This is a genomic window from Roseateles noduli (assembly GCF_050626985.1).
GTDB lineage: Bacteria > Pseudomonadota > Gammaproteobacteria > Burkholderiales > Burkholderiaceae_C > Roseateles > Roseateles noduli_A.
This window is the reverse complement of sequence record NZ_CP192463.1, coordinates 1,236,094-1,351,203: the sequence shown is the minus strand read 5'-3', so window position 1 is coordinate 1,351,203 and position 115,110 is coordinate 1,236,094. Positions and strand designations below refer to the sequence as shown.

Sequence of the window (115,110 nt, the reverse complement as noted above, 5' to 3'; positions counted from 1 at the left end):
GACGGCTTCATCGAGGCCTTCGCGCCGGCGCTGGTCGCCCGCGCGGCGGAAGAAGCGCCGCGCGTGTGCCTGCGCTTCGCCCCCAAGCCCGACAAGGACGTGCGCCCGCTGCGCGAGGGACTGATCGATCTCGACATCGGCGTGCTCGGCGAATCCGGCCCCGAGGTGCGCATCCAGGCGCTCTATCGCGACCATTTCGTCGCCGCGGTGCGCGAGGGTCACGTGTTGCTGGAGGCGCGTGAACTCGACGCCGCGAGTTATGCGGCCTGCGCCCACGTGGTCACCTCACGGCGGGGCCGTCGCGCGGGCCCGGTGGACGAGGCGCTGGCCGCGCGCGGACTGGCGCGCCGCGTCGCCGTCGTCGTGCCGAGCTTCCGCGCGGCGCTGTCGATCGCGGCCGCGACGGACCTGGTGGCCCTGGTGCCGTCGACCTTCTTCCGGCCGGACTTCGTCCAGGGCGCACTCCGCGCCCTGCCCTTGCCGGTGCCGACCGAGCCGATCACCGTCTCCCAGATGTGGCACCCGCGGCTCGAGAAGGATCCAGGACACCAATGGCTGCGCGGCCTGGTGTTCGAGCTCTGCAGGTCGGCGGTGCCCCCTCGAACACCTTGATCGCCTCGATCCTGGCGAGCACGGCGAGCACGGCGAGCACGGCGAGCACGGCGAGCACGGCGAGCACGGCGAGCACGGCGAGCACGGCGAGCACGGCGAGGGTCGCGCCGGTCACTCCGCGCGCTACCGACGTCGAGGTAATTCATGCAACCGCCGGTGTCCGAACCGGGGAAGCCCTCGCAGCGTCGTCCCCACATCGCCGTACATTTCGCACCTCAAGACGGCGCTTCGCTCCGACGGTCGCCCGCGTGCACCGACGTGGCGTGCCGACGACGCTCGCGTCCGCCACGCGCCCGATCATGGCGCCCCAACTTCTTGCCAGGAATGCATGTGAGAAATCTCTGTGGGCTGATGCTCTCCCTCCTGTTCGCGACGACCTGCCACGCCGATGTGCTCATCGGCCAGACCTCCGGGTTCACCGGACCGGTCGCGGCCAGCGTCAAGGAAACGACCGACGGCGCCAAGCTCTACCTCGACGCCGTGAACAAGGCCGGCGGCGTCAACGGCGAGCGGATCAAGCTGATCTCGCTGGACGACAAGTTCGACCCGAAGCTGGCCGCGGAGAACGCCCGCACGCTGATCGTCGACAACAACGTACTGACGCTGTTCCTCACACGCGGCACGCCGCACAACCAGGCCATCATGCCGCTGCTCACCGAGCACCGCGTGCCCCTGATCGCCCCGTCCACCGGCGCCATGGCGCTGCACAAGCCCGTCCATCCGTGGCTCTTCAACGTCCGCGCCACCTACCAGCGCGAAGCGGAACGCGCGGTGCGCCATCTGAGCCTGATCGGCATCGACAAGATCGGCGTGGTCCAGGTCGACGACTCGTTCGGCGCGGACGCGGTGGTCGGCGTGATGACGGGCTTCGCCGCCGTCGGCAAGTCGGCCGCCTTCGTCGAGAAGTTCGACCGCGCCCACCCCGACTTCAAGGCGACCGTCGCCAAGACGCAGTCGACCTCGGCGCAAGCCGTCATCTTCCTGGGCTCGGGACAGGCCGTGGTCGACGGCGTGGCCGCGATCCGCGACAGCGGCTCGCGCGTCCAGATCGTGACCCTGTCCAACAACGCGTCGTCGGGCTTCGTCGCCTCGCTCGGCAAGAATGCGCGCGGCATCATCGTCGGGCAGGTCTTCCCGTATGAGCGCTCCCGCGCCGCCGCCATCGTGACCGAGGCGCAGGGGCTCGCCACCGCCCAGGGCCACGGCGACATCACGCCGGCCATGATCGAGGGCTTCGCCGGCGCCAAGGTGCTGGTGGAGGCCCTGCGCCGCGCCGGCCCGCACCCGACGCGCCAGAAGCTCCGCGACACGCTGGAAGGCCTGCAGAAGGTCAACATCGGCGGCCTGGAGATCAGCTACAGCCCGAGCGATCACTCGGGCCTGGACTTCGCGGATCTGTCCATCGTCGGCGAAGGCAACCGCTTCGTCCGCTGAGCCCGGAGGGTCGATGCGCCGGGCCCCACATAGGGCCTGCACGAGGCCCGGCACGGGGGGCCGCACGGGGCCCGGTGCGGTCACAGGTACTTGACCCAGGCCCGATGCGTGCGGCGCTTGTAGGCCGCGAACGCCTTCACCGGCGGATAGAGCAGCGGCACCAGGCCCAGCCAGATGAGCCAGATCAGCGGGAACTGTCCGGCATCGACGCCAAACCGCGTGCCCTGGTTGGGGCCGAAGACCGCGAGCAGCACGCGATAGCCGATCAGCAGCACGTAGAGGTGCAGCAGGTAATAGAACATCGGCGCGCCGCCGAAGACCGCGCATACGCGGATGAAGGCATGGCGCCCGTGCTCGAACGCGGCCAGCAGGCCCCCTCCGATCCCCAGCGTCAACAGCAGGAAGTCCAGCGACGGCGGGTACTTCGTGAAGTTCAGGAAGGACATCACCGTGTCCAGCGCCGTGGCGCCGGTGACCCAGGGCGCGTTCTCGCCGTAGAGATTGAAACCTCGCAGGACCGCGAGCGCGAACAGGCAGGCCGCCGCGAGGCCGCACAGCACGCGCCGCCGCTGCCGCACCGGCGTGGCGCGCGAGAACAGCGGCCCCATCGCGAAGCCCAGCAGGATCACCCCGACCCACGGCAGCGCCGGATAACTCACGCGCACCCTCACGAGCCCTTCCGGGATGAGCCAGTCGCGATGCAGCATCAGCGTCCACAACGCCCGCCAGGCCCCATCGGGCGGCACCGACAGGCCGGTCAGCGCGTTGTGTCCCCCGACGATCACGAGCCCGATGCCCACGAGCGCCCAGCGCGGCAGCCCCGACAGCAGCGCGAGCGCCAGCATGCTGAAGCCGATCGCCCAGATCACCTGGAGGTAGATCACGCCGAAGCTCGCGCTCCACGCGAAGTTCACCAGCGTCAGCTCCAGCCCGATCAGCAGCAGGCCGCGCTTGAGCAGGAAGCCGCGGACGTCGCGCGGCGGCGCGCCCTCGGGGTGGGCGTGGAGCCAGGCCGAGAGCCCGGTCAGGAACACGAACACCGGCGCGCAGAGATGCGCCGCGAGCCGTGAGAAGAAGAGCTCCGGCGGCGTGCCGGGCACCGTCATCGGATCCGTGACCTGCAGGTGCAGGTAGAAGGTCTCGCGGACGTGATCGAGCAGCATCACGATCATCACGAATCCGCGCAGCGCGTCGATCGACGCGATGCGGGAGGACGGCGGACGGGACAAGGCAGCGGCAGTCACGGGCACTCGCGGGTTCAGAAGACGTGGCGCGCGGACAGGACGAGCTTGCGCCCCGCGCCCGGCGCGACCCAGACCTGGCTGTAGGCGCTGGCGTAGTAGACGCGGTCGAGCAGGTTGTCGACATCGAGCGAGAACGTCCAGTGCCTGTCGGGCCGGTAGCTGGCGAGCAGCTTGAGCGTGCCGTAACCGGGCAGCTTGAAGTCGTCGGCGGCGGTGAGCGGCGCGACGGCGCCTTCACGCGCGGCGACGAGGTTCACGCCGAAGCCCGCCGTCGCCCGCCCGGCGCCGAGCGCAAACCCCTGGACCAGCAGCAGCGTCGCGCTGTGCCGGGGCACGTTGGCGAGTGGCCGTCCGACGAGAAACGCGTTGTTGTCGCGGGTCACCTGCGCATGCGTGAACGCATAGGCGAAGGACAGGCGCAGGTCCCGGGCCATTTCGCCGCCGACGTCGAGTTCCACGCCCTCGCTGCGCACCTCGCCGGCAGCGACGGAGAAGTTGTTGGGATCGGTCGGGTCCGGCGTCAGGACGTTGTTCTTCGCGATGCGGTAGACGGCCAGCGTGGCGGACAGCCGGCCGTCGGCGGCGTCGTACTTGGCGCCGGTCTCGACGGAACGGCCCTGCTCCGCCGGGAACGACGTGTAGGCGCGGCTCACGCCGCTGTTGGGCCGGAAGCTGCGCGAGGCCGTCGCGTACAGCGCGAGCGTGCCGCTCGGCTGATAGACCAGGCCCGCGCGCGGCGACGTCGCGCCGAGCGACTGGTCCGTCGTGACGCCGTTGCGGCGATTGAGCAGCGACTGGTCGTAGCGGTCGTGGCGCAGACCGACCAGCAGCTTCCAGCGTTCGCCGAGGTCCATCTGGTCCTGCGCATAGACGGAGCGGGACTTCTGCGTCTCGCGGGTCCAGGTGTTGAGCGCCATCGCGGGCGGCGCCGCGCCGTAGACCGGCTCGAACAGGTCGATCGGGGTCGAGGTGGCGACGCGGTACTGCTCCCGGCGGTCGACGAAGCGGTAGGCGTCGACGCCGAACAGCAGGTGGTGCGCGAGGCCGCCCGCGCGCACGGTGCCGAGCAGCTCGAAGCGGCCCGACAGGTCGGTGCCGTCGAACGCCCGCGTGCGACGCTGGCGGACCAGCGTGCGCTTGTCCGCCTGCACGAAGCGCGCCTCGGTGGCCGTGCCCGCCAGCGCGCTGTCGCGGTAGCTCAGGCCGGTCTGCAGCGACCAGTCGTCATTCAGCTGATGCTGGACGAAGAGCTGATGGCCGACGCTGCGCGTGGCCGTCGGGCCGTCGCCGGGCTCGCCGTAGAACGCGTGGCGCGGCACGCGCCCGAGCTGGCCGTCGATGGCGACGACGCCGCGGTCGAAGGTGGCCTTCTGCTTCGAGAACTCGAGCTCGTAGGAGACGGTCGTGTCGGCGTCCGGCATCCAGAGGAAGGACGGCGAGACCATCGCGCGGCGTGACTCGACGTGATCGCGATCGCTGCCGACGCGCTCCTGCGCGGCAGTCAGGCGGTACGCGAGCCGCTCGCCCAGCGGGCCCGTCGATTCAGCGGTCGCTCGATGGCTGCCGTGGCTGCCGACGGAGAAGCCGAGCGCGTGTTCCGGCACGAACAGCGGCTTCCGGGTCGTGATGTTGACCGTGCCGCCGGGCTCGCCGCGACCGTAGAGCGCGGAGGCCGGGCCTTTCAGGACCTCGACCGAGGCGGCGTTCGCCGTGTCGCGCACGCCGTTGTAGCCGCGGCTCGAACTGAAGCCGTTGACCAGGTAGTCGGAGCCGAAGTTCGGATCGCCGGTGAAGCCGCGCATCGCATAGCTGTCCCACAGCCCGCCGAGGTTGCTCTGCCGGGAGATGCCGCTCGCGAGGTCGAGCGCCTGGTCCAGCCGCGTGACGCCGGCATCGGCCAGCAGGGTCTCGGACAGCACGCGCACGCTCTGCGCGAGGTCGCGCACGGGGGTGTCGGTCTTCATCGCGCCGGTGACGACCAGGGTTCGATAGGGTTGACGGGTGCCGTTCACGGCAACGGCATCGAGGGTGGCGTCGGCGCCGCCCTCCGATGCTGCTGCGCAGAGCGAAGGAACGACGAGGCATGCGACGAACGAGCGTGCGACACCGGCACGCGAAACGGAGAGGATGGACATGACAGGCAAGGAGTGACCCCGGGGAGCGCGCGACGACGTGTCGACGGCTCCCCGGCGAAGTGAACCGGAGGGGTGACTGCGCGCCAGGCGCAGGGGCGGTTCAGGCGGACGGCGGTCCGCGAGGCTTCGCGACGGTCCAGTCGAGCGCGGGCAGCGGCCCGCGCGGCAGCGCCACGGGGGGCGCGCTGGCTTCGGCGTGGGTCAGCAGCGCATCCGGCGCCCGGCCGGGCGCCGCGGCTTGCGCGTGGAACAGGCACCAGGCGCAGGCGTCGGACTTCAGGCCGCCATCGTCGTCCACGTTGTCGATGTCGATGTCGTCGACGTCGTCCTGCAGGTCGCCTTGCCCCTGCGAGGCACCGATCGCGACGACGTCGGCATCGGCATCGACGTCGGCATCGACGTCGGCCACAACGGCGGCCACGAGGGCCGCCCCCCGCTCGGACTCGCCGAACGGATGCGCGATGTGCCACGCGTCATGCATCGGACGGCCCAGCAGACTGCACACCAGCACGAGCAGGAGCAGCCAGGGGGAACCGAATCGGCGGGACGACGGCATCGGGAGGGAGACGGCGCGGAAGATGAGCGGTGGAGCGGACGCGGCATTCTGCCGCAAGCCTCGCCCGTCATCCGCCCGTCATCGGCCAATCCTCTGTCGATCTTCTGCGGATCAACCGCCGATCACCGACCACCGATCACCGGCACGGCACGGCACGGCACGGCACGGCACGGCACGGCACGGCACGGCACCGCTCCGCTCCGCACTGGACAACGGTCAACGTTCAACGTTCAACATTCAATGGTTATCGGGGTTCATCGGCTGCAACTCGAGGCTCGTGATCAGACAGCAGCTCTCGCCCAGGTGCTCGATGGGTTCGGCGCAAAGGATGACCGGGGTCACTTCGCCGTTCGCGCCCTGCAATCGCAGCCGCAGGTCGCGGACCCGCCCGTTCGTCGCCAGGACGCGGTAGAACAGATCCCTGTCCTCCGGCAGGACGCCATAGGCGTGTGACGCCGTCGAGGTCCCGAGGATCTCCGCCTCGGACTTCCCATACCGCTGGCACAGCGCCTGGTTGGCCTCGACGATGCGCCGGTCCTTCAACGCCACGATGGCCATCGGGATCGGGGCGGCCTGGAACAGGCGCCGGAACCGTTCCCGGCCGGCCTCGATTTCGCGGAAGTTCAGTTCCCGGGCGCGTCGAGCGTCGACGATGTCCATCGCGAAGGAAAGATCCGCGCCCAGCTCCTCCAGCATGGTCATCAGTTCGGCGTCGAAGAAGTCCGCCTCCCGGGCGCACAGCATCAGGACGCACTCGACCTCCCCCGCGCGACGCACGGGGATCCACGCGATGGCCCGGATGCCCTGGGCGACCGCCTCCGCCCGCCATCGCCCCGCCTGCGCATCGAGGACGTAGTTGTTGCTGACGGCACTCACGCCGTCACGGAGCACCCGGGCGGTGTAGCTGCGCTGGATCTCCGCGTCCCGCAGGTCCAGCGGGTCCGGCACGTTCGCCAGCACCTGCGCCGCCGGCCCGGCAGACGCGGCCCGGCGGGCCAGGTCGCCGTCCCTCTGATAGACAGCGGCCAGGATGGCGTAGCCCGCGTCGACGCAGATCTGGCAGGCCTCCCGCAGGAGCTCGCGCTCGTCGTCGATGCGCTGCACCATGCGGTTGGCGCGCAGGACGCTGGTGAGCACGCGCACCACGCGCTCGTCACGGGTGCGGGCGCGGGCGTGCACCGAGCGCTCATGATGCAGCCGCCACACCAAGGCGGCGACACACACGGTCAACAGCAGGATGAGCAGGATCGAGCCGTTCATTCGACGGGTCCGTCAAGGGCACGCCGCCATTGTCGTCGGCGACGGCGCGCCTCCCCCGGAACCCGTGGAGCTGAAAGACTGGACGCTCAGCGCTCAGCGCTCGCGTTCCTTCTCCTTCTCGATCTCGCGCTGCTTCTCGATCTCCCGCTGCTTGTCCTTCTCCTTGTCCTTCGCGCGCGCCCGGTCGTGATCGCGCGCCCGGGCGTCCTCACGACGATCATCGGCATGCGGGGCCTGGCGTGGGGGTGGCGTGCTCGCCGCGGGACGCGCGGCCTCAGCCCCCGGTGCGCGCTGTCGCGCGGCCTCCGTCTCCAATGCGCGCTGCCGCGCGGCTTCGCGTTCGCGCGCTGCGTCATGGGCACGAGCGTCTTCGCGCTCGCGCTGGACCTCCTGCTCCCGCACGCCGTCGCGCGGACGCGCCTGCTCAAGCGCCCGGTCACGCTCAGGGGGCGCATTGACCGGCTCCGGCATCGCGCGCGACGGCTGCGGCGATGGAGGAGGATTGTTGAATGACGGCGTCGGCGCCGCATGGTTCACCGGCTGCTGCTGCTGATTCAGTTGCTGCTGATGCAACTGCTGTTGCTGCTGCGCTTGCGCTCCCGGTTGCGCTCCCGGTTGCGGCTGCGGCTGCGGCTGCGGTTGTTGATGCTGCGCTTGCTGAGGCTGCTGCTGCGGCACCGGCGCCGGCGCGTGCACGACCGCCGGCAGTGCCGCCGCCAGATGCGCGGCGGCGGGCACCTCGCCCTGGAAGGGCTTGCCGCTCGCCGTCGAGCTGGCCGGCGCCACGATGGTCACGTTGGTGATGTTCGTCTCGTTGCGAACGTTGTTCACATTCGTCGTGTTGTTGACCACCGTGTTGTTGATGACCGTGTGGTTGATCTGCGTGTTGTGCTGGATGCGCATGCCGACGTTGGTGATCGGCGGCGCGCTGACCACGACCGCGGGCGGCGTGCCGAGCGGCGCCGGAACGATCAGGCCCGGACGCGATCCCGGCGGCGGCGGCACGAAGACGCCCATCGGCCCCATCGGCCGGGCACCCCCGCCGATCGCGATCTGGACCGAGAGGTGCAGTCCCGGCGGCGGCGGGACGAAGCCCACGCCATGCGCCGCCCAGTAGCCGGAGACGAACACGACCGCGCCGTCGCGATGCTCGTAATAGGGATGCACCCAGACATAGTCCGGCCGCGGCGGCGAAGACCACCGCCCCGTGCACCAGACCCAGCGGCCTTGCCAGCCCCAGTAGCCGCCGGTCCACACGGCGCCCGGATAGGGCTGCGGCGGCGGGACCTCGACCAGCATCGGTGGCGGCGCGACGTCGACGAAGACGGGCTCGGGCTGCACCAGCGGAGGCTCCACATAGACGCTCACGACCGGTGCGGGCGGCGGCGGTGGCGGCAGGGGCGCCCAGGTGGACGGCGCGCGGTAGGACGCATCGGCATGGACGGTCGTGTGCGTGGGCGCGACGCAACCGGCGAGGAGCACCGCGAGGACAGCCGCGGCAGGCGTGGCAAGACGGAACGAGTGGTGCATGGGCATGAAGGCGGTTGACTGCGATGCCCTTGCCAACGGGGCCCCGAGGCCCGTCGTTGACATGTTTTCCGCCTCATCGGTATCCGCTTGTCAGGCACTTCAAGCTGGCGTCAAGGCCGCTTCAACAGGCCATCACGGCGGCCTCCGCGTCGTCTCAGGATCGCGCCAAGACCGCATCAATCCCCCATCGATCGCGCGTCTGCGATCCCGACGCGGACCTCGCCGCGTCTCACCCTATGATGGCGCGCATGAGACTTTCGAATCGTGTCGGGAACATCGACCCGTTCTATGTCATGGAGTGCGCCAAGCGGGCCGACGAGATCGCCCGCTCGGCGATCTGCGATCCGGCCCGGGGCGGCCGGCGCATGATCTACCTGAACATCGGCGAGCCTGACTTCGGCGCCAGCCCCGGCGTCCGCGAGGCCGCCGCGCGCTTCACCGCCGAGGGCCGCATCCCCTACACGCAGGCCAACGGCCTGCGCGCGCTGCGTCAGCGCATCGCCGACTGGTACGGCCAGACGCAACAGCTGACCCTCGACCCCGATCGCATCGTCATCACCGCGGGCGCGTCCGCCGCGTTGCAGCTCGCCTGCCTCGCGCTGTTCCAGGCTGGCGACGAGGTCCTGATGCCGGACCCCAGCTATCCATGCAACCGGCACTTCGTCGCCGCCGTCGACGCGACGCCGGTGCTGATCCCGTCGACCGCCGGGGAACGCTTCCAGCTCAGCCTCGAGCGGCTGCGCGCGCACTGGAACGACCGCAGCCGCGGCGTGCTGCTCGCCTCGCCGAGCAACCCGACGGGCACCTCGATCGCGCCGGACGAGCTCGCCCGCATCCACGCCTTCGTGCGCGAGCGCGGCGGCGTCACCATCGTCGACGAGATCTACCAGCCGCTCGGCTACGACGACCGTTATGCGCGCAGCGCGCTGACGCTCGGCGACGACGTGGTGTCGATCAACAGCTTCTCCAAGTACTTCGGCATGACCGGCTGGCGGCTCGGCTGGCTGGTGCTGCCGACGGCGATGGTCGGCGCGGTCGAGAAGCTCGCGCAGAACCTCTACATCTGTCCGTCGACGATCGCCCAGCACGCCGCGCTGGCCTGCTTCGAACCCGACTCGATCACCGAGTACGAACGCCGCCGCGAAGAACTGCGCCGCCGTCGCGACGTCGTCGTGCCCGCGCTCGAGGCGATGGGCCTGCCCGTGCCGGTCGTGCCCGACGGCGCGTTCTACGCCTGGGCCGATGCCTCGGGCACCGGCCTCGGCAGCTGGGACCTGTGCATGGACCTGATGGAACACGCCCAGGTCGCGCTGACGCCCGGCCGCGACTTCGGACCGGCCTTCGGCGAACGCTTCCTGCGCCTGTCCTTCGCCAGCAGCATGGACGACCTCCGCGAGGCGCTCGACCGCGTCCGCGCCCGCCTCGACCAACTGAAAGCCCGCGCCGCATGACCGCGCCCGACCCTTCCTCCGACTTCTCCTCCGACGGCCAATCCGGCGCCGGCGCCGACCCGGGCGCCGCCACCGTCCCGGCGCTGCTCGGCGGTCCGCTGACCGTCGCCGGCCCGTCGCCCGCCCTGCCCGTCCACCAGCACGAACTGCGCGTCTACTGGGAAGACACGGACGCCGGCGGCGTCGTCTTCTACGCCAACTACCTGAAGTTCATGGAACGCGCCCGCACCGAATGGCTGCGCGGCCTGGGCTTCGAGCAGGAGACGATGCGCCACGACGAGGGCCTGATGTTCGTCGTCAGCGACACCGCGCTGCGCTACCTCGCGCCGGCGCGGCTGGACGACTGGCTGCGCGTCAGCGTCGTGCCGGCCGAGGTCGGCCGCGCCAGCCTGGTCATCGACCAGCAGGTCTGGCGCGGCGAGCAGCTGCTGACGCAGGGGCGCATCCGCATCGGTTGCGTCGATGCGATCAGCCTGAAACCGGCGCGCATCCCGGCACGCATCCTGCAAGCGCTGCAGCCGACGCCGGGCGCCGCGGGGTCGGTCTCGCCCGCCCATCGCTGACGCCGCTCACGCCGCTGACACGCTTCTTTGCATGTGGCTGGTCCGCCGTTTGCCGAGGACCCCGCCAGTCTTGTCACAATTCGTCCTCGATCCCGTCCTCGATCCGCCGCCGATCCGTCCCTGATCCCCGACCACCGCCCGTCGACCTCATGAACCAAGACCTCTCCATCGTTTCCCTGATCGCCCATGCCAGCCTCACGGTGCAGCTGGTGATCGCCGCGCTGCTGCTGGTCTCGCTGGCCAGCTGGAGCGTGATCTTCAGCAAGCTCATCTCGCTGGGCCGCATCCGCTCGCGCAACGAAGGCTTCGAGCAGGAGTTCTGGTCGGGCAAGAACCTCAACGACCTCTACAACAACGTCTCCAACCGCCAGGACGGCGCACCGCTGGAACGCATCTTCGCCTCCGGCATGCGCGAGTTCCTGAAGCTGCGCGAGAAACGCGTGGTCGACTCCGGCCAGCTGCTGGACGGCGCCCGCCGCGCGATGCGCGCCAGCTTCCAGCGCGAACTCGACGCGATGGAATCGCACCTGTCCTTCCTGGCCTCGGTGGGCTCGGTGTCGCCGTACGTGGGCCTGTTCGGGACCATCTGGGGGATCATGCACGCCTTCGTCGGCCTGTCCAACCTGACGCAGGTGACGCTGGCCACCGTCGCGCCCGGCATCGCCGAGGCCCTGGTGGCGACGGCGATCGGCCTGTTCGCCGCGATCCCGGCGGTGCTGGCCTACAACCGCTTCGCGCGCCAGATCGACCGCAACGCGATCACGCTGGAGACCTTCATCGAGGAGTTCTCCAACATCCTGCAACGCAACGCCGGCCAGCCCGCGCCGGCCGCGCAGCGCTGATCCGGAGACCCGGCCCATGCCCGCGATGTCCTCCCGCGGCGGTTCGCGCCGCCGCACGATGAACGAGATCAACATGGTCCCGTTCATCGACGTCATGCTGGTGCTGCTGATCATCTTCATGGTCAGCGCGCCCCTCATCACCACCGGCGTCGTCGACCTGCCCAGCGTCGGCTCCAGCCGCACGCAGCCGCAGCACGTGATCCAGGTGATCGTCGGTACCGACGAGCAGCTCAAGATCAAGCTCGACGGCGACCAGGATCCGTCGCCGGTGCCGCTCAAGGCGCTGGCCGCGCGCGTCAAGGACGCGCAGAAGGGCGACGCGGCCACGCCGGTCGTGATCTCCGCCGACCGCAACGTCAAGTACGAGGCCGTCGTCAAGACCATGGACGTGCTGCAGCGCGCGGGCATCCAGCGCGTGGGTCTGTCCGTGAAGAACGGCGCCGCGGCCGACCGCTGAGACCGGGAAACGATCGCACGCGATGAGCACCCTGGTCTCCCGATTCCACCCGGACCGCGATCCCCTGCGTCCGCCGCCCGCGCCCGGACTGGGCCGCGGCTTCAGCTTCGCGATCGTCGCGCACATCCTGCTGGTGGCGGCCCTGAGCTTCGGCGTGAGCTGGCGTTCGGCGCCGGTGCCGGCGATGGACGCGGAGCTGTGGTCCGCCGTCCCGCAGGCCGCCGCGCCCAAGGAGCAGCTGCCGACCGAGCAGCAGCCCGAACCGCCGAAACCCCAGCCCGAGCCTCCGAAACCGCAACAACCGACCCCGCAGGAGGTCCAGGCCCAGCGCGACGCGGACATCGCGATCGCCAAGGCCAAGGAACGCAAGCTCAAGGAAGAGCAGGAGCAGCGCGAGGCCGAGGACAAGCGCAAGCAGGAACAGCGCAAGAAGGACGAAGCGGACCAGAAGGAACGCGACCGCAAGGCCAAGGAAGAACAGGCGAAGAAGGACGAGGCCAAGAAGGACGAGACCAAGGCCGCCGACAAGGCCAAGGCCGAGAAGGCCCGCAAGGACGCCGAGGCGAAGGCCGAGGCGCAGCGCCAGGAGAACCTGCGCCGCATCCAGGGCATGGCCGGCGGGACGGGGGCACCGACCTCGACCGGCACGGCGGCGAGAAGTTCGGGCCCGTCGGCGAACTACGCGGGCCGCATCAAGGCCCGCGTGCGTCCGAACATCATCTACAACGATCCGGGCGGCGCTTCCAACCCCGAGGCGGAGGTCGAAGTGCGTGCCGGTCCGGACGGCACGATCGTCGCGCGCAAGATCGTCCAGTCGAGCGGGCTGCCGGACTTCGACAGCGCCGTGCTGCGCGCGCTCGACAAGACGGAGAAGCTGCCCACCGACACCGACGGCACCGTGCCGCGGGTGATGATCATCACCTTCCGCCCCAGGGAGTGACGGCCATCTCGACGGTCTCGACGCGGGCCAGCCAGCCGCGCGTGACCGCCGTCGAGAGCCAGGCGCTGAAGTCGAAGGCCGCGCCCACCTCGTGCAGGGCGCGCTCCAGATCCAGACCGGCACGCAGCGATTCGAACCAGCGCGTGGTCACGCCGTCCAGCGCGATCGACTGAGCGCCCCAGCCGTCCCGCCACACCATCAGCGCGTGGCGCGGTCCGCTGCCGAAGGACTCGCTGGCGAGCTCGAGCAGGGCCCGCGGGCCGGGCGCGTCGCAGCCATGCAGCGCGACATGGTCCGCGAGCACCAGCCGCACCGCGCCGGCCGGCAGGCGTCCCAGCAGCGCGAGCGAGTCCAGGTCCGCCTGCGGATCCGCGATGCGCGCCACGCGGTGCAGCTCCCATTCGATCCGGGCCTGCGCCGTCCACAGCGGCGGCAGGCCTTCGGCCTCGGCACCGGCCAGCAGGCCGACGAGCACCTCGCCCCACTCGCCCAGATCGCCGTCGGCGGGCGGGTGACGGCGCCAGCAGGCCCAGGCCAGCGAGGCGAAGCTCCCGGGCTCATCGGCCTCCACGCGCTCGCGCAGGCGCGGATAGACCGCCGCCAGCGCGCGCTCCGCCTGGGCGCTGAGATGCGCCTGGTACGCCCGCAGCGCCCTGGGCAACCCGCCGGTGATGCCCGCCAGGGCACGCAGCCCGGCAGGCGCCAGATCGGCGATGTCGGTGCCCGGCCCGGCCAGAAGCGCGGTCACCAGGCCGGCCTGCTGGTCCGCGAGGTCCGGCAGGTGCGGCTGGTTCGACACGTCCGGCAAGTTCGGCAACTCCGCATCCGGCAGGCACCGTCGGTCCCGAGCGGGCGGCTGGGACACCGCCGTCGATGGCATCGGCGCCGTGTCACGCTCCGCAGCAATGCGCGACGTCGGCCGCGACGTCGGCGGCGACGTCGGCCGTACGCGCTCGTGACGCGAGGACGGCCGCGGCGGCGGCGGCGCGATCAGTTCCCGGTCCAGCGCGGCCTGCTCCCGGCGGGCCCGGGCCACTTCCCCGCACAGGGCCGTGAGCGGCGGCAGCGCGTTGTCCCATTCGATCAGGGTCGGCCGGGCGCCGATGTGCGTCAGCGCATGGCTGTACAGCGACCACACCGCCTCCCCGACCGCGCTGCCGTGGTCGGCGAAGACCAGGCCGTCCACCCGCGAATGGCCCGAGACGTGGTACTGGCCGACGGCGGCCGGCTCCACGCCGTCGAGCCAGCCCAGGCCCGCCCGCAGCGCGGCCTCGTCGTCCAGGCCGCGATTGAGCGCATGGACGAACACGCTGTTCAGGTCGAGCAGCAGCCCGCATCCGGTGCGCTCGGCCAGCGCGTTGAGGAAGTCGGGTTCGCTGATCACGTCCTCGTCCCAGCCCACATGGGCGCCGAGGTTCTCGATCAGGATCTGGCGACCCAGCCCCTGCTGCACCGCGTCCACCTGCGACACCAGCCGCGCCAGGCCGCGCGGGCTGAGGGGCACCGGCAGCGGCTGGTGCGCATGCACGATCCCGTGGCGATGCCGCACGCGGGTGAAGCCGGCGTGTTCCGACACCACCGCGGGCTTGACCGCCTCGATCAGCGCGCGCACGCGTTGGAGGTGCCGGTAGTCGACGCCGACCGCCGAACCCAGGCCCAGTCCCACCCCATGCAGGCTGACCGGGCACCGGCGCGCGGCGTCCAGCAGGAGCTGACGTCCGGCACCGCCGGGCGCGAGGAAGTTCTCGGTGTGCACCTCCAGGAAATCGAGATCGAGCGCGCTGTGCGCCATCACCTCCCGGTAATGGGGCTGGCGCCAGCCGATGCCGACCGCGACCGGCCACAGGGTGGAGCCGCGCTTCACCGGGCGCCCTTGGCGACGTACGCCCACTCGCCGGGCGTGTGCTCGTCGGCCGAGGGGCCCGCGCACACGTGCTGGCCCGCCTGGGCCAGATCCAGGCACTGGTCCCTGGCCCGGCCGTCGGCGGCGCGGGCGCCCCCCGGAGGACCCGCGGACAGCGCGGCCGTCAGCGCAGCGAGGACGATCTGGCGAATGGACATGGAGGACTCCGATGAGCGGGTCGGTGCCCGCGAAGGTGACAGACGACTGGCGCGGCCCTCGACCGGATCAACCGGATCGACCGGATCGACCGCCCCGCCCCGCCTGCCCCCTCAGTTGGGCCATCGTGTCCCCTCGCTCTGCGCCTGGAGGGCGTTCATTGACATCGGTCAAGCGCGTGAACGCCGCACCGAGAACCCCCAGCCGATCGCTGCGCCGCGCCCTGGCGCTCAGTCGAGCTGCCCGCCCCCGGCCCGGATCTCCTCGGCGGTGACGGCCAGTTCCATCGCCAGCCGGGTCGCCGCGACCAGCGTCGGCAACGGCAGGCTGGGCGCGCCGGGATGACGCGCGGCCTGCTCCGGCAGGTAGGGGATGTGCATGAACCCGCTGCGCACGCCCTGCCCGTCCAGCCGGTGCTGCAGACCGTAGAACAGGTGATTGCAGACGAAGGTGCCCGCCGTCTGCGACACGGACGCCGGGAACCCCGCCGCCCGCAGTCCGGCGACGATCGCCTTGATCGGCAGCGTCGAGAAATACGCCGCCGGGCCGTCGGCCACGACGAGTTCGTCGACCGGTTGCGCGCCGGCGTTGTCCGGGATCCGCGCGTCGTCCACGTTGATCGCGACCCGCTCCAGCGACAGGTCGCAGCGCCCGCCCGCCTGGCCGATCGCCAGCACCATCGCGGGCCGCACGCGCTGCAGGGCCTCGTCCAGCCGGTGCAGGGCCTCTCCGAACACGCAGGGCAGCTGCACGGCCACGACACGGGCGCCGGCGATGACCTCGCCGTTGAGCGATCGCGCCAGTTCCCAGGACGGGTTGACGTCCTCGCCGCCGAACGGGTCGAAGCCCGTGACCAGAAGGTTCTTCATGACAACGAGTCTAGACGCGAGACCTGGCCCCCGCCCGTGCGCGGATGGTTCGCCTGATGCCGCAGTCAGGCATGCCACCTGCTTATCTGGGTAGTGACCACTCTTCAAACGGGTTAATCTCCCGCTTCAAGAATGTCCAGATACAAATTCCCCGCGGAGACCGACCGATGACCGACCCGTCCGTGCCGCTTCAATGGCCCACAGCCCAGCCAGGCAGCGCGCCGGCCGAAGCGGCACCGCAGTTCGAGTGGCCCACCCCGCCCTTCGCCGCCTATCCGCGCCCGCGCCCGCAGCGCGAGCCGCAGGCCTGCGAGATCCTCGGCCTGAACGGCAGTCGCACGGTCGGCAAGGTGATCCTGATGGTGCCGTCGGAGCGGCTGGCGCAAGTCGTCGTGCCGCCGGCGCGCAACGCGATGCCGCTGAAGTTCTCGCAGTTCAAGGCGCTCAAGCTGCTGCACGCGATCGAGGTCCCGCCGCGCGACCCGTCCGCGATGGACGATGCGACCTCGCTGGACCAGCGCCCGCGCAGCGAATTCAAGCTGGTCTACCAGGGCGGCGAGGAACAGAAGGGCACGACCATCGGCCACCACGAGACCGAGCTCGGCGTATTCCTCTTCCCGCCGGTCAGCGAGACCAGCGACTGGGTGCGCTGCATGTTCGTGCCGCGCGAGGTCCTGGTCAGCTTCGAGGTCGGCGAGCGCATCGGCGACCTGCTGGTGCGCCAGCTGGTGGTGACGCAGGAACAGGTCGACGCCGCCGCCGACGAGCAGCGTGAAATGCGCGACCGCCGCGTCGGCGACATCCTGGTGGCGCAGCACATCGTCAGCGCCGAGCAGTTGATGCAGGCGATCGAGCAGCAGGCCAAGATGCCGATGGTGCGCATCGGCGAGGCGCTGCTGGCGCTGGACCTGATCACGCAGGCGCAGCTGGACGAGGCGCTCGCGCAGCAGAAGCAGGACCGCTCGGTCCCGCTGGGCGAGCTGCTGGTGCGCAAGGGCATCGTGACGCGCGCGCAGCTGCAATCGGCGCTGGCGCGCAAGATGGGTTATCCGCTGGTCGACGCGGACAACTTCGCGATCGAGCCGGACTCGGTGCGCAAGCTCCCCTTCTCCGTCGCCAAGCGGCTGGAGGTGCTGCCGCTGGTGCTGCGCGACGGGCGCCTGATCGTGGCGATGGAAGATCCCACGCGGCGCGACTGCATCGACGAGGTCGAGTTCATCACCCAGCTCAAGGTCGTCCCGGCGCTGGCGCGCCTGGGCTCGCTGACCTTCGCGATCCCCGGCGCCTATGAGCGCTTCGGCAACCAGCCGGTCTCCGCCATCGGCGGCGCCCTGCCCGCGCTGACGATGGACTTCGAGCTCGACAGCTCCGACAAGCTGATCGAGACGCTCGAGCGCGAAGGCCAGGAGCAGTCCGCCCGCGAGACGGCGCGCGAGGAGGAGAAGGACCGGCAGATCGAGCAGAGCGACAACTCGCTGGTGCGGCTGATCAACACGATGATCATCGACGCGCACAACCAGAACGTGTCGGACATCCACATCGAGACCTATCCCGGCAAGGAGAAGGTCAAGATCCGCTTCCGCAAGGACGGCGTGCTGCAGCCCCACCTGGAGCTGCCGCACACCTATCGCAGCGCGCTGATCGCGCGGATCAAGATCATGTGCGACCTCGACATCTCCGAGCGCCGCAAGCCGCAGGACGGCAAGATCAACTTCGCCAAGTTCTCCGAACGCCACAAGATCGAGCTGCGGGTCGCGACCATCCCGACCAACAACAGCCTCGAGGACGTGGTGATGCGGATCCTGGCGTCGGCCAAGCCGATCCCGATGGAGAAGCTGGGGTTCTCGGAGCGCAACCTGCGCGAGCTGAAGGCGGCCTCGGAGCGGCCGTACGGCATGGTGCTGTGCGTCGGCCCGACGGGGTCGGGCAAGACGACGACGCTGCACTCGGTGCTGGCCAACATCAACACGCCGGAACGCAAGATCTGGACGGCCGAGGACCCGGTCGAAATCACGCAGGCGGGCCTGCGGCAGGTGCAGGTCAATCCGAAGATCGACTGGACCTTCGCCAAGGCGCTGCGCGCCTTCCTGCGCGCGGACCCGGACGTGATCATGGTGGGCGAGATCCGCGACGAGGAAACCGCGGAGATCGCGGTCGAGGCCTCGCTGACGGGTCACCTGGTGCTCTCCACGCTGCACACCAACAGCGCGCCGGAGACGGTCACGCGGCTGCTGGACATGGGCATGGATCCGTTCAACTTCGCCGACTCGCTGCTGGCGGTGCTGGCGCAACGGCTGGTGCGGCGCATCTGCCCGTCCTGCCGCAAGTCCGAACCGATGTCGGACACGACGCTCAACGAGCTGCTCGACGACTACCTGCATGTGTTCTCGACCGAGAACCGGCCGGACCGCGAGAAGGTCCTCGCCGAATGGAAGGGCCAGTACGGCCAGCCCAACCTGCTTCAGTACCACTCGCCCGGCTGCGGCAAGTGCGACCACACCGGCTTCAAGGGCCGCGCGGGCCTGCATGAGCTGCTGACCGTCACCCGGCCCATCCGCCGCCTCATCCAGACCGGCGGGCGCGCGGAAGAGCTCATGCATCTGGCCATGTCCGAAGGCATGACGACGCTGAGACAGGACGGGATCGCGAAAGTCCTGCAAGGGGTCACGACGCTCGGCGAGGTCCGGTCGACCAGCAACCAGTAGTCCCCGCCGTCGCGAGCTGCTGTCGCGAAGTGCTGTCGGGAGGTGGCATCGCGAGTGGCCGACGAGTGGTCCGCGAGCGGCTATTCGGCCTTCAGGTCGTGATCGCGCAGCATGATGGGCTCGCGAGAGCCGCCGGCGACGCGGCGTCGGACGATTCCTCCGAGTTCGTCGGCGTGGGCCTCATAGGTCTGCAGCGGATCGTCGTTCGTGCCGTTGGGGCTGTAGCGATAGTGCAGCGTCTCGCGCCGGACGGAGGCGCCGATGAATTGCTCGCCAACGAGCACCCAGAAGCGGATGGATCCGGAACTCAGGTCGTAGAACGCGGCTGGCTTCACTCTGTCTCCTGACGCTGACGCATCACCATGGGAGATCAGGTTGCGGGCATCCGCCCGCGCCGTCTGTGCACCGGCACACACAGGCCGCCCCATTCGGCCCATTCGGCTCATTCAGCCTTTTCAGCCTTTTCGGCCTTTTCGGCGCTTTCGGCGCTTTCGGCGCTTTCGACCCTATTGGCGCTTTTGGCCTCAGGCCTCATGCCGCGACGGCCTGGGCATCGGCGGCCTTGAGCTGCTGCACCAGCGCGACGTACTCGCTCATGGCCTGCTCGCGCGGCCGACCTTGGAGGCTCGCCCAGGCGTCGTACTTCGCCCGTCCTACCACGTCCAGGACGCCCGGCCGCTCGCCCGAGGCGTCGCCGAGGCTGCCCTGCTTGTACAGCGCATACAGCCGCAGCAGACTGGCCTCATCGGGCGCCCTGGAGAGCGTCCGGGACAGCGCGGCCGCGGCCTCGAAGGCCGCTTCGGCCGGGCTGGGGCCATCGGGCACGGGCTCGCCGCCGAAGTGCTCGTAGTCCAGCGCGGGCTAGTCCGGGAACCATCGCGCCTCGATCAGCCGCCCCTGATGCAGGCTGATCGCCAGCACGCCCTGGGAGGCCAGTGAACCGGCCTTCAGCGTCGTCGGCAGCACCGCCATGCCGGCATTGAGCACCGGCGTGCCGAAAGCGGTGAACGTCAGCCCCTCGCCCGCCCAAGCCTGCAGGCGCGCCAGGCCCTTGCCGCCGCGGAAGATGCCGGTGCTGCGGTTGTGGCCCGGCTGGTACCAGGTGAAGTCGGGGATGCCGCGCTCGTACAAGGCGGCGAAATCGGCGCGCTCCAGGTCCGCGCGGGCGGCGGCCAGCAGCGCGTCGATCGCCTCGCCGCTCATGTGCGGATCGTCGCGGCTCATGCCCAGGCCGGCGTCGCTGGCGCCGAAGAATTCCAGGGTGCGCTGGGCGACGATCTCCTTGTCGTTGTCCACGCAGATCAGGTGATAGCTGTTCTCCAGGATCACCATGCGCGCCTGGCCGGCGCGCTTGCCGGCGCCGATGTGCTCGACGAGGAAATTGGCGGAGCGGACGCTGGTCAATTCATCCTCGCGCGCATGGATCACCAGCGTGGGACAGGGGATGCGGGTCAGGTCCTTCCTCACGAAGCGGCGCAGGCGATCCACCTCGCGGATGCAGGCCAGCGGGACCCAGCTGTAGGCGAAGGCATCGCCGCGCTCGAACTTGGCGCGCACGATGGCGCGCAGCTGATCGTTCTTGATGCCGTACGGATCCTCCTCGTCCACGCGCATCCGGTCCGTCACGCCCGGCACCAGGTACAGCAGGTGGCGCAGCCCGCGATACCAGGGCGTGGACCAGCCATCGATGAACACCGGCGGCGCCAGCGCGACCAGGCGTCCCTTGTCGTGCCGTTCGCGCTTGCAGGTCTCGATGGCCAGCAGCGAGCCCATGCACATGCCCATCACATGCAGCACCTCGTGCTGGTCGACGATCTCGCGGTACTTGGCCCGGACCGCCTCCAGCCAATCCTCGGCGCGCACGCCGAGCAGGTCGGACGGCTGGCCGCCGTGGCCCGGCAGCGTGATCGAATAGGTGACGAAACCCGCGTTCTTCAGGCGCTTGTGCATCGAGCCCAGGTCGTACTGCGTGCCGCCGAGGCCGTGGATCAGGAAGACCGCGGGCTCAGCCATGGGGCTTCTCCCCGGCCGCCAGACTCAGCAGGGCCACGACCTGCTCGACCCGACCGTCGCCGCCGTGCACCGCGGCCAGCCGCTCGCGCACGCGCTGCACCTGTCCGCCCGCCAGGCGCAGCGTGTAGGCCTGCTCGCTGGAGGCGCGCACGCCCTGCGCCACCGCCTGCCAGGTGGCTTCCACCAGGCCGCGTTCCGCGGGGTCGATCAAGTCGAGCCAATCCTGGATAGTGACGGCGGCCGACGCCGCGCGGCCCAGGACCTGGTCGGCGCCCGCCCCCCAGGTGGCCCGGCCGGTGGTGGCGTCGTACTCGACGCTGGCCACGCCCACGGCCCGCAACGTGCGCTCGTAGCGCAGGTGCCACTCGTCGGCGCGGGCCAGCGCGGCGCGGCGCCCCTCGGCCAGCGCGCGGGTCACCAGCAGCACGGCCGCCCACACCATCACGAAGCCCTGCACCTCGACGACGGCCTCGCCGCGGAAGCCTTCATGGAACGCAAAAGGTCCGTCGCCCTGCGCCGTGCGTCCGATGATCAGCAAGGCGCCGAGCAAGGTGGCCAGCGTGCCGCCGCGAGCGCCCCACATCAGCGACGCCACCAGCAGGAAAGGCATCGGCACGTAGGCCAAGGTCGCCGCGACGCCACCCCAACGCTGCGCGGCCTGGTTCGAGAACACCAGCAGCACGGCGATGATGAAGCCGGCGAATGCCACCGCCCCGCCGAGGAAGGGCGACATCGGCAGGCCGCCCGATCGTCTGATGCGGAAGCCCTGGAAGGCGGTGACCAGCGGCGCGACCAGCAGCAGGCCGACGATCGTCGACAGCGCCCATGCGCGCCACTCGACGCCGAGGTCCGCGTCCGGACGTTGCCAGCCCCACAGCAAGGTCGCCAGCGTGGCCCCGATCAGCGACGCCGCCACGGCGCCGGCCATCATCAGCGCCGCGCCGCGAGGCGTCTGCGAATCCGGTCGGCCGTGCGTCGCGATCCACGCGCCCAGCGCCATGCTGGACACCTCGACACCGGCGAACGCCAGTGCCGGACCGACCCCGAGCCGGTGATCCACGAGACCCCACACGGTCGCGGCCACCCCGGCACCCGCCAGGAGCGCCGGCCAGGCCCAGCGGGCGGTGACCAGCAGAGCGGCGAACGTGATGCCGCTGCTCAGCCAGACCAGCGTGGTCTGCGTCGCGGCATGAGCCATCGACCGCGACAGCATGGCCGCCGCCAGCCACAGCAGGGCCACCAAGGCGGCCTTCATCAGATGTTGCATTGATGCTCCCTCACGCCCAGGTCGCGGAGCAGGATAGCGTGAGGATTTGCGTCAGGGCAAGCGTGTCAGGTCTTGCCAGGCCAGCGCCGCATGGCTCGCCGCGGCGGCTGCGGGGAGTTGTGCAGAGTTTCCCTGGACCGGGCCTCTCCGTTGCCGACAACTGCGGCCGGCGCACGGTGCGATGATGGGCGCGAGCACGAGCGCGCCCGTTTCCGGACTGAGCGCTGTACAGGTGTCGCAGGGCCGCTGCGCCCTGGCGACTCGATCGATGAGACGGTCGCCGGGTGGAAGCCCGCGATCGCAATGGAGAGGAGAACCATGGCGAGTCTGGACTTCGAGGGCGAGAAGGCACAGTTCCGCGTCTTCTACGACGCCAATTCGGCGATGCTGGAGAACGCCAGCAGGTCGCTGGTCAGCCTCCTCACGGACCTGCTCCCGCAACTCGGCTCGGTGCCCTTCTCCAAGATCGAGTCGCGGCTGAAGGACCGCGAGGAGTGCATCAAGAAATTCAATCTCAAATACCGTCAAGCCCTGGAAGCCGGCTCGACGGCGTACGAGATCAGGAACCACGTCAGCGACCTGGTCGGCCTGCGCATCGTCTGCCTCTATGAGGACGACATCGAGAAGATCGGCGCGATTCTCCAGAGCGAGTTCGAGGTGGTCGAAGTCACCGACAAGATCTCGACCATCGAGAACACGGAGGCCTCGTTCGGCTACAAAGGTCTGCATTTCGATCTCAAGCTCAAGAACCCGCGGCTGGAGTTGCCCGAGTACCGGGCCTATGCGGACCTTCAGTTCGAAGTGCAGGTACGGACGATCGTGCAGGACTCCTGGAGCGTGCTGGATCACAAGATCAAGTACAAGAAATCCATTCCCAATCATCTGAAGCGCCGGATCAACACGCTGGCCGCGCTCTTCGAGCTCGCCGACCGGGAGTTCCGGCAGATCCGGGACTCCACCGAAGAGGAGCTTCAAAAGGAAGAGGACGAGCCGGCCGAGCCTGCGGAAACGTCTGTTCCGCAAGGCGTCCATGGTGCGGCGCCAGGTGAAGCGCCGCGTACCGAGCCTCCCGAGTCCCCGGCCACCGAGCGTCGCAGCGCGAAGCTCAACGCCTTCAATTTCCTGAAGATCGCCAGCCACTTCTTCCCCACCTTCGACTTCGTGCCGCAGAAGGTGGATGGCTTCGTTCAGGAGATCGTGACGGCGCAGCCGTCCATTTCACGCTCGGAGTTCAACCAGTACCTGCGCGAGAACATCGGCATCGTCAAGCGATACCAGGTCCACTTCGAAGACAGTTCCGAGAACCGGATGAATCCTTTCACCGTGATCCGTCACAGCCTCTATCTGGGCGACAAGGCGCTGTTCCAAGGCATCCTGACGAGTCTCGCCAAGAAGAACTTCGAGGAGTGGCTCTCGGTCCACGCCGTCGAGGAACTCTGAAGCCACGGCTCCTGAGCGAGATCCCGTCCTGAACCGCGCCGCGGCGCCCGTTCGCGGGCCTTCAGGACTGGCGGCGCCTAGCGCGCCAGGAGGTCCAGGATCGGCGCCGCCATCCGCGCCGCCGCGCCGCGATGCGCGGCAGCGAAGGCCGTGGCCGACGCAGCCATGGCATCGCGCTCATCCGGCCTCGTGAGCAACGCGAGCGCCTCTGCCACGCCCCGCGGCAGGGTCTCGACGCGCCGCGCGGCGCCTGCCTGCAGTGACAGTTCCGCCGCCTCGGCGAAGTTGAAGGTATGCGGTCCCATGAACAGCGGCACGCCGCAGGCTGCCGTCTCGATCAGGTTCTGTCCGCCGAGCTTCTCGAAGCTGCCGCCGAGCAGCGCGACGTCGGCCAGGCCGTAGTACAGCGCCATCTCGCGCATCGAATCGCCCAGCCACACGTCCGCCACGCCCGCGCTCAGCGGCGGCGTGGCGATGTCGCTGGTGCCGAAGGCGCTGCGCCGCGCGAGCGTGAGGCCCGCCTCGGTCACCATCGCGGCGATCTCGTCGAAGCGCTGCGGGTGCCGCGGCACGATCAGCAGCAGCGGTGAACCCGCAACCGCCCTCGCCTGCGACGCCGCCTTCCAGGCGGCCAGCATCGCGGCCTCCTCGCCTTCGCGAGACACCGCCAGCATCACCACGGGACGGTTCAGCCCGGCGCGCCACGCGCGGCCTCGCGCGAGCAGCGCGTCATCCGGCTGGAGGTCGAACTTCAGGTTGCCGCAGACGCGCACTTCCTCGACGCCGGCCTGACGCAGCCGATCGGCATCGGCCGCCGTCTGCGCCAACGCCAGCCGCAGGCTGCGCGCCGCCGGCGCCAGCAGCGCCTTGAACTTCGCGCCGCGACGCAGGCTGCGCGCGGACAGCCGCGCATTCGCGAGCACCATCGGCACGCCCGCCTTCCGCGTCTCGTGCTGCACGTTGGGCCAGATCTCGGTTTCCATCAGCACGCCGACCGCCGGCCGCGTGCGCTTCAGGAAACGGCGCACCGCGCCGGGCGTGTCGAAGGGCAGCCAGCGCTGCGTGTCGCCGTCGCGCAGCAGCGCGCGGCCGGCCTCCCGGCCGGTCGCCGTCGTGTGCGTGAGCAGCAGCCGCATGCCGGGCCGCTCCTGGCGCAGGCGCTCGATCAGCGCCGCGGCCGCCCGCGTCTCGCCCAGCGACACCGCATGCACCCAGATCGCGCCCGGGGCGATCGCCTCGCCGAAGCCGAAGCGTTCGCCCGGATGCACCGCGTAGAGCGGCTCCACGCGCCCGCGCAGCAGCACGCGCGCCAGATAGGCCGGCGTCGCGAGCCTCAGCACGGTGCTGAAGACCGCGCGCGCCAGGCGCTCCTTGAACGAATCGGAACTCAAAGGCGAATGCCCCATGCCGCGATCAAGGAGCCCGCCAACGATGGGCCGCTCAACGATGCGCCGCTCAATGGCCGGACGTGAACGTGATGTCCGGCTTCACGCGCTTGAGCTGGGCCAGCACTTCCTTCTGGATGCGCTCCAGCGCTTCCTGCGTGTGGCCTTCGAAACGCAGCACCAGCACCGGCGTCGTGTTGGACGCGCGCACCAGGCCGAAGCCGTCGTCGTACTCCACGCGGATGCCGTCGATCGTGATGATGTCCTTGGCGTTCGGGAACTCGGCGATCTCCTTGAGCTTGGCGACGACCTCGTGGTGCTCGCCTTCCTTGCAGGGGACGTTCAGTTCCGGCGTGTTGACGCTGTTGGGCAGGTCGTTCAGGACTTTGCTCGGGTCGTCGCTGCGCGAGAGGATTTCCAGCATGCGCGCGGCGGTGTACATCGCGTCGTCGAAGCCGTACCAGCGCTCGGCGAAGAAGATGTGGCCCGACAGCTCGCCGGCCAGCGGCGCGCCGGTTTCCTTCAGCTTGGCCTTGGCCAGCGAGTGGCCCGTCATCCACATCAGCGGCTTGCCGCCGTGCTCTTCGATCCACGGGGCCAGGCGTTGCGTGCACTTGACGTCGAAAATGATCTCCGAGCCCGGCAGGCGCGTCAGGATGTCCGCGGCGATCAGCATGATCTGGCGGTCCGGCATGATCATCGTGCCGTCCTTGGTGACGATGCCCAGGCGGTCGCCGTCGCCGTCGAAGGCCAGGCCCAGCTCGGCGTCGGTCGCGTGCACGATGCGCTTGAGGTCCTCGAGGTTCTCGGGACGCGACGGATCCGGATGGTGGTTGGGGAAGTCGCCGTCGACCTTCGAGAAGATGTCAACCACCTCGCAGCCCAGCGCGCGCAGGATGGCCGGGGCGGTCGCGCCCGGGATGCCATTGCCGCTGTCGACCACGACCTTCATCGGGCGCGACAGCTTGGCGTCCTTGACGATGCGCTGCGTGTACTCGGCGATGACATCCATCTGGCCGACGCGGCCGTTGCCGGTGGCATAGTCCTCGGACTCGATGCGGCGCTTCAGGCCCTGGATCTGCTCGCCGTAGACGGCGGCGCCCTTCAGGACCATCTTGAAGCCGTTGTAATCCTTCGGGTTGTGGCTGCCCGTGACCATGATGCCGGAGTTGCAGCCATGCTTGCCGCGCGTCGCGGCGACGTAGTACAGCATCGGCGTCGTGACGGCGCCGATGTCGACGACGTCCAGACCGGTCGACTTCAGCCCGCGGATCAGCGCGTTCACCAGCGACGGACCCGACAGGCGGCCGTCGCGGCCGACGGCAACGGCCTTCTCACCGGCGTTGATCGCCTCGGTGCCGAAGGACTTGCCGAGATGCTCGGCCAGTGCCTCGTCCAGCGTCGTGCCCACGACCCCGCGGATGTCATAGGCCTTGAAGATGGATGCGTGAACTTGCATGTGCTTCCTTGCAGGAATTGGTGGTGGTTCGAAACTGGGGCGCATTGTAGGCAGCGCCTATGAGAGGTCCGTGTAACCCGGTGCACGGCGGGCTACAGAGGGCAATTCCCGGGCCAGACTGAGCGCGCGGGGATCGGCCGAGGCACCTCTTGGGACTTGGCGCTCGGGAAACGGCCTGGGCCCCTTGGGACCGGGCGCTCGGGAACCCGCCAGGGCCCTTTGGGACCGAGCGATCGGGAACCGGCCAGGGCCCCCTTTTCTCCATGTCCCTCCTTTGTCGGCCGCCACGGCCTCCAAATTCCCTCCTTGACTTCCGAAAAGGGGGCCCTGGCCGGTTCCCTCCGGACGTCTCGTGGTGGGCCCGCAGGGGGAACAGGGACATGTCCGAAAACGGCGAGAACCGCCGGACACCGGCTCCTATGATCCTTGCCATGGACTTCCTTCTCGACCCGGATCACTGCTACCCCGCGCTGCTGGCGCGCGACGCGCGCTTCGACGGTCAATGGTTCGTCGGCGTGACCTCGACCGGCGTCTATTGCCGCCCGATCTGCCGGGTGCGCGCGCCGCGGAGAGAGAACTGCCGCTTCTTCCCCAGCGCCTCGCTGGCCGAGGCCGCCCGCTTCCGCCCGTGCCTGAAATGCCGCCCCGAACTGGCGCCGGCCGCACGCCCATGGAGCACGATGGACGCCGCCGAGGTGCTGGCACGCGAAGCCGCACGCTGGCTCGACGAGTGCGCGCCGGAAGAGGCCTCGCTGCCCACACTCGCCGCGCACCTGGGCGTCAGCGAGCGCCATGTGCGCCGCGTCTTCACCGCCGTGCACGGCGTTGCACCGCTCCAGTATCTGCAGACGCGCCGGCTGCTGCTGGCCAAGCAGCTGCTGACCGACACGCGGCTGCCGATCGGCGAGGTCGCGCTCGCGGCAGGCTTCTCTAGCCTTCGCCGCTTCAACGCCGCCTTCCAGGAACACTACCGTCTGAGTCCCAGCGCGCTGCGCAAGGGCGGCGCAGAGACCGAAGCAAGCGCATCCGGCAACGCCCTGGAGACCGCTGAACTGCGCCTGGACCTGCGCCCGCCGCTGCTGAGTTCGGCGCTGCTCAACTTCCTCGCCGCCCGCGCGGTGCCAGGTGTTGAGCAGGTCGATGTCGAGCGCCTCGCGCTGTCGCGCAGCGTGCGGCTGGTGCGCCCGGGCCAGGCGGATGTGCTGGGCTGGCTGTCGCTGCGACTGCCCCCCGACGACGACGAGCGACCACGCGTGCGCCTGTCGCTGAGCGCGTCGCTGTGGCCCGTGATCGCGCCGCTGATGCCGCGCCTGCGTCGCTGGCTCGACCTCGATGCCGACCCGCAGGCCATCGCCGCCGCGCTCGGCGAGACCCTCGGTCCTGCCGCCGCGGGCCTGCGCCTGCCGGGGTCGCTGGACCGATTCGAACTTGCGATCCGCGCCGTGCTCGGACAGCAGGTGACGGTCGCGGCCGCACGCACGCTGGCCACGCGCCTGATCGCCAGATTCGGCGAGCCGTTGCCCGATGCCGCTGGCGCGCCGCCTGGCGTGACGCACGTGTTCCCGACGCCGGCCACGCTGGCCGCCGCCACGGTCGACGACATCGCCCCGATCGGCATGCCCGGCCGCCGGGCCGAGGCGCTGATCCACCTTGCCCGCCAATGGCCGACGCTGGCCTTCGCCCAGGGTCGCGGCACGGTGGAGGACGCGATCGCGGAGCTCGCCGCCCTGCCCGGCCTCGGTCCGTGGACGGCGCACTACATGCTGATGCGCGGCTGGAGCTGGCCCGACGCCTATCTGCCGGGCGATGTCGTCCTGAAGCAATGCCTTGAAGAACGCGCCGGCCAGCCGCTGCGTCCGCGCGAGCTGATCGCTGCCGCCGAGCATTTCGCTCCTTACCGCAGCTACGCCGTGTTGCAACTATGGCGGGATGCCGCAACGAAATCCGCCGCTGCCAGGACTCTCCCGAAGTCCGCCGCTGCCACGTCCGTTTCGAAGTCCGCCGCTGCCAAAACCACCCGAAGTCAACCAAGGGTTGTGGGGCCGGAATGAGGCTGGGGGTTCCCGGAGGGATGCCCCCTGCCTCGTGGAGAGCCCGCGCTTGGCCCACCGGAGTCACCGGACCTCCCGCCAAACCAAGGCCCAGCCTCCCGCCAGCCTCCCACCCACCAAGGAGAGATCCGATGAAGCACCGCCACCATACGGCCTGGACCGAGACCGACACGCCGCTCGGCCGCCTGCTGATCGCGCGCAATGCCGAGGGCTTGTCGGGCCTGTGGTTCGAGGACCAGAAGTACCACCCCGGCGCCCTCGCCGCTCCTCGCGACGATGACGACGCGCTGCTGCGCGACACCGTCGCGGCGATGAAGGACTACTTCGCGGGCCGGACCGCGGCGCTTCCTCCGATGTCGCCCTCGGGCACCGCGTTCCAGCAAGCCGTGTGGCGGGCCCTGCTCGGCATCCCGGCGGGCGAGACCCTGACCTACGGCCAGCTCGCCGCACGCCTGGGCCGGCCGGAGGCCGTGCGCGCCGTCGCGGCGGCGGTGGGACGCAACCCGGTGTCGGTGCTGATCCCGTGCCACCGCGTCCTCGGCGCCGACGGCAGCCTCACCGGCTACGCCGGCGGTCTCCACCGCAAGGAAGCCCTACTGACAATCGAAGGAGGCCTGCCCGCTAAGCTGCGCCCCTCGCCGACAGAGACTCCTCCCGGGACCTTCGCCCTTCGCCGTCCCGGCAAGCACGACAACAACCAAGAGGCCCCCGCGTGAAGCGAAGCGATCTGATCGAACTGCTGGTCCTGGCCGCCATCTGGGGCGCGTCCTTCCTGTTCATGCGCGTGGCAGCGCCGGAGTTCGGCGCGGTCGCGACGGCTGCCGTGCGCGTGGCCGGGGCCTCGCTGTTCCTGATCCCGCTGCTGGGCCTGCGCGAAGGCCTCGGCGACCTGCGCACCCACTGGAAGGGCCTGCTGCTGGTGGGCCTGCTGAACAGCGCCTTCCCGTTCGCGCTGTTCAGCTTCGCGGCGCTGTCGATCAACGCCGGCCTGTCGAGCATCCTCAACGCCACCACGCCGATGTGGGGCGCGCTGGTCGCCTGGGCCTGGTTCGGGCAACGCCTGGACGGATCGCGCATGCTGGGCCTGGCGCTGGGCTTCGCGGGCGTCGTGCTGCTGGCCTGGGACAAGGCCTCGTTCAAGCCCGGCGGCAGCGGCTTCGCGATCGTCGCCTGCCTGATCGCCGCGCTGAGCTACGGCATCGCCGCCAGCGCCACCAAGCGCTACCTCACTGGCGCCAGCCCGCTGGCCGTCGCCACCGGCAGCCAGTTCGCGGCCGCGCTGCTGTTGGCCGCGCCGGCCTGGTCGCTGCGTCCGGCCGCGATGCCCAGCGGTCACGCCTGGGGCGCGGTGGCGCTGCTGGCGCTGCTGTGCACCGGCATCGCCTACATCCTGTTCTTCCGGCTGATGAAGCGCGTCGGCCCGACCAACACGATCTCGGTGACCTTCCTGATCCCGGTCTTCGGCCTGCTGTGGGGCTGGATCTTCCTGGGCGAGACGCTGAGCGCCAGCATGGCCGCGGGTTGCCTCGTCGTGCTGCTCGGCACCGCGCTGGCGGTGGGTGTGCTCAAGCTGCCTTCGACGTCGCCTCCAGCGACGTCCTGAGGATCCTGTCCGACAGGCCCGGTGCCGCGCCCGCGCAGGCCCGGGCCAGGATCATCCCGCCGACCATCGTCGACAGCACGCCGATCGCGCGGGCTTCATCCTCCGCGGTCGGCTCGTCGACGATCGTGCCGTCGGGCCGATGCACGGCCAGCTCGCGCAGGTAGGCGGCGATGCCGGTGCTCATCGATTCGCGCAGCAGACCGCCCTCGCGCGCCGCGTCGACGGCCAGCGCCGCCATCGGGCATCCCGCCCCGGGCGCGTCGCGATGCGCGGCGCCGAAGTAGCGTTTGAGAAACGGCTGGTAGTCGCCGCCATGTTTCTCAAGCTGCGCGCCCAGCCGCGACAGCGAGCCGTCGAAGGCCACTTCGCAGGCTTCGGCCGCGAGTTCCTCCTTCGACGCGAAGCGCCCGTAGAAGCCGCCGTGCGTGAAGCCGGCCTCGCGGGAGATCTCCGCCAGGCCGACCCCGGCCACGCCCCGCTCGCGGTACAGCTTGGACGCCGCGTCGACCAGCGCCTTGCGGTTGGCGGCCGATTGCTCTTTGGTGACTTTCATGATGAGCACCATTGTAGGAAGCCCGGCTGCAACTTCCGGCGGAGGCGCGATGTCACGATTTTGAGTAGGGGCATCATCAAATCTGCGGCGGACGTCGGAAATCTCGATACGATGGCGGCCATCATTAAAACAGGCACCCCTGGAAGGATCCTCCCGCATGCTTGCCGCCGCCATGTCCCGACGCATGACCCACCGGGGTCTGCACTTCAGCTGGGTGATCGCCGGGCTGACCTTCCTGACGATGCTGTTCATGTCGGCGGCGCTGGGCCTGCCCGGCGCGATGCTGCAGCCGCTGGCGCAGGAATTCGGCTGGTCCACCAGCCAGATCTCGTCGGCGCTGGCGCTGCGCTTCGCGCTGTTCGGATTGATGGGGCCGTTCGCGGCGGTGCTGATGGAGCGCTTCGGCGTGCGCGCCGTGGTCAGCGTGGCGCTGGGACTGGTCGGCGGCGGCATGCTGATGGCCGGGCTGGTCACGCAGCTGTGGCATCTGGTCGTGCTGTGGGGCGTGGTGCTGGGTCTGGGCAGCGGCATGACGGCGCTGGTGCTCGGCGCCATCGTGTCCAACCGCTGGTTCGCGACGCGCAAGGGCCTGATCATGGGCATCCTCACCGCCAGCGCCGCGACCGGCCAGTTGATCTGCCTGCCGATCGCCGCCTGGATGATCGAGCGCTGGGGCTGGCGCGCCCCGCTGCTGCCGCTGGCCGTGCTGTGCCTGGCGGTGATGAGCCTGGTGCTGCTGTTCATGCGCGACCGGCCGTCCGACGTCGGCCTCGCGCCCTATGGCGCCGATCCTGCCGCTGCCGCGGCGCCGGCCGCGCCCGCCGCGAAGGTCACGTGGCTCACGCCGTTCACCGCCTTGCGTGAAGCGTCGAGCCAGCCGACCTTCTGGCTGCTCTTCGGCACCTTCTTCATCTGCGGGCTGTCGACCAACGGCCTGGTGCAGACCCATTTCATCTCGTTGTGCGGCGACTACGGCCTGGCGGCGGTGCCGGCGGCCTCGGTGCTGGCGATGATGGGGATCTTCGATTTCATCGGCACCATCCTGTCGGGCTGGCTCAGCGACCGCTACGACACCCGCAAGCTGCTTTGCTGGTATTACGCGCTGCGCGGGCTGTCGCTGATGTGGTTGCCGAACGCGGAGTTCACGCTCTACGGGCTGTCGCTGTTCGCGGTGTTCTACGGACTGGACTGGATCGCGACGGTGCCGCCGACGGTGCGCCTGACGGCAGAGCGCTTCGGCGCGGCGAAGGTGGGGATGGTGTTCGGTTGGATCTTCGCGGGCCACCAGATCGGCGCGGCGGTCGCAGCCTACGGCGCGGGGCTGAGCCGCAGCCTGCTGCTGAGCTACTCCCCGGCGCTGTACGTCGCCGGCGCGGCCTGCCTGCTGGCGGCGGTCATGGCGATGGTGATCCGTCGGAAGACGGTCGCTGCGAGCTGAGCCTCCAATGACATCGGGGCCCGAAGGCCCCGATACAGCGTGCATCGAAGGGACGGTTCGCCGTCCCTTTGTTCATTCCGCCGCGATCGCATCCGGCGGCGCGGCGAGCAGCGCCTGCAGGCCTTCCTCGTCGAGGACAGTGACGCCCAGCTCGCGCGCCTTGTCGAGCTTGGAGCCCGCCTCCTCGCCCGCGATCACGTAGCTGGTCTTCTTCGACACCGAGCCGCTGACCTTGCCGCCGGCGGCCTCGATCAGCTCCTTGGCCTCGTCGCGCGACAGCGTCGGCAGCGTGCCGGTCAGCACCAGCGTCTTGCCGGCCAGCGGCTGCGGTCCGGCGGGCGCCGCGGCGGCCCCTTCCGATTGCGGGAATTCGACGCCCGCGGCGAGCAGCTGCTCGACGACCTCGCGGTTGTGCGCCTCGGCGAAGAACGCCGCGATGCTCTTCGCGACGATCGGCCCGACGTCCTTGACCGCCAGCAACTGCTCCTCGGTCGCGCCCATCAGCGCGTCCAGGTTGCCGAAGTGCTTCGCCAGATCCTTGGCCGTGGTCTCGCCCACCTGCCGGATGCCCAGCGCGAAGAGGAAGCGCGCCATCGTCGTGCGCTTGCTCTTCTCGAGCGCGTCGATCAGGTTCAGCGCGCTCCGGTCCCCCATGCGTTCCAGCGCGGTGAGCTTGGCCACGCCGAGCTTGTAGAGCCCCGGCAGGCTGGTGACGATGCCGCCGTCGACGAGTTGGTCGACGAGCTTGTCGCCCAGGCCCTCGATGTCCATCGCGCGCCGTCCGGCGAAGTGCAGCATCGCCTGCTTGCGCTGCGCGGGGCAGAAGATGCCGCCGCTGCAACGGTGGTCGATGCCGCCCTTCTCGCGCACGACGTCGCTGCCGCAGATCGGGCAGTGCTTCGGCATGCGGAAGTTGGGCACGTAGCGCGCGCGCTTCGCATCGACCTTGCCGACGACCTCCGGGATCACGTCGCCGGCGCGCCGGATGATGACCTGGTCGCCGACGCGGATGCCCTTGCGGCGCATCTCGAAGAGGTTGTGCAGCGTCGCGTTGCTGACCGTCGTGCCGCCGACGAAGACCGGTTCCAGCTTGGCCACCGGCGTCAGCTTGCCGGTGCGGCCGACCTGGATGTCGATGCGGTCGAGCTTCGTGACCTGCTCCTGCGCCGGGTACTTGTGCGCCACCGCCCAGCGCGGCTCGCGCGAGACGAAGCCCAGCCGCCGCTGCAGCTCGCGGCTGTTGACCTTGTAGACGACGCCGTCGATGTCGAAGGGCAGCGCATCGCGCTTCTCGCCGATCGATTGATGGAAGGCCACCAGGCCTTCGGCGCCGCGCACCACCGCGCGGTCGGCGTTGACCGGCAGGCCGTAGGCCTGCAGCGCGTCCAGCATCGCGCTGTGCGTCGCCGGGATCTCCCAACCCTGCGTCTCTCCGATGCCGTAGGCGAAGAAGCTCAGCGGCCGCTGCCGCACCAGCGCCGGGTCCAGCTGCCGGATCGCCCCGGCGGCCGTGTTGCGCGGATTGACGAAGGTCTTCTCGTTCGCGGCCCGCTGGCGTTCGTTGAGCGCCTCGAAATCGTCGCGACGCATGTAGGCCTCGCCGCGCACCTCCAGCACCGCGGCCTTCGCGCCCTCGCCCGACAGCTTCAACGGGATCTGCTTGATCGTGCGCACGTTCTGCGTCACGTCCTCGCCGGTCTCGCCGTTGCCGCGCGTCGCGGCCTGCACCAGCACGCCGTGTTCGTAGCGCAGGCTGATCGCCAGGCCGTCGAATTTCAGCTCCGCCGCGTACTCGACCGGCGCGGCGTTCTCGCCCAGGTCCAGTTCGCGGCGCACACGCGCGTCGAAGTTCTCGGCGCCGCTGGCCTCGGTGTCGGTCTCGGTGCGGATCGACAACATCGGCACCACGTGCCTCACCGGCTCGAAGCCCTCCAGCACCTGCCCGCCCACGCGCTGCGTCGGCGAGTCCGGCGTCAGCAGCGCCGGGAACGCGGCCTCGATGGCCTGCAGTTCCTGGAACAGCTTGTCGTACTCGGCATCGGGCAGCGACGGCGTGTCGAGCACGTAGTACAGGTGAGCGTGGTGATGGAGCAGCGCGCGGAGTTCGGCGGCGCGGGCGGTGGCTTGTTGGGCGGAGAGCGAAGACACGGAAGCGGACCTCGAGGGAGTCATGCGCGCATTGTGGCGCACCCCCACTGAGCCACCGCTGGTCACGGCTGGCACCCCTGTCTTCTCGCACTCTCTGGAAAGGAGGTCTGTTCCATGACCCTCGACGTCGTCACCGCATCCGCTCCCCTCGCCCGTTCGAAGCACCGCCGCGCCGGCGCCCGTCCGCAACGCGGCGTCACCCTGCTCGAACTCCTGATCGGGGTCGGCGTGATCATCGTTGTCATGGTCATCGTGCTGATGGGCATGCGCAACCTCAACGCGCAGATGGACCGCTCCGCCCTGCTGCGGCAGGCGCCGCAGATCCGGGCCAACGTCACCGGCTTCGGGAAAACCGGCGCGGTGAACCTCGCCGAGGTGACCACCGCCCGCGCGCACGGCTTGAGCGCCTTCCCGCTCGGGTCCGTCACCGTGGCGGGCGACGCCGTCACCGTGAAGCACGAGCTCGGCGGCCAGATCTTCGTCGCGGGCTTCAACGACGACTTCGGGGCCGCGAGGAAGGGCGAGGCGTTCACGCTGAGCTACACCAGCATTCCCGCGTCGCAATGCGCCAGCGTCGCGCGGGGACTCGCGCTCGTGGCCGACGGCATCTGGGTCGGCGAGGAGACGGCCGAGATCAGGCACACGAAGCCCGCCGACAACAAGGTCGTGAAAGTGCCCGGCTCCGCCGAGCCGATCGGCGTCGGGAAACTCGTCGATGCATGCAAGACCGAGAGCACCGTGGTCACCGTCCACGCGTTGATGGCCAACTGAACGCGCACCGATGGTCCCGTCACGATTCCTCTGCGCCTGCGCGCTGATGTCCGGCGCGGCGATCTCCGCGTCGCCCCTGCCGCCGGACGCCGGTCCACGGCCGGTCGCCGCCGCGTCTTCGGCGGCGGCCGCCGCACGGGCGGACCTCGAGACCGACGGTGCGATGGCGTGGACCTTCGCCCGCGTCGACGGCACCGTCCACCAGGCGTTGCAGCGCTGGACACGCGAAGCGGGCTGGCAGCTGGTGTGGGAGGTCGATCGCGACTTCCCCATCGATGCCGAGGTCACGCTGCGCGGCAACTTCCTGGACGCATTGACCCAGGCGATGGCCGTGTTGCGCGACACCGACTTCCCGCTGCAGGCCCGCGTCCAGGCGGGGACCCGCGTGGTGCGGGTCGTCCGCTACCTGCCCGATGGCGCTCGCCAGTGAGGAACTTCCCCGTGCCGTTTTTCTCGCGGTCCTCATCGCGCTCATCGTCGTGTTCATCACTGCGCTCATCGCCGTGTTCATCGCTGCGCTCATCGCCGTGTTCATCGCTGCGTCAGTCGCTGCGTTCGTTGCCACACTCCCTCCCGCGCCTTGCGGGCGTCGCTCCCCGGCGCTTCGTCATCACTAGCGGGATGGCGGCCTGCGTCGCCGTCGCCATCGCCATCGCCATCGCCGGATGCGCGGTGCCGGCCGCGCGCGAGACGGAGCAGGCCCAGCAGGCACTGCTCGATCGGGCCGAGGCGCTGCAGGCCCGGCTGCGCGAGCCGGCCGCACCGCCGCCGCTGGTCGTGAGCGATCCGACCCCGCGCTTCGCAAGCCGGTCCATCCCGCTGCGCCGCGACGAGCGGCTGCCGGACCACCTCGGCGACATCCGCCTGCACGCGCCGGGTCGGCTGCCGCTGGCCGCGGTAGCCGAACTGCTCTCGCGCGCCATCGGCCTGCCGGTGATCATGACGCCGGACGCGCTGCACAGCGCCGCCGACTACGCGCCCGGTCCCGCGCCGCGGCCGGCCTTCGACGCGGCGACCGCCGCGCCCGAGGAGACGGCCGCGCTGCGCCGGGCCGGCCGGGCGGGCGCCGTGCGGCTGGACATCTCCGCGCCGGAACACCAGAACACCGTCGAGATCGATCACACCGGGCCCTTGCGCCCGCTGCTGGACCGCATCGCGGCGCAGGCGGGACTGCACTGGCGCCACGCCGGCGGACGCATCGTGTTCTCCCGCGTGGTCACGCGCGCGATGCCGGTCAAGGCGCTGCCCGGCGGCCTGGACGCGAGCGCGTCGTTCGATGTGTTCGGCGGCGCGGAAAGCTCCGGCGGAGGTGCCGCCAAGATCGACGGCAACGCGCAGAGCGACTACTGGGCCGGGCTGCCCGACGCGCTGAAGCCGATGCTCTCCCCGGCCGCGGCGCTGCAGGTGGATCCGCGCGCGGGACTCGTGACCGTCACGGATGCGCTCGCCAACGTCGAACGCGTGCAGACCTACCTCGACGCGCTCAACGCCAACCTGCTGCGTCAGGTCGTGCTAGAGATCGAGGTGTTGCAGGTGAGCTTCACCGACGAGTTCAGCAACGGCATCGACTGGCGCCTGATGCTGGGCCGGCTCGGCCAGGGCAATCAGCTGGACCTGGTCGCGCCGGTGGCGCTCGGCCCGCTGGGCGCGGGCACGCCCGCGGCGCTGAGCTTCGTGCTCGGCCAGTCGGGCTCGCGCGGATCGCCCAGCGAATGGGTCGCCAAGGCGCTGCAGGAATACGGTCGCGTGTCGACCGCCTATTCGAGCGTGGTCACCACCACGAACCGGATGCCGGTGCCGGTCGGCGCGTTGCAGACGCGCTCGTACGTGCAGCGCGCGACGGCGCCGACCGTGAGCCCGACCACCGGCCTGACCACCGCGGGCGCGCTGGAGCCCGGCAAGCTCACGACCGGCCTCGGTCTGACGGTGCTGCCGGTGATCCTGGATTCGCACCTCGTGCTGCTGCAGACCGCGCTGCAGATCAGCGAGCTGCGGCAGCTGCGCGCCTTCACCAGCGGCAGCGGCCAGTTGGCGCGGTCGGTGCAGTTGCCCGAGACGATGAGCTTCAGCACCCTGCAGCGCATCAGCGTGCCAGCCGGTCGCACGCTGGTGCTGGCCGGCTTCGAGCGCCGGCAGACCCAGCTCGACGACGCGGACATGGTGCGCGGCCTGGTGCCGCTGGCGCGGCGCGGCATGCACGCCAGACAAGGGACGGTCGTGCTGATCACGCCGAGGCTGGTGGAGCCGTGATGGACGCGCGACCGACACCGCCGGACGGCGCCGGCAAGACCGCCGAGGGGCGCGAGACCCGGGAGTCCCGAGGGACCCGCCAGGCGCGCGAGGCCCGAGCAACCCGCGACGCCAGCGAGGCCCGCGGTCTCGACGAAAGCGGCGTGGCCCGGGTGATGACCGTCGCTGGCGTGCGGCTGGCCTTCGGGCTGGACTGGCACCCGGTGGCGCGACCCGATGAGCCGGGCCCCGACCTGCGCCAGGCGCGCGCCGCCGGCTACCGCTTCGTCGCGCGACTCCCGGACGGCGCCCTGCTGGGACTGGCGCGCCGCGTCGACACGGGTCGACGCGCGCATCGACTTCCGCATCGCCGCGCCCATTCGGCGGTGGCCTTGCTGGTGGCCCGTTTCGCGGAGCGCGGCGCGGAGGCCTGCCTGATCGCCGCCTCCGGCACAGGCACAGGCACAGGCATCAGCACTAGCAGCGGTACCAGCAGCGGCACCAGCAGCGGCAGCGGAGCGTCTGGTGGCCCGAGCACGCGCGTGGCCTTTGTCGGCCTGATGGAGCGGCGGCCGGTGCCAGGCTTTGACCGCGTGCTGCCCGACCTCGACGCGGCGCTGGCGGTGCTGCAGGAGTTCCGCGACATGCATCCGGACCAGGAGGTCCGCGTCGCCAGCCATCTGCCCGGGCGGGACCGCATCGGCGAAGCGCTCGCACCGGACCTGCTGTTCGGACAGCCCGACGGCGACACGCGCCTGCTTCCCCTGCTGCCGGCGCGCTGGCCGGCCGCGCTCGCCGCGGGCCTGGCAGCACTCAGCCTGAGCGTCGGCTTCACGATGTGGATGCGGCATCAGCGCGAGGTGGAGCGCGCGACGCTCGACGCGGCGCGCCATCTCGCGGCGACGGCGGCGTCCCGTGCGCAAGCCTCCGCCCAACGCGCCCGCCGACTGGGCAGCCTGCTGGAGCAGGCGGGCCGGCCGGGCCTCGCCCCATTGGACCGCTGGCGTGCCGCCATCGCCGCGCTGCCCGTGAGCCGCGCCGGATGGACGCTTCAGCGGGTCGACTGCGATCGCTCAAGCGGGTGTGTCGCCACGTGGGCGCGCCATCACGGCAGCCTCGAGATGCTGGACGGATTGCCGGCCGGCGCGATCGGCGCGCCGTCGATGCAGCCTGACCTGTCGGCCGGCGAGGACGTGCTCGCGGCCTCGATGCAGACGCCGCTGGCGGACACGATCGAGCCGCCGCTGAAGCGGGGCGAGGCGCTCATCGCCGCGCGGCTGCCGCCGTTGCGCCTGGCCATGAACGTCTGGGGCAGCCACCTGCAGGAGCTGGCGACCGTCGGCGGCGCCGAAGCGTCGCTCACGCCGGGACCGCCCCTCGACGGCGAGGCCGGCGTGACCGACCCGAGCGCCACGAGCTCTACACGCAGCACGAGCACCACGACTGGCACGGACTCCGCGACCGGCATGACCAGCGCGGACCAGGAGCGCGCGGACCTCGTCGCGCAGCCGGTCGTCCGGATGGTCTGGCGCTTGAAGGACGGCGTCTGGTCCCTGCCGCTGGTCCAGGTGCCGCCGTACGTCGTCGTGGAGACCCTCACCCTGAATTTCGCCGCGTCACAGATCAGCTATGAGCTTTCCGGATCTCTCTTCGCCCATGGCGTGCGTTACTGATGTCTTCACTCCCCGACACTGCCGGCGGGTTCGCGCGACGGCGCTGGGGTCCTGCCTGCAGGCGGCGCTGTCGGCGGCCCTGTCGATGATCTTCTCGACCACCCTGTCGACAGCCCACGCCGGCGACGACGAAATCCGCGCGCCCGAGACCGCGCCGGGCGTGAGCTTGCGCCACCTGGTCGATGTCGCGCGACACAACAAGGCGGCGGAGCTGGCCGCCGCCACGGCCCGTCTGGCGGGCTCGATGCGCCCGCCCGGTGATCCGGCGGTGCCGGCGACGGCAACGACACGAGGTGTCGCGCTCGCCGAAGTGCCGCGCCTCTGGTCGCTCATGTCCGCCGGAAACCGCTGGCGGGCCGAGGTGCTGTTGAGGGGGCGCGTGCATGCCGTCGACAGCTCGTCCGGGCCGGAGACCCGCGTCGGACCGTGGCGCGTGCTCGGACTGACACCGGAGGGACTGCGTTTCGAACGGGTCGCGGCGGGCGGTCGTGCGCCCCGTCACCTCGTGCTGTCTCCGCCCGCGCAGGGGGCCGCGGCGGCGAGCTATCGCTTCGACGGCGGCAGGTCGCCCGTCGCCGGCAACTCCGCGCAGACTGGCGTCGGACGGCTCGATGCCGGTGACGGCAACGGCAATGGCGATAACAACGGCAACGGCAACGGCAACGGCGATGTCGGTGTCGGTGTCGGTGGCGGTGTCGATGTCGGTGGCGGTGACGCCGTCCGCCGCGCCACCGCACTGCCCCTGCCTGCGGCCGCGGCCCCTTCGAGCGCGCACTCCCCTTGAGCAGCACCTTGAGCAGCACCTTGAGCTCCTCCTCGAGCCGCCACATCGACGACCCGGCGCGCCTGCCTCCGTTCGAGCGCGTGCTGTCCGTCGCCGCGGACGCGTTGCTCGCCGCGCCCGCGGTCGACGGGCTGCCGGTCGCCAGCCACAAGCAGGACCGGCTGGCGGCGCTCGCGCTGGCCGGCGGGCGCTTCCTCGTCGTGTCGGCGGTGGACGAGGTCCATCGGCCCGACTGGTATCGCCTCGTCCAGGCCGGGAAGGCAAAAGGCCTGACCTATGCCGGCCACCTGACCGCCGCGCCCGAGGTCTTCGCCGCGCTGCTCGCCGGCGCTGCCACGCGCGTGAACGCTCCGCTGGAGGCACCGCCCGAGGCCACCGCCGACGAACGCCAGGCCGCCGAGACGGCCCGCGACATCGATGCCATGGTGGCGGGCTCCTCGCCGCTCGAATGGTTCCGCGCCATCGTGCAGCGCTGCCGCCTGGCCGGCGCGAGCGACCTGCACATCGAACTGCGGGGGCCGGTCGCGCTGGCCCGGGTGCGGCTGGACGGCCGCATGCGGGTGCTGGACCGCCATCCGGCGCGCACCGCCGTCGACGGGCTGTCGGCCGCCTACACGATGCTGGCCGAGGAGCGTTCCCGCACCGAGGTCGCCTTCAACGGCGCGGTGCCGCAGGCCGCGATGATCCCGCTGGAACTGCCCGGCCTGCGGCTGACGCTCCGGTACCAGAGCCATCCCGCGGTCGGCGGCATGGACGTGGTGATCCGCCTGTTGCGCGCCTCCGGCAGCGGTCGCGATGACGCCGCCGGATCACCCGACGCCGGACCGCACGACGCCGGATCGCTCGCGGGCCGACCGCGCCTGGCGTCGCTGGAGCCGCTGGGCTTCACGCCGTGGCAGGCCGGCCGCCTGCGCGAGGCGCTGGCCTCGGCCTGGGGCGGCGTGTTCGTCGCCGGGGTCACCGGCTCGGGCAAGACCACGACGCTCAACGCGATGATGACGATGCTGGCCCGCGACGGCTCGCGCAAGCTCTTCACCATCGAGGATCCGGTCGAGTACGAGACGCCCGGCGTCAGCCATCTCTCCATCCAGCGCGGCGCGGCCGGCGGCGCCGATCCGTTCCACGGCGCAATGCTGGCGTTCCTGCGCATGGATCCCGACGTCGGCCTGTTCGGCGAGATCCGGGACGGCCTGTCGGCGTCGATGGCGCAGGCCGCCATCCAGACCGGGCACAAGATCCTGTCGACGGTCCATGCGACCTCCGCGCTGGGCATCGTGGGCCGGCTCTCGTCGCGCCTGCTCGGACTGGACCGCGAGGACCTGTGCGATCCGGAATTCCTCTCCGCCATGGTCTACCAGGTGCTGATGCCGATCAACTGCGAGCACTGCAAGCGCCCCGCCGCCGCCGTCATGGGCGCGGACACGCTGCAGACGCTGCAGGCGGGTTTCGGCCTCGATCCGGACAAGATTTACTGCGCCAGCGCGCACGGCTGCACGCACTGCCGGCGGCCCGGCATCGACTACGGGGACGGCATGACCCCTGGACACCCCGCCGGCGCCGCAAGCACCGGAGACCCCCGAAGCGACCGAACCGCCCGAACCACTGAACGCGCCGACGACACCCACGACGGCACGGCCGGCGTCAAGGTCGGCGCGGAAGTGATCGTTCCGGACCTGCGTCTGCTGGACCTGCTGCGGCAGGGCCGGGACGCCGAGGCCCGGCGCCACTGGCGCCGTCGCCGCACGGCGCCGTTCACCGATCCGGACATGGACGGCAAGGACGCCTGGGGGCATGTGCTGTACGACGTCGCCCACGGGCGCGTCGATCCCTATCACTTCGAGCGGACCTTCGGCAGCGCGGCGCTGCTGGCGCAGACGCTCGCCGCCGACGATGCCTGAACCCGCCGCCGCGGACGTCGCGATCCGCCTCGACCCGGCCCCCTGTCCGGACCACGGTCGCGACGCTGCCCTCGACGCCGCACCAGATCTCGATTTCGACCTCGACCCACACTTCGACAAGCGCCCGCCCCGATGACCCACCCGCTCGACTGGCTGCTGCTGCGCGCGGCGGCCCGGCGCCTGCGCCGCCGGCGCGGCGATTTCTACTACGACCTGGCCTCGGCGCTGGAGGACCGCGTCCCGCTGTACACCATCCTGCGCAAGCTCGAGGCCCGCGCCCGACGGCGCTCGCGCGGCGACCAGCTGCTGTACCGCCGCATGCTGCGCGCGGCGATGGGCGGCTCGCTGGCCCGCGCGCTGCACGGCGTCATGCCGCCGACCGAGCTGCTCATGATCGACGCGCTGCAGGGCGGCGGCGACGAGCGCCTGGCCCAGGGCCTGCACTTCCTGTCCGGCACCGTCGAGAAGGTCGACGGCATGTTCCGCGCGGTGCGCAAGGCGGTGGCCTATCCGCTGCTGCTGCTCGGCGCGATGACCGCCATCCTGGTGGCCTTCTCGCTGCACGCGGTGCCGGTGCTGGCCGACCTGATCGCCCCGGAGCGCTGGCCGCCGCTGGGGCGCGCGCTGTACGCGGTCGCGTGGACGATCCGCCATCACGGCCTGGCGCTGGGCGCGGCGGTGCTCGCCGCGGGCGGGCTCTTCGTGTGGTCCCTGCCGCGCTGGCAGGGCCGCACGCGACGCTGGCTGGACCGGCACCCGCCGTTCAGCCTCTACCGCGATTTCTCCGGGGCGATGCTGGTGATCTCGCTGTCGTCGCTGATGCGGGCCGGCGTGTCGCTGCGGGCGTCGCTGGAACGCGCCGGCCGGTTCAGCGCCCCGTGGATGCGCTGGCACCTGCGGCAGATCCTGTCGCGACTGTCCGGACGCGAATCGGCGCAGTTCGGTCGCGCCTTCGCCACCGGCGTGCTCAACCCCCGCATGGAGGAACGCGTGCAGGACGCCGCCGAGCGCCGCGACCCCGTCGCCGCGTTCGTGCGGATCGGCATCGGCTTGATCGATCGCCTGCAGCTGGGCATCTCCGACTCCGCCGCGCGCCTGAACGGGCTGCTGATGGTCGCCGCGGCGATGCTGCTGCTGTTCCTGCTCGGCGGTTTCCTGAGCACCGTCATGGAGGCGCAGAGCAGCCTTCAATCCGACATGGGGGGCCTGTGAGGCGCGCGATCGCGGCGGCGATGCTGGCGCTGGCGCTGGCGACCGCAATGCCGGACCAGGCTCAGGCTCAGGCTCAGGCTCAGGCTCAGGCTCAGGCCCAGGCCCAGGTCCAGGCCCGGAAGGTGCCACCGGTCGGAAGGACGGCGCGCGTGAACGAGGCCCGGTTCGACCGCTGCTTCCAGCTCGCGGGCGAGCGTTACGGCGTTTCGCCGCTGCTGCTGAAGGCCGTCGCGCGCCAGGAGTCCGGCCTGAACCCGGCCGCCGTCAATCGCAATGCCAACGGCTCGACCGACCTCGGCCTGATGCAGATCAACTCCTCCTGGCTGCCGGTGCTGGCGCGGCATGGTGTCCAGGAAGGCGACCTGCGCGTGCCCTGCGCCAACATCCTGGTCGGGGCGTGGATCCTGGGCAGCAACTTCCGTTCGATGGGGCGCACGGTCGATGCGCTGGGGGCCTACAACGCGCGCGATCCGGCCAAGCGTTTGGCCTATGCGCATCAGGTGCTGCGGCGGTACGCGGCCCTGCGCGCGGAACTCAGTCTCCGCGCTCCGATGATCCCGACGCCTCCGCGTCCCCCGACGGCGGACCGCCCACCCGCGCGATCATGACCTGGTCGACGCGGTGGCTGTCGACGTCGACGACCTCGAAGCGCCAGCCGTGCCATTCGACGACGTCCGTGCGCTTGGGGATGCGGCGCAGCATCACCATCAGGAAGCCGGCCAGCGTGTCGTACTGGCCGTGGTGCGGGAAGTCGTCCACGCCCAGCGCGCGCTGCACATCGGGGATGGGCGTGATGCCGTCGGCCAGGAAGCTGCCGTCGTCGCGCCGGATGATCTGCTGCTCCTCCTCGGCGGTGGAGACCAGCGAGCCCATCACCGTGCTCATCACGTCGTTCAGCGTGATCACGCCGACGACCAGCGAGTACTCGTTGACGATCACGGCGAAGTCCTCGTGCGCGTTCCTGAAATGCGTCAGCACCTCGGCCAGCGTCAGCCGGTCCGGCACGATCAGCACCTTCTTGACCAGCGCCGGCTCGGCGCGCAGCGAGATGGCCTCGCCGCGCAGCACGCGCTGGAACAGGTCGGTCGCGTCGACGTAACCGACGACCTGGTCGATCTCGCCGGCGCAGACCAGGTAGGTCGAATGCGGCGAGTCCGCGATCCGGGTGCGGATCAGCGCCTCGTCGTCGTCGAGCGAGAAGTAGACGACGCGCTCGCGCGAGGTCATCGAGGACTCGACGGTGCGGGTCTCGAGTTCGAAGACGTTCTCGATCACCTGCTGGTCCGCCGCCGAGACGACGCCGGCGCGCTGGCCCGCCGCGGCCAGGGCGAGGATGTCGTCGTGGGTGATCGTGTTGTCCGGGCTCATCGGCCGGCCCAGCAGCCGCAGCAGGCCGTCGGCGACGTGGTTCAGCCCCCAGGCCAGCGGCCGCAGCACGAGGGTGAGGAACAGCATCGGCCGGATCAGCGCCATCGCGACCCGCTCGGGTTCGTTCATCGACAGCCGCTTGGGCAGCAGGTCCGCCAGCACGACGAAGAGGATGGTCACGCAGGTGAAGGACAGCGCGAAGGCGGCGCGCTGCGCGGTGTCGATGTCGATCAGCGGGCGCAGCAGCGATTCGAAATGCGGCGTCAGCGCGCCCTCCCCGACCACGCCGGCCAGGATCGCCAGCGTGTTCACGCCGATCTGCACGACGGTGAAGTAGTAGCCGGGCTGTTCCTGCACCTTCAGCACCTGCGCGGCGCGGTGGTCGCCCTCGTCCGCCAGCTGCCGCAGCTTCAATCGCCGCGACGCGGCCAGCGAGAGTTCCGCCATCGAGAAGAACGCGCTGGCACAGATCAGCAGGAGGATGAGCAGCAGGCTGGAACTCAAGGCGGCTTTCGGAATGGGGGAGCCGCCAGTGTAGCGGGCGCCTCCCGCGGCCCGGGTGGCCCGCCCAGGCCAGACGCCCCGTCGGCGCTGACCCGTGAAGGCTCCGGGTTCACCAGGCTGGGGCAGGTGCGCGGTTTGCTTGGGGGCCATGGACTCGCTTGAATCGGGCTTTCACAAGGAAAATTCTGCCGATGCATGCCTCGCCCGCCGGTTCCGACGGACTCCCCCCCGAGCCGATCCCCGCGCCACTCCCGGCGCCGCGCCGCCGCCATTTCCTGGACGGCGGCGGCGAGATGGGCGAACGCATGCGCGCACTGGACTGGAGCGCCACGCCCCTCGGTCCGCCGGACGGCTGGCCGGGCGCGCTGAAGACGGTCGTGCGGATGATGCTGGACTCGCGCTACGCGATGTGGATGGCGTGGGGGCCGGAGATGACCTTCTTCTGCAACGACGCCTACCTGCCGACGCTGGGCATGAAGCGCGAATGGGCGCTCGGGGCACGTTCGCAACAGGTCTGGGCCGAGGTCTGGGACGCCGCGTACAGCCGCATCCGCCATGTGCAGGCGACCGGCGAGGCCACCTGGGACGAGGGGCTGCTGCTCTTCCTGGAACGCAGCGGCTTCGCCGAGGAGACATATCACACCTTCTCCTACAGCCCGGTCTACGACGACGACCTGCGGGTGAACGGGATGCTGTGCGTCGTCACCGAGGTCACCGACCGGGTGATCGGCGAGCGCCGCCTGCGCGTGCTGCGCGACCTCGCGACCCGCACCGTCGGCGCGGACCAGCCGCACGAATGCGCGCGGCGGGCCTGCCACGTGGTGTCCGACTATCCGCTGGACCTGCCGTTCGCGGCGCTCTACCTGGACGAACCCGGCGGCCAGGCCGCGCGGCGCATCTGCTTCAGCCTCCCGGGCGACGCGGGGGCGGAGGGCGCCGACGTCCCCTTCCCCGAGCTCATCAGCCTGCTCGATCCGCCGGACGGCTGGCCGTTGCAGGAGCTCGCCGCGGGCGGCGCGGCACGCGACCTGCCCGACATGCCGGCGCTGGGCGTGACGCTGACGCTGCCGCCCTGGCCAGAGACGCTGTCGCGCGCCGTGCTGCTGCCGCTTCGGAGCGCCGGCAAGGACCTCGCCGGTTTCCTGGTGCTGGGCGTCAGCCCGCGCCGCCCGCTGGACGAGGACTACCGCGACTTCCTGAACCTGGTCGCGGGCCAGGTGTCGGCGGCGCTTGCCGACGCGTCCGCCTACGAGGCGGAACGCCGTCGCGCGGAATCGCTGGCCGCGCTCGACCGGGCCAAGACGGCCTTCTTCTCCAACATCAGCCACGAGTTCCGCACGCCGCTGACGCTGATGCTGGGCCCGCTCGAGGAACTGGTGACCGCGCCCGGCCTGGACGGCCCGGCGCGGGACCGGCTGGCGCTGGTGCTGCGCAACGCCACGCGGCTGCAACGGCTGGTCAACACGCTGCTGGATTTCTCGCGCATCGAGGCCGGCCGCTCGCAGGCGCGCTACCAGGCGAGCGACCTCGCGGCGCTGACGCGCGACCTGGCGAGCACCTTCCGCTCCGCGATGGAGCGCGCCGGGCTGGCCTTCGAGGTCGACTGCGCGCCGCTGGGCGCGCATGCCTACGTCGACCGCGAGATGTGGGAAAAGATCGTCCTGAACCTGCTGTCCAACGCCTTCAAGTTCACGATGCGGGGGCAGGTGACGGTGCGGCTGCGTGAATCCGGTCGCGATGCTGGTCGTGACGGCGGTCCTGAAAGCGGTCGTGAAAGCGGTCGTGAAGGCGGCGGCGAACCGGCCCTCGCCGTGCTGGAGGTGGCCGACACCGGCACCGGCATCCCCGCGGACGAGTTGCCGAAGGTCTTCGATCGTTTCCATCGCGTCGCGGGCGCGGAGGGGCGCACCCACGAGGGGTCGGGCATCGGGCTGGCGCTGGTGCAGGAACTCGTGCGCCTGCACGGCGGCCGGATCGAGGTCTCCAGCGTCCACGGCGAAGGCACGCTCTTCCGCGTCCTGCTCCCGCTGGGCTGGGAGCACCTGCCGCCGGAGCACGTCGAACGCCTCGAGCGCGCGGAGGAGCGCCACGGGCGCGCCGTCGCGCCCGCGTCGCCGGCCAGCACGACCGGCGCGCGGGCCTATGTCGACGAGGCGCTGCGCTGGCTGCCCGCGCCGGAGCCGCTGCGGGAGGCCGCGCCCGGCCGCGCCGACGCCGATGGCATCGACCCCGGGCGCGTCCCGGGCGCCGGCTGGCCGACGGCGGACCAGCGCTTCGCCGCGACCTTCGGCGCGCGGGTCATCGTCGCCGACGACAACGCCGACATGCGCGCCTACCTGCGCGACCTGCTGTCGCCGTACTACGCGGTGGAGCTCACGGCGGACGGCCTGCAGGCCCTGGAGGCCGCGCGTCGCGAGCCGCCGGACCTGCTGCTGAGCGACGTCATGATGCCGAGGCTGGACGGCCTGGCGCTGCTGGCGGCGATCCGCGCGGATGCGCGGCTCGGCGGCGTGCCGGTGGTGCTGCTGTCGGCGCGGGCCGGCGAGGAGGCCCGCATCGAGGGCCTGGACACCGGCGCAGACGACTACCTGATCAAGCCGTTCTCGTCGCGCGAGCTGCTCGCGCGGCTGGGCGCGCTGCTGGAACTGCGGCGCCTGCGGCAATCGTCGGAGGAGGCCTTCCGGCTGCGTACCGAGCAGTTCGAGACGCTGCTCAACGAGGCGCCGATGGGCGTGTTCCTGGTCGAGCACGACGGGACGGCGCTGCGCCTGCGCGAGGCCAATCCGACGGCGCGCGCGGCCTTCGGCGGTCCGCCGGGGCTGATCGGCGCGCTGATCGGCGAACGATTCGACGCGCTCGTGGCGCGGCAGTGGGGCCATCCGCTGTCTGACCAGATCGTGTCCCTGTTCCAGCGCACGCTGGAGACCGGCGACCCCTACCACACGCCCGAGTTCATCCAGGAGCGCAGCGACCTCGGCGTCATCGAGGCCTACGAGTGGCAGATCAGCCGGATCCCGCTGGCGGACGGCGCGCCGGGGGTGGTGTGCTACTTCCGCGAGATCTCCGCGCATCTGAAGGCGCGGCGGCGGCTGGAGGCGGCGGACCGCCAGAAGGACCAGTTCCTGGCGATGCTGGCGCACGAGCTGCGCAATCCGATCGCGCCGATCCGCAGCGCGGGCGACGTGCTGTCGCGACTGGGCCTGCCGGACGAGCGCTCGACCAAGATGGTGGACATCATCCGCCGCCAGGTCCAGACGCTGACGCGCCTGGTGGACGACCTGCTGGACGTCTCGCGGATCACGCAGGGCCGGGTGGAACTGCAGTGCGGACCGGTGCTGCTGTCGGAGGTCATCGCGCAGGCGGTGGAGACGGCGGAGCCGCTGATGCGGGAGCGGCGCCACCACTTCTCGGTGACCACCGGCGGCTTGCCGGTGCGCGTGCACGGCGACCTGGCCCGGCTGGTGCAATGCGTGGCCAACGTGCTGACGAACGCCGCGAAGTACACCGATCCGGAAGGCCGGATCGAGCTGGCGATGAGCGAGGAGCCGTCCCCGTCCGGCGGCCCCGGCCTCGCGCTGATCCGCGTCAGTGACAACGGCATCGGCGTGCCGCCCGCGCTGCAGGCGACGATGTTCGACCTGTTCGTGCAGGGCGACCGCGCGCTGGACCGCTCGCAGGGCGGGCTGGGCATCGGCCTGTCGCTGGTGAAGCAGCTGATCGGCATGCACGGCGGCAGCGTCTCGGTGCACAGCGAGGGCCCCAGCCGCGGCGCGCGGTTCGAGCTGCGCCTGCCCCTGCTCGCGCCCTCGCCCGCCTGACTCGCCAGTGCAGACGTGCGCCGTGACGGCGCGCGAGGGAGGTGGTCCGGCGTGAACCGCAGGGTTCGCTCGTCGTACTCATTCCGGGCTCGCATCGCGCCTCCGCCCCGTCGGCCAGACGCCGTGCCGGCGCGCTGGACCTCGTCCTCCAGTGGGTCGGCAGGCTGGCCCCACGGCAGGCCCCGGGTCCGAGTCCCAAACCTCGTTCCCACTGGAGTTCCGCCATGTCTGCACCCCCTCGTCCCCGGTCGTCGGGCAAGTCGGGCACGATTGCCGGCGTCCGTCGCAGCCGCCTGGGCGTGGCCATCGGCGCGATGTCGCTCGCCTGCTGGGTGTCCGGGCCGGCCACGGCGTCCGCCGACAACGGCGTGGCGCCGGGGACCGGCGGCGAGGGGCGCCTCGGCCCATCGCCGTTCAGCGCCGTCCCGAACAATTTCACCGGCACGGGCGGCGATGCCGGCGGCCAGGCCGGATCGCCGGGGATCAACCGGGTGCGGAACAACAGCGTGAACGGCACCGGAGGCCAAGGGTATGGCCTCGGCCCCAACGCCCCCACGGTGCAGGGCGGCGCGGTCGGTCTTCTGATCTCGACGGACACCGGCATCACCGCCCTGCGTCTCGGCGGCAACGGACAGGACGGACCCGATGCCGGCTTCCTGCGCTTCCACGGCGCCTCGGGCGGCGGCGGGGGCGCGGGGGTGTTCGCCACGTCGAGCCTCGCGCTCGAGCTCACCGCTGCCGGCGGTGTGGCCGGCGGCAACGGCGGCGCCGGCGGCACCGGGCAGCCGGGTTCCACCAACAGCGCCAAGGGCGGCGGCGGCGGCGGCGGCAACGGCATCACGATGTCCGGCGGAGGACTGCTCACCAACGCCGCCATCCTCGTCGGCGGTGCCGGGGGCCGTGGCGCGGGCAGCTCGGACATCAGCGCCCGTGCCGCGGGCGGCGGCGGCGGCGGCCACGCCGTCGAGGGCGCGAACCTCACGATCATCAATCGCGGCACCCTGACCGGCGGGGTCGGCGGGGCCAGCGGCGGCTACCAGGCCCAAGCCGGCGAGGACGGCGCCGCGGTCCACTGGAGCGGCGGCGACAACCTTCTGCGGCTGCAGTCCGGTTCGGTCATCAACGGCGCGCTGTGGGTCGGCACCGGCGCCACCGCGACGCTGAGCGTGGAAGCCGCGGTCGCACCGATGACCGGGTGGCTGCTGCTGGACGGCAACGCGACGATCGACACGGCGGCGGACCTCTCCCTTGGCGGCCCCGTCACCGGCGCCGGCCGGTTGACCAAGACCGGCGACGCCGTGTTGACACTGTCGGGCAACAACAGTTTCTCCGGCGGCCTCACGATCGGCGGCGGCGAAGTGCGTGCGTCCGCGCCGACGCTGGGCACCGGCGCGATCCGCAACGACGCCCTGTTGCGCATCGACACCCCCACGGATGCCGCCCTGCAACAGGACCTGACCGGCAGCGGCCGCTGGATCAAGCAAGGGAGCGCCGCCTTGACGCTGGGCGGCACGACCCGCCTGGACGGACCGCTGGACATCGCGCAGGGCCAGTTGGCGATCGGCGCCACGGGCACGCTCGCCGCCGCCGCGCTGGCGCTCACCGGCGCCGACAGCGTTCTCGACCTGTCGGCCACGGCCGGTGTCACGACGATCGGCGGTCTGGACGGCGTGGCGGGCTCGACGATCCGCACCGGTGCCGCCGCCCTGGTCGCCGGCGACGCGTCGGACCACGCGTTCTCGGGCACCGTCACCGGCCCCGGCGCGTTGGAAAAACGCGGCAGCGGCACGCTGACACTCGCCGGCGCCAACACCCATGCCGGCGGCACGACGATCAGCGACGGCGCCCTCGTGGGCTCGGCCGCGAGCTTCGGCAGCGGCGCGATCGTCGACAACGCCGTGCTGCGCATCGACCAGTCCACCGATGCCGATTGGGTGAACGCCGTCTCCGGCGTCGGCAGCGTCGAGAAGCGCGGCGCCGGCAGCTTGACCTTGCAGCAGGCCATCGATGTGGCCGGCGGACTGCGCGTGGTGGACGGCAGGATCGTCGCCGCGCAGCAGGCGCTGCTGGGCGCCGGCGCGGTGACGGTCGGCGGCCAGGGTCAGGTCGTGCTCATCCTGGCCGCCGACACGGCCTTGCGCCACATCGGCGGCGACGGACTCGTGGCCGTCGATCTTGGCGACACGAATCGCCTGCTGACGATGAGCGCGGTTCCTGCAGGCGCCACGGCCTTCACGGGCACGCTGGTCCTGGACAACGCCGGCCTCGCGCTGACGGGGCCGGGGGCCGAATCGCTCTCCGCCGCCGCGCTGCGCGTGGAGGCCGGCGGCCGGCTGCTCGCCGGCGCGGACACCGGCTCGATCGGCACACTGCGGATGAACGGCGGATCGATCCGTTTCACGCCGGCCGCCACGGACGACGCCACGAGCTTGCGACCGTTGCTGATCACTCGTTCACTGGACCTGTCGGGCTCCGGCACGGTCCAGGTCGAGCTGGACCTGCACGGCGCGCCGGCCGCCGACTCGATGGGCCCGCTGCTGGCGCGCGACGACGGCGTGTCGCTGCTGCTGGCGCGCTCCGCCCCGGGCGGGCAGGTGCTGGGCGACGGCGCCGGACTCGGCCTCGTCGGCATCGATGGTCAAGCCGTCGGGAACACCACCGTCGGCGAGATCGTCCAGGGCGGGCAGCGCGTGGCCCTCACTTCGACGCGTTATGGCCTGTCCACGGGCGCGGCCCGGGACGGGCTGTACCTGACCGCCCGGCTGCTCGGCGTCGACGTGCTGGCCGACCGGGCACTGACGCTCTCGGCGCCGGCCGATGCCGACGGCACGGCGCGGGAGCTGTCAGTCCCGCTCGGCGGCGCGGGCGGCGTGGCCATCGACGCCGGCAGCGGCAGGACCATCCATCTCTCCAGCCTGGACAACACGTATGCCGGCGGCACGCGGCTGGTCACGGGCACGCTGTCGCTGGCGGGCGGCAGCCTGCCCGAAGGGAGTGTCGTCACCTTCGAGGGCGCGGGCACCGGACTGGATCTCGGCGCCGCGGGGCGACCGCAACGCCTGGGCGGCCTGGACGGTGGCGACGCGTCGGGCAGGCTCCGGCTGGGCGCGCAGACGCTCACGCTGGAGACCGTCGGCGACCACGCGTTCGCCGGCACGATCGACGGCACCGGCGCACTCGTGAAGACAGGTCCGGGCACCCAGACGCTGACAGGGAACAACACCTACGGCGGCGGCACCACGATCAACGCCGGCACCCTGGTGGGCTCGGCGTCCAGCTTCGGCGGCGGCGACATCCGCAACGACGGGACGTTGATCCTGGACCAGGCCGTCGACGGCACGCTCGCCAACACGATCTCCGGCGGCGGCACGGTCTCCAAGCAGGGCGCGGGGACCCTGACGCTGGGCAGCGCCATCACCGGCCCCGGCCCGCTGCGCATCGAGGCCGGCACGCTCCGCACGGACCTGGCCCGCCTCGGCACAGGCCCGCTCGTGAACAACGCGGTGCTCGAGCTCGACGTCCCGCGCGGCGCGCTGCTGGACAGTCGCCTGTCGGGCACCGGCCAGCTCGTGAAGACGGGCGCCGGCGACCTGACGCTGGAAGGCGCGCAGGCCGCGGGCGGCATCAGCGTCCGCACCGGCGGCCTCATCATCGGTGCCGCCGCGGACGGCAGCGCGCTGCTGCGCGGCAACGTCGACATCGGCGCCGGCGCCCGGCTGCAAGGCAACGGCACGATCGACGGCAATGCCCGCGTGTCGAGGGACGCGACGCTGCAGTTGCAGGCGGCCAGCGCGGCACTGCGCGTGAGAGGCGACCTGCACCTGGACCCGGGCGGCCGCTTGAACGTCCCGCTGGATGCCACGAGCCGCGAGCCGGCCCTGATCGTCGGCGGGAAGACGACCGTGGCGGGCGCGTCGCTCCATGTCGATGCGAAGGACGGCGAATGGAGACCCAACCAGCGCGTCGAACTGCTGCGCAGCGACGCGGTCGACGGCCGGTTCTCCGCCGTCGAGACGAACCTGGCCTTCCTGACGCCGGCGCCCGACTACACGTCGCAGGGCATCGCGCTGGTGATGCGACGCAACCAGGTCTCGTTCGTGGACCTGGCGCAGACGCCCAACCAGAAGGGCGTGGCCGGCTCGCTGGTGTCACACGAGGACACCGCGCCGGCGTCGGATCTGCTGGTCAAACTGCCCCGCAACGAGGTCGGTGTCGCGTTGGAAGACCTGGCAGGCGGGCTGCAGGCGGGCGGTCTCAATGCGCCGGCGCTGGCCGCGGCGCAGCAGCGACTGGCCTTGAATCGCCAGTTGCGCAACGCACCGGGAACGCGGACACCGACGGACTCGGGTCGCGGCCTGTGGGCCACGGTCTACGAGTCGCGCGGCACGCTGGTCGGCGACGCGGTCGACACGCTCGGCGCCACGACCGACGGACTGCTCTTCGGCCTCGATCTGTGGAGCGCGCAGGACGCCCGCCTCGGCGTTGCGATCGGCGCGGACCGGCAGACGCTGGGCAGCCAGGGCGACGACCGCGCGGACGTGCGCTCCGGCTCGCTGGCGCTGTACGGCGGCCTGGCGTGGCACGGCTTCAACCTGCGGGGCGCCCTCTCCTACGCGCAGTCGCGCGTCCAGACCGGACGCGTGGTGGTCAGCGGCGGGAGCGTCGCCTCGCTGAAGGCGATCGAGCGGGCGCGTCACGCCGAGGGCTTCATCGAAGTCGGTCTGCCGGCTCGCCTGCCCGTCGGCCAGATCGAGCCCTTCTTCCAGGCCGGCCGCTTCGTGACCTGGGCGGGCGGCTTCAACGAGCGCGGCGACGACGCCGCGGCACTGAGCGGCGGCAAGGCGCGCGACAGCCGTTCCTTCGGCATGGCCGGCCTGCACGGGAACATCGACGGGTGGGTCGCGCTGGGCGCCTCCTGGGGCCTGCACGCAACGGCGGCCGTGCAGCACCTCGCAGGACCCGCCACGGTCACCCGGCGCGTCCGCTTGACGGGCGCGGACAGCTTTGTCACCAGCGCGCCGTCGGGCGCGGGCACGGGGGTGCTGGCCGAGCTGGGCCTGACGGTCCAGCCGCGTCGGGGCATGACGCTGGCCCTGCACGCCACGCACGGCGAGACCGGCGGCAGTCGCGAGAACAGCGTGCGGGTGCAAGGCGTGTGGCAGTACTGAGCCCGCGCTCAGAGTCCGAGGAGCTTCATGCCCTGGGTCAAGGACTGGCGGCTGGTCCAGTAGTCCTTCCACGGATCGGCCTTCTGGAAGCTGAGCCGGTCGCGCGCGTTGGCGAGGGTCCACTGGTCGCCGCGCTTGACGTCGTCGAGCTCGTCCCAGTCGATCGGCATCGACACCCCCAGGCCGGGGCGCGCGCGGACCGAGAAGGCGCAGGCGGTGGTCTGCCCTTCCCCGTTGCGGAGGTAGTCCGGGAAGATCTTCCCGACGCGGTTCTTCGGTCCGCTCTTGGCGGAGAACTTCTTCGGGAAAGTCTCGGCCAGATGCTGCACGAGGGCCTGGCTGAAGGCCTTCGCCGTCGCATGGTCGTGGCGCCGCGCCAGCGGGACCACCACATGCAGGCCCTTGCCGCCGCTGGTCTTCAGCCAGCTCCGCAGGCCGAGTTCCTTGAGCAGCGCGCGCGTGATGCGCGCCGCGTCCGCGACCGCGGGGAATGCGACGCCCTCGCCCGGGTCCAGGTCGATGATGAAGCGGTCCGCGCGGTCGAGCTTGTCGTCCTGCGCGTTCCAGGTGTGGAACTCGATCGCGTTCATCTGCGTCAGGTGCATCAGCGCGGCCGGATCAGAGAGGACGATGAGCGCGTCGCCCTCGACGTGCTTCTGGAAGAACAGCTGACCCTCGATGCCATCGGGCGCGCGCACGATCGCCACGGGCCGCCGGCCCAGGTGGGGCTGCATCCACTCGATCACGCTCTCGTAGTAGCGGATCAGCTCGATCTTCGTGTGGCCGGTGGACGGATCGATGACGCGTTCCGGATGCGTGATGCGAAGTTGCCCGGAGGTGGCCGAGGCCGATGCGTTCGCCTTGCTCGAACGCCTGGCCGCGCTCTTGGCCGTCTTCTTGTCCGCGCTCTTGATCGCACTCTTGATCGCACTCTTGGCCGCGCGCTTGATCGGCGGTTTCGGCCGCCCGGCAGCGGAAGTCGACGATGTCGACGCGCTCGAAGCCCCGGCGGACTTCGGCGCCTTGACCGCCTCGGCGGGCTTGGCCGATTCCCGCCCGATGTCCTTCGGCGCCTTGTCTTCGCGCTCGCCCTGGAACGACGCGTGGCGCACGTGGCCGTCCGGCGTCCACTCCGCGAAGGCGACTTCGACGACGCGCGTGGGCTTCACCCAGCGCGCGGCGCCCCCGGCGCGGCCGGTGATGCGGGCCCAGTGACTGCGGGCGATGGTCTGTTCGTCGAAGTGCGGCGTCTTGACCTCGATGGCCGCGAGCTGCCGGTGCATCTCGCCGGCCTGCTTCAGCGACCAGCCGGTGCCCACACGCCCGGCGTAGCGGAGTTCGCCGTCCTCGTAATAACCGAGCAGCAGGCTGCCCAGCGCCTTCGCGCCGTCGGACCGGTCGGTGAAACCGACGACGACGAATTCCTGCCGCAGCTGGCACTTCAGCTTCACCCACGCGTCGCTGCGGGCGGACACGTAGCCGCTGTCCGGCCGCTTCAGGATCAGCCCTTCGAGCCGCATCTGGCACGCGGCGGCAAGCATCTCCTCGGGCGGCACCGCGAAGTCCTCGCTGAAGCGCAGGCGTTCGCCCTCGTGGCCGGCCATCAACGCGCGCAGCACGGCGCGGCGGTGGATCAAGGGCACCTCGCGCAGGTCGTGGCCGTTCAGGAACGGCAGGTCGAAGAGGAAGTAGACGATGTCCTCGTGTTGCGTGCGCTTCGGATGACCGATCGCGTTCTGCAGCAGGTTGAAGTCGGGCGCGCCGTCGTCGCGCAGCACGACGATCTCACCGTCCAGCCAGCCGCTGTCGATGTCGAGGCCTTTGATCGCCTCGGCGAGCGACGGCAGCCGGGAGGTCCAGTCATTGCCGCCGCGCGTCATCAGACGGACCTTGCCCTTGTCGACCCGCGCCATCAGCCGGTAGCCGTCGAACTTCGCCTCGGCGATCCAGTCCCCGGGCGGGGTCGCGCTGACCAGAGTGGCGAGTTGCGGCGTGAGGTCGGCGGGCAGCCGCGCCTTCTTCGCGCGGCTCAGGTCGGGTTCGGCGCCATCGCCGATGCCGGTGGACGGGTCGTCGGATCCGCGCGCCGGCGCGCCATCGGCCTTCGCCGGCTTGGTGGCCCCGGTGGACCTGTTCGGCTTGGTCGGCTTGGTCGGCTTCGCGGCCTTGGCAGACGCCGCGCCACGCGCCGCTGCCTGTCCCAACGGATGCTGGATGACGCTGTCAGGCAGCTCGACGGTGACATCGAACTCGGCATGCGGACGCTCCAGGCCATCGTGCTTCTTGATCAGCAGCCACTGCTCGCGCTTGGCGTCGCCGCGCGAGGTCCGGATCAACTGCCACAGCCCGGCGAGCTTCTGCCCGTGCAGCCGGAACACCAGCTTGCCGTCGCGCAGTCCGTCGTGGGGATCGCCTTCGGGCGTCCAGGTGCCGTTGTCCCACACGATCACCTCGCCGGCGCCGTACTGCTTCGGCGGGATCGTGCCTTCGAAGCCGCCGTAGGACAGCGGGTGATCCTCGACGTGGATCGCCATGCGGCGTTCCTTCGGGTCGTACGACGGCCCCTTGGGAACCGCCCAGCTCAGCAGGACGCCGTCGAGCTCCAGCCGGAAGTCGTAGTGCAGGTGGCTGGCCCAGTGCTTCTGGATGACGAAGGACAGCGCCTGGGCCGACGTCGTCGCCGATGTCCTGCCGCGGGCCGGACGCTTCGCCCGAGGGCCAGGATGTCGGGCGGCATGTCCGCCGTCATGGGCTGCATCGTCCGGCTCCGGCGTGATGCGGAAGTCCCGCTTCTGGCGGTAGCGGGAAAGCGGATCCTGGCGCGCTGCGGTCGGCATCGAACGGCTCCTCGCGTGTCCGCGGCGCTCAGGCCGCCTTCTTCTTCGACTTCCCGCCGAGGCTGCGGCGCAGCAGCTCGGTGAGGTCGACGACGTTGCCACCCTCGCCCGCCGATTCGGGCGCGGCCTCGAGCGGCGTGACGGTCTCCGTCTCGCCCTCGTCGACCTTGCGCGCGATCAGCGCGCGGATCGCGGCGGTGAACTCGTCGTGGTAGTCCTCGGGGTGCCAGTCGTTGCTCATCTCGTCGATCAGCTGGCGCGCCATCTGCAGTTCGGCGGGTTTGAAGCCGTGCGCCGACTTGCCCTCGGCGGGCAGGTCGAGGTCGTCGCAGGGGCGGATCTCGTTGGCCCAGCGCAGCATGCCGATCATCAGCGCCGGTCCCGCGGGCAGCAGCGCGGCCAGGTGTTCCTTGCTGTGGATCACGAGCCGCGCGATCGCGATGAGGCCGGCGTCCGCCATCGCCTCGCGCAGCAGCGCGTAGACCTTGCCGGACTTGCCGATGGGCTCGAGGTAGTACGGCTTTTCCAGGTAGACGAAGGACACCTGGGTCGCGGGGACGAAGGTCTCGATCTCGATGGTCTGCGTGGTGGTCGGATAGGCCTTGCGGATCTCGTCGTCGGAGACCAGGACGTAGTCGCCGGTCTCTTGCTTCACGCCCTTGACGATCTGCGTCTTGTCGATGTCCTTGCCGGTGCGCTTGTTGATGCGCTTGTAGCCGACCGGATCCATGGTGCGCTTGTCGAGCCAGTCGAAATCGACGCGCTGGTCCCGCGAGGCCGGATACAGCGCCACCGGCACGTGCAGCAGACCGAAGCTGATCGCGCCCTTCCAGATCGCGCGGCGCGCGGCGGGGGCGTCGTCGCTGTCGCCCCGGGTCGACGCCGCGTCGGCGGATTTGCCCCGGGCCTTGGCATGCGCCGCCTTTGCGGGCGACGCCCGGTCGGCATTGGATGCGCGCTTGCGGCTTGCGCCGGTGGTACTCCGGCTGGCCGGGCGCGGGGCCGGTTTGCGGCTGCCCGGGGAGGACGTGGAGGTGGTTCTGCTGGGCATGGGGACCTCGACGGCGGATTCGATGGAATCCACTCATCGGCAAATCGCGCGCCCGTGGACCGAGGGAGACCACGCCGGCACGGGCATCCGGCTTGCTCTGTCCTGGGGATGGAAACACCGCCGTTGCGAGGCCATCATGTCCCCGGAAGCCCACGCCATGCTGCTTGTCCGCCCTTCCTCCGACGTCCCCGATCCGGAGTCACGTGCCCGGCTGCTGATGGCTGTTGAGCAGCGATTCCTGGATCGGCGCGATGCGGGCCGCCACCTGGCAGACCGTCTGACGGCCTACGCGCATCGCGACGATGTGACGGTGCTGGCGCTGCCGCGCGGCGGCGTACCGGTGGCGGCGGAGATCGCGCAGGCGCTGGAAGCGCCGCTGGACATCCTGGTCGTGCGCAAGCTGGGCCTGCCCGGTCAGCCCGAGTACGCGATGGGCGCCATCGCCTCGGGCGACGTGCGCGTGCTCAACACGCAGGTGCTGCAGCAGCTGGCGATCAGCTATTCGGCGATCGACCTCGTGACCCGCGCCGAGACGCGCGAGCTGCACCGGCGCGAGAAGCTCTATCGCGGCGACCGGCCCATGCCACCGGTCGAGGGCCGACAGGTGATCCTCGTGGACGACGGCATGGCGACGGGCGCCTCGATGCGCGCGGGCGTGCAGGCGCTGCGGGAGTTGCGGCCGGCGAGGATCGTCGTGGCGGTGCCGGTGTCGTCGGCGGAGACCTGCCAGCTGATCACGCAGGACGCGGACGAGGTCATCTGCGCGCTGACGCCCGAGCGCTTTCGCTCCGTCGGGCAGTGGTACGAGCGGTTCGAGCAGACGACGGATGAGGAGGTGCGGCGGTTGTTGGCGACTGCACCTGAAAGCGCTGCGACGGCAAAGGTTTAAGCCGCCATCGGTTCTCCCCTGGCGCTCCGCACACGATCGATGAAGGGATGCGCCGAGAGAAATGCCTGGAACTCCGCGTCTTCGGCAAGAAGAGGCCGAGCCTCGCTAGCTGACAGACTGAGGTCGTCCTTTCGAGAATGCCAGATGGCGTAGACCCGTCCGGGCTGATGACGATGGAACGACTCGTAGCTGATGCCGTGCACAAGATGCCCATAGCGGCGAAAGAGATCGAGAGCGATCCATCGCGTCGATTCGTAGGTCGGTTCGAGCTTGCCTTCAAGGCGGAAGACGGCGCGATTGGGACCGTCGATGGGAATGAAGATGCCCGGCTTCCCCGAAGAGAAGCGCACCACCTGGAACTTCAATGCGGTGTCCTCATCCCAGTAGAAGCGATCGTCGTCAGGTTCCCAGAACAACGCCCGGACCTCCATCGCGCTCGCCTGAATGTTGGTCGACGTGTACATCACGGCGAAGGAATCGCCGTGCTCCGACGGCGGGTCGACTCGATTGGTACGGAACTCGACAGGAGGCGGACACCAGTCGGCATCAGGATGCTGGTACGAGCGAATGAGCGTCACCGTGCCAGGATCGATGAGTTCAAGCCGCAGTTCCTGTCCTCGAAATGGAGGCACGCGAATGGGTTGCTGGTTGCTGTGCATCAGGCCCTCCGATGCATCAGTTCGTCATGGGCGGCGCCGAGCACCGCCCTGAGACGGATGTCGGCGTCCTGTCGGTAGAGCCACGCGGCCTCTCGCTCAATCGGTGCCTCGTACAGGCGATGACCCAGAAGTACCTCGAGCGGGGTCGCCCACGCCAGCATGTTGTTGGGCGCCCTGAAGAAGGAGCCGATATGCCGCTCCTGCATCCAGGTCTGCCCTGAGTCCATCGCCTTGAAAAAGTGCGCGAGAACGGTCGCCAGCGGCCTTCCGGCGACTTCCGGGAGCGCCTGATAGAGGCCGTACACGCGATATCGCTTGGAGCGACTCATGAACCCGAAGATCTGGCGGTCCTTCTCCATCTGCTCGACGACCGCCGGGGCCACTTCCAGAAGGGCCGCAAGCTGTCCTTTCGACCCAAAGGTGGTCGCGAGGACAAAGACTTTCGGATCGACTTCAGGCGCGGGGTCACTGGGAAACGCCAGCGTATCGACCGGGGCGGGCAGCAAGGAAGGAGTGGGCGGCTGATCTGCCGTAAGCACTGCGGTCGCCATCATTTGTTCGCCGCGCCTCGTTGCCGAAGTCGCGTCCATCAACACAGAAGCCTTCACTGTGCCGATGGTGCGTTTGTCACGCCATGACTGAAAGTTCTGCGAACTGGCTCGCAACCTAGATGAACACGGAGTCGCGATGACACGAACTTGCGCTTGACCGTCAGAACGGACCGGTCAACGACGCGAAAGCAGCCTGCCGGAATGAGCAACGGGCACCTTGCGGGTGCCCGTTGCTCATTCGAAGGCGCGTTCGGCGATCAGCTGAACAGGCGTCTCGCCACCGCGCTGCCCGCGGCGAGATCGCGCGCGGCCAGCGACTTGTAGAGCTCCGACAGTTCCTGTCCGATCGACTGGAACGCATGCAGGTTCAGGATCTGGTTGCGGTCGTCGCAGAGGTCGGCCTCGAAGTCGCGGGCAAGGTTGCGCGCCGATTCCTGCCAGGTCGCGAAGGGCTCCAGCGCCTCCGGCGTCTGCAGCACGTCCAGCGACAGCGTCAGTTCCCGCAGCGCCGAGGCTTGCGGGTCTTCCGCCAGAGCCGCCTGGGCATCGAAGTTCAGCGTCAGCAGCGGCGGCGCGCCCTCCTCGGCCGCCGGCATCACCAGCCGGCCGGGAATCGATCCGGGCACGAACCCGTGCCGCAGCGCCCCCTGCTGCACGAAGCCCAGCGTCCACGCCGCGCCGCGCGCCTTCAGCACGATCGCCAGCTGCGCGTCGTGGCCCGCCGCGAACTGGTCGAGCTCACGCGCCCGGCCGACGACGTCCAGCATGTCCGGGAACTCCGGCATCGCCCCGATGCCGTCCGCGAAACCCTGGATCTTCTGCACGAACTCCGAGTACTCGATCTCGTTGAGCGGCCCGCTCCGGTTGGCCATCTGCAGTCCCGCCTGGAACTCGCCGTAGCGCTGGCCCGGATGCGGCAGCTCCCACTCGCCGCTGTCCGCATTCAGGCCTTCGATGTGGAACGGCTTCGTGCCCGCGCGCCGGCTGCCCGGCAGGTGCGACAACGCCATCTCGCCGCTCACCGGCGACTCCGGCGTCATCGTCGCGATCGCGTCGATCAGCGCGTCGATCCGCGTCGACGCCTTGCGCGCCCGCGCCATCGCCGGCACCGTCTCGTCCAGCGTGCGCAGATCCATCGTGCGCGAGTCCACCGCCTCGCCGTCGGCCGTGCCGTCCAGCGTGACCGGCGACTGGCCCGTCGCGGTGCCGCCGGCGCCCAGGCTCGGCTCCTGGCGGTCGCCCGCCGGCACGATCGGCTCGGCGCGCCGCGGGCCCGCCTTGCGCGCGCTCCACCAGCCCTGCGCCAGCAGCCCCACCAGCACCACGCCGCCCAGCGCGGCCAACAGCGTCGTCAGGTTCCAGTCCGTCGTCATCGCTCATTTGCTCCTGCGGCCCCGCGCGCCTCGTGCGCCTTGTGCGCTTCGTGCGCCGCGATCACCGTCGTCAACCTCATTGCTCGGCCATCGCCAGCGCGGATTCCATGTCCACCGCCACGATGCGCGACACGCCCTGCTCCTGCATCGTCACGCCGATCAGCTGACGGGCCATCTCCATCGCGATCTTGTTGTGCGAGATGAACAGGAACTGCGTGATCTTGCTCATCTCCTGCACGAGCCGCGCGTAGCGTTCCGTGTTCGCGTCGTCCAGCGGCGCGTCCACCTCGTCCAGCAGGCAGAACGGCGCCGGATTCAGCTGGAAGATCGCGAACACCAGCGCGATCGCCGTCAGCGCCTTCTCGCCGCCCGACAGCAGGTGGATGGTCGAGTTCTTCTTGCCCGGCGGCTGCGCCATCACCTGCACGCCGGCGTCCAGGATCTCGTCGCCGGTCATGACCAGCCTGGCCTGGCCGCCGCCGAACAGGCTCGGGAACATGCGCCCGAAGTGCTCGTTGACCTGGGTGAAGGTCGAGCCCAGCAGGTCACGCGTCTCCAGGTCGATCTTGTGGATCGCGTCCTCCAGCGTCGTGATCGCGCTGGTGAGGTCGGCCATCTGCGAGTCCAGGAAGGTCTTGCGCTCACGCGCCGCGCCCAGCTCGTCCAGCGCCGCCAGGTTCACCGCGCCCAGTGCCGCGATGTCGCGGTTGATGCGGTCGATCTCGCCCTGCAGGCCGTAGAGCTTGACGCCGCCATCCTCGACGCCCTTCGCCAGCGCCTCCAGGTCGACGTTCTGCGCCACCAGCTGTTCCATGAACTGCTGGCCGCCCAGCGCGGCCGCCTGCTCGTCGAGCTGCAGCTTGGTGATGCGCTCGCGCAGCGGCTCGAGCGCGCGCTCGATCGTCATGCGCTGCTCTTCGCTGCGCTTGAGGCGTTGGCTGAGGTCGTCGTAGTTGGCGCGGACGACGGCCAGCGCCTGCTCGCGCTCCATCTTCAGCGCCAGCGCATCCTGCAGGCCCGCCTGCGCGGCGGCGTCGTCGAGCTCGGCGCGCTCCTGCGCCATGCTCTGCACCGTCTGCTCGTTGACCTGCACCTGCTGGCGCGAGGTCTCGATGCCGCGCTGCAGTTCGCCGCGCTTGGCCGCCAGCGCGCGGGTGCTGAAGACCGCCTCCTGGGCGCGGCGCTCCAGCACGCGCTGATGCTCGCGGGCCTCGGTCAGCTTGCGCTCGGCGTTGATCACCGACTCGTCGAGCTCGGCATGTTTTTCCTGCGTCGTCGCGAGCTGCAGATCCAGTTCCTCGAAGCGCGCCTCGCCTTCCATGCGGCGTTCCATCAGCGCTTCGTGCTGCGCGTCGATCTCGCCGAGCTCGTCGTCGAGCTGCGTGCGGCGCGCGACGGCGGCCTCGGTCTGCTGCGCCAGGCGCAGCAACTCGACCTGCAGCTGATGCGCGCGGGCCTGCGTTTCCGAGGCCTCGCGGCGCACCACGGCCAGCCGCTGCGACGCGTCCGTGTAGCTCGCCTCGGCGCGCACGGCCTGGGCGCGCGACTCGTCGGCGATCAGGGTCTGCGCGCGCTGTTCGCGCTCGAGGTTCTCGATCTCCTGCGCACGGGCCAGCAGGCCGGCGGTCTCGCTGTCGGGGGCGTAGAAGCTCACCGCGAACTGGCTCACCGCGTGGCCGTCGCGGGTCATGATCAGCTCGCCATGGGTCAGCTTCGGACGCTGCGCCAGCGCGTCGCCGATGGACTCCGCCGTGTAGATGCCTTCGAGCCAGTCGTTCAGCAGCGCCTTCAGGCCGTTGGACTCCAGCTTGAGCAGGTCGCTCAGCGGTGACAGCGCGCGGTGCGTGTTGACGATCTCGCCGCTGGGCAGCGAATAGAAGGCCAGCCGCGCCGGCGGCGGATCGGACGCGAAGGCCTGCACCGTCTCCAGCCGGCCGACCGACAGCGCGCCCATGCGCTCGCGCATCGCGGCCTCGAGGGCGTTCTCCCAGCCCGGCGTGATGTGCAGCTGCGTCCACAGGCCCTTGATGTCCTGCAGGCCGTGCTTGGCCAGCCAGGGCTTGAGCTTGCCTTCGGTCTGCACCTTTTCCTGCAGCGCGCGCAGCGCGGTCAGGCGGGCGACGATGTCCGTCAGCTTCGCGGCCTGCTGCTGCGATTCGCGCTGCGCGTGCTGGCGGGCCTCGTCGGCGGCGGGCGCGGCTTCGGCGAGTTCCGCCAGACGCGCGTCGGCGACGGCCTGCTGTTCATCGGCGGCGACCGACAGCCGCTTCACCTCGTCGAGCTTGTCGTGCTGCGGCGCCGCCAGGCCCTGGCGCTCCTGAGCGAGGCGCTCGCGGCGGCCGCGCAGGCCCTTGAGCTGCTCGTCGACGCTGCGGCTCTCCGCGGCCAGCACCTGGATCTGCTGCTGGACCTGCGTCACCTGCGTGCGCTGCTCGTTGGCGCGGCCTTGCGCGGCGCGCACCTGGTCTTCGACCTCGGGCAGCTTCATCGCCTGCTCCTCGGCCTGGGCGGCGAGGATCTCGCTCTGCTCCTCGGCCTGGGCGATCTGGGTGGCGACGTCCTCGAGCTCGACCTGCGCCTGCTCGGCGCGGTCCTGCCACTGCTGGTTCTGCGCCTGCAGCTCGAGCAGGCGCTGCTCCAGCCGCTGGCGGCCTTCGACGACGTAGCGGATGCGCTCCTCGAGCCGGCTGACCTCCATCTGCGCCTCGGCCATGCGGCCCTGCGCGGCGTGCAGTTCGTCGCCGGCGCCGTAATGGGCCTGACGGATGGTCTCCAGCTCGGCCTCGAGCTGGCGCAGCTCGGCCATCCGGGCCTCGAGCGCGTTGACCGCCTCCGAGTGCTCGGTCTTGACCCGCGTGGCCTCGCCCGCCGCGTCGCGATGCTTCAGGAACCACAGCTGGTGCAGCTTCAGCGTGCCCTGCTCCTGCAGGTTGCGGTAGTTCGCGGCGACCTCGGCCTGGCGCTCCAGCTTCTCGAGGTTGTTGTTGAGCTCGCGGAGGATGTCCTCGACGCGGGTCAGGTTCTCGCGCGTGTCGCGCAGGCGGAGCTCGGTCTCGCGTCTGCGTTCCTTGTACTTGGAGACGCCGGCGGCCTCCTCGAGGAACATGCGCAGTTCCTCGGGCTTGGATTCGATGATCCGGCTGATCGTGCCCTGGCCGATGATGGCGTAGGCGCGCGGTCCCAGGCCGGTGCCCAGGAACACGTCCTGCACGTCGCGACGCCGCACCGGCTGGTTGTTGATGAAGTAGCTGCTGGTGCCGTCGCGGGTGAGGACGCGCTTGACGGCGATCTCGGTGAACTGGTTCCACTGGCCGCCGGCGCGGGCGCTGGTGTTGTCGAACACCAGTTCCACGCTGGAGCGGCTGGCCGGCTTGCGGTTGCCCGAGCCGTTGAAGATCACGTCCTGCATGGACTCGCCGCGCAGTTCGCTGGCCTTGCTTTCGCCCAGCACCCAGCGCACCGCGTCCATGATGTTGGACTTGCCGCAGCCGTTGGGGCCGACCACGCCGACCAGCTGCCCGGGCAGCTGGAAGGTCGTCGGATCGGCAAAGGACTTGAAGCCCGAGAGCTTGATCGAGTTCAGTCGCATCGGGTGGGACCACCGGCCGTCGCAGCCGTCACGTGATCTAAGCCTTTGATTTGATTGTGGAAACGCCCCTTGACGGGGCGCTCGATTCGCGGCGGATGATACCATCGCGCCCTTCGCATTCCGGCCGCCGCCGCCCTCTGAAGCAGCGACCCGGCCGCCACCCGCATTCATCCCCCGCCCATGGCCAAGAACACCCCCGTCAAGCCGGCCGCGCCGGCTGCCGTTTCCTCTTCTTCCTCGTCCTCCAACGCCAAGGCGTCGAAGGCGCCCAAGGCCTCCAAGGCGCTGAAGTTCGTCGAGCCGATCAAGGCCGACAAGAACGTCAAGAACGTCAAGAACGTCAAGCCGGACACCGCCGTCCCGCCCAAGATGCGCGACATGCCGCCCAATCCGCCGAGCCGCCCGAGCAAGGAGATCCATGTCTTCCCCAACCCGGCGCCGGAGCGCGACTACGTCATCCAGTTCCAGATCCCCGAGTTCACCTGCCACTGCCCGCTGACCGGCCAGCCGGACTTCGCGCACTTCACGATCGACATGATCGCGGACCAGTACTGCGTGGAGCTCAAGAGCCTGAAGATGTACTTCTGGAGCTACCGCGACGAGGGCGCGTTCCACGAGAAGGTGACCAACACCATCCTCGAGGACATCGTGAAGGTCACGAACCCGCGCTTCATCCGCATCACCGCGAAGTGGTACGTGCGCGGCGGCATCTACACGAACGTCGTGACCGAGCATCGCAAGAAGGGCTGGAAGCCGCTGCCGGCGGTGGACCTGCCCGCGCACGGCTTCGAGAGCGGCCTGCTGCGCTGAGCGGCTGAGCGGCACTTCGACGGACGGCACCGGATGGCCCTGGCCTACGACACGGACACGCAGTTCGTCGCGGTCGCGCTCAAGCGCAGCCGCATCGACGGCTATGGCGTGTTCGCGGCCGAGGCCATTCCCGCCGGCACGCGGCTGGGCCTGCTGACCGGCGAGTCGATCACCGTCGCCGAGGCGCGCCGCCGCGCGCAGGAAAGCCAGCGGCTGATGCTGGTGGAACTGTCGCCGGCGCGGGCGATCGACGCGAGCCGCTCGCAGGACGCGATGCGGTTCACGAACCACAGCTGCCAGCCGAATGCCCGCATCCAGGTCGAGGACGGCGAGATCAGCTTCTTCGCGTTGCGCGATCTCGGCCCGGGCGACGAGATCACCGTCGACTACGGCCTGACCCATCACGAGGGACGCCTGGCCTGCCGCTGTGGCGCGCAGGGCTGCCGAGGTTCACTCTGATCGGCAAGCCTGCGTTGTCCATGTAAGTACAGGGGGTCGGCATCCCGCCCCCTATGATTCCGCGCATGAGTTCCACCCCTGCTTCGCCTTCGGCCCATCCGCCGATTGATCCGTCGGTCAATCCACGACTGGCGCTGCTGAACCCCTACCCGTTCGAGCGGCTGAGCGCCCTGACCCAGGGCATCGTTCCGAACCCCGAGTTCCGGCCGATCTCGCTCGGCATCGGCGAGCCGAAACACCCGGCGCCGAAGCTGGTCGAGGACGCGCTGATGGCCAACCTCAAGGGGCTGTCGGGCTATCCCGCCACCGCCGGTCAGCTGCCGCTGCGCGAGGCCATCGCCGGTTGGCTGCAGCGGCGTTATGCGCTGAGCCTGGATCCGGCCACGCAGATCCTGCCGGTCAACGGGTCGCGGGAAGCGCTGTTCGCGCTCGCGCAGGTCGTGATCGATCCGTCCCGCCCCGGCGCGACCGTGGTCTGCCCCAATCCGTTCTATCAGATCTACGAAGGCGCCGCGCTGCTGGCCGGCGCGACGCCCGCCTTCGCCAACTCCGACCCGGCGCGCAACTTCGCGCCCGACTGGTCGAAGATCGACGACGCGACCTGGTCGCGCACGCAGCTGCTGTACGTCTGCTCGCCGGGCAACCCCACCGGCGCGGTCATGCCGCTGTCCGAGTGGCAGACGCTGTTCGAGCTCAGCGACCGGTACGGCTTCGTGATCGCCTCGGACGAGTGCTACTCCGAGATCTACTTCCGCGACGGCCCCGACGCCGCCCCGCTGTCGGGCCTGCAGGCCGCCGCGCAGCTCGGCCGTCCGGACTTCCGCAACCTGATCGCGTTCACCAGCCTGTCCAAGCGTTCCAACGTGCCGGGCATGCGCTCGGGCTTCGTTGCGGGCGACGCCGCGTGGATCAAGCGCTTCCTGCTGTACCGGACCTATCACGGCTCGGCGATGAACCCGATGATCCAGGCCGCCAGCATCGCCGCCTGGAACGACGAGGACCACGTCATCGCCAACCGCGCCCAGTACCGCGCCAAGTTCGCCGCCGTCACGCCGCTGCTGGCCGAGGTCCTCGACGTCGCCCTGCCCGACGCGGGTTTCTACCTGTGGGCGGCCGTGCCAGACGGTAACGATATTGGCTTCGCCCAGGGGCTGCTCGCTCAATACAATGTCGGCGTTCTGCCCGGCAGCCTGCTGGCCCGCGACGCCCACGGGATCAACCCCGGCGCCGGCCGCATCCGCCTGGCGCTGGTGGCCGGACAGGCCGAATGCCTGGAAGCCGCCCGCCGCATCGTCGACTTCGTGAAGCAGCTGCAACCGTCGCCCTGACCGCTCACGGCTTCAGTCACGGCCTCACTCACACCGCTCCCCCCGCATCCCCCTCGAACACATCCCCGCACCATGACGCAAGACCTGCAATCGATCATCGACCTCGCCTGGGAAGGCCGCGCCAACCTGACCTCCGCCAACAGCCCCGAAGTGCGCGCGGCGGTGGACGAAGTGATCGCCGCCCTGGACGCCGGCACGCTGCGCGTGGCCGAACGCAAGGCCGTCGGTGAATGGACCGTGCACCAGTGGGTCAAGAAGGCCGTGCTGCTGTCGTTCCGCCTGAACGACAACCGCCAGATGGGCGCCGGCGACATGACCTTCTTCGACAAGGTCCCGACCAAGTTCGGCGGCCAGACCGACGAGCAGCTGCGCGCCGCCGGCGTGCGCGTCGTGCCTCCGGCCGTCGCGCGCCGCGGCAGCTTCATGGCGAAGAACGTGGTGCTGATGCCGTCCTACGTCAACATCGGCGCCTACGTCGACGAGGGCACGATGGTCGACACCTGGGCCACCGTCGGCTCCTGCGCCCAGATCGGCAAGCACGTCCACCTGTCCGGCGGCGTCGGCATCGGCGGCGTGCTGGAACCGCTGCAGGCCAACCCGACCATCATCGAGGACAACTGCTTCATCGGCGCCCGCTCGGAGATCGTCGAGGGCGTGATCGTCGAGGAGAACTCGGTCATCTCGATGGGCGTCTACATCGGCCAGAGCACCCCGATCTACGACCGCGAGACGGACACCGTCACGTACGGCCGCGTCCCGGCCGGCTCCGTCGTCATCAGCGGCAGCCTGCCCAAGAACGACAAGTACAGCCTGTACGCCGCGATCATCGTCAAGAAGGTCGACGCCGGCACGCGCGCGAAAACGTCCATCAACGAACTGCTGCGCGCCTGAGCCCACGAGCCTCACGACGCCACGCTGAAGAAGATCATCCGTCCGGAGGAGACCGCATGAGCACGGGAAACATGGAGCGCATCCTGCGCCTGATGGCCGAGAAAGGCGCATCCGACACCTACCTGTCGGCCAACATGCCGGTGCTGATCCGGATCAACGGGCAGATGCTGCAGCTGTCGGATCAACTCCTGACCCCGGCCCAGCCGCGCGCGCTGATCTCCGAGGTCGTCGACCCGCAGCACATGTCCGAGCTCGACACCAACGGCGAGCTCAACCTGGCGGTCTCCATCCCCAAGGTCGGCAGCTTCCGGCTGTCGGGCTTCCGCCAGCGCGGCTCGATCGCGGCGGTGTTCCGGCACATCCCGCACGTCATCCCGACGCTGGACAGCCTGGGCCTGCCGCCCATCCTGGCCAAGCTGATCACCGAGAAGCGCGGCCTGATCCTGATGGTCGGCGCGACCGGCACCGGCAAGAGCACCACGCTGGCGTCGATGCTGGAGCACCGCAACCAGACGATGACCGGCCACATCCTCACGATCGAGGATCCGCTGGAATACCTGTTCACCAACAAGCGCTCGCTGGTCAATCAGCGCGAGGTCGGCCGCGACACCGCGTCGCTGCAGATCGCGCTGAAGAACGCGCTGCGCCAGGCGCCGGACTGCATCCTGATCGGCGAGATCCGCGACCGCGAGACGATGACCGCCGCGATCTCGTACGCGCTGTCGGGCCACCTGGTCGTCGCGACCCTGCACGGCAACAACAGCTACCACGCGCTCAACCGGATCATGTCCTTCTACACGCCGGAATCGCGTCCGGCGATGCTGAACGACCTGGGCGCCGGCCTGAAGGCGGTGGTCTCGCAGCGCCTGGTGCGCGCCGCCGCGGGCGGCCGCGTGCCGGTCACGGAAATCCTGCTGAACACCAAGCTGGTCGCCGAGCTGATCGAGCAAGGCGACTTCGCCGGCGTCAAGGAGGCGATGGAGAAGTCGATGGCCGAGGGCTCGCAGAGCTTCGAGGAACACTTCGCCCGCCTCATCACCGAGGGCACGATCACGCGCGAGGAAGGCCTGGCCTTCGCCGATTCGCCGACCAACCTGCTCTGGCGTCTGCAGAACGACGGCCCCGGCGTCAAGCCCGGCGGCCCCGGCGCGCCGAAGCGGGAAGAACCGGCCGAGGACACCGCCAACTTCACCTCCATCACGCTGGACGTGCAGCCGGGCTGAGGCCCGCGCCGCACACACGATCCCACCGACCGATGGACGACCTGACCCTCGCGCTGCTGGAGCAGTTGATCGCCCGCCCGTCGGTCACGCCGGCCGATGCCGGGTGCCTGGAATTGATCGGCGCGCGGCTGGCCGGGGCGGGCTTCACGCTCGAACGCATGGACAGCGGGCCGGACGACTTCCGCGTCAGCAACCTGTGGGCCGTGCGCCGCGGGCAGTCGCCGGACGGTCCGTTGCTGGTCTTCGCCGGCCACACGGACGTCGTGCCCACCGGTGACCTCGCGAAGTGGACCAGCGATCCTTTCGTCCCGACCGTGCGAGGCGACCGCCTGTACGGGCGCGGCGCGGCCGACATGAAGACCTCGCTGGCGGCGATGGTCGTCGCCGCGGAAGACTTCGCCGCGATGCATCCCGACCATCGCGGCAGCGTCGCTTTTCTGCTGACGAGCGATGAGGAAGGCCCGGCGCGTGACGGCACGGTGGTCTGCGTCGAGCGCCTGCGCGCACGCGGCGAGCGGCTCGACTACTGCATCGTCGGCGAGCCGACCTCCGTCGAGCGCCTCGGGGACACCGTCAAGAACGGCCGGCGCGGCTCGCTCTCCGGCAAGCTGCGCGTGATCGGCGTGCAGGGCCACGTCGCCTACCCGCATCTGGCGCGCAACCCGGTCCACCAGGCCGCGCCGGCGTTGGCCGAACTGGCCGCGAGCGAGTGGGATCGCGGCAACGCCTATTTCCCGCCGACGACCTTCCAGATCTCCAACATCGGCGCCGGCACAGGCGCCGGCAATGTGATCCCGGGCGAGATGGTGGTGGACTTCAACTTCCGCTTCTCGACCGAATCGACGCCGGAGGCCCTGCGCCAGCGGGTGCATGCGCTGCTGGACCGCCACGGCCTCGAGTACGCGCTGGACTGGACGCTGTCCGGCGAGCCCTTCCTGACGCCGGTGGGCGATCTGTCGGCCGCGATCGTTGCGGCCATCGAGGCCGAGACCGGCGTGACCGCCGAGTTGTCCACGACCGGCGGCACCTCGGATGGCCGCTTCATCGCCAAGCTCTGCCCGCAGGTGGTGGAATTCGGACCGCTCAATGCGAGCATCCACAAGATCGACGAATACGTGCCGCTGGACCAGATCGCGCCGTTGACGCGCATCTACCGACGCACCCTGGAGAATCTGCTGCTGTGACGCTGTTGGAATTGATCGAGGCCCAGGCCGCCCGCCTCCGTGAGGCGGGCGTTTCGTTTGGGCATGGCACGACGAACGCCTTCGACGAGGCCGCCTGGCTGGCCCTGTGGGCGCTGGACCTGCCGCTGGACGCGCTGGACGAGCACGAGGGCGATGCCGTCGACGACACCGGTCGGGCGAAGGTCGAGGCGCTGGTCGCCGAACGCATCGCGACGCGCAAGCCCGCCGCCTACCTGACGCGCGAAGCGTGGCTGCAGGGCGTGCCCTTCTACGTCGATGAGCGCGCCATCGTGCCGCGCAGCTTCATTGCCGAGCTGCTGGCCGACGCGACCATCGATGCGTGGCTGTCGGACCAGACCACCCGCGTGCTGGACCTGTGCACCGGCAACGGCAGCCTGGCCGTGCTGGCCGCGATGGCCTGGCCCGATGTGGCGGTCGACGCCATCGACCTGAGCGCCGAGGCACTCGCCGTGGCGGCGATCAACGTCGAGCGTCATCAGCTCGGCGATCGCATCCGGTTGCTGCAGGGCGACGGCCTCGCGCCGGCGCAGGGTCCCTACGACCTGATCCTGTGCAACCCGCCGTACGTGAACAGCACCTCGATGGCGGCGCTGCCGCACGAGTACCGCGCCGAGCCCGAACTCGCCCTCGCGGGCGGCGCCGACGGGATGGACTTCATCCGCACGCTGCTGTCCGACGCCCCCGCGCAGATGACGCCTCACGCGGTGCTGGTCCTGGAGATCGGCAACGAGCGCGCCTTCTTCGAGGCCGCCTTCCCCCAACTTGAATCCGCCTGGCTGGAAACCTCCGCCGGCGAGGACCAGGTCCTGCTGCTGACCCGCGAGGCGCTGGTCGCCGCGGGCTTCGGCGATGACGACGAACAAGGAGTTTCCCCATGATCACGCTGCGCAACATCGTGCTGCGCCGCGGCACCAAGGTCGTTCTCGATGACGCGAGCGTCGTGCTGCAACCCGGCGAGAAGGTCGGCCTCGTCGGCCGCAACGGCGCGGGCAAGTCCAGCCTGTTCTCGCTGCTGACCGACCGCCTGCACAGCGACAAGGGCGACGTGGAGATCCCGCGCCACTGGGCGCTCGCCGAAGTGGCGCAGCACATGCCCGAGACCGACATGCCGGCCACCGAGTTCGTGCTGGAGGGGGACGTCCGCCTGATGGCCGCGCGCCAGGCGCTGGCCGAGGCCGAAGCCGCCGACGACGGCCACGCCATCGCCGATGCCTACGCGCAGCTGATGGACGCCGGCAGCCTCGACGCCCCCGCCCGCGCACAGGCGCTGATGATGGGCCTGGGCTTCAAGGGCGCGCAGGTCGATGCGCCGGTCAACAGCTTCTCCGGCGGCTGGCGCATGCGGCTGCAGCTGGCGCGCGCGCTGATGTGCCCGTCCGACCTGATGCTGCTGGACGAGCCGACGAACCACTTGGACCTGGACGCCCTGGTCTGGCTGGAAGCGTGGCTGCAGCGCTATGAAGGCACGATGATCATCATCAGCCATGACCGCGAATTCCTGGACGCGATCACCAAGGTCACGCTGCATCTGGACGATGCGAAGCTGTACCGCTACGGCGGCAACTACACCGCGTTCGAGTCGATGCGCGCCGAGCGCATGCTCCAGCAGCAGCAGGCCTTCAGCAAGCAGCAAGAGCGCATGGCGCATCTGCAGAAGTTCATCGACCGCTTCAAGGCCAAGGCCAGCAAGGCCAAGCAGGCGCAGAGCCGCGTGAAGGCGCTGGAGCGCATGGAGCGCCTCGCGCCGGTGCTGACGGCGTCGGACTTCAGCTTCGAGTTCCGCGAGCCGTTGAACCTGCCCAACCCGATGCTGATGTTCGACACCGTGTCCGTCGGCTACGACACGGACGAAGGCGAGAAGGTCATCGTGCGCGGCATCGACCGCTCGGTGCTGGCCGGCCAGCGCTTCGGCATCCTCGGCGCGAACGGCCAGGGCAAGTCGACCTTCGTGAAGACGGTGGCGCGCATGCAGCGCGCGATGGGCGGCACGATCACCGAGGGCAAGGGCCTGTCGATCGGCTACTTCGCGCAGCAGGAGATGGACGTGCTGCGGCCTGATGAAGGCCCGCTGATGCACATGATCCGCCTGGCCAAGGAGGTCAGCCCGAACGCCCGCGAGCAGGAGCTGCGCGACTTCCTCGGCCAGTTCCGCTTCGTCGGCGACATGGTGAACCAGGACGTGGGCAGCCTGTCGGGCGGCGAGAAGGCGCGGCTGGTGCTGGCGATGCTGGTCTGGCAGCGCCCCAACCTGCTGCTGCTGGACGAACCGACCAACCACCTGGACCTGCAGACGCGCGAGGCGCTGTCGATGGCGCTCAACGAGTTCGAGGGCACCGTCATGCTGGTCAGCCATGACCGCGCGCTGCTGCGCGAGGTCTGCGACGAGTTCTGGCTGGTGGCCGACGGCAAGCTGGCGCCCTTCGACGGCGACCTGGACGATTACCAGCGCTGGCTGCTGGATCGGTCCAAGGAGGCCGCGAAACTCGCCAAGGAAGAGGCCAAGCAGGCCCTGCGCAGCGCGCGCGCCAGCAGCGCGGCCTCCGCCCCTGCGCCGGCCCCCGTGGCCGTGGCAGCGGCGCCCGTGGCCGCCTTGCCGGTGACGCCGCCCGCCCCCGTCAAGCGCGAGGACCGCAAGCTCAGCGGCCAGGCCCGTCAGAAGCTGTCCGAGCAGACGCGCCCGCTGCGCAAGGAGATGGAACAGATCGACGCCCGCATGAAGGCGTGGGCGGACGAGCGCGCCGCGCTGGAGGCGCAGCTGTCGGGCGCCGGCCAGACGCCCGCGCAGATCGCGGACGCCGGCAAGCGCCTGAAGGCCATCGGCGACGAGGTCGAGGCCGCGGAACTGCGGTGGCTGGAGCTCAGCGAGCAGGTGGACGCGATCCAGGCGACGGGCTGAGCCCGTCGCCTTTGCTTCGTCAGAGGCTGACGAAGGTCGCGTCGAATCATCAGCCGACCACTACGCGCAGACGTTCGCGGGCTAGGCCGGCACCATCGCAGTTCAGAACGCGGTCGGGATCAACCGTCAGAATGTGACGAACCGGACCGCGTCCGCCGACAGCGTGCCCACGCCGTTGCCAGGCATCAGTTCGACCTTCGTCTCCGCCGGGCAACTGCGGTCCGACGTGAACCGCCCCAGGTAGGTTCCGGTGGCGGCACCCGCATCGCGCTGATCGACCGTGATCGCACGCTCGACCACTGCACAGGAGGATCCGAGATACGTGGTGACGATGTACCGGGCATCCGGCGCGCGTGAAGCATCGGCCGACCATTGGACGTAGATGTCCGTCGGCGCCCCCCCTGTATTGAAGAACCACTGCGCAGACGGGAAGCTGCTCTGCGGGACATAGGCGATCGCGTCCGCAGCCAAATGCCCCCCGTTGAGGGTCGATTCCTCGAGCAGGACCGCGTTCGATTGGGGACCACTCAGACTCGCCTCGCCGACCTTGATCCACCGACCGCCGATCTGGCTTTGATAGGTGGGGACCGGCTTGCTGCTGCCGTTGCCGCCCACTGCCGTCCACACCGCCAGACCGTTGAGCCCGCCCTCGGGCCAACGCGCATAGACGTCCTGCGTGCCACTCGGCCCGTTGGAGGGCAACTGCCATCTGGCGGTGTTAACGGGCACGGAGTCCACCGTGTCCAACCGGATCGCGTCCGCGATCACGCGGCCATCCGCGTTGGTAGCATCGACCTCGATCCTCAGCTGCGACTGGTACGAGGCCGTGAACGCAGGCCCCAGCAGCTTCCACTCGCCCGAACTCTGGCGTTGGTTGACGGTGTATTGAGCGAGGAGCGCGCCGCCATAGGTACGCACACGGAACACCGTATTCGTGGCGTTGGTCGACGACGTCGGCCAATGCGCAGACAGCGTCATCTGCCGGCTTCCAGAAATCCCACCCTGATTGAAGATGTCCACCTCGTACTGAACGATCTTCGGATAGTTGACGAAGTTGGGCTCGATGTAGGCGTAGTCCTGGCCGTAGTAGCCGGACAAGGTCGTGCCCGCCGCCCACATGTTGTTGAACCGGTAGACCGAGTTGGAGCGGTTGTCGGCTACCACGGCGGGATAGCGATAGATTGAACGCGACGACATCGGGGCCGACAGGTAGTTCGTTCCGTAGATCCCGGTGCCGTCCGTCAACGTCGACCAATTGCCAATCGTGGAGAAGTTGGGCGAGGTGTTGTCGATGATGTTGCTCAGCCCGCTGGCCACGAGGTGGTTCGCGCCTGCAAAAGTCGGCGAGCCCGCAGTGCTCGACGTCCATGCATAGCCAGCAGTGAAGCCGGCCGAGGTGTTGTCGACGACGGTAGTCGTCTGGGCGATCGCGGCGGCGGCGCTGCCGAGCAGGCATGCGAGCACGCGCGGCAAGCGCCGCTGGAGGTACGTGTTCATGAAACTCCCTGTGAATAGGCATGGTCCCAGGCTCTGCCGCCATGCCGCTTTTCCGGTTGCACCGACGTCACGGACCTCGTGAGGATCCTTGCGTTGCGTTGCGTCGCTGTCGCCTCGTCGAGGCGCGCGCAGTGTCTCGGGTCTCCCCCACCGCTCGGAATCCGGGTAATCCCGCAAGCTATGACATTCCATGCGGCCTGTGGAACGCGCCCGATAGTCGGCTTCAACAATGGAAGATAAAGACCATTTCAATTGCGTGCAATTTAATTGCTCGCTATAGTTCGACCCATGCCAACCACAACCCCCATCAGCCTGCAGGACGCCGCCGCCCCGGCCGCGACCCGCGCCCAGCCGGGGCCCGCGGGCACGGACTGGCTGAAGCTGGATGTGCAGCTGTGCTTCGCGCTCTATTCGACCTCGCTGGCGATGACGAAGCTCTACAAGCCGCTGCTGGCTCCCCTGGGCCTGACCTATCCGCAATACCTGGCGATGCTGGTGCTGTGGGAGACCGGCGGCCCGAGCGTCTCCGATCTGGGGCAACGCTTGAACCTGGACTCCGGCACGCTGACGCCGCTGCTGAAACGCCTGGAATCGAACGGCCTCATCGAGCGCCGCCGCGCCGCGGCCGATGAGCGCCGCGTCGAGATCCACCTGACGCCCGCCGGCCGCGCACTGCGCGAGCAAGCCGTCGCCATCCCCGAACAACTGGCCTGCGCCAGCGCCTGCGGTCCCGCCGAACTGGAGTCGCTGACAAGACGCCTGCATGAATTGCGAGCCAATGTACTGACCCATCTGGCACGCGATCCCGCTGATCCCGTCACTGTCGACGAGGATGGCGAGACCTGACCCCGAGTTGTCCTTTCACCCTCACCCATCACCACCAAGGAGCCTCACATGGCCATCGAAAAAGCCCTCTACACCGCCACCGCCACCGCCACCGGCGGCCGTCAAGGCACCGCGCAATCGTCCGACGGCGCGCTGAAGGTCGATCTGTCCACGCCGAAGGAACTCGGCGGCGGCGGCGGCCCCGGCACCAACCCGGAACAGCTGTTCGCAGCGGGCTACTCGGCCTGCTTCATCGGCGCGATGAAGGCCGTCTCGGGTCGCAACAAGGTCGCACTGCCGGCCGAAGTCTCGATCACCAGCGAAGTCGGCATCGGCCCCCACGCCAACAAGCCGGGCGCCTTCGGCATCGCCGTGTCGATGAAGATCTCCGTGCCGGGCATGGACCGCGCCGCGCTGGAGAAGCTGGTCGCCGAAGCCCATGAGGTCTGCCCGTACTCGAACGCCACGCGCGGCAACATCGACGTCACGCTGACGATCGTCTGATCATCCAGGTCCGGCTCGTTCCGGACGCTCAATGAAAAAAGCGCCGGCAGTGCCGGCGCTTTTTCGTTGGCGCATGCTTGCGCGCGCGTTCGTTGGCGCGGTGAGATCAGCGGGAGCGCAGCAGCGTGAGCATCAATTCGATGCGCGCCGCCCAGGGCGACAGCGCGGCCGCGGGCTCGTCGGACGCGCCGACGATGCGCCCCTGCGCGCAGCGCGTCGTTCGCCAGACCGGGATACCGGCGTCCTTCAGCGCCTGCACGGGCGCGTCCAGCGCACGATTCAGCGTGCCATTTCCGGTACAGGCCAGCACCAGCCCCTGGAGCCCCGCCGCACGCCACGCGTCGAGCGAACGCGCCTCCGAGCCCGCGTGGCTGCCGAGCACCTCGACCCAAGGCCACCGCGACGCGTCTTCGGGAAGCAGAGTCACGCCCAACGCCTCGCCTTGCGGCCAGTCGCGGAAACGGCGCAGCGCGCCCTCCTCCACCACGGCCAGTGGACCGGCGTCGGGCCCCGCCTCGAAGGCGTTCAGGCGATAGCTGTGCGTCTTGCGCAGCTCCAGACCGGACCACACCTGACCCGCCACGACCGCGACGACACCGCGCACGCTTTCGGCTTCGGCAACAGCCACCGCATCCAGCAGGTTCTGCGGACCGTCCGCCTGGATGGCCGTCGCGGGGCGCATCGCGGCCGTCAGGACCACCGGTTTTTCCGGCGCCAGCACGCGCTGCAGCAGGTAAGCGGTCTCCTCGAGCGTGTCGGTGCCATGCGTGATCACGATGCCGCGGACCTCGGGGCGATCCAGATGCTCCCGCACCCGGCGCGCGAGTCGCGCCCAGGTCGCGTGATCCATGTCCTTGCTGTCGAGCTGAGCCAGTTGTTCAGCCTCGAGCGCCTTCGACGCCAACGCCGGTACCGCGCTCACCAGCGACTCGACCGACAGCGAGCCGGCCTTGTAGCCGACGTTGTCCGTCGCACTGCCGGAGGCCCCGGCGATGGTCCCGCCGGTGCCGATGATCACGAGGGTCTGGGCCACACTTTGCAATTTCTCGTCTCCTGTATAAAAATCCAGATGCTGGATGAATTCTCAGGCGGCTTTCGAACCATCAGGGTCGCCGCGTTTCGACATCCGGTCCTCAATGGAATAAAGGCTTGCTCGTGGATACACCGCCCAAACTCACTGCCCGGCAACAGCAGATCTTCGATCTGGTCCGTGACAGCATCGAGAGCACCGGCTCGCCGCCCACCCGCGCGGAGATCGCGCAGCAGCTGGGATTCAAGTCCGCGAATGCGGCCGAGGAGCACCTGCAGGCCCTGGCGCGAAAAGGCGTCATCGAGCTGGTTGGCGGTACCGCACGCGGGATCCGCTTGCCGTCGACCGCCTTGCGTCAGGTCAATCGCGCCCGGGAGCACAGCCAGTTCGCGCTGCCGCTGGCAAGCCTCGCGCAGTTGACGCTGCCGCTCGTGGGCCGCGTCGCCGCCGGCGCGCCGATCCTCGCCGAGGAACATGTCGAGCAGCACTATAGCGTCGACCCCTCGATGTTCTCGAAGGCGCCCGACTTCCTGCTCCGCGTCAAAGGCATGAGCATGAAGGACATCGGCATCATGGACGGCGACCTGCTCGCCGTTCAGAAGATCAGCGAGGCGCGCAACGGCCAGGTCGTCGTGGCGCGCATCGGTGAAGAGGTCACCGTGAAGCGCTTCCAGCGCCATGCCGACGGCATCCGCCTGCTGCCGGAGAACTCTGACTTCCAACCGATCGAGGTCAGCCCCGACGAGGAGTTTGCAATCGAAGGCCTGGCCGTCGGCCTGATCCGTTCCGGCGGCTTCCATTGAGCGCCGCGATCCCCTCATGAGCGCGCGAAAGACGCACACCAAAGCGGCCTCGGCCGCCGAATGCGCGTCTCTGCGGCAGATTCCCAACATCGGACCGGCGATGGTGCGGGATTTCGAATTGATGGGGATTCATCAGCCGGTGGATCTCGTGGGCGCCGACGCGTTCGCGCTGTATCAACGGATTTGCAAACTCACCGGTCAGCGGCACGATCCATGTGTCCTGGATACTTATATGGCCGCCGTGGATTTCATGAACGGCAGTCCTCCCCGGGATTGGTGGAGTTATACGGCGCAGCGCAAGCGCGAGTATCCGGATATCTGATTGAAGAACAAAAGCGACGACCAAAGAAAAAACCCTGCCGATTTGCATCGACAGGGTTCTAATGTTGGCGGAGTGGACGGGGCTCGAACCCGCGACCCCCGGCGTGACAGGCCGGTATTCTAACCAACTGAACTACCACTCCAGATACGACGCTATTGGGTGCATCGATATCATTTGCGAACAAGTTCTGCTGCAAGCAATCAGTTCCATTCAGAACCGCGATGCAGCCAAGCCTTGTCAAACTTGGCGTCCCCTAGGGGATTCGAACCCCTGTAGCCACCGTGAAAGGGTGGTGTCCTAGGCCTCTAGACGAAGGGGACAGGACCTGCTTGTTTTGACTCGAACTGCGCGTACCTTGCAACCGTCACACCCGAAGGCGTTCTGGTGGAGGTAAGCGGGATCGAACCGCTGACCTCTTGCATGCCATGCAAGCGCTCTCCCAGCTGAGCTATACCCCCGAATGCTTTCGCATCGAATCGGTACGCCGCCCGAGTCTCAACTGTGTTGGCGGAGTGGACGGGGCTCGAACCCGCGACCCCCGGCGTGACAGGCCGGTATTCTAACCAACTGAACTACCACTCCAGATACTCAAGACCTTTCGATCTGTCGCATCAAACTCTTCCTGCTTTGATTCCATCAATTACTTGATGTCATCGCTGCGTCGATTTCGTTACTGTACCTGATTTTGACAACGATCAAATCGATTTCCGAAGAAATTTTCGATTTTCTCGTTCAATTTCTGGTCAGTAACCAAGTTCGAAACTTGGCGTCCCCTAGGGGATTCGAACCCCTGTAGCCACCGTGAAAGGGTGGTGTCCTAGGCCTCTAGACGAAGGGGACTGAACCTTCTTCCTTGAACCGCGCGCCACGCAAACTGAAGTTTGGTGGAGGTAAGCGGGATCGAACCGCTGACCTCTTGCATGCCATGCAAGCGCTCTCCCAGCTGAGCTATACCCCCTTCGGGGAATTCGATCCGGCTTCTTTTCGGCTTTCTGAATTTCATCGGGGAGCTCGCGCTCCCCGTTTATTCATCGTCTGCCGCTTCGAAGTTCGTTTCGAACGTCGCGCTGTTCAAGCGAGAACGAGAGTATAGATCGAGTTTTAAACGGAACGCAAGCGGTTCAACAAAATTTCTTTGTCGAAAAGTTCCAGCACCGCATCCACCGACGGCGTCTGCGAACGACCGCAGGCCAGCACCCGCACGGGAATCGCCAGTTGCGGCATCTTGATGCCGTGCGCCGTGATCGTTTCCTTGATCGCGGCGCTGATCGATGCCTTGTCCCAATTCGCCAGCGCGTCGAGCTTGTCCGCCAGCGCCAGCACGGCCGGCTTCACGGCATCGGTGAGGTGCTGGGCGCGATCCGCCTCGCTCGGCGTCACCGGCGACACATACATCGCCAGCCAGTCTGCCAGCGCCACCGTGGTACTGCAGCGATCCTTGAACAGCGCGCACATCGCTTCGAGGCGCTCCGGCGCGGCCAGGCCACGCTTGCCGAGTTGCGCCGCCACCAGCGACGCCAGACGCGCGTCATCGGCCTGCTTGATGTAGTGCGAGTTGACCCATTCCAGCTTGGCCGGATCCCACTGCGCGGGGCTCTTCGAGATGTGACTGCCATCGAACCACGACACCAGCTGCGACACGCTGTAGAGCTCGTCGTCGCCGTGGCTCCAGCCCAGGCGCGACAGGTAGTTCAGCATCGCCTCGGGCAGATAGCCGTTTTCCTCATACGCGGTGACGCTGACCGCGCCGCGGCGCTTGGACAGCTTCAGTCCGTCGTCGCCCAGGATCACCGGGATGTGCCCGAACGCCGGCAACGCCGCGCCCAGCGCGTTGAAAAGGTTGATCTGCCAGGGCGTGTTGTTGATGTGCTCGTCGCCGCGGAAGACGTGGGTGATCTTCATGTCCCAGTCGTCGATCACGACCGCGAAGTTGTAGGTCGGGACGCCGTCCGGACGCAGCAGGATGAGGTCGTCAATCTCGCGGTTGTTGATCGTGATCGGTCCCTTGACCAGGTCGTCCCAGGTCACGTCGCCGTCGATCGGATTCTTGAAACGCACCACCGGCTCGATGCCCGCAGGAATCGCGGGCAGCGTCTTGCCCGGCTCCGGACGCCAGGTGCCGTCGTAGCGGCGCTTCTCGCCGCGGGCCTCCTGGCCTGCCTTCATCGCGGCGAGCTCCTCGGGCGAGCAGTAGCAACGGTAGGCGGTGCCGGCCGCGATCATCTGCTCGATCACCGCGTGATAGCGCTCCAGGCGCTGCATCTGGTAGACCGGGCCCTCGTCGTACTCGAGGCCCAGCCACCGCATCGATGCCAGGATCTGGTCGACCGAATCCTGCGTTGATCGCGCGACGTCGGTGTCCTCGATGCGCAGCACGAATTCGCCGCCGTAGTGGCGCGCGTAGGCCCACGAGAACAGCGCCGTGCGCGCCGTGCCGAGGTGCAGGAAGCCCGTCGGCGACGGGGCGATGCGGGTGCGGACCGGGGTGGAAGGAGTCGTCATAGGGAATTCAAACCGCGGGCCAGGTCGGCCTTGATGTCTTCGATGTCTTCCAGGCCGACCGCGACGCGGATCAGACCCTGCGTGATGCCGGCCGCCTGGCGCTGCGGCTCGGTGAGCCGGCCGTGCGAGGTGCTGGCCGGATGCGTGATGGTGGTCTTGGTGTCGCCGAGGTTGGCGGTGATCGAGCAGATGCGCGTCTGGTCGATCACCTGGAACGCCGCGGCGCGGCCGCCGTCCTCGCCACCGCTCTTCACGATGAAGGACACGACCGCCCCGCCCTGCCCGCCTTGCTGGCGCATCGCGAGCTCATGCTGCGGATGCGACTTCAGGCCCGGGTAGTACACACGCTCGATGCCGGGGTGCGCCTCCAGCCATTCGGCCAACACGGCGGCGCTCGCGGTCTGCGCCTTCATGCGCACCGACAGCGTCTCCATGCCCTTGAGCACGACCCAGGCGTTGAACGGCGACAGCGACATGCCCACCGAGCGCATCACCGGGGTGAACACCTCGTCGACGTGCTTCGCGGAGGCGCAGATCGCGCCCGCGATCACGCGGCCCTGCCCGTCGAGGTACTTGGTGCCGGAATGGATGATGAAGTCCGCGCCCATCTTCGCCGGCTGCTGCAGCGCGGGCGAGGCGAAGCAGTTGTCGACGGCCAGCAGCGCGCCGTGCGCGTGCGCGATCTCCGCCAGCGCGGCGACATCGCAGACCTCGGTCAGCGGATTGGTCGGCGTCTCGGCGAACAGCAGCTTCGTGTTGGGTTGCAGGGCCCCCTTCCACTCGGCCAGGTCGGTCTGCGACACGAAGGTCGTCTGGACGCCGAACTTGCCGAACTCGCCCTGCAGCAGCTTGATGGTCGAGCCGAACACCGAGCGCGAACACACCACGTGGTCGCCGGACTTCAGCAGACCCATGACCAGCAGCATGATCGCGGACATGCCCGACGAGGTCGCGATGCAGGCCTCGGTGCCTTCGAGCGCGGCGAGCCGGCGCTCCATCATCATGACCGTGGGATTCGAGAAGCGGCTGTAGACGAAGGCCTCTTCCTCGTTGGCGAAACGGCGCGCGGCGGTGGCCGCGTCCGGATGCACGAAGGAGCTGGTCAGGTACAGCGCTTCGGAGTTCTCGCCCCACGGCGACGGCGGCAGGCCCTCGCGCACGGCGAGCGTGTCCAGCCGAACGTCGGCGGGCAGGTCCACGCGCGGGATGCCGCCCTTCTTGTCATTGCCCATCACTGGTCCCCGCCGCTCTGCAGCGCCAGGCGGCTGCGCGCCGGCATGTCCTCTTCCTCGGGCTGCGACTTGCGCTGCGCCTGCAGCGTGGCGAAGTCCTCGGCCGATACGTCGCCGGTGATGTAGGTGCCGTCGAAGCAGGAGGCCTCGAAGCCGTTCAGCCCCGGGCGCAGCTGGCCGACCACGCGCTTCATCGCATCGACGTCCTGGTAGATCAGCGCGTCGGCGCCGATGAACTGGCGGATCTCCTCGATCGAGCGGCCATGGGCGATCAGTTCCTCCTTGGTCGGCATGTCGATGCCGTAGACGTTGGGGAAACGCACCGGCGGCGCGGCCGAGGCCAGGTAGACCTTGTTCGCGCCGGCCTCGCGGGCCATCTGGACGATTTCCTTGGAGGTCGTGCCGCGCACGATGGAGTCGTCGACCAGCAGCACGTTGCGGCCCTTGAATTCGAGCCCGATCGCGTTGAGCTTCTGGCGCACCGACTTCTTGCGCGTGGACTGGCCCGGCATGATGAAGGTCCGGCCGACGTAGCGGTTCTTCACGAAGCCCTCGCGATACGGCTTGCCGATGCGGTGCGCGAGCTGCATCGCCGACGGGCGGCTGGACTCGGGAATCGGGATGACGACGTCGATCTCGCTCGGCGGGATCGTCGAGATCAGGCGCTGGGCCAGGGTCTCGCCCATGTTCAGCCGGGCCTGGTAGACCGAGATGCCGTCCATCACCGAGTCCGGGCGCGCCAGATAGACGAACTCGAACATGCAGGGGTTCAGCGTCGGGTTCTCGGCGCACTGCTGCGTGTGGACCGTGCCGTGGGTGTCGATGAACAGCGCCTCGCCGGGCGCGAGGTCGCGCGTCAGCGTGTGCGCCGTGCCTTCGAGCGCCACGCTCTCGCTGGCGACCATGACCTCGCCGTCGGCGGCCTGGCCGAAGCACAAGGGGCGGATGCCGTAGGGGTCGCGGAATGCGAGCAGGCCATGCCCGGCGATCAGGGCGATCACGGCGTAGGAGCCCTTGATCCGCTTGTGCACCGTGCCCACGGCCTTGAAGATCTGCGCCGGCGTCAGCGGCAGGTCGCGGCCGGCCCGCTCGAGCTCATGCGCGAGCACGTTGATCAGGACTTCGGTATCGCTCTCGGTGTTGATGTGGCGGCGGTCGACGTCGAACAGCTCGTCCTTCAGCGCATGCGCGTTGGTGAGGTTGCCGTTGTGGACCAGCACGATGCCGTAGGGCGCGTTGACGTAGAAGGGCTGCGCTTCCTCTTCCGAATAGGCGTTGCCCGCCGTCGGGTAGCGCACCTGGCCGAGGCCGACGTTGCCGGGCAGCCCGCGCATGTTGCGGGTGCGGAACACGTCGCGCACCATGCCACGCGCCTTGTGCATGAAGCACTTCTGACCCTGCATCGTGACGATGCCGGCCGCGTCCTGGCCGCGATGCTGCAGCAGCAGCAGCGCGTCATAGATCAGCTGGTTGACCGGCGCCTTGGAAATCACACCGACGATGCCGCACATGGGGAGGTCCTTAATGCTTCTGGAACGGGAGGAAAACGACGGCCGGAGCGCTCGTGACGCTCAGGCCGGAATGTAGTCTTGCAGGGCCGCGGGCAACAGCGGCTTCACCTGCGTGAGCGTGGCCTGCAGCCAGGGCGCGATCTGCGATTCGGCCCACGGCTGCGAGCGCACGGCCGGCGTCATGTCGACGATGACGGTCGCCAGCAGCGCCAGCAGCACCGCGCGCAGCACGCCGAAGGCAGCGCCGCCGAGCCGGTCCAGCACACCCAGCGGTGTCGCGTGGATCAGGGCCCGGATCAGCTTCGCGCCGAGGCCCCAGATCAGCAGCACCAGGATGAAGGCCAGCACCAGCCCGAGGGCATGGATCAGCGCCGGACCGATCTTCTCCGCCGGCAGGAAGCGCTCGATGAACGGCGCCACGAAGGGCGAGGCCGCGTAGGCCACCAGCCAGCCGGCGATGGTCATCAGCTCGAACACCAGGCCGCGCCAGGCGCCCAGCAGGACCGAGATGACGAGCAGGCTCAGCAGCGCGAGGTCGACCCAGTTCATCGCGGCGATCGGAGGTGCGCTGAGGCGGGTTCATGGTCGTGCATCGTGACGGTCTCCGTGCCGGCCCGTCAGAGCGTCAGCACGGCCGACGACAGGCCGCCGCCGCGGACTTTCGCCGCGACCTTGTCCGCCTCGTCGCGCGAATTGAACGGCCCCACCCGCACGCGGATGCGCTTGCCGTCCGCCGTGTCGACCGCCTGCGTGTACGTCTTCAGGCCCATGCGCTCGACCTTCACCCGCACATCCTGCGCGGCCTTGCCGTCGGCGTAGGCACCGACCTGCACGATGAAACGCGCAGCGGACGCGGACGCGTCCGGCTTTCTCTCGGAGGAAGGCCGCCCCTCCAGCAGCGCCTGGGCGCGTGCGGCATCCGCCGAGCGGGTGTCGGGTTTCGGATCAGGCTTGCGTTCGGGCTTGGCGTCGACCTTGGGCTCGGGCTTGCGTTCCGGCTTGGTCTCGGGTCTGACCTCGGGCTTGTGTTCAGGCTTGGGCTCGATACGCGCCGGGCGGGCGGGCTCGGCGATCGTCGCGCGCTCGTCAGGCTTGGTGTCCATGCGCGTGGGCGGCATGGCCTGGGCCACCTGATCGGCCACCGGGTCGCGCGGCGCTTCCGGCGGCGGGACCGGCCGGTCGGCGGCGGCTTGCTCGGCGGACTCGGTGATGATGCCGCGACCGGCATCGGCCCCGGCGGTCTGACCGCGCGAGGTCGGAGCAGTCGGCGCGGGTATGGTCAGCGGCGTGGCCCCGTCCTTGCGCGGGATGTCGATCGGCAGGTCGACCGGGATCGGACGCGGCTGGGTCTCGAACAGCAACGGGAACACGATCACCGCGACGCCCACCAGCACCGCGGCGCCGATCAGGCGACGGCGCGCCCGCAAGCGCAGTTGCTGGACGTCGTCGACCGCCTCGGCACCGCCGCGGGCGCGCCCTCGCCCGCCATCGCCGGAACGGCCCCGCTCAGCCCGATCACCGCCTCGGTCGCCGGAGTCGTTCGCTTCGCCGCGCTTCAGGAAGGACAGAAAACCCATGTACTCGGAGAACCTGGTTGATGCCGCGCCGTCGCCGCGGGAGTGCCTTCGGGACCCTGGGCCCCGGAGCGGAAAGCGGCCCCTCCGTAGGTACGGACAGGGCCGCCGACTTCAACTGCGAGAGATTCGAATGCAGCGTTGCGAAGCGCTCAATGCCGCCCGCTTCAAGATTCGGATTCCGGCTGGACGCCGCCGCCCAGTCTCGGGATGCCGTTCTTGAGCACGCCGCCCACGGTGAAGAACGAACCGAAGACCAAAATTCTATCAGCGGGGTCCGCCTCGGCCGCCGCCGCGGCCAGGGCCGACGCGGGGTCCGGGTGCAGCGATGCGCCGACTTCCTTCGGCGTCTGCAGCGTGCCGGCGGCGCGCGCCTCGTCGAAACGTGTCCGCAGCGCCTGGGCGGTCGCCGCACGCGCGATCGGCAGGTCGCAGAAATGCCAGTGGTCGATCAGCGGCGAGATGCGCGCCAGGATGTTGGCGAGGTCCTTGTCCGCCATCGCGCCGAAGACGGCACGGGTGCGCGGGTAGAAGCCCATCTGGTCGAGGTTCTGGGCCAGCGCCGCCACCGCATGCGGGTTGTGCGCGACGTCCAGCACCAGCATCGGCGAGCCCGGGATCACCTGGAAACGGCCCGGCAGTTCGACCAGCGCCAGCCCCGCGCGCACCGCCTGCGCGGAGATCGGGAGCCGCTCGTACAGCGCCTCGAAGACCGCCAGCACGCCGGAGGCATTCAGCAGCTGGTTGACGCCGCGCAGCGCCGGGTAGGACATGCCGCTGTAGCGCCGCGCGCGTCCGGCCCACTGCCATTGCTGGCGATCGCCCGAATAGCTGAAGTCGCGTCCGAGCTGGCGCACCTCGGCGCCGATGGACTCGGCATACGCCGCGATCGAGGCCGGCGGCATCGGATCGGACACGATGGCCGGCTTGCCCGGTCGCATGATGTGCGCCTTCTCGCGGCCCACGGACTCGCGATCCGGGCCGAGGTACTCGGTATGGTCCAGGTCGATGCTCGTGATGACGCTGCAATCGGCGTCCATGACGTTCACCGCATCCAGGCGCCCGCCCAGGCCGACTTCCAGGATCACCAGGTCCAGCGGCTCGGACGCCAGCTTGTGCAGGATCGCGAGCGTCGTGAACTCGAAATAGGTCAGCGCCAGCTCGCCGCGGGCCTGCTCCACCGCCTCGAAGTGCGGCAGCAGCGCCGCGGCGTCCACCGGCCGGCCGCCGACGCGGCAGCGCTCCTGGAAGTGCACCAGGTGCGGCTTGATGTAAAGGCCGACGCGGTAGCCCGCCTGCAGCGCGACGCTTTCCAGCATGGCGCAGGTCGATCCCTTGCCGTTCGTGCCGGCGACCATCACGACCGGTGTGTCCGGGCCGAAGTTCAGGTTCAGGCGCTGGCGCATCTCGGCGACACGCGCCAGCGTCATGTCGATGTCCTTCGGATGCAGCCGCTCGCAGCGGGCCAGCCAGGCGTCGAGCACCTGCTGCGCGTCGCCGCCGGGGGTCAGCACGGGAATGGACAGATCGTTCGAAATGTTGGACATCAGGAATTCCAAGCCTCAAATGAAGACGGCCAGACCGGGAGTGGTCTGGCCGTGCTGAGTACCGCCACCGCCCCGAGGGCGGTTCGCCGTCGCGACGTCAGGCGACCGCGTCGGAACTCTGCCGCTGCAGGATGGCCAGGTTGCGGGCGATGACCTCACGCAGCTTGCGGCGGTCGACGATCATGTCGATCGCGCCCTTCTCCATCAGGAACTCGGCGCGCTGGAAGCCCGGGGGCAGCTTCTCGCGCACGGTGTTCTCGATGACGCGCGGGCCGGCGAAGCCGATCAGCGCCTTCGGTTCGGCGATGACGATGTCGCCGACGAACGCGAAGCTCGCCGACACGCCACCCATCGTCGGGTCGGTCAGCACGCTGACGTAAGGCAGCTTTGCCTTGGCCAGACGCGTGAGCGCGGCGTTGGACTTGGCCATCTGCATCAGCGAGAGCAGGCCTTCCTGCATCCGCGCGCCGCCGGTGGCGGTGAAGCAGATGAACGGGGTCTTCTGCTCCAGCGCGGTCTCGACGCCGCGCGCGAAGCGCTCGCCGACCACGGAGCCCATCGAACCGCCCATGAAGTCGAACTCGAAGCACGCGGTGACCACCGGGATGCTCATCACCGCGCCGCCCATGACGACCAGCGCGTCGGTCTCGCCGGTCGATTCCAGCGCTTCCTTGAGCCGGTCCGGATACTTCTTGCTGTCCTTGAACTTCAGCGCGTCCACGGGCAGCACTTCCTGGCCGACCTCGTAGCGGCCTTCGCCGTCCAGGAACGCATCCAGGCGGGCGCGGGCGCCGATGCGATGGTGGTGACCGCACTTCGGGCAGACGTTGACGTTCTGCTCGAGGTCGGTCTTGTACAACACCGTTTCGCAGGACGGGCACTTGATCCACAGGCCTTCCGGCACCGTGCGGCGCTGGTCGGGGTCGGTCTGCTGGATCTTCGGGGGAAGCAGTTTCTCAAGCCAACTCATGGCGGGCTCCTATGTCTATCGCCAGACGCGCAACAGGGCAGCTTGCCCCGTCAGGCGTCCAGCGCGGCGCGGATGTCTCGGATGAAGGCCGCTGCCTGGATCGCGACATTATCCCTTGTCTGCGACTCGATCAGCTGGACGAGGGCCGAACCGATCACCACCGCGTCCGCATGGCGCGCCACGGCGGCGGCCGTCGCCCCATCGCGGATGCCGAAACCGACCCCCAGCGGGATAGACACGTGCTTGCGCAGACGCGGGATCGCCTCGGCGACAGCGCCGGTGTCCAGGTGCCCGGCGCCAGTCACGCCCTTCAACGAGACGTAGTAGACGTAGCCGCTGGCCAACCGTCCGAGACGGGCGACGCGTTCGTCCGTCGAGGTGGGCGCCAGCAGGAAGATCGGATCCAGCCCCTGCGCCTTCAGCGCCGCGGCAAAACGCTCGCATTCCTCGGGCGGATAGTCGACGACCAGCACGCCGTCGACGCCGGCAGCCTTGGCCTCGGTCACGAAGCGCTCCAGACCGAAGCGCTCGACCGGGTTCGCATAGCCCATCAGCACAACCGGCGTCGCGTCATCGTGCTGGCGGAAGTCCCGGACCATCTCCAGCACGTGCGTCAGCGTGATGCCCTTGGCCAGCGCGCGTTCGCTGGCCTTCTGGATCACGGGGCCGTCGGCCATGGGGTCGGAGAACGGCACCCCCAGCTCGATCACGTCGGCGCCGGCCTTGGCCATCGCCAGCATCAGCTCCACGGTCACATCCGCATACGGATCGCCGGCGGTCACGTACGGGATCAAGGCCTTGCGGCCTTCGGCGCCCAGGCGGGCGAAGGTGGCTTGGATGCGGCTCATTGCGCACCTCCCTTCACGGCGTGGCCGGCCATCGAGGGCCGGTCGAAGTACTCGGCACCCGACAGGTCGGCGACGGTGCCGATGTCCTTGTCGCCGCGGCCGGAAAGGTTGATCAGCAGGTGCTGGTCGGGACGCATCGTCGGCGCCAGCTTGATCGCATGCGCCAGCGCATGGCTCGATTCCAGCGCGGGGATGATGCCCTCGGTGCGGCACAGCCGGTGGAAGGCCGCCAGCGCCTCGGCATCGGTGGCGCCGACGTACTCGGCACGGCCGATGTCCTTCAGGTAGGCGTGCTCCGGGCCGACGCCCGGGTAGTCCAGACCGGCGGAGATCGAATGCGTCTCGATGATCTGTCCCGCGTCGTCCTGCAGCAGATAGGTGCGATTGCCGTGCAGCACGCCGGGCGAGCCGGCGCTCAGCGTGGCCGCATGCCTGGGCGTGTCGACGCCCTGCCCCGCGGCCTCGACGCCGATCAGGCGCACGCCCCCGTGCGGGATGTACGGGTAGAAGATCCCGATCGCGTTGCTGCCGCCGCCGACGCAGGCGATGACGGCGTCGGGCTGTCTGCCGGTCATCTCCGGCATCTGCACGAGGCACTCGTCGCCGATGACGCGCTGGAAGTCGCGAACCATCATCGGATACGGGTGCGGGCCGGCCACGGTGCCGATGATGTAGAAGGTCGACTCGATGTTGGTGACCCAGTCGCGCATCGCCTCGTTGAGCGCGTCCTTCAGCGTCTTCGAACCGGACTCCACCGGCACGACGCGCGCGCCGAGCAGGTTCATCCGGTAGACGTTCGGCGACTGGCGCTTCACGTCCTCGGAGCCCATGTACACCACGCACTCCATGCCGTAGCGGGCGCAGATCGTGGCGGTGGCGACGCCATGCTGGCCGGCGCCGGTTTCCGCGATGACGCGCTTCTTGCCCATGCGGCGGGCCAGCAGCGCCTGGCCGATGGTGTTGTTGACCTTGTGCGCGCCGGTGTGGTTCAGGTCTTCGCGCTTGAGGAAGATCTGCGCGCCGCCGAGCTCGCTGCTCAACCGCTTGGCGTGATAGATCGGACTCGGCCGACCGACGAAGTGCGCCAGCTCGTACTGGAACTCGCGGATGAACTCCGGGTCCTGGCTGTAGCGGGCGTAGGCCTCGTTGAGCTCGTCCAGCGCGTGGATCAGCGTCTCGGCGACGAAGCGGCCGCCGTAGTAGCCGTGCGAGTTCGCGGTGGACACGGGGCCGAAGCGGCCCTGCGCGTCGGGCTGCGCATAGCCCTCCAGCGGGCCGGTCGTGAATGGAATCGATGTCTTGGACATGAGGGGTCCTCGGTGAGGATGCCCGCGCACGACCCTGCAGGGAACGGAAGCAGGGATTCAGGCCGACTTCAGGCGGTCGGCCTCGCGCACGGCATCGCAGAACTGGCGGATCTTGCCGGCGTCCTTGAGGCCCTTCGAGGCCTCCACGCCGGAGCTGACGTCAACGGCCCAGGGCCGCACCTTCAGCACGCCATCGATCACGTTGGCTGCACTCAACCCACCAGACAAAACGACCGGAGAGGGAACGCTTGGAGGCAGCAGTGACCAATCGAAGACCTTTCCGCCTCCACCGTAGCCGTCGACGAAGGCGTCGACCAGCACGGCCTGGGCGTGGGAGAACCGAGTCGCGAAGTCTAGCAAATCGAAACCGGGCGCCATCCGTGCCGCCCGCAGATAGGGGCGCGACCAGCGATCGCAGTCCTCGGGCGTTTCATCGCCGTGGAACTGCAGCGTCAGCGTCGGGATCGCGGCCAGTGCCGCGTGAATCGCCTCGGGCGAGGCATTGACGAACAGCCCCACCGGCGTCACGAAGGGAGGCAGGCGCCGAGCCAGCGCGGCGGCGCGTTCGACGCTGACGGCACGCGGGCTCTTCTCGTAGAAGACCAGCCCGATCGCGTCGGCGCCGGCCTCGACGGCGGCGTCGACATCGGCTTCGCGGGTCAGGCCGCAGATCTTGATGCGGGTTCGGCTCATGGGGGTCCAGTGCGGTCGGGTCTCAGGGCAACCAGTCCATCGCCGCCGTATGACGCGGCAGGTTCAGGTGATCGTCGTAGGTCGGGCCGACGAAGTACAGCCCGTCCGGCGGAAAGGTCGGCGCCGCGGCATCGCGGGAACGCGCGGCCAGCACCTCGTCCATCCACGAGGGCGGCTTCTGCCCGGCGCCGACGGCGATCAGGCAACCCATGATGTTGCGGATCATGTGATGCAGGAAGGCGATGCCGTCGAACTCGAAGCGCCAGTACGGACCGCGCTTGTGGATCTCGATGCCGCGCAGGATCTTCACCGGCGACGCCGCCTGGCACTCCGCGGATCGGAAGGAGCTGAAGTCGTGCTCGCCGACCAGCCGCGAGGCCGCATCCCGCATCGCGTCGCCGTCCAGCGGCCGGAAGGTCCAGCCGACGCCGCCGGCCTGGATGGAGGGGCGCACGTTCGACTCCAGCAGCAGGTACCAGTAGCGGCGGCCGCGCGCCAGGTTGCGCGCATGGAAGTCCTCGCCGGGAAAGGCGGCCCACTGGACCGCGATGTCGCGCGGCAGGTAGCGGTTGACGCCGCGGACCCACGAGAACACCTCGCGCTCCACCGGCGAATCGAAGTGGACGACCTGGTTCAGTCCGTGGACACCGGTGTCGGTGCGGCCGGCGCAGATCGTGCGGATCGGCTGCGCGACGAACTGGGCGAGCGCCGCCTCCAGCGCGTCCTGGACGGTGCCGCCGCCGGGCTGGCTCTGCCAGCCCTTGTAGGCCTCGCCGCGGTAACTCACGCCCAGCGCCACGCGCATGCAGGTCTCCGGATCTCAGGGGAAAGTGAACGCCAAAAAGAAAAGGCGCCCGGCCAGGCCGAGCGCCTTGTCGTGAACCGCTCGCAGTTTAGCGAAGCTGGTCCAGCATCTGCTGGGCGCGGGCACGCATGGGACCGTCGGCCTTGCCGACCAGCTCCTGCAGCACGTCGCGGGCACCTTCGGTATCACCGATCTGGCGGAACTCCTCGGCCAGCTCCAGCTGACGCTGCAGGGCTTCGTCGTCGTTCGGGTCGATGCTGTCGAGGTCGACACCCAGGTCGTCCAGGCTCATCGTGTCCCGCGTCGTCGGCTTGGCCTCGGGCAGCGCGTCCAGATCCGGCAGATCGATCGACGCGATGTCCTCGATGTCGTTCACCTTGCCGATCGTGCGCTCGTCACGGCTGGCCGGTGCGTCGGTCGGCAGGTCCAGGTCGATGCTGGACAGGTCGAAGTCCAGCGACGACGAATCCTGCACAGGCGCCGGAGCCGGCGTGCTGCCACCCAGGTCGTCCAGGTCACCGAGATCGAACTCGAGTTCACGGGCGCTGGCGGCGGTCGGCGCGGCCGGCGGCGTGCTCAGGTCCAGGTCCATGTTCATCGGCGCCTGGCTCGATGCCGACGGCAGCGCCTGCGTGGCGGCCATCGCGGGCGCCGGTGCCGGCGGCGAACCCAGATCCAGGTCCAGATCCAGATCCATCAGGCTGGACGGGCCGCTGTCGCGCGGGGCGGCCGCGACACCCGCCGCGGCGGTCGCCGCCGCACGGGCCAACGCGCCGCCGCCCGGATGCGCCATGCCGGTCGCGGGCAAGGTGCTCGCGTTCATCGGCTCGGGGCGCTCATCGTCGCTCTCGAACATCGTCGGCGCGCCGCCGGGCTGGTACAGCGGATTCTCCGGATCAGCCTGACGGCCGAGTTCCTGGACCTTCGCCCAATCCTCGCCCTGCCCCTTGGTCTCGGCATACAGCTGGACGGCCAGTTGCTCGAAGCCCTTGATGTCACGGCGCTTGCCGTAGACCTCGAGCAGCTTCAGGCGGATGGCCAGGCGCTCCGGGTTGGCGCGCAGCGCCTCCTTCAGGATTTCCTCGGCCTGCAGGTCGCGACCGTAGGCCAGGTAGACGTCGGCTTCGGCGACCGGATCGACGTCACCGATCGCATCGAGCTGGCTCAGCGAATAGCTCATCGACGACTGGCCGGTCGTCGACGCGTCGCGCGTGTCGACGCGCTGGCCGCCGCTATGGCCGAAGAACGAGTCCGGCGCCAGACGGCTTTCCGCGAAGGCCGTCTCGGAACGCGAGGCCGCGTCGCGGCGCGCGCGCCAGCGGTTGTAGCCGATGCCACCGGCGATGACCGCCAGGGCGGCCACGAGCGCGGGCAGATAGTCGCTCAGCGAGTCGAGGAAGCCGGGCTCCTCCGGCTCGGGTCTGGGCGCCGGCACGGCGCGCGGCGCCGAAGCAGCGACCGGGCGCGAGGCGGCAGCTTCGGCCACGGCGGCCGAGGCTGCCGCGGAAGCGGCCGGCGCTTCCGACGCGGCGACGGGGACGTTCGCGGCGACCGTCACCGGCGGAACGACCGCCGGGGCGGGTGCGGGCGCGGGGGCCGGTGCGGGCGTCGGTGCCGGCGCGGGAGCCGGGGCTGCGGCGGTCGTCGGCGCAGCCGGCTTCGAGGCCGCGCTCGACAGCTTCTTCAACTCTTCGACGTTGCGCGTCAGCTCGGCGACTCTGGCAGCCGAATCCTTCTTCTCGGTGTCCTTGGACACCTTGGACTCGGCGCCGGGAAGGCCGCTGGGCTTGCTCAGCGTCAGCTTGTCCGGCGCGGTCGAGGTCGCGGGCTTGCGGTCCTCGACGGCCGCCTGCACGGAGCCCTTGGCCTGGCGGCTGTTCTCGTCAGCCTTCAGGGCCGGGGCGCCTTCCGCCAGGCGCTGGCGGTAGCCGCCGAAATCGCTGCTCTGCGCCTGGACGACGCGGCGCGCTTCCTGCGGCGTGATCGACTGGACCGACTCGCTGCCCGGCACCGACAGCACGGCGCCCGACTTCAGCCGGTTCATGTTCTGGTTGATGAACGCGTCCGGGTTGCTGCGGTACAGGCCGACCAGCATCTGGTCCAGCGAGACACCGGACGGCTGCGTGCGATTCGCGATGCGCGACAGCGTGTCGCCGGGCTGGACCGTGTATTCGGAGCCGGGCGTGGCCGGCGCCGGCGCGGCCGGCGACGGGGCCGGACGCGGCGCACGGGCCGTGGCGGGCGCGGGCGGCTGGCTCACCGGCGTGGCGGGCGCCGACGACACCGGCGCCTGCGTGCGGGCCACCGGCGGCGGCGCGACGACGGCCGGCGTCGACGCGGGCGCGGAGATCACCGGGGACGTGGTCGGCTCGTTCGAACGCGCGACGTTGGTGTTGCTCGGCGGATCGAACAGCAGCGTGAACTCGCGGGTCAGGCGGCCACTCGACCAGTTGACCTCGAGAATGACGTCGACAAACGGTTCCTGGACCGCGCGGTCGCTGCTCAGGCGCAGGTAGGGCCGGCCGTCGGCGCGACGGGCCAGTTGCACCTGCGTGCTGGCCAGCACCGCGTTGTAGTCAAGACCTGACGCCCGGTAGGACTCGGGCGGCGCCACGCGCAGCTTGAGCGAACTGGCCTCCTCCGGGCTGAGGCTGCTGACGTCGATCTCCGCGCGCAGCGTTTCGCCGAGCGCCGACTGCACCGTCAGTTTTCCAAGCCCCAGGCCGTAGGCGGAACCCGCCGCGAGTCCCAACACGGTGACCGCGGCCACCTGGCTCAGCGCAAATCGCGCATATGCGCTCGCATGTTTTTTCAAGGCGTCCCCCAAAGCAACAAGGCGGACCATCCAAAGGACCGCCTGTCTGACGTATTGTTGTTGTGCGACTGATGCGCCCGGGCAGGCTCCCAGCCATTCCCGCGGTAGAAAATCACAACGGTGGCAAGCATATACGCATCGTTGCTGAGGTAGCTCATGAATAACAACGATGAGCTAGCGCAGATACACAGGTGGTTACCGCCTTGTCGCTAGAAGGCAACGGGCCCCTCCCCTGGCAATCCCTAATCGGCATGAAAAAAAGCGATGGCAGAGCCACCGCTTTCAGCAGACCGAGCGCCAGCCGGCGCCTCGCCGACGACGGCCGGCGAGGCACGGATCAGCGATCCAGCAGGATGCGCAGCATCCGACGCAGCGGTTCCGCCGCGCCCCACAGCAACTGGTCACCGACGGTGAACGCGCCGACGTATTCAGGCCCCATGGCCAGCTTGCGGATGCGGCCGACCGGGATCGTCATCGTGCCGGTGACGGCGACGGGGGTCAGGTCCTTGATGGTGGCCTCGCGCGTGTTGGGCACGACCTTCACCCACTCGTTGTCGGCGGCGATCATGGCTTCGATCTCGTCCAGCGGCACGTCCTTGCGCAGCTTCAGGGTCAGCGCCTGCGAGTGGCAGCGCATCGCGCCCACGCGCACGCAGAAGCCGTCAACGGGGATGGGGGCGGTGCCGAAGCCCTCGCCCTGGCCGAGGATCTTGTTGGTCTCGGCCATGCCCTTCCACTCTTCCTTGGACGTGCCGTTGCCCAGGTCCTTGTCGATCCAGGGGATCAGCGAGCCGCCCAGCGGCACGCCGAAGTTGGCGATCTCGTCGCCGGACAGCGCGCGCTGCTTCGCGATGATCTTGCGGTCGATCTCGAGGATGGCGCTCTTGGGATCGTCGAGCAGCGCCTTCACTTCCGCGTTCAGCGTGCCGTACTGGGTCAGCAGCTCGCGCATGTGCTGCGCGCCGCCGCCGGACGCGGCCTGGTAGGTCTGCGTGGACATCCACTCGACCAGGCCGGCCTTGTACAGCGCGCCCACGCCCATCAGCATGCAGCTGACGGTGCAGTTGCCCCCGATCCAGTCGCGGCCGCCCTTGGACAGCGCGTTCTTGATGACCGGCATGTTGACCGGGTCCAGCACGATCACGGCGTTGTCGGCCATGCGCAGCGAGGACGCGGCGTCGATCCAGTGGCCGTTCCAGCCCGCGGCGCGGAGCTTGGGATAGACCTCGCTGGTGTAGTCGCCGCCCTGGCAGGTGATGATGATCTCGCAGCGCTTGAGCTGCTCGATGTCGAAGGCGTTCTGCAGCGCCGTCTCGTTCCTGGCGAACGCCGGAGCGGTGCCGCCCGCGTTCGACGTGCTGAAGAACAGCGGTTCGATCAGATCGAAATCGCGCTCCTGCGCCATGCGGTCCATCAGCACCGAGCCGACCATGCCGCGCCACCCCACCAAACCAACCAATGTCGTCATTTGCGTACCTTCGTTCATTGAAAGGCCCGGCACTGCTGGCCGGGCATCGCCCAAACACCGTCACACACCCTGGGAGCCTGCCCGGCTCGCTTCGCCGGGTGTGTGAGGTGGGGCGAGACGAACCGGAGCGGACTAGCTCTTGATGGTTTTGGTCGTCGTGGCAATGGTCGTGACCGAGCCCTTGCTGGACGCAATGGCGGCGACGACGGCATCACCCATCTCGCGGGTGCTCACCTTCTGGGTGCCCTCGCTCCAGATGTCCGCGGTACGCAGACCCTGGGCCAGCACGGACTGAACCGCCGACTCGATGCGAGCGGCGGCTTCGGGCTGGTTGAGGGAGAACTTGAGCATCATGGCAGCGGAAAGGATTGTAGCCAGCGGATTGGCGATTCCCTTGCCGGCGATGTCCGGCGCGCTGCCGTGGCTCGGTTCGTAGAGCCCCTTGTTGTTCTTGTCCAACGAGGCGCTGGGCAGCATGCCGATGGAGCCGGTCAGCATCGCCGCCTCGTCCGACAGGATGTCGCCGAACATGTTGCCGGTGACGACGACGTCGAACTTCTTGGGCGCCTTGACCAGCTGCATCGCGGCGTTGTCGACGTACATGTGGTCGAGCTCGACGTCCGGATACGCCTTGTGGACGTCGGTGACGACGTCCTTCCAGAACTGGAAGGTCTCCAGCACGTTGGCCTTGTCGACGCTGGTCACCTTCTTGTTGCGCTTGCGCGCGGCCTGGAAGGCGACGTGGGCGATGCGTTCGATCTCGGGGCGCGAGTAGCGCATCGTGTCGAAGGCTTCCTCGCTGCCGGGGAAGTGGCCGTCGACGGCGGTACGCCGGCCGCGCGGCTGGCCGAAGTAGATGTCGCCGGTGAGCTCGCGGATGATCAGGATGTCCAGGCCGGCGACCAGCTCGGGCTTGAGGCTGGACGCGTGCGTCAGCTGCTCGTAGCAGATCGCCGGACGGAAGTTGGCGAACAGGCCCAGCGCCTTGCGCAGTCCCAGGATGGCCTGCTCGGGGCGCAGCGCGCGCTCCAGCTTGTCGTACTTCCAGTCGCCGACGGCGCCGAACAGCACCGCGTCCGCGTCCTGCGCCAGCTTCAGCGTCGCCTCGGGCAGTGGGTGACCGGCGGCCTCGTAGGCGGCGCCGCCGACGGGCGCGGTCTCGAGTTCGAACGGGAGTTCGAGCACGTCCAGGACCTTGACGGCCTCCGCGACGATTTCGGTGCCGATGCCGTCACCAGGCAACACTGCAATCTTCATGATCAATCCTTGGAATGGCGGTTTTCGCCAGCGGAACCCACGGGGCTGGCTTTGCCAGACCGTCGGGTTCGCCCCCTTGAGGGGGCCGCCGAAGGCGGTAGGGGGTGGGTCAAACCAGTCGGTTGTTCAGCCACGGCTTGGTGGCGATGCGTTCGGCTTCGAAAGCCTTGATCTTGTCGGCGTGGCGCAGGGTCAGCGCGACGTCGTCGAAGCCGTTGAGCAGGCAGTACTTGCGGAACGGCTGGACGTCGAAAGGCAGCTCCTCGCCGTCGGCCTTGACGACGACCTGGCGCTCCAGGTCCACCGTCAGCTGGTAGCCGGGGAAGGCGAAGACTTCGTCGAACAGGCGCGCGACCTGGCTCTCCGGCAACACGATCGGCAGCACGCCGTTCTTGAAGGTGTTGTTGAAGAAGATGTCGGCGAAGCTCGGCGCGATCAGCGCGCGGAAGCCGTACTGCTGCAGCGCCCACGGCGCGTGCTCGCGGCTGGAGCCGCAACCGAAGTTGCTGCGCGCGATCAGCACCGACGCGCCCTGATAGCGCGGCTGGTTCAGCACGAAGTCCGGATTGGGCTTGCGGCTGGCCGGGTCCTGGCCCGGCTCGCCGTGATCGAGGTAGCGCCACTCGTCGAAGAGATTCGGGCCGAAGCCGCTGCGCTTGATCGACTTCAGGAATTGCTTGGGAATGATCGCGTCGGTGTCGACGTTCTCGCGATCCATCGGGGCCACGAGGCCCTTGTGCACGGTGAACTTGTCCATGTCTTGATCCTCGATCCTCAGGCGATGCGGCGCACGTCGACGAAGTGGCCTTCCATCGCGGCGGCGGCGGCCATCGCGGGACTCACCAGGTGGGTACGGCCGCCGGCGCCCTGCCGGCCTTCGAAGTTGCGGTTGCTGGTGGAGGCGCAGCGCTCGCCCGGCTCCAGCCGGTCGGCATTCATCGCCAGGCACATCGAGCAGCCCGGCTCGCGCCATTCGAAGCCCGCGGCCTTGAAGATCTGGTCCAGCCCTTCGGCCTCGGCCTGCGCCTTCACCAGGCCGGAGCCCGGCACCACCATGGCCAGCTTGACGTTGCCGGCGACGCGCCCGCCCAGGCGCTTCACGACCGCCGCGGCCTCGCGCATGTCCTCGATGCGGCTGTTGGTGCAGCTGCCGATGAAGACCTTGTCGATGCGGATGTCGTTGATCGCCTTGTTGGGCTCCAGCGCCATGTACTGCAGCGCGCGCTCGATGGCGCCGCGCTTGACGGCGTCCTTCTCCTTGTCGGGATCGGGCACGCGGTCGTCGATGGACAGGACCATCTCGGGCGAGGTGCCCCAGGTGACCTGCGGGCGGATCTGCGCGGCGTCGAGCTCAACGACGGCATCGAACTTCGCGCCCGTGTCCGAGTGCAGCGTGCGCCAGTACTGGACGGCCTGGTCCCATTCGACGCCGGCGGGCGTGAACGGGCGGCCCTTGACGTACTGGATCGTCGTGTCGTCCACGGCGATCAGCCCGGCGCGCGCGCCCGCCTCGATCGCCATGTTGCAGACGGTCATGCGGCCCTCCATCGACAGCGCGCGGATGGCGCTGCCGGCGAACTCGATCGTGTAGCCGGTGCCGCCGGCGGTCCCGATGCGACCGATGATCGCCAGCACGATGTCCTTGGCGCCGACGCCGGGCATGACCTGACCCTCGACCTTGATCAGCAGGTTCTTCGCCTTCTTGGCCAGCAGCGTCTGCGTGGCCAGCACGTGCTCGACCTCGGACGTGCCGATGCCGTGCGCCAGCGCGCCGAAGGCCCCGTGCGTGGACGTGTGGCTGTCGCCGCAGACGACCGTCATGCCGGGCAGCGTGGCACCCTGCTCCGGGCCGATCACGTGGACGATGCCCTGACGCTTGTCGTTCATCTTGAACTGCGTGATGCCGAAGCGGTCGCAGTTCTTGTCCAGCGTGTCGACCTGCAGGCGCGACACCGGATCGGCGATGCCCTGGCTGCGGTCGGTCGTGGGCACGTTGTGGTCGCTGACGGCCAGGTTGGCCGACAGGCGCCAGACCTTGCGGCCGGCCAGGTCCAGTCCTTCGAAGGCCTGCGGGCTGGTGACCTCGTGGACCAGGTGGCGGTCGATGTAGAGGACGGACGTGCCGTCCTCCTCGGTATGCACCACGTGCTCGTCCCAGAGCTTGTCGTAGAGGGTACGCGGCGAACCGGCGTGGGCGGCGTTGGAGATGTTGGCGGTCATGGGATGGCTCTCCATCACTTCAGGGAAAGATGGCTGTCTTCGCGGCTCATTTCGAGCCGGCCTTGGAAACTTGATTCGCGGGAATCGCGGGCGTGGCGGAAGCTCCCGCGGCGGCGGCCTCCTTGGCGGCCGGGCACAGCGCGTCGACGAAGCGCTGCACGACGGTCGGCAGGCGTTCCTGGCGGGCCACACCCAGAACATAGTCGCGCTGGGCCCAGGCTTCATCCAGCGTCAGGCGCTTCACGTCGAAGACCTGCGCGAAACGGCGCGACGGCGCGTCGGGCAGCACCGCGACGCCCAGGCCGGCCTCGACCAGCTGCGCGATCGCGTCGAAGCCGCGCACCTGGAGCCGCGCCTTGAGCGTGCGGCCGCGGGCCATGGCTTCCTGCATCATCAGTTCCTGCGCCGCGGCGCCGCCGTGCAGGCCGACGAGATCGTGGTCCAGCAGGTCGTCGAAGCTGACCGACTCGCGCCCGGCAAGCTCGTGGCCGGCCGGCACTAGCACGGCCAGGCGGCCGGTGCGGTAGGACCAGGTCTGCAGCCGGTTGTCCAGCAGCGGCGTCGTGAACACGCCGACATCGGCGCGGCCTTCGGCGACAGCCGCCTGCACTTCGGCGCTGGTCTGGTCCTCGAGGCTGATGCGGATCTGCGGATGGGCCTGCGAGAACGCGGCCAGATCCGGCGGCAACGCCTCCGCGATCGCGCCGGCGTTGGCGGCGATGCGCAGATGCCCCTTGATGCCGCGGGCGAACTCGACGACTTCGCTCTCCAGCGCATGCAGCGAGGCGTGCAACGAGCGGATGTGGCGCACCAGCGCGCGGCAGGCCTCGGTGGGCTCGACGCCGCGGGCGCGACGCTCGAACAACTGCACCCCGAGGCGCGTCTCCAGGTCCGAGATCCGCTTGCTGGCCGCCGCCAGCGCCAGATGCTCGCGCTCGGCCCCGCGGGTGATGGATCGAGTCTGTTCGATCGCCAGCACGAGATTCAAGGTGGTGAGGTCGAGGCGCATGGTATGGCGGCGGCTGGGTTGAACTGTAGCCTTCGCTCAGAGAGCAAGACTGCGGTGGTTCATGATAATCCCTTCGCCTTAAACGAAAGCTGAAAAATCTTCAGCGACCGTCGTTACGGTTGTTTGGCTTGTTTTGGTATTCATCAGGTCCTATGGTGGTACTGCTTTGGTGCGATGTCGGGCCCATCCGCCACAAAGCGCTTCAACCATCATTTCCAGGAGACCTGCATGAACTTCCGAGCCCGATCCGCCGGTGCCGCCGCGCTGGCCACGCTCTCGACCGCCATGACCGCCGCGCTGGCACCCAGCGCCGCGTTCGCGCACGGCGCGCCCGAGTTCCCGATCTCGCGTCAGTACAACTGCTACAAGAATCCGTCACTGCCGGCCTGCCAGGCCGCGATCGCCTTCGGCGGGGAGCAGGCCATCTACGACTGGAACGGCGTCAACCAGGCGGCCGCCAACGGCAACCACAAGGCGGTGGTGCCGGACCTCAAGATCTGCGCCGGCGGACAGGAGAAGTTCAAGGGCTTCGACCTGGCGCGGGCGGACTGGCCCGCCACGGCCTACTCGCCGGGCGCCGACGGCAAGTACGAGTACCGCTACAACGCCACCGCGCCGCACCGCTCGCTGAACTGGACTTTCTTCCTGACGCGCGACGGCTGGAATCCAACCACCTCGCCGCTGCGCTGGTCAGACCTGGAACAGGTGCAGCAACTCGGCCCCGACCAGATCGTCACCACGGGCAAGACCTACACGATGAAGCTGAGCCTGCCGCGGCGGACCGGCAAGCATGTGCTGTTCTCCGCCTGGCAACGGGCGGACAGCACCGAGGCGTTCTATGCCTGCTCCGACGTGGACTTCGGCGGCGGCACGACGCCGCCCGGCACGCCTTCGGGACTGAAGCAGATCGGCCAGGTCTCGGCGGCGCAGGACCTGCCGTCGGGCAGCCAGGTGAAGCTGCGCGTGTTCAACGGCGCGGGTAATGACCTGGAGACGATCTCGGTATCGCTGACCGCCGCGGCGACCAAGGCCGCGTGGCTGGGCCAGATCGCGACCAAGGTGAACCAGACCTCGGGCTACGTGAAGGTCGGCACCCTGCAGGGCGGCAATGTCGTCGTGCCGGGCGGCGCGACGGTGATGGACGTCTATCTGCAGAACGCCAACTCGGGCGCGAGCTACGCGCTGGACGTCATCCTGCCGACGACACCCCCGACGAACCCGCCGGGCGGCGCGCCGGCATGGGCGGAGGGATCGAGCTACACCGCCGGGCAGATCGTGAGCTATCAAGGCAAGCAGTACCGCTGCCTGCAGGCGCACACGGCCTGGGCCGGCTCAGGGTGGAATCCGGCGGCATCGCCGACGCTCTGGCAGGCGGTCTGAACTGCCGGCACCGAGCACCGGCAGAGGGTGCCGGGGGCCCCGTGTCGTCAATCGCGTCGCAGGCTCCGCATTCCTCCCCGGCGCCCCCGGCACCCTCTGCCGCGATGCGGCAGGGTGCGCGGGTGGCGGCGCGGGGGGCCGGCGCGGATTGCAGTGCGGCAGGGAGTCGGGGTCAGTCCTTGATGCCCAGGAGGCTGCGGCCCACCGCCTCGGCCACCTCGATCCCGTCGACGCCAGCGGACATGATCCCGCCGGCGTAGCCGGCACCCTCGCCGGCCGGATACAGGCCGCGGACGTTCAGGCTCTGGTAGTCCTTGCCGCGCGTGATGCGCAGCGGCGAGGACGTCCGCGTCTCGACGCCGGTCAGCACCGCATCGTTCATCGCGAAGCCGCGGATCTGGCGCTCGAAAGCGGGCAGTGCCTCGCGAATCGCGGCGAGCGCGTACTCGGGCAGGCTGCCGAAGCCCTTCTGCTGCAGGTCGGTCATCGTGACGCCGGGCTTGTAGCTCGGCTCCACGCTGCCGAGCGCGGTGCTGCGCTGGCGCTTGACGAAGTCCCCCACCAGCGCGGCCGGCGCCAGGTAGTTGCCTTCGCCGAGTTCATAGGCGCGCGATTCCCAGAAGCGCTGGAAAGCGAAGCCGTCCAGCGGATTGACGGCGCTGCCGTCCTTCTTCCCGTCCTGGCGGTAGTCCTCGGGTGTGATGCCGACGACGATGCCCGCATTCGCATTGCGCTCGTTGCGCGAGTACTGGCTCATGCCGTTGGTGACGACGCGGTTGGGCTCCGACGTCGCCGCGACCACGGTGCCGCCGGGGCACATGCAGAAGCTGTAGACCGAACGGCCGTTGCCCGCGTGGTGGACCAGCTTGTAGTCGGCCGCGCCGAGGATCGGATGACCGGCGTTCGGGCCGAAGCGGGCCTTGTCGATGATCGACTGCGGATGCTCGATGCGGTAGCCGATGGAGAACGGCTTCGCTTCCATGTGCACGCCGCGCGCGTGGAGCATCGTGAAGGTGTCGCGCGCGCTGTGGCCGAGCGCGATCACGACGTGATCGGCGCGCAGCTGCTCGCCGGATTCGAGCATCACGCCGCGCACGTGCCGCTGGCCATCGGTCCCAGGCTCGATGAGCACGTCGGTGACCTTCTGCTGGAAGCGGATCTCGCCGCCCAGGCTTTCGATCTCGGCGCGCATCTTGATGATCATGCTCACCAGGCGGAAGGTGCCGATGTGCGGCTTGCTGACGAAGAGGATTTCCTCGGGCGCGCCGGCCTTGACGAACTCGGTCAGCACCTTGCGCGTGAGGAAGCGCGGATCGGAGATCTGGCTGTAGAGCTTGCCGTCGGAGAAGGTGCCCGCGCCCCCTTCCCCGAACTGGACGTTGGATTCGGGGTCGAGCACGCTTTCGCGCCACAGGCCCCAGGTGTCCTTGGTGCGCTCGCGGACCTGCTTGCCGCGTTCGAGCACGATGGGCCGCAGTCCCATCTGCGCCAGGACCAGCGCGGCGAAGAGGCCGCAGGGACCGAAGCCGATGACGATGGGGCGCGGACGCCCGGTGGCGTCGGCGACACCCGGGGCCCCGGTGGCCCCAGTGGCCCGAGTGGCATCGGCGGCGTAGAAGTCGGTCGGCGCATGGCCGACGAACTGGTAGGCGGTGTCCGGCGAGGGCTTGATGTGCGTGTCGCCGGCATGGCGCTGGAGCAGCGCGGCTTCGGCGGCGGCGTCGCCCACCTCGCAATCGATGGAGTAGATCAGCACCATCGCGGTCTTCTTGCGGGCGTCGTAGCTGCGCTTGAAGACGGTGAAGGCGGTGAGCTGCGCGTCGGGGATGCCGAGCCGTTCGACGACGGCGGGGCGCAGCGCCTCCTCGGGATGGTGGAGGGGCAGTCGGAGTTCGTTGATGCGGATCATGGCGATTGATCGGGCAGCGGCGCGAGGTCCGGCGGACGGGCCTCGCTGAAAGCAAAACAGGCCCCGCCGGAGGGCATGGGCCTGTCGTCGGATCGAAGGGGAGGAACTCCCCGCGACCTCAACCCGAGTGCGGACGCTTGCCCGGGTTCTTCTTCGAGCGGGTGTGCGAACCGCGCTCGAGGCTGCTCTTCTGACCGCGATGCGAGGTCACGGTCACGCCCTTCGGCGCGACGGGACGGGGGGCGGCCTTGCGGTCGGCTTCCGTGATGATCTTGTTGCCCATGTTGGCTCCGGTAAATGAACTGAGAAACACCTGCCCGAAGTCACACACTCAACGGCCTCGGACCCGAAGGGGTGACCGGTTGCCTGGAGCAGCGTCGGTAATACGGTGAAGGGCGGGAGTTTACACGCGCCGGAGGGGTCCCCGCTCTCCCCCGCTGCGGGGACTGCGACCTGTCAACCATCCCCCCTCGGGTCCGTTGACCGTCGATCGGGTCGTCGCCACGATGATCCGCATCCGGCCAGGACGGCGTCCGAGGCGCCGGCCGGCCGCACCACAGAGGGAGCACCCATGTCATTCCCGTCCCGTTCCGCCGTCGCACAGTCCGCCCTGGTGGCGGTCTCGTTCGCCACGCTGGCCGCTTGCACCACGTCGCCGGCGCCGGATCAGCGCGCCTCGGACCAACGCGCGCAAGAATCCGCGCGCGCCGCCGACGCCAAGGCGGCACCCACCGAGCAACCGCCGCCACGACCTTCCCCGGGGCCCCTCATGCCCATCATCGCCGCGGCCCCGGCGGCGCCCGCCCCGATCGCCGAACAGCGGCAGCGTGCGGCGGTCAGCGTCGCGGCCTACGCGCCCCAATGGACGCCACCACCGCCGGCCTCGACGGCCAAGTACACGGCCTTCTCCGACAACCCCTGGCAGCGCGCCGCCGAACTGCCCGTCTCCACCTTCGGCGCCAGCGTCGACACCGGCAGCTACGCCAACGTCCGCCGCTTCATCAACCGCGGCCAGATGCCGCCGCAGGACGCGGTGCGGGTGGAGGAACTGGTCAACTACTTCGGCTTCGACGCCCCCGGCCCCGAAGCCGGCGAGCGCGATCCGTTCAAGGTCCGCGCGCAGGTGCTGGCCTCGCCCTGGAACGCCGATCGCGGCCTGATCCGCATCGCCATCAAGGGCAAGGACATCGCCAAGGCGAGCCTGCCGCCGGCGAACCTGGTGTTCCTCGTCGACGTGTCCGGCTCGATGGGTCCGGAGGACCGGTTGCCTCTCGTGAAGTCCGCGCTGAAGCTGTTGACCGCGCAGCTGCGTCCGGTGGACCGGGTGAGCGTCGTCATCTACGCCAACGGCACGCGCATCGCGCTGGCGCCGACGCCCGGCGACCGCAAGGCGTCCATCAACAGCGCGATCGATCAGCTCCAGGCCGGCGGCGCCACCTACGGCGAAGGTGGCCTGAAACTCGCCTACGCGCAGGCCCGCGAGTCCTTCATCCCGGAAGGCATCAACCGCGTGCTGCTCGCCACCGACGGTGACCTGAATGTCGGCGAGACCAACCCGGAGACGCTCAAGAAGATGATCGAGGGCGAGCGCGACAGCGGCGTCACGCTGACGGCGCTGGGCGTGGGCCAATCCAACTTCAACGAAGCGCTGATGAAGAAGCTGGCCGACACCGGCAACGGCAGCTACCACTACCTGGATTCGCTGCAGGAAGCGCACAAGGTGCTGGTCAACGAAATGACCTCGACGCTGGCGACGATCGCGCAGGACCTGAAGCTGCAGGTCGAGTTCAACCCGGCGACGGTGCAGGAGTACCGCCTGATCGGTTACGAGCTGCATGCGCTCAAGCGCGAGGACTTCAACAACGACAAGGTCGACGCGGGCGACATCGGCGCCGGTCACCAGGTCACGGCGCTGTACGAGTTCGTGCCGGCCGGCGCGAAGGGCAACGTCGATCCGCTGCGCTACGGCAACGAGGGCAAGGCGGCGGCCAAGGAACCGCCGCGCGTGGGCAAGAACGGCGAGCTGGCGTGGATCAAGCTGCGCTACAAGGCGCCGGGCCAGTCGACAAGCCAACTGGTTGAACTGCCGGTCGCCAAGCCAGCAACGATACCGGCGCTGGCCGCGCAGGACGCCGACACGCGTTTCGCGGTGGCGGTGGCCGCGTGGGGTCAGTGGTTGCGCGGCAGTTCGCTGATCGGCAATTACGGGCCGGAGCAGTTCGTGCCGCTCGCCCGGGGCGCGCGGGGTGAAGACCGGTACGGCCACCGCGCAGAATTCGCCAGACTGGCCGAGCTGTCGGCCAGCCTGAAGCGCTGAGGCTTACTCGACCGCGTGACCGCCGGCGTCCAGCGCCGGCGGGCGCAGCAGATCCACGTCGACGCCCATCGCCTCGCTGGCGCGCTCGACGGCCTGCCAGAGCTCGGCCGGCATCTGCAGGATCTCCTCCGGCGAACTGGCACGCGTGATCCACGCGTCGATCTCCTGGTGCTGCGCCACCGTGATCAGGTCCAGGTTCAACATCTCGTCGATCGTCTTCACAGCGCTTTCCTTCTTGTGGGGGTCGGCGGCAGGTGTCGAAGCCTGCACCCTTGACGGGGACCGCTGTGGCAGTGCGTCTACCTTCCGCCACGCCGACCGCTCAATAGTATGCGGGACGATTCCCCTCCGGCCCGCTCCCCGTCCGTCATCCGCATGGCGGCCCTTCCTACAGACTTCACGGCACGCGTCGCCTAACGTGAAGGGATGAAGCCCAACGCGCCCTCCCCCGACCGCGAGCCGACGTCCTCCGACGAGGACACCGTTCCGCTGCTCCTTCGCGGCTTTTCCGTCGTCCACGGCGCGTTGGCGCTGCTCTTCACGGCCATGGCGCTGCTGCTCCTTGCCATCGCGGCGAAGGAAGCCTGGATGGCACTTCACCTCGACTGGAACGACGAGGCCGCGCAACTGGTCATCGAGGCGATGGGCGTGCTTGCCGCCGCGGTGGTAGCGCTGCAGATCGCACAGACGATCACCGAAGAGGAAGTGATCCGCACCGCCCACATCAGCGCGCCGACGCGCGTGCGGCGATTCCTGTCGCGATTCATGGTGGTCATCGTCGTCGCGCTCGCGATCGAGGCGCTGGTCGCCACCTTCCGCGCCGCGCATTCGGACTCCACGCTGCTGCTCCACGCCGCGGTGATGGTCTTCGCCGTCGGAGCCCTGGTCGCCGGCTGGGGCCTGTTCATCCACTTGAACCGCTCCGCCGAAGAACTCGAGCCCGAGGCCATGCAAGAGGCCAAGCGCGAGGATCACAAGCTGAAGTGACGTGCCTGCGACACCGCGTCTTCAATCAATCAGCGCGGCATTCGAAGCACACCCCGGATCCGAGTCCCCGCCCCTACCGATCCCAGGCATCAGGCCGGCCACTTGCACTGAAGTCGGTCATGGCGCGAAGGGCGGTCATTCGCGACGATAGGTCCCAGGTGTTCGAAGCACCTGCATGGAAGCGGCAGGCCGCCCCGATAGAGCGGCCACTTTCGCCCCCTATTCCGCGTGTTCATCGGGCGAGATGGGCCACTCCGCGAGGATGGCCACACGGACCTTCCTGACGTGTTTCGACATCTCGCCCACCCCACCGCGCGGATCAACCCGCTCTTCCCGTGGGCTCATTGCCACGCCTTCCGGGAAGGACGCCATTGACCTGTCTGACCCATGCCGAACTTCCACCTCTCCCCGCCCTCGACGACCGTCCGCGCCGCGCCATCGAGGCCCTCCTCCCCGCAGCGTCGACTGCCGCATCGAGGTGCCACGTGCTGAACCGCAAGCTCACCACACGCGCCGCCTTCGACGGCATCTGCGACCGCATCCATCTGCTGCAGCACCACGTGGAAGTCATGCGCGCCGACGACTCCGCCGCCCGGCTCGCCCATGACCATGCCGTGATGGGCCAGGTGCTCGACGAACTCGACGTCCTGCTGCGCGTCATCGCCGTGGCGGGCTTCGAGGAACAGCTCTATCGCTGGGCAATGCCGCCGCGGGACCTCAAGTCCTGACCCGCGGCACCCGCAGCACCCGCAGCACCCGCAGCAGAAGACCTGTGGAACGCCACATGGAACAAGGGAGGCCCTGGGCCTCCGCTTGCTCTGCGCCCGCAGGGCCCGGAGCCCGCGCGGCTCAGCCTGTCGGGGACAGAACGGTCCCCCATGGCAGCGCAACTGCCGCCGCGGAATCCCGCGCTCAATCGTTCTCGAACGGCAGCGTGTCCAAGAAGTCCTGCGCCTCGACCTTGCGCGCCACCAGCCGCGCGCACCCCTTCAGGCGCGAGAGATCCTCCAAACGCAGTCCGGGATGAGGCTGGAGGCTGAAACAGCACACCGTGCCGAAGACGCGGCCATCGGACAGCACGACCGGCGCGCTCAGATGCGCGCCGATGGGCACCGGCGTGGGCGGGAGCTTCAACTCGGCGGCCACCGCGGCGGCGTTGGTCATCAACTCCGGCGCTCGGCCTTCCACGATGCGCTGGCAGTAGCTCTGCTCCAGCGGCGCCGAATCGCCGACCTGCACCTCGATCGCCGACTCCCCGTCAACGAAGCGGAACACGCGTTCCCCATCCTGGAATTCCGAGACGAAAACGACATCCATGTCGAGCTGCTCCCGCAGGCCTTTCAACACATCGGTGATCCGCGCGTCGAGGTCCGGGTCGAAGCCATCCGAGGTGGCGGCGAGCAATTCAGAGATCGCGACTTCAAGGGAATGGGCGGTGAACGGGCGGTCGTACATCGGGCGGAATCGGCTGGAGCAGCGTCGGTGGCAGGAGGGAAAGAACATGCTACCCAAGCGCGGCGCGCAGCCATCTGCTGGGGGCGCCTCGGTTACAGCTTGTAGGAACTCCCCGCGACGCGTCGATGTCGTGTCGCTTCAGCCCGCATGGGCCAGCCGGTACAGCCCGACGTCCACCCGTCCGGCGCGGAATCCGGCTTCGCAGTAGCAGAGGTAGTACTCCCACAAGCGCTTGAAAGGCAGATCGAATCCCTGCGCCTCGATCGCCGGCCATTCGGCCAGGAAACGACGGCGCCATTCGACCAGCGTGGCCGCATAACCGCGTCCGAAACGCGCCTGCGTCGAGAAGCTGAGGCTGGCCTTGCGGGCCTCCTCGGCCATGCGTTCCGGCGTGGGCAGCATCCCGCCGGGGAAGATGCAGCGCTGGATGAAATCCGGATTCGCGCGATAACGCTCGAAATGCTGCTCGTCGATCGTGATCGCCTGCAGCACAGCCACGCCGTCGGGCTTCAACCGGTCGCGCAGGGTCGCGAAGTAGACCGGCCAGTACGCCTCGCCCACGGCCTCGATCATCTCGATCGACACGATGCGGTCGAAGCGGCCGTCGACATCGCGGTAATCCTGCAACCGCAGGTCGACCCGGTCGGCCACGCCCCATTGCTCGGCGCGCGCCTGCGCGAAACGCAGTTGCTCGGTCGACAGCGTCAGTCCGACGACCTCCACGCCGCAGCGCTTGGCCAGCGTCGCCGCCAGGGTGCCCCAGCCGCAGCCGATCTCCAGCACGCGCTGGCCCGCGCGCAGGTCCAGCAGTTCGACGATGCGATCCAGACGGCGCGCCTGGGCGCGCTCCAGCGAGTCGACGGCGCCGGCGCCCGCCGCGGAACTGGCGGAACTGGCGGTGAAGGCTGAGGCTGAGGCCGAAGAGGATCTGCCCATGGTCTCGCCCGCCGATTCGAAAGCCAGCGATTCGGGAACTGGCGATTCGGGAGTCGCCGATTCGAGAGTCGGCGATTCGCGATGCGACGGGTCGACCGGCTCCTCATACAGCGCGCTGGAGTACAGCATGCTGTCGTCCAGCCAGCGTTCGTAGAAGCGGTTGCCGAGGTCGTAGTGCGCGGCGATGTTGTGCCGGCTGCCGCTGCGCGTGTTCGCGTTCGCGCGATGCAGCAGGCGCGAGAACCAACGCGCCGGGCCGCGCGTCTCGGCGATCGCGCCGAACGCCGTCTCGTTGGCGATCCCGAACGACAGCAGCGCCGTCAGGTCGGGCGTGCTCCAGTCACCGTCGCGGTACGAGAACGCCAATCCCAGGTCGCCTTGCAGCAGCAGTCGCAAGGCCGGCCGCCAGCGATGCAGGTGCAGCGTCGCGGCCGGTCCCGGGTAAGGGCCGACGGCCTCGACGCAGCGGCCATCGGGCAGCGTGAGCGCGAGCCGCCCCAGTTGGATACGAGACAGCACGCGCCGCAGCGATTCGTGGCGTGCGCCCAGCCGGTCGCCGCCCAGCGTCGCGGGGGTGATCTCGAGGACCGCGGGCGCGGTCAGGAACGAGCTCGTGTCGTCATGCATGCAAGGTCGCCTCGGAAGAATCGGCCGGGTCGGGCCCGGTCTGTTCGGTGTGTTCGGATCGGGGTGGTCCGGATCGGGCCAGCTCAGGCCGGGTCGGGCCGCGCGAGCGGACGACCGTCACCGGATGCCTGGGCGCGGTCGGCCGCTCGTGCAGCTTCGCGCCCTTGAGCCACAGGCGCAGCGCTTCCCAATGGATGCCCGCCACGACCTTCAGCGTCAGCAGCGGATGCGTCACCAGCAGCCGCAGCAACGCGCCGTCGGTCAGCGCCGCGCGCGTGGCGTCGAGCCGGGCGTTCAGCACCGCGGCGCCATCGGCACCGCGGTCACCCTGGCTGCGGCCGTTGCCGGCGCCGACGCCGTCGTGGATACCGTCGTGGATGCCGTCGTGAAGGCCTTCGCCCGGCCGCTCATGCACGCTGACGCCGATGGAGAGCCGCTCGCGCGGCGGCTCGATCCGGAAGCGGTACTGCAGGTCCATGCCGAGGAACGGCGACACATACAGCCGCTTGCCGCTGCGCTGCTCGATGAGCGGCGCGGCACGTTGCGCCTCGTCGACCTCGATGAGGTAGCTGTGCCGCTCGCCGAAGGTGTTGTTGACCTCGTAGACGATGGCGCGCAGCGTGCCGTCCGGCGCATCGCAGAACCAGACGCTCAATGGATTGAAGGCGTAACCGAAAAGGCGCGGCATCGCGAGCAGCCGGACCGGACCGCCGACGGGCAGGCCGGCCAGCGCCAGCCGGGCATCGATGTGGGCGCGCAGGCCCGGCACGTCGCTGGCCGTGCCGTCGCCATGATCGGAGGGCCGGAAGCTGAAGAGATTGAATCGCCCGACCGAGAACCAGCGCAGCCGCGCATCCAGCGCGGGCAGTTCGTCGAGGTCGAGCAGCAACGTGAACATCCGGTACCGCAGCCGGTGCCGCAGCGGCTTCAAGCGCTGATGCATCACCTGCCCGCGATAGATCGCCGAGTGCAGGTCCGCGTCGGGCCGCCTGCTCATGCGGGCACCGCCCGTGGCAGGTGGATGCGATCGGACTCGCCGGCGACGGTCCATGGCCGGCGCACGCCGCCGAGCGCCTCGGCCACCGCGAGCCCGGCCTGCAGCCCGTCCTCATGGAACCCGGACCCGAAGTACGCGCCGCAGAACCAGGTGCGCTGCTGCCCCTGCAGCGACCACAGCTCGCGCTGCGCGGCGATCGCGGCGACGTCGAAGCGCGGATGCTCGTAGACGTCGGTGCGGATCAGATGCTCGGGTCGCGGCGCGACCGCCGGGTTCAGTGACACGAAAAGCGGCACCGCGCTGCGACCTTGCGGCAGGTGCGGCTGCAGCCGGTTCATCCAGTACGTGACGGTCGGCGGCAGCTGGAACGGGCCGTCGTCGCGGCCCGCGAGGTAGTTCCAGCTCGACCACACGGCCCGCCGGCGCGGCATCAGCGCGGGATCGTGATGCAGCACCGCGAGGTTGCGCGTGTAGGGGAACGCGCCGAGCAGCCGCCGCTCCTCCGCCGTCGGCGTGGTCAGCATGCGCAACGACTGGTCCGCATGCGTCGCCAGCACGACGTGATCGAAGACCGGCGTCCACGCGCCGCGCCGCGTGCGCAACCGCACGCCGCCGGGCTCGCGGGCGACGGAGATGACCGGCTCGTCGCGATGCAGGCGGTCTTCCAAGCCCCGCGTCAGGCGACGCACGTACTCGCGGCTGCCGCCGTCGACGGTCCGCCAGACCGGACGGTCGGTCAGCTTCAGCAGCCCGTGGTTCTCGCAGAAGCGCACGAACGCGGCCACCGGATACCGTCCGATGTCCGCCGCCGCCGAGGACCAGATCGCCGCGCCCATCGGGTACAGGTGATCGTCGCGGAAGGCGCGACCGTAGCCCCGCGCGTCGAGGTAGTCGTCCAGCGCCAGGTCGCCGCACGCGGCGGCGTCGCGGGGCGCCTCGCGATAGAAGCGCAGCAGGTCGCGCAACATGCCCCAGAAGCGCGGACGGACGAGGTTGCCACGCTGCGCGAACAGCCCGTTGAGGTCGGTGCCGGCGTACTCCAGCCCGCCGTCGTTCAGGCTGACCGCGAAGGACATGTCCGACGCCCGCGTCGGCACCTCCAGGTGGCGGAACAGCGCGCTCAGGTTGGGATAGGCCGGCTCGTTGTAGACGATGAACCCGGTATCGACCGGCACCTGCAGCAACCCGCAGGGCGCGTCGACGGTGTGGCTGTGGCCGCCGATTCGCGCCTCGGCCTCGAAGACCTGCACGTCGTGCCGCTGCGACAGCAGCCAGGCGCAGGACAGCCCGGAAATCCCGGCGCCGACGACGGCCACCCGCAACCGGCGTCCTTCGTCGACGAGCGGCATCGGCAAGCTGGGTGATGTGTCGGGGCGGTCCATGGGCGCGTCCTTGGTCGTTCTGGTTGTTTGGCGCTTCTACGCGGACAGCCGCGTTTTGGATTCTTCCCTCGTGAAGGATCTTCCCACCGCCCGGGCGAGGGTCGCCCGCATGGTGATCCTCCGCAAGCCGAGCGATGATCCGGCACGCCGTTCGTCGCGTAAGAGCGTCCATGGGCCCCCTGCGACGCGACGAATCCACCTCGGCTCCGGCCTCCCCGCCGGACGCCGGGTCCGTGTCATCGTCCCCTGCGTCGGCCGCCGTGTCGGCCGCCAGGTCCTCGCCGAAAGCCCGCCACTTGAAGATCGTCCCGATCGATCCCGACCGCAGCGCGTCGCCGCCCCCGGCCGGGGACGACTGGCCGGCGCTGATGCGTCGCGTGGCCGAACTGCGGGACCGGGAGGCCTTCGGCCGGGTGTTCTCGCACTTCGCGCCGCGGGTGAAGAGTTACCTGATCCGCACCGGCAGCACCGACGGCGCGGCCGAGGACCTGGCGCAGGACGCGCTGGTGATGGTCTGGCGCAAGGCCGCGCTGTTCGATCCGGCGCAGGCGGCCCTCTCGACCTGGATCTTCACGATCGCACGCCGGCTGCGCATCGACGCCGCGCGGCGCCATCAACTGGACGGCGCCGGCGACGAATGTTTCGAATTCGACCGGCTCGAAGCCGACCAGCCCGGTGTCGCCGAACACGTCGAGGCGACGCGGCTGTCCCGTCACGTGCGCGAGGCGCTCAACCGGCTCCCGCCCGAGCAGGCCCAGGTCTTGCGCCTGTCCTTCTACGACGACGAACCGCATGCCCGCATCGCGGCCGAACTCGGCCTGCCGCTGGGCACCGTCAAGTCGCGGATCCGGCTGGCCGTGGCGCATCTGCGCCGGCTGATCGATCTCTGATGTCCCGAATCCCGTTGCCCTCCCCGACCATGCTGCCGCCCCTCGACATCCGCCATCACCCCGCCGACGAGCTGCTGCTCTCCCTCGTCAGCGGCGCGCTGCCGATCGGTCTGCAGCTGGTGACGGAAACCCACCTGGAGCTGTGCCCGGCCTGCCGGGAGCGCGTGGCGATGCTGCGCGCCCTGGGCGGCGTGGTGCTCGAGGAGCAGCCCGAGGCGCCCCTGCGCGAAGACGCGCTGGCGAGGGCCTTCGATCGCATCGATCAGCTGGAGCAGGCCGAGCGCGCCACGGGCGCGCCGACGCCGCGCAAGGTGCCGGCCCCGCCGCCGCTGCCCGCGGGCGCGGTCTGGCCGAAGGCCCTGGAAGGCTGCAGCGCGACGCGCTGGCGCTGGATCGGCCCCGGCATGCGCTGGAGCCGCGTGACGGTACCGGACTCGCCGGAAGCCAACGTCTTCCTGCTGCGCATCGGCGCCGGCAAGTACCTGCCGCAGCACACGCATCGCGGCACCGAGCTGACGCAGATCATCTATGGCCGCTTCCACGACGGTCGGGCGCTGTTCGGGCCGGGCGACTTCGACCTCGCCGACGGCGAGGTCCACCATCAACCGGTGGTGCAGGACGGCAGCGAGTGCATCTGCGTGGCGGCCGTCGAGGGCCGCCTGCATTTCGACGGGCTCATCGCCCGCTGGTTCGGATCGCTCGTCGGCATGTAGCCGCGGTGATCGCCGCGCCGGCGCCCGAAGCGACCCCGCTGACGATCGCGCCCCAGACCAGGTCGATGGCGGTCACGTGCCAGGGCCAGTCGCGCAGCGTGGCCTGGTTGGTGAAGTCGTAGGTCGCGTAGGCGAGGAAGCCGAACAGCGCGCCGCGCCAGAGCGCCACGATCGGATGGCCCTCGGCCAATGCGGGCGCCACGGCGAAGAACACGAGTCCGACGATGTACAGCGGATAGAACACCGCCACGGCGCGCCAGTCGACCGAGGGCGCCATCAGGTGCCCGATGGCCGGTTGATACAGCGCGCTGGAGGTGGTGCTCAGCCAGACCGCGTCCATCGCCAGGAAGACGACGAGCGTCATCAGATAGGCCAGCGGCCAGCGCCAGGCCGGCGCGCGCGTGGGGATAGGGTCTTCTCGCAAGCTCATGGGGGTCTCCGGAATGTCCTGGGCCTCGAACGCGGCCCGCGTCGAAGGGCAATGCGTCAGGGCAATCGGTAGGTCAACAGGCGATCGCCCTTCACCTGCGCGTCGAGGCCGATCCAGCGTCCGTCCGCCCGATCGCGCCACAGCGTCAGCACCTGGCGGGCGGGCGCGGACTTGCCCGACCGGGCGCCGCCTGACGGCGCAGGCGGGGTCGACGTGATCCGCCATCGCGACGCTTCGACATCGCGGCCCCCGGCGGGAATGGTCCCATCGGGCAGGCGCTCGATGCGAACCTCGTCCAGCTCGCCGGTCTGCGGATTGAGCAGGCGCTGCTGGCGGATCAGCGCAGGATGCCAGTACGCATAACTCATGATGCAGGTCGCCTCGCCAGCCGCGGCGGTGGTCGAAGCGCTGACCGCGGTCACGGCCGTGGTCGTGGCGGTCGCAGCAGGCTCCAGTCGCCGGTCGACTTCGACCGGCTTTCCGTCGTCGTCGGTGCGGCTGCGGATCTCCTGCAGGCAATCGCCGCGCCAGCGCTCGCGGGCCTCGTGGCGATAGCGGAAGACGTTGATGCCGAGCAGCCTCACGTCGAAGGCGGCGTTGCTGGTGACCTCGCGCGCCTCGGCCGGGCCGTCGACGGTGAAGCGATGCGTGCCGATCTGCTTGCCATCGAGGCGCACCTCGAAGTTCCAGCTCTCGGCCCGGGCCGGCGCGGCGGGCCCGACAGCGCCCATGGCCGCAAGGGCAACGAAGGCCGCGGCAGCCGCGGCACCTCGTGATGCTCGCGGCGATGGTGCCGCACTCGTTGCCGCACTCATTGCCGCGGTCATCGGACGTCTCCGCGCTTCGGCGGCCACGGGATGAAGGCGCTCGTGCGCGCGATGTAGTCGCGATAGGCGGGGCGGCGCTCGCCGATGTCCTTCTCCAGCAGCGTCACGCCGGACACGCGCAAGAGCAGGAAGGTCATCAACAGCGGCGAGGCCAGCACCCATGCGCTCGCCCAACCGCCCGCGACCCAGCCCATCACGCCGAGGCCCCACCACACGCAGGTTTCGCCGAAATAGTTGGGATGGCGCGAATAGCGCCACAAGCCGCCGTCCATCACCCGCCCGTGATTGGCCGGATCGCGGCGGAAGCGCCCGAGCTGCGCG

94 protein-coding genes and 6 tRNA genes (2 of these 100 cut by a window edge) are annotated in these 115,110 nt (G+C 69.6%); 42 read left to right on the top strand and 58 right to left on the bottom strand.

Features of this window, described 5'->3' with window-relative positions:
- On the top strand, positions 1-612 hold the 3' portion of the coding sequence (locus ACQ4L4_RS06030; RefSeq protein WP_431103327.1) for a LysR family transcriptional regulator. It extends 312 nt beyond the left edge of the window; the window shows 612 of its 924 coding nt (coding positions 313-924); the start codon falls outside the window, past its left edge; its stop codon occupies positions 610-612.
- Between the two features lie 351 nt (positions 613-963).
- Entirely contained in the window at positions 964-2,046 is a 1,083-nt protein-coding gene (locus tag ACQ4L4_RS06025) for an ABC transporter substrate-binding protein (RefSeq protein ID WP_431103326.1), read from the top strand.
- Between the two features lie 80 nt (positions 2,047-2,126).
- On the opposite strand, the gene ACQ4L4_RS06020 is transcribed toward ACQ4L4_RS06025, so the two are convergent.
- The 5 genes from ACQ4L4_RS06020 to ACQ4L4_RS06000 form a co-directional block, all read right to left on the bottom strand.
- Positions 2,127-3,290, bottom strand: coding sequence for a DUF1624 domain-containing protein (locus tag ACQ4L4_RS06020; protein ID WP_431103325.1), 1,164 nt, complete (start codon positions 3,288-3,290; stop codon positions 2,127-2,129).
- A gap of 14 nt (positions 3,291-3,304) precedes the next feature.
- Positions 3,305-5,302, bottom strand: coding sequence for a TonB-dependent siderophore receptor (locus ACQ4L4_RS06015; RefSeq protein ID WP_431103324.1), 1,998 nt, complete (start codon positions 5,300-5,302; stop codon positions 3,305-3,307).
- 223 nt (positions 5,303-5,525) lie between these two features.
- Entirely contained in the window at positions 5,526-5,981 is a 456-nt protein-coding gene (locus ACQ4L4_RS06010; RefSeq protein ID WP_431103323.1) for a DUF2946 family protein, read from the bottom strand.
- Positions 5,982-6,218: 237 nt separating this feature from the next.
- The gene (locus tag ACQ4L4_RS06005; protein ID WP_431103322.1) at positions 6,219-7,241 is read right to left on the bottom strand and encodes a GAF domain-containing protein; all 1,023 of its coding nucleotides are present in this window, start codon (positions 7,239-7,241) and stop codon (positions 6,219-6,221) included.
- Between the two features lie 93 nt (positions 7,242-7,334).
- Complete coding sequence (locus tag ACQ4L4_RS06000) at positions 7,335-8,777, bottom strand: hypothetical protein (RefSeq protein WP_431103321.1); 1,443 nt, start codon at positions 8,775-8,777, stop codon at positions 7,335-7,337.
- A gap of 242 nt (positions 8,778-9,019) precedes the next feature.
- Between ACQ4L4_RS06000 and ACQ4L4_RS05995 the strand changes: the two genes are divergently transcribed.
- From ACQ4L4_RS05995 to tolA, 5 genes are all read left to right on the top strand, one after another.
- Entirely contained in the window at positions 9,020-10,222 is a 1,203-nt protein-coding gene (locus ACQ4L4_RS05995) for a pyridoxal phosphate-dependent aminotransferase (protein WP_431103320.1), read from the top strand.
- Complete coding sequence (ybgC, locus tag ACQ4L4_RS05990; RefSeq protein WP_431103319.1) at positions 10,219-10,785, top strand: tol-pal system-associated acyl-CoA thioesterase; 567 nt, start codon at positions 10,219-10,221, stop codon at positions 10,783-10,785. The genes ACQ4L4_RS05995 and ybgC overlap by 4 nt, the downstream gene beginning before the upstream one ends.
- Positions 10,786-10,934: 149 nt before the next feature.
- Entirely contained in the window at positions 10,935-11,627 is a 693-nt protein-coding gene (gene tolQ / locus ACQ4L4_RS05985; RefSeq protein ID WP_377155335.1) for a protein TolQ, read from the top strand.
- A gap of 16 nt (positions 11,628-11,643) precedes the next feature.
- On the top strand, positions 11,644-12,084 hold the full coding sequence (gene tolR, locus ACQ4L4_RS05980; RefSeq protein WP_377155336.1) for a protein TolR: 441 nt from the start codon (positions 11,644-11,646) through the stop codon (positions 12,082-12,084).
- A 22-nt stretch (positions 12,085-12,106) separates the two neighbouring features.
- Positions 12,107-13,024 carry a cell envelope integrity protein TolA gene (gene tolA / locus ACQ4L4_RS05975; protein WP_431103318.1) on the top strand — a complete coding sequence of 306 codons (918 nt, stop codon included), beginning with the start codon at positions 12,107-12,109 and terminating at the stop codon, positions 13,022-13,024.
- On the opposite strand, the gene ACQ4L4_RS05970 is transcribed toward tolA, so the two are convergent.
- The 3 genes from ACQ4L4_RS05970 to pcp all read right to left on the bottom strand — a co-directional run bounded on the left by ACQ4L4_RS05970 (position 13,002) and on the right by pcp (position 15,952).
- Positions 13,002-14,888 carry a multinuclear nonheme iron-dependent oxidase gene (locus tag ACQ4L4_RS05970; RefSeq protein ID WP_431103317.1) on the bottom strand — a complete coding sequence of 629 codons (1,887 nt, stop codon included), beginning with the start codon at positions 14,886-14,888 and terminating at the stop codon, positions 13,002-13,004. The genes tolA and ACQ4L4_RS05970 overlap by 23 nt on opposite strands.
- Positions 14,885-15,085 carry a hypothetical protein gene (locus ACQ4L4_RS05965; protein WP_431103316.1) on the bottom strand — a complete coding sequence of 67 codons (201 nt, stop codon included), beginning with the start codon at positions 15,083-15,085 and terminating at the stop codon, positions 14,885-14,887. Before ACQ4L4_RS05965 ends, ACQ4L4_RS05970 begins: the two co-directional genes overlap by 4 nt.
- 228 nt (positions 15,086-15,313) lie before the next feature.
- Positions 15,314-15,952, bottom strand: coding sequence for a pyroglutamyl-peptidase I (gene pcp / locus ACQ4L4_RS05960; RefSeq protein WP_431103315.1), 639 nt, complete (start codon positions 15,950-15,952; stop codon positions 15,314-15,316).
- A 167-nt stretch (positions 15,953-16,119) separates the two neighbouring features.
- Here pcp and ACQ4L4_RS05955 point away from each other — a divergent pair, with 167 nt between their 5' ends.
- The gene (locus ACQ4L4_RS05955; protein WP_431103314.1) at positions 16,120-18,657 is read left to right on the top strand and encodes an ATPase, T2SS/T4P/T4SS family; all 2,538 of its coding nucleotides are present in this window, start codon (positions 16,120-16,122) and stop codon (positions 18,655-18,657) included.
- Between the two features lie 80 nt (positions 18,658-18,737).
- On the opposite strand, the gene ACQ4L4_RS05950 is transcribed toward ACQ4L4_RS05955, so the two are convergent.
- The 4 genes from ACQ4L4_RS05950 to ACQ4L4_RS05935 all read right to left on the bottom strand — a co-directional run bounded on the left by ACQ4L4_RS05950 (position 18,738) and on the right by ACQ4L4_RS05935 (position 21,937).
- Positions 18,738-18,992 (bottom strand): DUF1488 family protein, encoded by a 255-nt coding sequence (locus ACQ4L4_RS05950; protein ID WP_431103313.1) that lies wholly within the window; start codon positions 18,990-18,992, stop codon positions 18,738-18,740.
- 196 nt (positions 18,993-19,188) lie between these two features.
- Entirely contained in the window at positions 19,189-19,482 is a 294-nt protein-coding gene (locus ACQ4L4_RS05945) for an acyl-CoA-binding protein (protein WP_431103312.1), read from the bottom strand.
- Positions 19,483-19,518: 36 nt separating this feature from the next.
- Entirely contained in the window at positions 19,519-20,670 is a 1,152-nt protein-coding gene (locus tag ACQ4L4_RS05940) for an alpha/beta hydrolase (RefSeq protein ID WP_431103311.1), read from the bottom strand.
- Positions 20,663-21,937 (bottom strand): MASE1 domain-containing protein, encoded by a 1,275-nt coding sequence (locus tag ACQ4L4_RS05935; protein WP_431103310.1) that lies wholly within the window; start codon positions 21,935-21,937, stop codon positions 20,663-20,665. Before ACQ4L4_RS05935 ends, ACQ4L4_RS05940 begins: the two co-directional genes overlap by 8 nt.
- A gap of 90 nt (positions 21,938-22,027) precedes the next feature.
- On the opposite strand from ACQ4L4_RS05935, the gene ACQ4L4_RS05930 reads away from it, so the two are divergent.
- Entirely contained in the window at positions 22,028-23,377 is a 1,350-nt protein-coding gene (locus ACQ4L4_RS05930; RefSeq protein WP_431103309.1) for a GTP pyrophosphokinase, read from the top strand.
- A gap of 77 nt (positions 23,378-23,454) precedes the next feature.
- On the opposite strand, the gene ACQ4L4_RS05925 is transcribed toward ACQ4L4_RS05930, so the two are convergent.
- Together ACQ4L4_RS05925 and ACQ4L4_RS05920 are read right to left on the bottom strand one after the other, a co-directional pair.
- Entirely contained in the window at positions 23,455-24,783 is a 1,329-nt protein-coding gene (locus ACQ4L4_RS05925; RefSeq protein WP_431103307.1) for a 3-deoxy-D-manno-octulosonic acid transferase, read from the bottom strand.
- Positions 24,784-24,832: 49 nt separating this feature from the next.
- On the bottom strand, positions 24,833-26,221 hold the full coding sequence (locus ACQ4L4_RS05920; protein WP_431103306.1) for a phosphomannomutase/phosphoglucomutase: 1,389 nt from the start codon (positions 26,219-26,221) through the stop codon (positions 24,833-24,835).
- Between the two features lie 431 nt (positions 26,222-26,652).
- On the opposite strand from ACQ4L4_RS05920, the gene ACQ4L4_RS05915 reads away from it, so the two are divergent.
- From ACQ4L4_RS05915 to ACQ4L4_RS05905, 3 genes are all read left to right on the top strand, one after another.
- Entirely contained in the window at positions 26,653-28,272 is a 1,620-nt protein-coding gene (locus ACQ4L4_RS05915) for a DNA-3-methyladenine glycosylase 2 family protein (RefSeq protein ID WP_431103305.1), read from the top strand.
- A gap of 131 nt (positions 28,273-28,403) precedes the next feature.
- Entirely contained in the window at positions 28,404-28,988 is a 585-nt protein-coding gene (locus tag ACQ4L4_RS05910) for a methylated-DNA--[protein]-cysteine S-methyltransferase (RefSeq protein WP_431103304.1), read from the top strand.
- The gene (locus tag ACQ4L4_RS05905) at positions 28,985-29,875 is read left to right on the top strand and encodes a DMT family transporter (protein ID WP_431103303.1); all 891 of its coding nucleotides are present in this window, start codon (positions 28,985-28,987) and stop codon (positions 29,873-29,875) included. The genes ACQ4L4_RS05910 and ACQ4L4_RS05905 overlap by 4 nt, the downstream gene beginning before the upstream one ends.
- On the opposite strand, the gene ACQ4L4_RS05900 is transcribed toward ACQ4L4_RS05905, so the two are convergent.
- Positions 29,838-30,428 (bottom strand): TetR/AcrR family transcriptional regulator, encoded by a 591-nt coding sequence (locus ACQ4L4_RS05900; protein WP_431103301.1) that lies wholly within the window; start codon positions 30,426-30,428, stop codon positions 29,838-29,840. The genes ACQ4L4_RS05905 and ACQ4L4_RS05900 overlap by 38 nt on opposite strands.
- Positions 30,429-30,585: 157 nt before the next feature.
- Here ACQ4L4_RS05900 and ACQ4L4_RS05895 point away from each other — a divergent pair, with 157 nt between their 5' ends.
- Complete coding sequence (locus ACQ4L4_RS05895; protein ID WP_431103300.1) at positions 30,586-31,866, top strand: MFS transporter; 1,281 nt, start codon at positions 30,586-30,588, stop codon at positions 31,864-31,866.
- A 72-nt stretch (positions 31,867-31,938) separates the two neighbouring features.
- Here ACQ4L4_RS05895 and ligA read toward each other — a convergent pair whose 3' ends face one another.
- Positions 31,939-34,038 (bottom strand): NAD-dependent DNA ligase LigA, encoded by a 2,100-nt coding sequence (gene ligA, locus ACQ4L4_RS05890; RefSeq protein WP_431103299.1) that lies wholly within the window; start codon positions 34,036-34,038, stop codon positions 31,939-31,941.
- A gap of 90 nt (positions 34,039-34,128) precedes the next feature.
- On the opposite strand from ligA, the gene ACQ4L4_RS05885 reads away from it, so the two are divergent.
- From ACQ4L4_RS05885 to ACQ4L4_RS05850, 8 genes are all read left to right on the top strand, one after another.
- Positions 34,129-34,785, top strand: a complete 657-nt coding sequence (locus ACQ4L4_RS05885; RefSeq protein ID WP_431103298.1) for a hypothetical protein — start codon at positions 34,129-34,131, stop codon at positions 34,783-34,785.
- A 10-nt stretch (positions 34,786-34,795) separates the two neighbouring features.
- Positions 34,796-35,215 (top strand): toxin co-regulated pilus biosynthesis Q family protein, encoded by a 420-nt coding sequence (locus ACQ4L4_RS05880; RefSeq protein WP_431103297.1) that lies wholly within the window; start codon positions 34,796-34,798, stop codon positions 35,213-35,215.
- A gap of 191 nt (positions 35,216-35,406) precedes the next feature.
- Complete coding sequence (locus ACQ4L4_RS05875; protein ID WP_431103296.1) at positions 35,407-37,035, top strand: hypothetical protein; 1,629 nt, start codon at positions 35,407-35,409, stop codon at positions 37,033-37,035.
- Entirely contained in the window at positions 37,035-38,687 is a 1,653-nt protein-coding gene (locus tag ACQ4L4_RS05870; RefSeq protein WP_431103295.1) for a hypothetical protein, read from the top strand. The genes ACQ4L4_RS05875 and ACQ4L4_RS05870 overlap by 1 nt, the downstream gene beginning before the upstream one ends.
- Positions 38,644-39,471: a hypothetical protein gene (locus ACQ4L4_RS05865; protein WP_431103294.1), complete on the top strand. Its 828-nt coding sequence runs from the start codon at positions 38,644-38,646 to the stop codon at positions 39,469-39,471. Before ACQ4L4_RS05870 ends, ACQ4L4_RS05865 begins: the two co-directional genes overlap by 44 nt.
- Positions 39,472-39,479: 8 nt before the next feature.
- A complete protein-coding gene (locus tag ACQ4L4_RS05860) occupies positions 39,480-41,369 on the top strand; it encodes a GspE/PulE family protein (RefSeq protein ID WP_431103293.1) in 1,890 nt (629 codons plus the stop codon).
- 132 nt (positions 41,370-41,501) lie between these two features.
- The gene (locus ACQ4L4_RS05855) at positions 41,502-42,581 is read left to right on the top strand and encodes a hypothetical protein (RefSeq protein ID WP_431103292.1); all 1,080 of its coding nucleotides are present in this window, start codon (positions 41,502-41,504) and stop codon (positions 42,579-42,581) included.
- A gap of 20 nt (positions 42,582-42,601) precedes the next feature.
- Complete coding sequence (locus ACQ4L4_RS05850) at positions 42,602-43,189, top strand: lytic transglycosylase domain-containing protein (protein ID WP_431103291.1); 588 nt, start codon at positions 42,602-42,604, stop codon at positions 43,187-43,189.
- On the opposite strand, the gene ACQ4L4_RS05845 is transcribed toward ACQ4L4_RS05850, so the two are convergent.
- Entirely contained in the window at positions 43,116-44,468 is a 1,353-nt protein-coding gene (locus ACQ4L4_RS05845) for a hemolysin family protein (protein WP_431104885.1), read from the bottom strand. The genes ACQ4L4_RS05850 and ACQ4L4_RS05845 overlap by 74 nt on opposite strands.
- Before the next feature lie 176 nt (positions 44,469-44,644).
- Between ACQ4L4_RS05845 and ACQ4L4_RS05840 the strand changes: the two genes are divergently transcribed.
- Together ACQ4L4_RS05840 and ACQ4L4_RS05835 are read left to right on the top strand one after the other, a co-directional pair.
- Positions 44,645-48,271: an ATP-binding protein gene (locus ACQ4L4_RS05840; RefSeq protein ID WP_431103290.1), complete on the top strand. Its 3,627-nt coding sequence runs from the start codon at positions 44,645-44,647 to the stop codon at positions 48,269-48,271.
- A gap of 224 nt (positions 48,272-48,495) precedes the next feature.
- Positions 48,496-53,439 (top strand): autotransporter-associated beta strand repeat-containing protein, encoded by a 4,944-nt coding sequence (locus ACQ4L4_RS05835; protein ID WP_431103289.1) that lies wholly within the window; start codon positions 48,496-48,498, stop codon positions 53,437-53,439.
- A gap of 8 nt (positions 53,440-53,447) precedes the next feature.
- Here the strand turns inward: ACQ4L4_RS05835 and ligD are convergent, their stop codons facing one another.
- Both ligD and ACQ4L4_RS05825 read right to left on the bottom strand, forming a co-directional pair.
- Positions 53,448-56,276 carry a DNA ligase D gene (ligD, locus tag ACQ4L4_RS05830; RefSeq protein ID WP_431103288.1) on the bottom strand — a complete coding sequence of 943 codons (2,829 nt, stop codon included), beginning with the start codon at positions 56,274-56,276 and terminating at the stop codon, positions 53,448-53,450.
- Between the two features lie 28 nt (positions 56,277-56,304).
- Complete coding sequence (locus tag ACQ4L4_RS05825; protein WP_431103287.1) at positions 56,305-57,327, bottom strand: Ku protein; 1,023 nt, start codon at positions 57,325-57,327, stop codon at positions 56,305-56,307.
- A 217-nt stretch (positions 57,328-57,544) separates the two neighbouring features.
- Here ACQ4L4_RS05825 and ACQ4L4_RS05820 point away from each other — a divergent pair, with 217 nt between their 5' ends.
- Positions 57,545-58,216 carry a phosphoribosyltransferase gene (locus tag ACQ4L4_RS05820; RefSeq protein ID WP_431104883.1) on the top strand — a complete coding sequence of 224 codons (672 nt, stop codon included), beginning with the start codon at positions 57,545-57,547 and terminating at the stop codon, positions 58,214-58,216.
- Here ACQ4L4_RS05820 and ACQ4L4_RS05815 read toward each other — a convergent pair.
- From ACQ4L4_RS05815 to smc, 4 genes are all read right to left on the bottom strand, one after another.
- Positions 58,213-58,875 (bottom strand): hypothetical protein, encoded by a 663-nt coding sequence (locus tag ACQ4L4_RS05815; RefSeq protein WP_431103286.1) that lies wholly within the window; start codon positions 58,873-58,875, stop codon positions 58,213-58,215. The genes ACQ4L4_RS05820 and ACQ4L4_RS05815 overlap by 4 nt on opposite strands.
- Positions 58,875-59,465 (bottom strand): hypothetical protein, encoded by a 591-nt coding sequence (locus tag ACQ4L4_RS05810; protein WP_431103285.1) that lies wholly within the window; start codon positions 59,463-59,465, stop codon positions 58,875-58,877. The genes ACQ4L4_RS05815 and ACQ4L4_RS05810 overlap by 1 nt, the downstream gene beginning before the upstream one ends.
- Positions 59,466-59,683: 218 nt before the next feature.
- Complete coding sequence (locus ACQ4L4_RS05805) at positions 59,684-60,799, bottom strand: cell division protein FtsZ (protein WP_431103284.1); 1,116 nt, start codon at positions 60,797-60,799, stop codon at positions 59,684-59,686.
- Between the two features lie 76 nt (positions 60,800-60,875).
- Complete coding sequence (smc, locus tag ACQ4L4_RS05800; protein ID WP_431103282.1) at positions 60,876-64,388, bottom strand: chromosome segregation protein SMC; 3,513 nt, start codon at positions 64,386-64,388, stop codon at positions 60,876-60,878.
- 378 nt (positions 64,389-64,766) lie between these two features.
- On the opposite strand from smc, the gene queF reads away from it, so the two are divergent.
- The 8 genes from queF to ACQ4L4_RS05760 all read left to right on the top strand — a co-directional run bounded on the left by queF (position 64,767) and on the right by ACQ4L4_RS05760 (position 73,200).
- Entirely contained in the window at positions 64,767-65,198 is a 432-nt protein-coding gene (queF, locus tag ACQ4L4_RS05795; protein WP_377161962.1) for a preQ(1) synthase, read from the top strand.
- Positions 65,199-65,231: 33 nt separating this feature from the next.
- Positions 65,232-65,657: an SET domain-containing protein gene (locus ACQ4L4_RS05790; protein WP_431103281.1), complete on the top strand. Its 426-nt coding sequence runs from the start codon at positions 65,232-65,234 to the stop codon at positions 65,655-65,657.
- 65 nt (positions 65,658-65,722) lie between these two features.
- On the top strand, positions 65,723-66,985 hold the full coding sequence (gene dapC, locus ACQ4L4_RS05785) for a succinyldiaminopimelate transaminase (protein ID WP_431103280.1): 1,263 nt from the start codon (positions 65,723-65,725) through the stop codon (positions 66,983-66,985).
- Positions 66,986-67,057: 72 nt separating this feature from the next.
- Positions 67,058-67,876, top strand: coding sequence for a 2,3,4,5-tetrahydropyridine-2,6-dicarboxylate N-succinyltransferase (gene dapD / locus ACQ4L4_RS05780; protein WP_431103279.1), 819 nt, complete (start codon positions 67,058-67,060; stop codon positions 67,874-67,876).
- A 56-nt stretch (positions 67,877-67,932) separates the two neighbouring features.
- The gene (locus ACQ4L4_RS05775; protein ID WP_377155375.1) at positions 67,933-69,099 is read left to right on the top strand and encodes a PilT/PilU family type 4a pilus ATPase; all 1,167 of its coding nucleotides are present in this window, start codon (positions 67,933-67,935) and stop codon (positions 69,097-69,099) included.
- 32 nt (positions 69,100-69,131) lie between these two features.
- The gene (dapE, locus tag ACQ4L4_RS05770) at positions 69,132-70,283 is read left to right on the top strand and encodes a succinyl-diaminopimelate desuccinylase (protein WP_431103278.1); all 1,152 of its coding nucleotides are present in this window, start codon (positions 69,132-69,134) and stop codon (positions 70,281-70,283) included.
- Entirely contained in the window at positions 70,280-71,182 is a 903-nt protein-coding gene (gene prmB, locus ACQ4L4_RS05765; RefSeq protein WP_431103277.1) for a 50S ribosomal protein L3 N(5)-glutamine methyltransferase, read from the top strand. The genes dapE and prmB overlap by 4 nt, the downstream gene beginning before the upstream one ends.
- Positions 71,179-73,200 carry an ATP-binding cassette domain-containing protein gene (locus ACQ4L4_RS05760; RefSeq protein WP_431103276.1) on the top strand — a complete coding sequence of 674 codons (2,022 nt, stop codon included), beginning with the start codon at positions 71,179-71,181 and terminating at the stop codon, positions 73,198-73,200. The genes prmB and ACQ4L4_RS05760 overlap by 4 nt, the downstream gene beginning before the upstream one ends.
- 126 nt (positions 73,201-73,326) lie before the next feature.
- Here ACQ4L4_RS05760 and ACQ4L4_RS05755 read toward each other — a convergent pair whose 3' ends face one another.
- Complete coding sequence (locus tag ACQ4L4_RS05755) at positions 73,327-74,697, bottom strand: hypothetical protein (protein WP_431103275.1); 1,371 nt, start codon at positions 74,695-74,697, stop codon at positions 73,327-73,329.
- Positions 74,698-74,985: 288 nt separating this feature from the next.
- Between ACQ4L4_RS05755 and ACQ4L4_RS05750 the strand changes: the two genes are divergently transcribed.
- Positions 74,986-75,543, top strand: coding sequence for a MarR family winged helix-turn-helix transcriptional regulator (locus ACQ4L4_RS05750; protein ID WP_431103274.1), 558 nt, complete (start codon positions 74,986-74,988; stop codon positions 75,541-75,543).
- A gap of 48 nt (positions 75,544-75,591) precedes the next feature.
- Complete coding sequence (locus ACQ4L4_RS05745) at positions 75,592-76,026, top strand: organic hydroperoxide resistance protein (RefSeq protein ID WP_377155381.1); 435 nt, start codon at positions 75,592-75,594, stop codon at positions 76,024-76,026.
- Positions 76,027-76,132: 106 nt separating this feature from the next.
- Here the strand turns inward: ACQ4L4_RS05745 and ACQ4L4_RS05740 are convergent, their stop codons facing one another.
- On the bottom strand, positions 76,133-77,059 hold the full coding sequence (locus ACQ4L4_RS05740; RefSeq protein ID WP_431103272.1) for an asparaginase: 927 nt from the start codon (positions 77,057-77,059) through the stop codon (positions 76,133-76,135).
- A 122-nt stretch (positions 77,060-77,181) separates the two neighbouring features.
- On the opposite strand from ACQ4L4_RS05740, the gene lexA reads away from it, so the two are divergent.
- The gene (gene lexA / locus ACQ4L4_RS05735) at positions 77,182-77,859 is read left to right on the top strand and encodes a transcriptional repressor LexA (protein WP_431103271.1); all 678 of its coding nucleotides are present in this window, start codon (positions 77,182-77,184) and stop codon (positions 77,857-77,859) included.
- A gap of 16 nt (positions 77,860-77,875) precedes the next feature.
- Complete coding sequence (locus ACQ4L4_RS05730; protein ID WP_431103270.1) at positions 77,876-78,181, top strand: helix-hairpin-helix domain-containing protein; 306 nt, start codon at positions 77,876-77,878, stop codon at positions 78,179-78,181.
- 65 nt (positions 78,182-78,246) lie between these two features.
- Here the strand turns inward: ACQ4L4_RS05730 and ACQ4L4_RS05725 are convergent.
- From ACQ4L4_RS05725 to ACQ4L4_RS05615, 23 genes are all read right to left on the bottom strand, one after another.
- A tRNA-Asp gene (locus ACQ4L4_RS05725) sits at positions 78,247-78,323 on the bottom strand.
- A gap of 102 nt (positions 78,324-78,425) precedes the next feature.
- A tRNA-Glu gene (locus ACQ4L4_RS05720) sits at positions 78,426-78,501 on the bottom strand.
- Positions 78,502-78,563: 62 nt separating this feature from the next.
- Positions 78,564-78,639, bottom strand: a tRNA-Ala gene (locus tag ACQ4L4_RS05715).
- 47 nt (positions 78,640-78,686) lie between these two features.
- Positions 78,687-78,763: transfer RNA gene (locus ACQ4L4_RS05710), tRNA-Asp, on the bottom strand.
- Positions 78,764-78,945: 182 nt separating this feature from the next.
- Positions 78,946-79,021 (bottom strand) — tRNA-Glu (locus ACQ4L4_RS05705).
- A gap of 42 nt (positions 79,022-79,063) precedes the next feature.
- Positions 79,064-79,139, bottom strand: a tRNA-Ala gene (locus tag ACQ4L4_RS05700).
- Positions 79,140-79,282: 143 nt separating this feature from the next.
- Positions 79,283-80,683 (bottom strand): glutamate--tRNA ligase, encoded by a 1,401-nt coding sequence (gene gltX / locus ACQ4L4_RS05695; RefSeq protein ID WP_431103269.1) that lies wholly within the window; start codon positions 80,681-80,683, stop codon positions 79,283-79,285.
- On the bottom strand, positions 80,680-81,915 hold the full coding sequence (locus tag ACQ4L4_RS05690; protein WP_431103268.1) for an O-succinylhomoserine sulfhydrylase: 1,236 nt from the start codon (positions 81,913-81,915) through the stop codon (positions 80,680-80,682). The genes gltX and ACQ4L4_RS05690 overlap by 4 nt, the downstream gene beginning before the upstream one ends.
- Positions 81,915-83,426 carry an amidophosphoribosyltransferase gene (gene purF, locus ACQ4L4_RS05685; RefSeq protein ID WP_377155386.1) on the bottom strand — a complete coding sequence of 504 codons (1,512 nt, stop codon included), beginning with the start codon at positions 83,424-83,426 and terminating at the stop codon, positions 81,915-81,917. Before purF ends, ACQ4L4_RS05690 begins: the two co-directional genes overlap by 1 nt.
- A 60-nt stretch (positions 83,427-83,486) precedes the next feature.
- Positions 83,487-83,975 (bottom strand): CvpA family protein, encoded by a 489-nt coding sequence (locus tag ACQ4L4_RS05680; RefSeq protein WP_431103267.1) that lies wholly within the window; start codon positions 83,973-83,975, stop codon positions 83,487-83,489.
- A gap of 68 nt (positions 83,976-84,043) precedes the next feature.
- Positions 84,044-85,003, bottom strand: a complete 960-nt coding sequence (locus ACQ4L4_RS05675; RefSeq protein WP_431103266.1) for an SPOR domain-containing protein — start codon at positions 85,001-85,003, stop codon at positions 84,044-84,046.
- A gap of 164 nt (positions 85,004-85,167) precedes the next feature.
- Positions 85,168-86,547, bottom strand: coding sequence for a bifunctional tetrahydrofolate synthase/dihydrofolate synthase (gene folC / locus ACQ4L4_RS05670; protein WP_431103265.1), 1,380 nt, complete (start codon positions 86,545-86,547; stop codon positions 85,168-85,170).
- A gap of 97 nt (positions 86,548-86,644) precedes the next feature.
- Positions 86,645-87,517 (bottom strand): acetyl-CoA carboxylase, carboxyltransferase subunit beta, encoded by an 873-nt coding sequence (gene accD / locus ACQ4L4_RS05665; RefSeq protein ID WP_067270997.1) that lies wholly within the window; start codon positions 87,515-87,517, stop codon positions 86,645-86,647.
- Positions 87,518-87,567: 50 nt separating this feature from the next.
- Positions 87,568-88,365, bottom strand: coding sequence for a tryptophan synthase subunit alpha (gene trpA, locus ACQ4L4_RS05660; protein WP_431103264.1), 798 nt, complete (start codon positions 88,363-88,365; stop codon positions 87,568-87,570).
- Complete coding sequence (gene trpB, locus ACQ4L4_RS05655) at positions 88,362-89,636, bottom strand: tryptophan synthase subunit beta (protein WP_431104881.1); 1,275 nt, start codon at positions 89,634-89,636, stop codon at positions 88,362-88,364. The genes trpA and trpB overlap by 4 nt, the downstream gene beginning before the upstream one ends.
- A 93-nt stretch (positions 89,637-89,729) precedes the next feature.
- The gene (locus tag ACQ4L4_RS05650; RefSeq protein WP_431103263.1) at positions 89,730-90,365 is read right to left on the bottom strand and encodes a phosphoribosylanthranilate isomerase; all 636 of its coding nucleotides are present in this window, start codon (positions 90,363-90,365) and stop codon (positions 89,730-89,732) included.
- A 22-nt stretch (positions 90,366-90,387) separates the two neighbouring features.
- Positions 90,388-91,170 (bottom strand): tRNA pseudouridine(38-40) synthase TruA, encoded by a 783-nt coding sequence (truA, locus tag ACQ4L4_RS05645; RefSeq protein WP_431103262.1) that lies wholly within the window; start codon positions 91,168-91,170, stop codon positions 90,388-90,390.
- Positions 91,171-91,258: 88 nt separating this feature from the next.
- Positions 91,259-93,940, bottom strand: coding sequence for a FimV/HubP family polar landmark protein (locus ACQ4L4_RS05640; RefSeq protein ID WP_431103261.1), 2,682 nt, complete (start codon positions 93,938-93,940; stop codon positions 91,259-91,261).
- A 382-nt stretch (positions 93,941-94,322) separates the two neighbouring features.
- Positions 94,323-95,453: an aspartate-semialdehyde dehydrogenase gene (asd, locus tag ACQ4L4_RS05635; protein ID WP_431103260.1), complete on the bottom strand. Its 1,131-nt coding sequence runs from the start codon at positions 95,451-95,453 to the stop codon at positions 94,323-94,325.
- Between the two features lie 132 nt (positions 95,454-95,585).
- A complete protein-coding gene (gene leuB, locus ACQ4L4_RS05630) occupies positions 95,586-96,710 on the bottom strand; it encodes a 3-isopropylmalate dehydrogenase (protein WP_431103258.1) in 1,125 nt (374 codons plus the stop codon).
- 109 nt (positions 96,711-96,819) lie between these two features.
- A complete protein-coding gene (gene leuD / locus ACQ4L4_RS05625; protein WP_431103256.1) occupies positions 96,820-97,467 on the bottom strand; it encodes a 3-isopropylmalate dehydratase small subunit in 648 nt (215 codons plus the stop codon).
- A gap of 17 nt (positions 97,468-97,484) precedes the next feature.
- Complete coding sequence (gene leuC, locus ACQ4L4_RS05620) at positions 97,485-98,930, bottom strand: 3-isopropylmalate dehydratase large subunit (RefSeq protein WP_377155394.1); 1,446 nt, start codon at positions 98,928-98,930, stop codon at positions 97,485-97,487.
- A gap of 46 nt (positions 98,931-98,976) precedes the next feature.
- Entirely contained in the window at positions 98,977-99,939 is a 963-nt protein-coding gene (locus ACQ4L4_RS05615) for a LysR family transcriptional regulator (RefSeq protein WP_431103253.1), read from the bottom strand.
- Positions 99,940-100,167: 228 nt separating this feature from the next.
- On the opposite strand from ACQ4L4_RS05615, the gene ACQ4L4_RS05610 reads away from it, so the two are divergent.
- Positions 100,168-101,319: a lytic polysaccharide monooxygenase gene (locus tag ACQ4L4_RS05610; RefSeq protein ID WP_431103251.1), complete on the top strand. Its 1,152-nt coding sequence runs from the start codon at positions 100,168-100,170 to the stop codon at positions 101,317-101,319.
- Between the two features lie 172 nt (positions 101,320-101,491).
- Here the strand turns inward: ACQ4L4_RS05610 and ACQ4L4_RS05605 are convergent, their stop codons facing one another.
- Positions 101,492-103,228, bottom strand: a complete 1,737-nt coding sequence (locus tag ACQ4L4_RS05605) for an NAD(P)/FAD-dependent oxidoreductase (protein ID WP_431103249.1) — start codon at positions 103,226-103,228, stop codon at positions 101,492-101,494.
- Between the two features lie 118 nt (positions 103,229-103,346).
- Positions 103,347-103,511: a hypothetical protein gene (locus tag ACQ4L4_RS05600; RefSeq protein WP_297530647.1), complete on the bottom strand. Its 165-nt coding sequence runs from the start codon at positions 103,509-103,511 to the stop codon at positions 103,347-103,349.
- A 288-nt stretch (positions 103,512-103,799) separates the two neighbouring features.
- Here ACQ4L4_RS05600 and ACQ4L4_RS05595 point away from each other — a divergent pair, with 288 nt between their 5' ends.
- Positions 103,800-105,545, top strand: coding sequence for a vWA domain-containing protein (locus tag ACQ4L4_RS05595; RefSeq protein ID WP_431103248.1), 1,746 nt, complete (start codon positions 103,800-103,802; stop codon positions 105,543-105,545).
- Positions 105,546-105,548: 3 nt separating this feature from the next.
- Here the strand turns inward: ACQ4L4_RS05595 and ACQ4L4_RS05590 are convergent, their stop codons facing one another.
- Positions 105,549-105,767, bottom strand: a complete 219-nt coding sequence (locus ACQ4L4_RS05590) for a hypothetical protein (protein WP_377155398.1) — start codon at positions 105,765-105,767, stop codon at positions 105,549-105,551.
- A gap of 324 nt (positions 105,768-106,091) precedes the next feature.
- Between ACQ4L4_RS05590 and ACQ4L4_RS05585 the strand changes: the two genes are divergently transcribed.
- Positions 106,092-106,532 (top strand): hypothetical protein, encoded by a 441-nt coding sequence (locus ACQ4L4_RS05585; RefSeq protein ID WP_377161974.1) that lies wholly within the window; start codon positions 106,092-106,094, stop codon positions 106,530-106,532.
- Between the two features lie 485 nt (positions 106,533-107,017).
- The gene (locus ACQ4L4_RS05580; protein WP_431103247.1) at positions 107,018-107,260 is read left to right on the top strand and encodes a hypothetical protein; all 243 of its coding nucleotides are present in this window, start codon (positions 107,018-107,020) and stop codon (positions 107,258-107,260) included.
- Positions 107,261-107,444: 184 nt separating this feature from the next.
- On the opposite strand, the gene ACQ4L4_RS05575 is transcribed toward ACQ4L4_RS05580, so the two are convergent.
- From ACQ4L4_RS05575 to ACQ4L4_RS05560, 4 genes are all read right to left on the bottom strand, one after another.
- Positions 107,445-107,987 carry a GAF domain-containing protein gene (locus ACQ4L4_RS05575; protein ID WP_431103245.1) on the bottom strand — a complete coding sequence of 181 codons (543 nt, stop codon included), beginning with the start codon at positions 107,985-107,987 and terminating at the stop codon, positions 107,445-107,447.
- Between the two features lie 138 nt (positions 107,988-108,125).
- On the bottom strand, positions 108,126-109,550 hold the full coding sequence (locus tag ACQ4L4_RS05570) for a class I SAM-dependent methyltransferase (RefSeq protein WP_431103243.1): 1,425 nt from the start codon (positions 109,548-109,550) through the stop codon (positions 108,126-108,128).
- Positions 109,543-110,547 (bottom strand): DUF1365 domain-containing protein, encoded by a 1,005-nt coding sequence (locus tag ACQ4L4_RS05565; protein WP_431103241.1) that lies wholly within the window; start codon positions 110,545-110,547, stop codon positions 109,543-109,545. Before ACQ4L4_RS05565 ends, ACQ4L4_RS05570 begins: the two co-directional genes overlap by 8 nt.
- A complete protein-coding gene (locus ACQ4L4_RS05560) occupies positions 110,544-111,929 on the bottom strand; it encodes an NAD(P)/FAD-dependent oxidoreductase (protein ID WP_431103240.1) in 1,386 nt (461 codons plus the stop codon). The genes ACQ4L4_RS05565 and ACQ4L4_RS05560 overlap by 4 nt, the downstream gene beginning before the upstream one ends.
- A 296-nt stretch (positions 111,930-112,225) precedes the next feature.
- On the opposite strand from ACQ4L4_RS05560, the gene ACQ4L4_RS05555 reads away from it, so the two are divergent.
- Positions 112,226-112,819, top strand: coding sequence for a sigma-70 family RNA polymerase sigma factor (locus ACQ4L4_RS05555; protein ID WP_431103239.1), 594 nt, complete (start codon positions 112,226-112,228; stop codon positions 112,817-112,819).
- On the top strand, positions 112,819-113,532 hold the full coding sequence (locus ACQ4L4_RS05550) for a ChrR family anti-sigma-E factor (RefSeq protein WP_431103238.1): 714 nt from the start codon (positions 112,819-112,821) through the stop codon (positions 113,530-113,532). The genes ACQ4L4_RS05555 and ACQ4L4_RS05550 overlap by 1 nt, the downstream gene beginning before the upstream one ends.
- Here ACQ4L4_RS05550 and ACQ4L4_RS05545 read toward each other — a convergent pair.
- The 3 genes from ACQ4L4_RS05545 to ACQ4L4_RS05535 form a co-directional block, all read right to left on the bottom strand.
- Positions 113,495-113,962: a DUF2177 family protein gene (locus ACQ4L4_RS05545; RefSeq protein WP_431103237.1), complete on the bottom strand. Its 468-nt coding sequence runs from the start codon at positions 113,960-113,962 to the stop codon at positions 113,495-113,497. The genes ACQ4L4_RS05550 and ACQ4L4_RS05545 overlap by 38 nt on opposite strands.
- Before the next feature lie 56 nt (positions 113,963-114,018).
- Positions 114,019-114,693, bottom strand: a complete 675-nt coding sequence (locus ACQ4L4_RS05540) for a DUF6134 family protein (protein ID WP_431103235.1) — start codon at positions 114,691-114,693, stop codon at positions 114,019-114,021.
- A 92-nt stretch (positions 114,694-114,785) separates the two neighbouring features.
- Positions 114,786-115,110, bottom strand: the 3' portion of a protein-coding gene (locus ACQ4L4_RS05535) for a DUF1295 domain-containing protein (RefSeq protein WP_431103233.1). Its footprint extends 503 nt past the window's final position; only the last 325 of its 828 coding nucleotides appear in the window; its start codon lies beyond the right edge, outside the window; it ends in the stop codon at positions 114,786-114,788.

Coding starts and splice junctions, on each gene's coding strand:
- ACQ4L4_RS06025 (WP_431103326.1), top strand. CDS start 964: ATGCTCTCCCTCCTGTTCGCGACGACCTGCCACGCCGATGTGCTCATC.
- ACQ4L4_RS06010 (WP_431103323.1), bottom strand. CDS start 5,981: ATGCCGTCGTCCCGCCGATTCGGTTCCCCCTGGCTGCTCCTGCTCGTG.
- ACQ4L4_RS06005 (WP_431103322.1), bottom strand. CDS start 7,241: ATGAACGGCTCGATCCTGCTCATCCTGCTGTTGACCGTGTGTGTCGCC.
- ACQ4L4_RS06000 (WP_431103321.1), bottom strand. CDS start 8,777: ATGCCCATGCACCACTCGTTCCGTCTTGCCACGCCTGCCGCGGCTGTC.
- ACQ4L4_RS05995 (WP_431103320.1), top strand. CDS start 9,020: ATGAGACTTTCGAATCGTGTCGGGAACATCGACCCGTTCTATGTCATG.
- ybgC (WP_431103319.1), top strand. CDS start 10,219: ATGACCGCGCCCGACCCTTCCTCCGACTTCTCCTCCGACGGCCAATCC.
- tolQ (WP_377155335.1), top strand. CDS start 10,935: ATGAACCAAGACCTCTCCATCGTTTCCCTGATCGCCCATGCCAGCCTC.
- tolR (WP_377155336.1), top strand. CDS start 11,644: ATGCCCGCGATGTCCTCCCGCGGCGGTTCGCGCCGCCGCACGATGAAC.
- tolA (WP_431103318.1), top strand. CDS start 12,107: ATGAGCACCCTGGTCTCCCGATTCCACCCGGACCGCGATCCCCTGCGT.
- ACQ4L4_RS05965 (WP_431103316.1), bottom strand. CDS start 15,085: ATGTCCATTCGCCAGATCGTCCTCGCTGCGCTGACGGCCGCGCTGTCC.
- pcp (WP_431103315.1), bottom strand. CDS start 15,952: ATGAAGAACCTTCTGGTCACGGGCTTCGACCCGTTCGGCGGCGAGGAC.
- ACQ4L4_RS05955 (WP_431103314.1), top strand. CDS start 16,120: ATGACCGACCCGTCCGTGCCGCTTCAATGGCCCACAGCCCAGCCAGGC.
- ACQ4L4_RS05940 (WP_431103311.1), bottom strand. CDS start 20,670: ATGGCTGAGCCCGCGGTCTTCCTGATCCACGGCCTCGGCGGCACGCAG.
- ACQ4L4_RS05935 (WP_431103310.1), bottom strand. CDS start 21,937: ATGCAACATCTGATGAAGGCCGCCTTGGTGGCCCTGCTGTGGCTGGCG.
- ACQ4L4_RS05930 (WP_431103309.1), top strand. CDS start 22,028: ATGGCTCGCCGCGGCGGCTGCGGGGAGTTGTGCAGAGTTTCCCTGGAC.
- ACQ4L4_RS05925 (WP_431103307.1), bottom strand. CDS start 24,783: ATGGGGCATTCGCCTTTGAGTTCCGATTCGTTCAAGGAGCGCCTGGCG.
- ACQ4L4_RS05920 (WP_431103306.1), bottom strand. CDS start 26,221: ATGCAAGTTCACGCATCCATCTTCAAGGCCTATGACATCCGCGGGGTC.
- ACQ4L4_RS05915 (WP_431103305.1), top strand. CDS start 26,653: ATGGACTTCCTTCTCGACCCGGATCACTGCTACCCCGCGCTGCTGGCG.
- ACQ4L4_RS05910 (WP_431103304.1), top strand. CDS start 28,404: ATGAAGCACCGCCACCATACGGCCTGGACCGAGACCGACACGCCGCTC.
- ACQ4L4_RS05900 (WP_431103301.1), bottom strand. CDS start 30,428: ATGAAAGTCACCAAAGAGCAATCGGCCGCCAACCGCAAGGCGCTGGTC.
- ACQ4L4_RS05895 (WP_431103300.1), top strand. CDS start 30,586: ATGCTTGCCGCCGCCATGTCCCGACGCATGACCCACCGGGGTCTGCAC.
- ligA (WP_431103299.1), bottom strand. CDS start 34,038: ATGACTCCCTCGAGGTCCGCTTCCGTGTCTTCGCTCTCCGCCCAACAA.
- ACQ4L4_RS05885 (WP_431103298.1), top strand. CDS start 34,129: ATGACCCTCGACGTCGTCACCGCATCCGCTCCCCTCGCCCGTTCGAAG.
- ACQ4L4_RS05880 (WP_431103297.1), top strand. CDS start 34,796: ATGGTCCCGTCACGATTCCTCTGCGCCTGCGCGCTGATGTCCGGCGCG.
- ACQ4L4_RS05875 (WP_431103296.1), top strand. CDS start 35,407: ATGGCGGCCTGCGTCGCCGTCGCCATCGCCATCGCCATCGCCGGATGC.
- ACQ4L4_RS05870 (WP_431103295.1), top strand. CDS start 37,035: ATGGACGCGCGACCGACACCGCCGGACGGCGCCGGCAAGACCGCCGAG.
- ACQ4L4_RS05865 (WP_431103294.1), top strand. CDS start 38,644: ATGAGCTTTCCGGATCTCTCTTCGCCCATGGCGTGCGTTACTGATGTC.
- ACQ4L4_RS05855 (WP_431103292.1), top strand. CDS start 41,502: ATGACCCACCCGCTCGACTGGCTGCTGCTGCGCGCGGCGGCCCGGCGC.
- ACQ4L4_RS05850 (WP_431103291.1), top strand. CDS start 42,602: ATGCTGGCGCTGGCGCTGGCGACCGCAATGCCGGACCAGGCTCAGGCT.
- ACQ4L4_RS05840 (WP_431103290.1), top strand. CDS start 44,645: ATGCATGCCTCGCCCGCCGGTTCCGACGGACTCCCCCCCGAGCCGATC.
- ACQ4L4_RS05835 (WP_431103289.1), top strand. CDS start 48,496: ATGTCTGCACCCCCTCGTCCCCGGTCGTCGGGCAAGTCGGGCACGATT.
- ligD (WP_431103288.1), bottom strand. CDS start 56,276: ATGCCGACCGCAGCGCGCCAGGATCCGCTTTCCCGCTACCGCCAGAAG.
- ACQ4L4_RS05825 (WP_431103287.1), bottom strand. CDS start 57,327: ATGCCCAGCAGAACCACCTCCACGTCCTCCCCGGGCAGCCGCAAACCG.
- ACQ4L4_RS05820 (WP_431104883.1), top strand. CDS start 57,545: ATGGCTGTTGAGCAGCGATTCCTGGATCGGCGCGATGCGGGCCGCCAC.
- ACQ4L4_RS05815 (WP_431103286.1), bottom strand. CDS start 58,875: ATGCACAGCAACCAGCAACCCATTCGCGTGCCTCCATTTCGAGGACAG.
- ACQ4L4_RS05810 (WP_431103285.1), bottom strand. CDS start 59,465: ATGGACGCGACTTCGGCAACGAGGCGCGGCGAACAAATGATGGCGACC.
- ACQ4L4_RS05805 (WP_431103284.1), bottom strand. CDS start 60,799: ATGACGACGGACTGGAACCTGACGACGCTGTTGGCCGCGCTGGGCGGC.
- smc (WP_431103282.1), bottom strand. CDS start 64,388: ATGCGACTGAACTCGATCAAGCTCTCGGGCTTCAAGTCCTTTGCCGAT.
- queF (WP_377161962.1), top strand. CDS start 64,767: ATGCCGCCCAATCCGCCGAGCCGCCCGAGCAAGGAGATCCATGTCTTC.
- ACQ4L4_RS05790 (WP_431103281.1), top strand. CDS start 65,232: ATGGCCCTGGCCTACGACACGGACACGCAGTTCGTCGCGGTCGCGCTC.
- dapC (WP_431103280.1), top strand. CDS start 65,723: ATGAGTTCCACCCCTGCTTCGCCTTCGGCCCATCCGCCGATTGATCCG.
- dapD (WP_431103279.1), top strand. CDS start 67,058: ATGACGCAAGACCTGCAATCGATCATCGACCTCGCCTGGGAAGGCCGC.
- ACQ4L4_RS05775 (WP_377155375.1), top strand. CDS start 67,933: ATGAGCACGGGAAACATGGAGCGCATCCTGCGCCTGATGGCCGAGAAA.
- dapE (WP_431103278.1), top strand. CDS start 69,132: ATGGACGACCTGACCCTCGCGCTGCTGGAGCAGTTGATCGCCCGCCCG.
- ACQ4L4_RS05760 (WP_431103276.1), top strand. CDS start 71,179: ATGATCACGCTGCGCAACATCGTGCTGCGCCGCGGCACCAAGGTCGTT.
- ACQ4L4_RS05755 (WP_431103275.1), bottom strand. CDS start 74,697: ATGAACACGTACCTCCAGCGGCGCTTGCCGCGCGTGCTCGCATGCCTG.
- ACQ4L4_RS05750 (WP_431103274.1), top strand. CDS start 74,986: ATGCCAACCACAACCCCCATCAGCCTGCAGGACGCCGCCGCCCCGGCC.
- ACQ4L4_RS05745 (WP_377155381.1), top strand. CDS start 75,592: ATGGCCATCGAAAAAGCCCTCTACACCGCCACCGCCACCGCCACCGGC.
- ACQ4L4_RS05730 (WP_431103270.1), top strand. CDS start 77,876: ATGAGCGCGCGAAAGACGCACACCAAAGCGGCCTCGGCCGCCGAATGC.
- gltX (WP_431103269.1), bottom strand. CDS start 80,683: ATGACGACTCCTTCCACCCCGGTCCGCACCCGCATCGCCCCGTCGCCG.
- ACQ4L4_RS05690 (WP_431103268.1), bottom strand. CDS start 81,915: ATGGGCAATGACAAGAAGGGCGGCATCCCGCGCGTGGACCTGCCCGCC.
- purF (WP_377155386.1), bottom strand. CDS start 83,426: ATGTGCGGCATCGTCGGTGTGATTTCCAAGGCGCCGGTCAACCAGCTG.
- ACQ4L4_RS05680 (WP_431103267.1), bottom strand. CDS start 83,975: ATGAACTGGGTCGACCTCGCGCTGCTGAGCCTGCTCGTCATCTCGGTC.
- ACQ4L4_RS05675 (WP_431103266.1), bottom strand. CDS start 85,003: ATGGGTTTTCTGTCCTTCCTGAAGCGCGGCGAAGCGAACGACTCCGGC.
- folC (WP_431103265.1), bottom strand. CDS start 86,547: ATGTCCAACATTTCGAACGATCTGTCCATTCCCGTGCTGACCCCCGGC.
- accD (WP_067270997.1), bottom strand. CDS start 87,517: ATGAGTTGGCTTGAGAAACTGCTTCCCCCGAAGATCCAGCAGACCGAC.
- trpA (WP_431103264.1), bottom strand. CDS start 88,365: ATGAGCCGCATCCAAGCCACCTTCGCCCGCCTGGGCGCCGAAGGCCGC.
- ACQ4L4_RS05650 (WP_431103263.1), bottom strand. CDS start 90,365: ATGAGCCGAACCCGCATCAAGATCTGCGGCCTGACCCGCGAAGCCGAT.
- truA (WP_431103262.1), bottom strand. CDS start 91,170: ATGCGCGTGGCGCTGGGCGTGAGTTACCGCGGCGAGGCCTACAAGGGC.
- asd (WP_431103260.1), bottom strand. CDS start 95,453: ATGACGACATTGGTTGGTTTGGTGGGGTGGCGCGGCATGGTCGGCTCG.
- leuB (WP_431103258.1), bottom strand. CDS start 96,710: ATGAAGATTGCAGTGTTGCCTGGTGACGGCATCGGCACCGAAATCGTC.
- leuD (WP_431103256.1), bottom strand. CDS start 97,467: ATGGACAAGTTCACCGTGCACAAGGGCCTCGTGGCCCCGATGGATCGC.
- leuC (WP_377155394.1), bottom strand. CDS start 98,930: ATGACCGCCAACATCTCCAACGCCGCCCACGCCGGTTCGCCGCGTACC.
- ACQ4L4_RS05615 (WP_431103253.1), bottom strand. CDS start 99,939: ATGCGCCTCGACCTCACCACCTTGAATCTCGTGCTGGCGATCGAACAG.
- ACQ4L4_RS05610 (WP_431103251.1), top strand. CDS start 100,168: ATGAACTTCCGAGCCCGATCCGCCGGTGCCGCCGCGCTGGCCACGCTC.
- ACQ4L4_RS05605 (WP_431103249.1), bottom strand. CDS start 103,228: ATGATCCGCATCAACGAACTCCGACTGCCCCTCCACCATCCCGAGGAG.
- ACQ4L4_RS05600 (WP_297530647.1), bottom strand. CDS start 103,511: ATGGGCAACAAGATCATCACGGAAGCCGACCGCAAGGCCGCCCCCCGT.
- ACQ4L4_RS05595 (WP_431103248.1), top strand. CDS start 103,800: ATGTCATTCCCGTCCCGTTCCGCCGTCGCACAGTCCGCCCTGGTGGCG.
- ACQ4L4_RS05585 (WP_377161974.1), top strand. CDS start 106,092: ATGGCGCTGCTGCTCCTTGCCATCGCGGCGAAGGAAGCCTGGATGGCA.
- ACQ4L4_RS05575 (WP_431103245.1), bottom strand. CDS start 107,987: ATGTACGACCGCCCGTTCACCGCCCATTCCCTTGAAGTCGCGATCTCT.
- ACQ4L4_RS05570 (WP_431103243.1), bottom strand. CDS start 109,550: ATGCATGACGACACGAGCTCGTTCCTGACCGCGCCCGCGGTCCTCGAG.
- ACQ4L4_RS05565 (WP_431103241.1), bottom strand. CDS start 110,547: ATGAGCAGGCGGCCCGACGCGGACCTGCACTCGGCGATCTATCGCGGG.
- ACQ4L4_RS05560 (WP_431103240.1), bottom strand. CDS start 111,929: ATGGACCGCCCCGACACATCACCCAGCTTGCCGATGCCGCTCGTCGAC.
- ACQ4L4_RS05550 (WP_431103238.1), top strand. CDS start 112,819: ATGTCCCGAATCCCGTTGCCCTCCCCGACCATGCTGCCGCCCCTCGAC.
- ACQ4L4_RS05545 (WP_431103237.1), bottom strand. CDS start 113,962: ATGAGCTTGCGAGAAGACCCTATCCCCACGCGCGCGCCGGCCTGGCGC.
- ACQ4L4_RS05540 (WP_431103235.1), bottom strand. CDS start 114,693: ATGGGCGCTGTCGGGCCCGCCGCGCCGGCCCGGGCCGAGAGCTGGAAC.